Consider the following 107362-nt stretch of genomic DNA (forward strand, 5'->3'; position numbering starts at 1 on the left):
AGGCTCCCGCGCGGCGAATCCTGCCCGTCGCGAGCGACGGTGGAGCGTAAAGAAGAGGCGGCCCGCTTGCCGGGCCGCGTCCCTTACTTGTTCTCCTTGACCTCTTCGAACTCAGCGTCGACCACGTCGTCGGCAGCGTCCTTCGGCTCTTCCGCGCCCGGCTGAGCGGCGCCCTGCGGCTGCTCGGCATACATCTTCTGCGCCAGCGGCGTGGTGGCTTCGGACAGTGCGTTCATCTTGGCCTCGATGGCGGTCTTGTCGTCCCCCTTCACGGCCACTTCCAGCTCGCCGATGGCCTTCTCGATGGCCGCCTTCTCGTCGGCAGTGGCCTTGTCGCCCGCTTCGGTGAGCATCTTGCGGGTGGCATGCACCAGCTGATCGCCCTGGTTGCGCGCGGTGGCCAGCTCCTCGAACTTGCGGTCTTCCTCGGCGTTGGCCTCGGCATCACGCACCATCTGCTGGATCTCTTCCTCGGACAGACCGGAGTTGGCCTTGATCACGATGGACTGCTGCTTGCCGGTGGCCTTGTCCTTGGCGGACACGTGCAGGATGCCGTTGGCGTCGATATCGAAGGTCACCTCGATCTGCGGCACGCCACGCGGAGCCGGCGGAATCTCGGCCAGGTCGAACTTGCCGAGGGACTTGTTCTGCGCAGCCTGCTTACGCTCGCCCTGCAGCACGTGAATGGTCACGGCGCTCTGGTTGTCGTCGGCAGTGGAGAACACCTGCGACTTCTTGGTCGGGATGGTGGTGTTCTTTTCGATCAGTGCGGTCATCACGCCGCCCATGGTTTCGATACCCAGGGTCAGCGGGGAGACGTCCAGCAGCAGCACGTCCTTGACGTCACCAGCCAGTACCGCGCCCTGAATGGCAGCGCCCATGGCCACGGCTTCGTCCGGGTTGACGTCCTTGCGCGGCTCCTTGCCAAAGAACTCGGCAACGGTCTTCTGCACCAGCGGCATACGGGTCTGGCCGCCGACCAGGATCACGTCGTCGATCTTGCTGACGTCGATACCGGCGTCCTTCAGCGCGATACGGCACGGCTCGATGGTGCGCTGCACCAGGTCCTCGACCAGCGACTCGAGCTTGGAACGGGAGATCTTCACGTTCAGGTGCTTCGGACCGGTGGCGTCTGCAGTGATGTACGGCAGGTTGACGTCGGTCTGCTGGCTCGAGGATAGCTCGATCTTGGCCTTCTCGGCAGCTTCCTTCAGGCGCTGCATGGCCAGCGGGTCGCCCTTGAGGTTCATGCCGGTTTCTTTCTTGAATTCGTCGACGAGGTAATCGATCAGGCGAATGTCGAAGTCTTCACCACCGAGGAAGGTGTCACCGTTGGTGGCCAGCACTTCGAACTGGTGCTCGCCGTCGACTTCGGCGATCTCGATCACCGACACGTCGAAGGTACCGCCACCCAGGTCGTAGACGATCACGGTGTGGTCGCCCTTGGCCTTGTCCATGCCATAGGCCAGCGCCGCCGCGGTCGGCTCGTTGATGATGCGCTTGACGTCGAGACCGGCGATGCGACCGGCATCCTTGGTGGCCTGACGCTGGCTGTCGTTGAAGTAGGCCGGCACGGTGATCACCGCTTCGGTCACCGGCTCGCCCAGGTAGTCCTCGGCGGTCTTCTTCATCTTCTTCAGCACTTCGGCGCTGATCTGCGGTGGCGCCATCTTCTGGCCGTTCACTTCGACCCAGGCGTCGTTGTTGTCCGCCTTGACGATCTTGTACGGCACCATCTGGATGTCTTTCTGCACGACGTCTTCGTCGAAACGACGACCGATCAGACGCTTAACCGCGTACAGGGTGTTGTGCGGGTTGGTGACGGCCTGACGCTTGGCCGACTGACCAACCAGGATTTCGCCATCGTTGGCGTAAGCGATGATGGACGGCGTGGTGCGAGCGCCTTCGGCGTTCTCCAGCACCTTGACGTTGCCGTTTTCCAGAATGGAGACGCAGGAGTTGGTGGTCCCCAGGTCGATACCGATGATTTTGCCCATGAAAATTCTCCCGAAACTTTGATTTTTCCGGCGCCTCGTTTCTCAGGCGCCGGCAGCACTAAAACGCTTGACTGAAAAATGGGGTCGCCCCCGAAAATTTCAAGCCTGCTCGTCGATGGACGGCGGCGGCGTGGTCGGCGCCTTGCTGACCACGACCATGGCCGGGCGCAGCAGACGACCGTTGAGCAGATAACCCTTCTGGAACACCTTGAGCACCGAGTTCGGCTCGACGTGGGTGCTTTCTTCCATCGCCATGGCCTGATGGTGCTCCGGGTTGAACGGCTCGCCATGCGGCTCGACCGCCTCGAGCTGATGACGCGCCAGGGTGTCGATGAACAGCTTGAGGGTCAGTTGCATGCCCTCGCGCACGCCCTTGATCGCCTCGTCGTCCGGGCTCGACAGCTCCAGGCCGCGCTCCAGGCTATCGACGACCGGCAGCAGATCGTTGGCGAACTTCTCCAGTGCGAACTTGTGCGCCTTCTCCACATCCTGCTCGGCGCGACGACGTACGTTCTGCAGCTCGGCCGCCATGCGCAGCGACTGATCCTGCGCCGCAGCCAGCTGCTCTTCCAGGGCCTGCACGCGAGCCGCCAGGTCGTCGCTCGGCGCGGCATTCTCGGCCGCCTGCGCTTCGGGGTTCTGCGTATCCAGGTTCTGTTCGTCAGCCATGCCTTCCTCCTCTCGATTGAATCGGCGCGAGTCAAGCCCGCGCACCTGCCGCCTATATGGAGCCAATTCCACAGCTTTCAAGGGGCGATAGCGAGGATTGCCAGGAAAAGAAAAAACACTGTATAAATAACCAGACATCAATTCGGGAGCGTTCGCCATGCTGGTGCACCTGTCCATTCACAACTACGCCATCGTCGACCACCTCGACCTCGAACTGGACGGCGGCATGAGCGCCATCAGCGGCGAGACCGGCGCGGGCAAGTCGATCATGCTCGACGCCCTCGGTCTGTGCCTGGGCGATCGCGCCGACAGCGGCGTGGTACGCCCCGGTGCAGACAAGGCGGACATTCTCGCCAGCTTCGACCTGGCGGACATCCCCGAAGCGCGTGCCTGGCTCGCCGAGCGCGACCTGGACAGCGACGGCCCGTGCATCCTGCGCCGGGTGATCACCGCCGAAGGCCGCTCGCGCGGCTATATCAATGGCAGCCCCTGCCCGCAGGCCGACCTCAAGGCCCTCGGCGAGCTGATCATCGATATCCACAGCCAGCACGAACACCAATCGCTGCTCAAGACCGACACCCACCGCCGCCTGCTCGACGAGTACGCCGGCAGCCAGGAACTGGCGCGCCAGGTGCAGCTGGCCGCACAGCGCTGGAAACAGACGCGCAACGAGCTGGAGCGCATCTCGAGCCAGGGCGACGAGCAGCGCGCCCGTCATCAGTTGCTCAGCTACCAGCTCGAAGAACTGGAGAACCTTGCTCTCGGCGAAAACGAACTGGAACAGCTGGAACAGGAGCACAAGGCCCTGAGCAATGCCGAGGCACTACTCGGCGCCTGCCGCCAGGTGCTGGAGCTGTGCAGCGAGAGCGATGCCGGCAACGTGCTGTCGGCACTCACCGCCAGCCTCAACCGCCTCGGCGCTTTCGGCGGCCAGGGCGGCGCGCTGGCGGAAGCGAGCAACCTGCTGGCCAGCGCACAGATCCAGGTCGAGGAAGCCGTGGGCGAACTGAACCGCTTCGTCGATCACTTCGATGCGGACCCGCAGCGCCAGCAATTTCTCGAAGAACGCCTGGACAGCATCTACACCCTGGCGCGCAAGCACCGCATCCAGCCCGGCGAACTGGCCGCCCTGCAGCAGCAGCTGTTCGAGGAGCTGGAAAACCTCAACGCCGACGACCAGGCCGGCGAACGCCTGAGCGAAGAACTGGCCGCCTATGAACGTCATTATCAGGAAAAGGCCGCCGAGCTCAGCGCCCTGCGCAGCAGTGCCGCCGAGCGCCTGGCCGCCGCCGTGGAGCAGGAAATGCAGGCGCTGGGCATGCCGGGCGGGCGTTTCAGCATCCAGCTGCAGGCAATCAACAGCGAAGAGCCGCATGCCAATGGCCTGGAGGCCGTGGAGTTCCTGGTCAGCGCCAACCCCGGTCAGCCGCTGCGCGGCCTGGCCAAGGTCGCCTCGGGTGGCGAGCTGTCACGCATCAGCCTGGCGATTCAGGTGATCACCGCGCAGACCTCGCGCGTGCCGACCCTGGTATTCGACGAGGTGGACGTCGGCATTGGCGGCCCCACCGCCGAAGTGGTCGGCCAGCTGCTGCGCCGCCTGGGCGAACGCGGCCAAGTGCTGTGCGTCACCCACCTGCCGCAGGTCGCCGCGCAGGGCCATCAGCATCTGTTCGTGCACAAGCGCCGCGGCGTCGACGCCACTTCCACTGCCGTGAGCAAGCTGGATGAGACCGGCCGCGTCGAGGAGATCGCACGCATGCTCGGCGGCGTCGACCTGACCGAAGAATCCCTGGCGCATGCCCGCAAGATGGTCACCAACGCCCAGGCGGCCTGAAACGACGCAGCCGGCCGCAATCCGCAAGCCCCGGCTTGCAGCCGGGCGAGGCCAAAGCAAAAAAGGCGACCCTAGGGTCGCCTTTCTCATTGCCGCAGAAGCATCAGCTCTTCTTGCGCACGTACAGCACCAGGTTGTGATCGACCAGCTCGAAACCGTGCTCCTTGACGATTTCCTTCTGGCGCTTCTCGATCTCGGCGTCGAAGAACTCGATCACTTCGCCGGAATCGACACAGACCATGTGATCGTGGTGGCCACTGTCGGCCAGTTCGAACACCGCATGGCCGCCATCGAAGTTGTGACGCACCACCAGACCAGCAGCCTCGAACTGGGTCAACACGCGGTACACGGTCGCCAGACCGACGTCTTCACCGGCTTCCATCAGTGCCTTGTAGACGTCTTCCGCACTCATGTGGCGGTGCTCGGCGTTGTCCAGCATCTGCAGGATTTTGACCCGTGGCAAGGTCACCTTCAGTCCAGCTTTGCGCAGTTCGTTATTTTCAACCATGGTCTGCTTTCTCATGGATGCTGCTTCGCAGCATCCTTCAATACGGGTATGATCCGGGGTTCAAGTTGCCCAAGATAGTGGAAGTCACCCTCCGATGCAAAAAACCAAGCTCTTGCTGACCAGCCTGTCGCTGACCGGGCTCTTCGCACTCGCCGGTTGTTCATTCCCCGGGGTTTACAAGATCGACATTCAACAGGGCAATGTCGTGACACAGGACATGATAGACCAGCTGCGCCCGGGAATGACCCGACGCCAAGTGCGGTTTATCATGGGCAACCCGCTGATCACCGACACCTTCCACGCCGACCGCTGGGACTACCTATACAGCATGCAACCCGGCGGCACCCAGCGCCTGCAGGAACGCGTCAGCCTGGTGTTCGACGGCAACGATCAACTGGTCGGCCTGGCCGGCGACTTCATGCCCGGCGTCAGCCGCGATCAGGCCATCATGGGCGAAGGCAGCGACACCAGCAGCGCGCAGCCGCAAGCCAGACCGCAGAGCGAAACGCCGCCGGCGCCCGGCTCGTTGCTGGAGCAGATCCAGCGCGAAGTGGACCAGGTGGAAACCGTTCCGGTCCCCACGCCAGAGCCGCTGGACACCGATCCGCAGTAACACGCGGACACGAAAAAGCCCGGAATCTTCCGGGCTTTTTTGCATCTGGCGATCGCTCCAGTAGAGACGACAACCCCATCAGGCCGGCTCTTCGCCCTCTTCCCTGGCTTTGGCCTTGGCTGCACGCTGCTTGCGCACCTCCTTGGGATCCGCGATCAAGGGTCGGTAGATCTCGACCCGCTCGCCCTCCTCGAGCACCCGCTCCTCGGGCTTGGCGACCGCCTTGCCGAAGATGCCCAAGGGCGCGTGATGCAGGTCCAGTTCGGGAAAGAACTGCTGCATGCCCGAACGCAGCGCCGCCTCGCGCACCGTGGTGCCAACCGGTACGGAAAGGCGCAGCAGCTTCTGCCTGTCGGCCAGGGCGTAGACCACCTCTATGGCGATGTTGGGATTATCCATGCAGTTGCTTGGCTCGCTGGCAGAAGGCATCGACCATGGTGTTGGCTGCCTGATTGAACAGGGGGCCGAGCGTGGCGCGCACCAGCGGCCCGGCGTAGTCGAAGGTCAGGTCCAGGCTGATCTTGCAGGCCTTGTCGCCCAGCGCCTTGAACTCCCAGACGCCATGCAGGCGGGTGAAAGGTCCCTCCTGCAGGTTCATCTCGATGCGCTCGCCGGGCTGCAGCGCATTGCGCGTGACGAAGCGCTGGCTGAGCCCGCCCTTGGCCACCTCGAGGCTGGCCAGCATATGGCTCTCGCTCACTTCCAGAACCTGACTGCTGCTGCACCAGGGCAGGAACTCGGGGTAACGGGCCACGTCGTTGACGAGATCAAACAGCGCCTGCGCCGGATAGGGCAACAACGCCGAACGCTGGATTCGAGTGGTCATTACTTGCTCAGCTCCGCGATGAACACGATCAGCACGCCGATAGGCGCCACGACGCGAATCAGCCAGAGGGCCAGATTGAACAGCAGCGGGCTTCTGATCGCCAGCTCTTCGCGCACCGCGTCGCGGCTCAGCACCCAACCGGCGAACAGCGCGAAGGACAGGCCACCCAGTGGCAGCAGAATGCGGCTGGTGAGGTAGTCGATGCTGTCGAAGAAGGTCTTGCCGCCCTCGGCGCCCCACTGCAACAGGTGGAAACCATCATCGGCGAAGACGAAGAACTTGGCCTCGGCCCACAGATTGAACGACAGCACCGTCCCCATGCCCAGCAGCCAGCACACCAGCGCCAGCGCGGCAGTTACCTTGGCCCGGCTGCGCCCGGTCTTCTCGACGAAGTAGGCCACGGCCGGCTCCAGCATGGAGATCGACGAGCTCCAGGCGGCTACGGCCACCAGCACGAAGAAGATCAGCCCCATGACCTGACCGAAGGCGATATTGCCGAACGCGATCGGCAGGGTGACGAACATCAGCCCCGGACCACCGCCCGGCTCAAGCCCCGCGGCGAAGACGATGGGGAACAGGGCCAGCCCCGCGGTCAGCGCCACCAGGGTATCGAGCAGGCCAACAGTGAGCACGGTGGCGCCGATCGAGGCCTTCTTCGGCATGTAGGCGCCGTAGACCATGATCGAGCCGACGCCGACGCTCAGGGTGAAGAAGGCATGACCCATGGCGGCGAGAATGCCGTCCTGAACCTTGCTCGGATCGAAATGGAAGAGGAAATCGAAGCCTTCGCGGAAATGCCCGGTGGTGAAGCTGTAGCCCAGCAGTACCAGCAGCAGCACGAACAGCAGCGGCATCATGATGCGCAGGCTGCGCTCCAGACCGGCCACTACACCCTTGGCGATGACGAAGGCAGTGACCAGCATGAACAGGCTGTGCCACAGGGTCAGTCGCCAAGGATCGGAGGTCAGCCCGCCGAACGCCGCGCCGGCACCATCGCCACTGATGCCGGTGAAATCGCCGCGCCCCATACCGAGGATGTAATCGAGCGACCAGCCCGCCACCACGCTGTAGAAGGACAGGATCAACAGCGCCGCGACCATGCCGATCAGCGCCGCCAGCGACCAGTGCCTGGACGCCCCGGCCTCGGCCGCCAGGCTCTTCATCGCGTTGACCGGGCTCTGCCGGCCGCGACGACCGATCAGGGTTTCCGCCAGCATGATCGGCACGCCGACCAGCGCGATGCAGAACAGATACATGACCACGAACGCACCACCGCCGTAGACGCCGGTCATGTAGGGAAACTTCCAGATATTGCCCAGGCCGACCGCCGAGCCGGTGGCCGCCAGAATGAACACCCAGCGGCTGGCCCAGGCACCATGAATCGAAACTTTGTCGCTCGCCATTGCGGCCCACACCCCATACTGCGGGAAAAAAGATCGCGCATTGTCGGAGATTAGCGACATGGGCTCAAGTTTGGCGCGGTAAAGCCCCATGGCGCAGGCGCGGGCGACTCCCTATAATGCGCGCCCTATGGCTAAGCAAAAGAAACATCCTCAAGGCACCATCGCGCTGAACAAGAAGGCGCTGCACGATTACTTCGTCGAACAGAAGTTCGAGGCGGGCGTCGCCCTGGCCGGCTGGGAAGTCAAGAGCCTGCGCGCCGGCAAGGCGCAGCTGGTGGACAGCTACGTGCTGCTCAAGGACGACGAGGCCTGGCTGATGGGCGCGCATATCACGCCGCTGAAAACCGCCAGCACCCACGTCATCGCCGACCCCATCCGCACCCGCAAGCTGCTGCTGCACAAACGCGAGCTGGACAAGCTGTTCGGCGCCGTACAGCAGAAGGGCTACACCTGCGTGGCCCTGTCACTGTACTGGAAGCAGCACCTGGTGAAATGCGAGATCGCCCTGGCCAAGGGCAAGAAGGACTTCGACAAGCGTCACGTCGAGAAGGAACGCGACGCCAACCGCGAAGTCCAGCGCGCCATGCGCAGCAAGGGCAAGGACGACTGAGCGCAGCGGCCAGCCTCAGCTGCGAACCTTGGGAAAAGGCCGAGACGAAGGACGGAGCGGTGCGCACGGCGCACCCTACGGCCAGGCCGCTGCCTCCCGTAGGGTGCGCCATGCGCACCAATCTCCCTTCGCATCACAATCGGATTAACACAACGCAGGCCAGCAGCGGTGCGCACGGCGCACCCTACGGCCCGGCCGCCGCTTCCCGTAGGGTGCGCCATGCGCACCAATATTCCTTCGCTCACAACCGGATTAGCACAACAAAGACCAGCAGCGGTGCGCGCGGCGCACCCTACAGCCCGACCGCTGCTTCCCGTAGGGTGCGCCATGCGCACCAATCTCCCTTCGCGTCACAACCGGCTTAGCGCAACGCAGGCCAGCAGCGGTGCGCACTGCGTACCTAGGGTCTGACCGCTCCGCGCCGCTGCGCCCGCTCCACCCGCCGCGCCTCCAGCTGCACTTCCGAGAGCACTTCCTGCACGTAGTCGATGTGCTGGTTGGACAGGTCCCGCGCGTCTTCGGCGCGACCTTCGACAATCGCTTCGTAGAGCGCGCGGTGCTGGCTGATCAGCATGTCGCGCGTTTCCTCGCGCTGGGCGTACATGCCGCCGATGTTGGTCACCACGTTGCGCTTGAGCAGATCGAACAGGCCGCGGATGGTGTGCAGCAGCACGGCGTTGTGGCTGGCCTCGGCGATCGCCAGATGGAAACGCGCATCGGCGGCGCCCTCCTCGGCCCGCGTCACCTTGCCCGCCCGGGCATAGCAATCCTGCAGGGCCTCGAAGGCTTCGGTCAGGCGCTGCCGATCGATGTCCGTGGCACGCCGCGCTGCGTAGTAGGCGCACGAACCTTCCAGGGTGTGACGGAACTCGAGCAGGTCGCGCTGGGCATCTTCCTTGTTCTCCAGCAGCTGCAGCAGTGGATCACTGAAGGTCGAGCCGAGGGCTTCGGCGACGTAGTTGCCGCCGCCCTGGCGGCTCACCAGCAGCCCCTTGGCCACCAGCTTCTGGATCGCCTCGCGCAGCGAAGGGCGTGAAACCCCGAACTGTTCGGCCAGGGCACGTTCGGCGGGCAGCCTCTCGCCGGCACGCAGCGTGCCTTCGAGAATCATGGTTTCCAGTTGCGCGACGATATCGTCCGACAAGCGGCGCTGCCGCACCAACCCTACTTCCATCCCGAACTTCTCCATTGGTTTGACCAGACGTAAAGCCTTGTGCCGCCAGCCTATAGCGCTGGTCAGCGGCGGACAAGACGGCATTCTACGACGAAAGTCTTAGCGCGACGATTTGACAGGGCATTGAGCGACTTTTAACCTGAGCCCGCACCTTTGTAAATTGGTATTACCAATTAACCCACTTCAAGAACAAGAACGACGTCGAGGTCATGCCATGACACCCCATAGCGTTGTACGTCTGCCGGATACCGCATTCTCCCTCGCGCGCCGTGTGCGCCTCGCCACGGAGTAGCCCCAATGTCCAACGGAATTCTCGCCCTGCTGGCGTTCTCTCCCATCCTGCTGGCAGCCGTGTTGCTGATCGGTCTGCGCTGGCCGGCCAAGCGCGCCATGCCGCTGGTGTACCTGGTCACCGCCGCCGTCGGTCTGTTCGCCTGGGACATGACCCTCAACCGCGTGCTGGCCTCGACCCTGCAGGGCCTGCTGATCACCCTGGGTCTGCTGTGGATCATCTTCGGCGCCATCCTGCTGCTCAACACCCTCAAGCACTCCGGCGGCATCACCGCGATCCGCGCCGGCTTCACCACCATCAGCCCTGACCGCCGCATCCAGGCGATCATCATCGCCTGGCTGTTCGGCTGCTTCATCGAGGGCGCCTCGGGCTTCGGCACGCCAGCGGCCATCGCCGCACCGCTGCTGGTAGCCATCGGCTTCCCGGCCATGGCCGCCGTGCTGATGGGCATGCTGGTGCAGAGCACGCCGGTGTCCTTCGGCGCGGTCGGCACGCCGATCATCGTCGGCATCAACACCGGTCTGGACACCGCCACCATCGGCGCACACCTGGTGGAACAGGGTTCGTCCTGGGCGCAGTTCCTGCAGCTGATCACCAGCCAGGTGGCGATCATCCACGCCACTGTCGGCGTGGTCATGCCGCTGGTGATGGCGATGATGCTGACGCGTTTCTTCGGTCAGGAGAAAAGCTGGAAAGCCTGTCTGGAAGTGCTGCCGTTCGCCCTCTTCGCCGGCCTGGCCTTCGTCCTGCCCTACGCCGCCACCGGCGTGTTCCTCGGCCCGGAATTCCCCTCGCTGCTGGGCGGTCTGATCGGCCTGGCCATCGTCACCAGCGCCGCCCGCTTCGGCTTCCTGGTACCGAAGAAGACCTGGGACTTCGCCCCGGCCGACAAGTGGCCGAGCGAGTGGCTGGGCACCGTCGAGATGAAGCTGGACGAGCTGACCGCCAAGCCGATGAGTGCCCTGCGCGCCTGGCTGCCCTATGTGCTGGTCGGCGCCCTGCTGGTGATCAGCCGTGTGTTCCCGGAAGTGGGCAACGCGCTCAAGGCGGTGGTGGTGAACTTCCCCGACCTGCTTGGCGAAACCGGCATCAGCGCCAACTTCCAACCGCTCTACCTGCCGGGTGGCATTCTGGTCGCCGTGGTTCTGGCCACCTTCTTCCTGCACGGCATGAAGGTGCGTGAGCTGAGCAAGGCGGTGAAGGAATCGTCCAGCGTGCTGCTCAGCGCCGGCTTCGTGCTGCTGTTCACCGTGCCGATGGTGCGCATCCTGATCAACTCCGGTGTCAACGGCGCCGAGCTGGCCAGCATGCCGATCCTGATGGCGCGCTGGGTGGCCGACAGCGTCGGCGGCATCTATCCGCTGCTGGCACCGAGCATCGGCGCCCTGGGCGCCTTTATCGCCGGCTCCAACACGGTGAGCAACATGATGTTCAGCCAGTTCCAGTTCGGCGTGGCCAGCAGCCTGGGTATCTCCGGCGCGCTGATCGTCGCCGTGCAGGCCATCGGCGCCGCAGCCGGCAACATGGTGGCGATCCACAACGTGGTCGCCGCGTCGGCCACCGTCGGCCTGCTCGGTCGCGAAGGCAGCACATTGCGCAAGACCATCTGGCCGACGCTGTACTACGTGCTGTTCACCGGCAGCATCGCGATGCTGGCGATCTACGTGCTGGGGGTCAGCGATCCGCTGGTAGCCGGCTGATCGAATAGCCCCAAGCGCCTTGAAACGCCCCGGCCATGCCGGGGCTACTGCCGTCAGGCTACGCTTCCCCTTTTCAGCAACAGGATGAGCTCATGATCATTTCTGCCTCCACCGACTATCGCGCCGCCGCCGAGCGCAAGCTGCCGCCCTTCCTGTTCCACTACGCCGATGGCGGTGCCTATGCCGAGCACACCCTGCGCCGCAACGTCGCCGACCTGTCGAACATCGAACTGCGCCAGCGCGTGCTGAAGAACATGTCCGAGCTGGATCTGTCCACCGAGCTGTTCGGCGAGAAGATGTCCATGCCGGTGGGCCTGGCGCCCGTGGGCCTGACCGGCATGTACGCCCGCCGTGGCGAGGTGCAGGCGGCCAAGGCGGCAGCGGCCAAGGGCATTCCCTTCACCCTGTCCACGGTATCGGTGTGCCCGATCGAGGAAGTGGCGCCGGCCATCGACCGGCCAATGTGGTTCCAACTCTATGTGCTGAAGGACCGCGGCTTCATGAGGAACGCCCTGGAGCGCGCCAAGGCCGCCGGCTGCTCGACCCTGGTGTTCACCGTGGACATGCCCGTGCCGGGTGCGCGCTACCGCGATGCCCATTCGGGCATGAGCGGTCCGAACGGGCCGCTGCGCCGCGTGCTGCAGGCCATGACCCACCCGCAGTGGGCCTGGGATGTCGGGGTGATGGGCAAGCCGCACGATCTGGGCAATATCTCCGCCTACCGCGGCAATCCCACCGGCCTGGCCGACTACATCGGCTGGCTGGGCGCCAACTTCGACCCGTCGATCTCCTGGAAGGATCTGGAGTGGATCCGCGACTTCTGGGACGGCCCGATGGTGATCAAGGGCATCCTCGACCCCGAAGACGCCCGCGACGCGGTGACCTTCGGCGCCGACGGCATCATCGTTTCCAACCACGGCGGCCGTCAGCTCGACGGCGTGCTGTCCAGCGCCCGCGCCCTGCCGGCCATCGCCGATGCGGTCAAGGGCGAGCTGAAGATCCTTGCCGACTCCGGCATCCGTACCGGCCTGGACGTGGTGCGCATGCTCGCCCTCGGTGCCGACACCGTGCTGCTCGGCCGCGCCTTCATCTACGCGCTGGCGGTCGCCGGTCAGGCCGGTGTGAGCAACCTGCTGGACCTGATCGAGAAGGAAATGCGCGTGGCCATGGTGCTGACCGGCGCCAAGTCCATCGCCGAGATCACCTCGGACCTGCTGGTAAAGGAGCGTTGAGCCGATGACCGCTGCAGTCGCCACCACCGTATCCCGAGACACCCTGCTGGCGCAGATGCGCCAGATCGTCGGCGACAGCCATGTGCTGATCGACGAGCAGGCCACGCGGCGTTTTCGCAAGGGCCACCGCACCGGTGAGGGCAATGTCCTGGCGGTGGTGCGCCCCGGCTCGCTGCTGGAGCAGTGGCGCGTCCTGCAGGCGGCGGTGGCGGCCGACCGTATCGTCATCATGCAGGCGGCCAATACCGGCCTGACCGGTGGCTCCACCCCCGATGGCGATGACTACGACCGCGAGATCGTGCTGATCAGCACCCTGCGCATCACCGGCGTGCAACTGATCAACGATGGCCAGCAGGTGGTCTGCCTGCCCGGCGCCACCCTGGATCGCCTGGAGCAGGCCCTGGCGCCGCTGAACCGCGAGCCGCACTCGGTGATCGGCTCGTCCTGCATCGGCGCCTCGGTGCTCGGCGGCATCTGCAACAACTCCGGCGGCGCCCTGGTGCGCCGCGGCCCGGCCTACACCGAACTGGCGCTGTACGCGCAGGTGAAGGATGACGGCTCGCTGGAGCTGGTCAACCACCTGGGGATCGACCTGGGCGACAGCCCCGAGGAAATCCTCACCCGCCTGCAGAACGGCGACTACACGGCGCAGCAGGTGCGCAACGAAGAACACGCCAAGGCTTCCGACGCGCGCTACGGCGAGCACGTGCGCGATGTCGATGCCGACACCCCGGCGCGTTTCAACGCCGACCCGTCGCGTCTGTTCGAAGCCTCCGGCTCGGCCGGCAAGCTGTGCCTGTTCGCCGTGCGCCTGGATACCTTCCCGAAGGAGCCGAGCACGGTGTTCTACATCGGCAGCAACGACCCGCACGACCTTACCGAAGTGCGCCGCCACCTGCTGGCCAAGCTGCCGCGCCTGCCCATTGCCGGCGAGTACATCCACCGCACCGCCTTCGACATCGGCGAAAAATACGGCAAGGACACCTTCCTGGTGATCGACAAATTCGGCACCGCCAGGGTACCGGCCGCCTTCGCCATGAAGAGCCGGGTCGACGGCTTCTTCGAGCGCTTCGGCCTGCGCGGGGTGACCGACCGGGTGATCCAGGCGCTGATGAACCTGCTGCCCAGCCACCTGCCGGCGCGCATGCGCGAGTACCGTGAGCGCTTCGAGCATCACCTGCTGGTGCGGGTGTCCAACGACACCCTGGAGCAGACCCGCGCCTTCCTCATCAAGTACTTCACCGGCAGCGCCAGCGGCGCCTACTTCGAGTGCGACGCCGAGGAAGGGCGCAAGGCCTTCCTGCACCGCTTCGCCATCGCCGGCGCCGCGATCCGCTACCGTGAGGCACACCGCAGCAGCGTCGAGGACATCCTCGCCCTGGACATCGCCCTGCGCCGCAACGACCGCGATTGGGTCGAGACGCTGCCGCAGGAAATGGAAGAGCAGATCATCCACAAGCTCTACTACGGGCACTTCTTCTGCCACGTGTTCCACCAGGACTACATCGTCAGGAAGGGCATCGACCCGATCGAGATGGAGCACCGCATGTGGAAGTTGCTGGATGCACGCCGCGCCGAGTACCCGGCCGAGCACAACGTCGGCCACCTGTACGTGGCCAAGCCGGCGCTGGCCGGTTTCTACCGCGAACTGGACCCGACCAACACCTTCAACCCCGGCATCGGCCATACCTCGAAGAAGAAGCATTGGGGTGGTTGCTGCTGAGGGCTACGGTTTTGTCTCCCCTCTCCCGCTTGCGGGGCGTAAGCACCGTAGCCCGGATGCAATCCGGGAACACCTGACGCCGACTCCCCGGATTTCATCCGGGCTACAAAAGCAAAGGCCCGCCGATTTGGCGGGACTTTGTGTTGACGCGGCAAGCGATCAGGCGAAGACGATCTCCTCGCCGTCCACCTTGGCATGCACCACCGCGCCCGGGGCGAAGTCGCCGGCGAGAATCTGCTGCGCCAGCGGGTTCTCGATCCAGCGCTGGATCGCGCGCTTGAGCGGGCGCGCGCCGTACACCGGGTCGTAACCGACGGCGATCAGCTTGTCCAGCGCCTCCGGCGTCAGCTCCAGGCTCAGCTCGCGCTCGGCCAGGCGACCACGCAGACGTTTGAGCTGGATCTCGGCGATGCCGGCGATCTGCTCGCGGCCCAGCGGCTCGAACACCACCACCTCGTCGATACGGTTGATGAACTCGGGACGGAAGTGGCTGCTCACCGCGTCCATCACCGCCGCGCGCTGCGCTTCCTTGTCGCCGACCAGCTCCTGGATCTGCGCCGAGCCGAGGTTGGAAGTCATCACGATCACGGTGTTCTTGAAATCCACGGTGCGGCCATGGCTGTCGGTCAGGCGACCGTCTTCCAGCACCTGCAGCAGCACGTTGAACACATCCGGGTGGGCCTTCTCCACCTCGTCCATCAGCACCACCGAGTAGGGTTTGCGGCGCACCGCCTCGGTCAGGTAACCGCCCTCTTCGTAGCCGACATAGCCGGGCGGCGCACCGATCAGACGCGCGACGCTGTGCTTCTCCATGAACTCGGACATGTCGATGCGCACCAGCGCTTCCTCGGTGTCGAAGAGGAACTCGGCCAGCGCCTTGCACAGCTCGGTCTTGCCCACCCCGGTCGGGCCGAGGAAGAGGAACGAGCCGCTCGGCCGGTTCGGATCAGCCAATCCGGCACGGGAGCGGCGCACGGCGTTGGCCACGGCCACCACCGCTTCGTCCTGGCCGATCACCCGCTGGTGCAGCAGGCCTTCCATCTTCAAGAGTTTCTCGCGCTCGCCTTCGAGCATCTTGCTTACCGGAATGCCGGTCCACTTGGACACGACCTCGGCGATCTCCTCGTCGGTGACCTTGTTGCGCAGCAGCTGGTTCTCGCTCTTGCCGTGCTGGTCGACCATCTGCAGGCTGCGCTCCAGATCCGGGATCACCCCGTACTGCAGCTCGGCCATGCGGTTGAGGTCGCCCTTGCGCCGCGCGGCTTCCAGCTCGGTCTTGGCCTGTTCGATGCGTTGCTGAATCTGCGCCGAACCCTGAACCTCGGCCTTCTCCGACTTCCAGATTTCCTCCAGGTCGGCGTATTCCTTCTCCAGCTTGGCGATGTCTTCTTCCAGCTTGACCAGGCGCTTCTTGGTCGCCTCGTCGTCTTCCTTCTTCAGTGCCTCGCGTTCGATCTTCAGCTGGATCAGGCGGCGATCCAGGCGGTCCAGCTCCTCCGGCTTGGAGTCGATCTCCATGCGGATGCGGCTGGCGGCCTCGTCGATCAGGTCGATGGCCTTGTCCGGCAGCTGGCGGTCGGTGATGTAGCGATGGCTGAGCTTGGCCGCGGCGATGATCGCACCGTCGGTGATGGTCACGCCGTGGTGCACCTCGTAGCGCTCCTTGAGGCCGCGCAGGATGGCGATGGTGTCCTCCTCGCTCGGCTCGTCCACCAGCACTTTCTGGAAGCGGCGCTCCAGCGCGGCATCCTTCTCGATGAACTGGCGGTACTCGTCCAGCGTGGTGGCGCCGACGCAGTGCAGCTCGCCACGGGCCAGAGCCGGCTTGAGCATGTTGCCGGCATCCATGGCGCCCTCGGCCTTGCCGGCGCCGACCATGGTGTGCAGCTCGTCGATGAACAGGATGATGCGCCCTTCCTGCTTGCTGAGCTCGTTCAGCACGGCCTTCAGGCGCTCCTCGAACTCGCCGCGGAACTTGGCGCCGGCGATCAGCGAGCCCATGTCCAGCGACAGCAGGCGCTTGTCCTTGAGGCCATCGGGCACTTCACCGTTGATGATGCGCTGGGCCAGGCCTTCGGCGATGGCGGTCTTGCCCACACCGGGTTCGCCGATCAGTACCGGGTTGTTCTTGGTGCGGCGCTGCAGCACCTGGATGGTGCGGCGGATCTCGTCGTCACGACCGATCACCGGGTCGAGCTTGCCCTCCTCGGCGCGCTTGGTCAGGTCGACGGTGTACTTGTCCAGCGCCTGGCGCGACTCCTCGACGTTGGGATCATTCACCGCCTGGCCGCCGCGCAGGTTGGCGATGGCATTTTCCAGGGCCTTCTTCGACACGCCCTGGCCCAGCAGAAGCTTGCCCAGCTTGGTGTTCTCGTCCATGGCGGCGAGCAGCACCAGCTCGCTGGAAATGAACTGGTCGCCCTTCTGCTGTGACAGGCGGTCGGCCTGGTTGAGCAGGCGCGCCAGATCCTGCGACAGGTTGATGTCGCCGGTGGGGTTCTGCAGCTTGCCGAGCTGATCCAGCTCGCGGGTCAGAGCTTGACGCAGACTATTGATGTCGAAGCCCACCTGCATCAGCAGCGGCTTGATCGAGCCGCCCTGCTGCTCCAGCAGCGCCTGCATCAGGTGCAGCGGTTCGATGGCGGCGTGGTCCATGCCCACGGCCAGGGATTGGGCGTCGGAGAGTGCAAGCTGCAGCTTGCTGGTCAAACGATCGATACGCATAAATGTCCTTCCTCCAGAATGGCGGGCCGGGACAACATCCCCGAAAAACGAAACCCGCCGAGATGAAGACTAGATAAGGACGATTACGCCGTATTCAAGACGAGGCCATTTGATCCAGGTCAAACCTGCTTACAGCCAGGTGACCTGCTGCTCCAGCGGAAAACGCAGGCGCGGGTTGTACACGCCCTTCTCGCCCTGCCGCCCGACGGCCAGCAGCATGATGGGGATGGCCTGGCGCGGAATGTCCAGCACGCGGCGCAGGCGCACCTCATCGAAGCCTTCCATCGGACAGGTGGCATAGCCATGACTCTGGAAGGCCAGCATCAGATTCTGCGCCGCCAGCGCGGTGGACTTCACCGCCCACAGGCGCATGTCGGCCTTGCTGTTGGGCTTGCGCATCAGCGGCTTGCGCAGCCCCACCAGGCGCACCAGCTGCCGCTTGAACAGCCCCAGCAGCCCCAGCGGCCCCTGGTTGTACTGGAACGGCGCGGTCTTGCTGTAGAAGCGGCGGATGCGCGCCGGCACCTCGGCTTCCGGCCAGTAATCGATGACGTTGCGACAGGCCTGGCGCCAGGTGTCGGGCCGCGCCAGCACGGCGATGATCAGGGGCGCCCGTGCGGCGTTCTGGCTCATGCACACCGGGTGCAGCTGCGCCAGCAGCGCCGCATCGCGGATCACCTGAAAGCTCCAGGGCTGCAGGTTGCAGGAGTTCGGCGCCAGCACGGCCAGCTCCAGGCAATCGCGAATCACCGCGTCCGGCACCGGTTCGGGGGTGAAACGGCGCACCGCGCGGCGGCTTTCGATCAGCGCGCGCAGTTCGGCCGGTGAAGCCATGGCGGGAAGTGGCTCGTTGGAAAAACTGGTCATGGGCGCAGTCCTCGGCAAGTCGTCCGATTAAGCAAGCGGACGACCGGGCGAACAAGGCCGCGTGAGGAAATGGCCGAGAGATTGGCCGATCAGTCGCGCTTGCAGCCCTCGGCCCCTAGCGCGAAGGCGCTACAGACCCAGCGCCTTCTCGATGGCCTGGATCAGCGCCGGATCGTCCGGCGTGGTGCGCGGCGAGAAGCGCGCCAGCACGCGCCCGTCCTGGCCGACCAGGAACTTCTCGAAATTCCAGGTGATGTCGCCGGGAAACTCGGCGCCCTCACCGGCCAGCAGGCGATACAGCGGGTGGCGAGCGGGGCCGTTGACCTCCAGCTTGCTGCCCAGTGGGAAGGTCACGCCGTAATTGAGGCTGCAGAATTCGCGAATCTCGTCCTCGCTGCCTGGCTCCTGCCCGGCGAACTGGTTGCAGGGCACACCGAGCACGGTGAAACCGTTGCCCTTGTACTGCTGGTAGAGCTTCTCCAGCCCGGCGTACTGAGGCGTCAGGCCGCATTTGGAGGCGACGTTGACCACCAGCACCACCTGGCCCTTGTAGGGTGCCAGCGGCAGTTCCTGGCCATCCAGGGCACGGAGATTGAGATCGTGAAAGGCACTCATGACGAACTTCCTCAGCGAATTCAGTGCAGCGGGCGTGGGCCCTGAAAACCATCGAAGCGGCTGCCGACAGGCACGCCGGCATACAAGAAAAAGGCGCCATGAGGCGCCTTTATCGCGAGCTTTGAGCTTAGCAGCGGTTGCTCCGCAGTGAACGACCGCAAGTCGCCTGAGCGACTCAGTGGTGATGGCCGCCTTCACCGTGGATGTGACCGTGGGCCACTTCCTCTTCGCTGGCGTCACGCACGTTCACCACCTTGACCTTGAAGTTCAGGCGCTGACCGGCCAGCGGGTGGTTGCCGTCGACGGTCACATCGTCGCCGTCGATATCGCGGATGGTGACGATCTGCATGCTACCGTCCGGGCCGGAGGCATGGAACTGCATGCCGACTTCCAGGGTGTCGACGCCTTCGAACATGGCGCGGCTCAGGGTGGCAACCAGCTCGGCGCTGTACTCGCCGTAGGCTTCTTCCGGCTCGACGGCCACTTCGACCTCGTCACCGGCCTTCTTGCCGACCAGGGCCTTTTCCAGGCCGACGATGATGTTGCCCGCACCATGCAGATAGACCAGCGGTGCGCCGCCAGCCGAGCTGTCGATCACCTCACCGGCATCGTTGGTCAGGGTATAGTCGATGGAGACGGCCTTGTTGGCGGCGATCAGCATGGGGAGACCTTTTGCGAAAGATAAATGAACGAACAAGTCTAACCAAGGCCGATCGGGATTGCGACCCGAGCCCTGACAAACGGACCACGCGTATCGTTGATTTTCGTCAGGACGAACACGGCGACTGGGTGGCAGTCTTGTCCTGTGGTCATACTCAACATGTACGCCACCGACCACCCTGGCAGAATCGGGCCTGGGTACTCGACCCCGAGCGACGTCAGGCCAGACTGGGCAGCCCCTTCGCCTGCGGCTGGTGTGCCAGGGATCGGTCGCACGATGAATTCAAGGAAGCTTAAATGTCTGCTCGCAACATTCTGGTGATCAACTGCGGCAGTTCGTCGATCAAGTTCGCCTTGGTCAACGAAGCCCAGGAGCAATTCCCCCTCAGCGGCCTGGCCGAACGCCTGGGCAGCCCCGAAGCCATCCTGCACTGGCAGCAGGGCGATGAGCGCGACAGCCTGGTGATTGCCGGCGCCGACCACCGCCTGGCGCTGTCCCATCTGCTGCCGATCGTGCAGCGCGTCGCCGCAGGCGAGCTGCACGGCATCGGCCACCGCGTGGTGCATGGCGGCGAATACTTCTCCGGCGCCAGCCGTCTGGATGCCGTCAGCCTGCAGGCGATCCGCCAGGTCGCGCCGCTGGCGCCGCTGCACAACCCGGCCAACCTGCTGGGCATCGAGGCGGCGATGAAGCTGTTCCCGACGCTTACCCAGGTCGCCGTGTTCGATACCGCCTTCCACCAGAGCCTGCCCGAGCACGCCTACCGCTATGCCGTGCCCGAGGCGCTGTACCGCGAGCACGGCGTGCGCCGCTACGGCTTTCATGGCACCAGCCATCGCTACGTCAGCCAGAAGGCCGCACAGATGGCCGGCCTGTCGGCCGAGGCCAGCAGCTGGCTGGTGGCGCACCTAGGCAACGGTTGCTCGACCTGCGCCGTGGAAAACGGCCACAGCCTTGATACCAGCATGGGCCTGACGCCGCTGGAGGGTTTGGTGATGGGCACGCGCAGCGGCGATGTCGACCCCAACCTGCACAGCCACCTGGCGCGTACCCTGGGCTGGAGCCTGGAACAGATCGACAGCATGCTCAACAAGGACAGCGGCCTGCTCGGCCTGTCCGGCCTGTCCAACGACATGCGCAGCCTGGAGCAGGCCCGCGAGCAGGGTCATGCCGGCGCCACCCTGGCCATCGAGGTGTTCTGCTATCGCCTGGCCAAGTCGCTGGCGGCCATGAGCTGCGCATTGCGCCGCCTCGACGGGCTGATCTTCACCGGCGGTATCGGCGAAAACTCGGCGCTGATCCGCAGCAAGACCCTCGAACACCTCGGCCTGCTCGGCTTTGCCCTCGACCCTGCAGCCAACGCGCGCTGCGTACGCGGCGTCGGCGGGCCGATCCAGGCAGCGCATGGCCCGCTGGTACTGGTGGTGCCGACCAACGAAGAGCGGCAGATCGCTCTCGACACTCTTGCCCTGCTCGACTGAGGCTTTTTCATGCATACCTTCTTTATCGCCCCCACCGGCTTCGGTGTCGGTCTCACCTCCATCAGCCTCGGCCTGGTCGGCGCGCTGGAGCGCAGCGGCCTCAAGGTCGGCTTCTTCAAGCCCATTGCCCAGCCGCATGCAGGCGACCTCGGCCCGGAGCGTTCCAGCGAGCTGATCGCCCGCACCCACGGCCTGCACTCGCCCAAACCGCTGCCGCTCAGCCATGTCGAACGCATGCTCGGCGACGGCCAGCTGGACGAACTGCTGGAAGAGATCATCAGCCTCTATCAGCAGGCCGCCGCCGACAAGGACGTGGTCATAGTCGAAGGCATGGTGCCGACGCGCCACGCCAGTTACGCCGCGCGGGTCAACTTCCACCTGGCCAAGAGCCTGGATGCCGACGTGATCCTGGTCAGTGCGCCGGAGGACGAGAGCCTCACCGAACTGTCCGACCGCATCGAGATCCAGGCGCAGCTGTTCGGCGGCCCCAAGGACCCGAAGGTGCTCGGCGTGATCCTCAACAAGGTGCGCAGCGAGGACGGCATCGAGGCCTTCGCCGAACGTCTGCAGGAGTTCTCGCCGCTGCTCAAGACCGAGGACTTTCGCCTGCTCGGCTGCATCCCCTGGCAGGACGAACTGAATGCACCACGCACCAAGGACGTCGCCGAGCTGCTCGGCGCCCGCATCCTCAACGCCGGCGACTACGAACAGCGGCGCATGCTCAAGATCGTGCTCTGCGCCCGCGCCGTGGCCAACAGCGTACAACTGCTCAAGCCCGGCACCCTGGTGGTGACGCCGGGGGACCGCGACGACATCATTCTCTCCGCCTGCCTGGCGGCGATGAACGGCGTGCCGCTGGCCGGGCTGCTGCTGTGCAGCGATTTCGCGCCCGACCCGCGCATCATGGAACTGTGCAACGGCGCACTGGCCAGCGGCCTGCCGGTGATGACGGTGAGCACCGGCTCCTATGACACCGCCACCAACCTCAACCGGCTGAACAAGGAAATCCCGGTGGACGACCGCGAGCGCGCCGAGAAGGTCTCCGACTTCGTCGCCGGGCATATCGACCACGATTGGCTGACCACCCGCTGCGGCACCCCGCGCGAGCTGCGTCTGTCACCACCGGCGTTCCGCTACCAGCTGGTGCAACGGGCCAAGGCCGCGGCCAAGCGCATCGTCCTGCCCGAAGGCAGCGAACCGCGCACCGTGCAGGCAGCGGCCATCTGCCAGGCGCGCGGCATCGCCCGTTGCGTGCTGCTGGCCAAGCCGGAAGACGTGCGTGCAGTGGCCCGCGCGCAGGGCATCGAACTGCCGGAAGGGTTGGAGATTCTCGACCCGGACCTGATTCGCGGCCGCTACGTCGAGCCGATGGTCGAGCTGCGCAAGGGCAAGGGCCTCAACGCCCCGATGGCCGAGGCACAGCTGGAAGACACCGTGGTGCTCGGCACCATGATGCTGGCCCTGGACGAGGTCGATGGCCTGGTGTCGGGCGCCATCCACACCACCGCCAATACCATCCGCCCGGCGCTGCAGCTGATCAAGACGGCGCCCGGCTACAACCTGGTGTCCTCGGTGTTCTTCATGCTGCTGCCGGATCAGGTGCTGGTCTACGGCGACTGCGCGGTGAACCCCGACCCCAATGCCGAACAGCTGGCCGAAATCGCTCTGCAGAGCGCCAACTCGGCGCAGGCTTTCGGCATCGAACCGCGTGTGGCCATGCTCAGCTACTCCACCGGCGACTCCGGCAGCGGCGAGGAAGTGGAGAAGGTGCGCGCCGCCACCCGCCTGGCCCGCGAAAAACGCCCGGATCTGCTGCTCGACGGTCCGCTGCAGTACGACGCCGCCGCCATCGAGAGCGTCGGCCGGCAGAAGGCGCCGAACAGCCCGGTGGCCGGCCGCGCCACGGTGTTCGTGTTCCCCGACCTGAACACCGGCAACACCACCTACAAGGCGGTCCAGCGCAGCGCCGACTGCATCAGCGTCGGCCCCATGCTGCAGGGCCTGCGCAAGCCGGTGAACGACCTGTCACGCGGCGCCCTGGTCGACGACATCGTCTACACCATCGCCCTCACCGCGATCCAGGCGGCCAACCTGCCGAGCTGAAGCGCCGTAGGGTGCGCCCTAAGCGCCGTGAAACAAATGCGTTTCCTCTGGTGCGCGCGGCGCACCCTACGGTGTGACACCCGATGGTCATGACTGGCACTTGCAGGTCAGTGCACAATCGTTAACCTTGGCGCCGACCCAGCCTGCCGCACGGATCGCCGCAGCGCGCTCGATCGATTCGGGGCTCGTAGAAAGCCCCATACCCAGGCCGCCCGCATGACGCGCGGCCTGCCTAAGGAGGCGTTCGCCCGATGCTGCACTTTCTTCCCGCGCCGCTGCGCGGCCTGCTCGCCGGCCTGTTGCTGGCACTCAACACCCTGTTCTGGTGCTGGCCGCTATTTTTCGTCGCCCTGCTCAAGTTGCTGCTGCCGTTCGCCCCGGCGCAGCGTGCGCTGCGCTTCGTGATGCACGGCATCGCGGAAAGCTGGATCGGCTTCAACAAGTTCTGGATGCGCCTGGTCGGCCGCATCGACTGGAAGGTTCAAGGCCTGGAACGCTTCGATACCCGTCACTCCTACCTGGTCACCAGCAACCATCAGAGCTGGGTGGACATTCTGGTGCTGCAGTACCTGCTCAACCGGCGCATGCCGCTGCTGAAGTTCTTCCTCAAGCAGGAACTGATCTGGGTGCCGGTGATCGGTCTGTGCTGGTGGGCGCTGGAGTTTCCCTTCATGAAGCGCTTCAGCAAGGAATACCTGGCCAAGTACCCGGAAAAGCGCGGCCAGGACCTGGCCACCACCCGCCGCGCCTGCGCGCGCTACAAGAGCAACCCGGTGGCGGTGTTCAACTTCCTCGAAGGCACGCGCCTGACGCCGGCCAAGCACGCGCAGCAGAACTCGCCGTTCCGCTACCTGCTCAAGCCCAAGGCCGGCGGCATCGCCTTCGTGCTCGATGCCATGGGCGAACAGCTGCATGCCATCGTCAACGTCACCATCCACTATCCGCACGGTGTGCCCGGCTTCTGGGACCTGCTCTGCGGCCGCCTCGACGCCGTGGAGGTTCGCTTCAAGCAGGTGGAGATTCCCCGTGAATTCATCGGTCGCAACTACGACCAGGACGATGATTACCGTCTGGCCTTCCAGCAGTGGGTCAATCGCCTGTGGGAGGAGAAGGACGCGGAGCTCGCCAGCCTTCACCAGCAGACCTGACGCATCACCGACGCTTCAGTCACCACGCGGCAGGGGCAGTTTGGTCCAATCCAGCTGCGCCGGCACCTGCAGCGCAGCCTCGGCCGACAGGCCGGGCGCCACCAGAAAGCCCTGCATGATGCTGCAGCGGTGCTCGACCAGCCAATCGCGCTGGGCCTGGGTCTCCACCCCTTCGGCTATCACCTCCAGCCCCAGGTGATGGCCGAGGTCGATGATGGTGCTGACCACCGCGGCATCGCGCGGCGAATCGAGCATATTGGCAATGAACAGGCGGTCGATCTTCAGAGTATCCAGCTCGAAGTGCCGCAGATAGGCCAATGACGAGTAGCCGGTGCCGAAGTCGTCGATGGCGATCTTCACTCCCAGCTCGCGCAGATGACGCAGCTGCGCCTGGGTCAGTTCCAGGTCCTGCATCAGCGCGCTTTCGGTCACCTCCACCTCGAGCTGGCTGGCTTTCAGGCCATGGACGTCGAGTACCCGCTGCAGGTCCGCCACCAGTTGCGGCATGCCGAACTGCACCGGACTGACGTTGATGCTGAGGATCAGCTCCTCGCCGAACTGGCTCCTGAGCCCGGCCAGCTGCCTGGCGCCTTCACGAAAGATCCATTCGCCCAGGCGGTTGATCAGGCGGGTCTCCTCGAGCAGCGGAATGAACACGTTGGGCGCGACGATGCCGGCGACCCGGTGCTGCCACCGCAGCAAGGCCTCAAAGCCGCGCAGCCGTCCGCTATTCAGATGGAACTGGGGCTGATACACCAGCACGAAGTCGTCGTTCTCGATGGCATGGCGCAGGCTTTCCTCGAGCATCAGCCGCGAGCGTGCGCGGCCGTTCATCTCCGGCGAGAAGAAGCGGTATTGCTGACGCCCGGCGCGCTTGGCCTCATACATCGCCATGTCGGCCGAGCGCAGCAAACCCTCGACGCTCTGCCCGCACTCGGGGAAGCAGGCGATGCCGACACTGGCGCCGAGAGTGAAGTCCACGCCATCGAGGGTGTGACGAACCGAGACCAGCTCGATCAGCTTCTCCGCCACCTTGGCGGCGTCCTCCGGGTGGCCGAGGTTGTCCAGCAGCGCGGTGAACTCGTCGCCGCCGATGCGTGCCAGGCTGTCGTAGGGGCGCAGGCAGGCCTTGAGCTGCTCGCCGACGCGGCGCAGCAGCTGATCGCCGACGTCGTGGCCGAGCGAATCGTTGATGCGCTTGAAACCGTCCAGATCCAGATAGAGCACGGCGATGCGCTGGCCGCTGCGCTCGATACGCGCCAGGGCGGACTCCAGGGCGAGGTGAAAGCCGCGGCGATTGAGCAGGCCGGTCAACGAATCGGTCACCGCCTGCGACTCGAGCTGGGCGTGCAGGTTGCGCACCACCGACATGTCCAGTGCGATGACCACCATGGCCTGCTGCATGCGCGGCAGCGGCGAGCAGGACAAGGCCACCGGCAGGCAGCCACCGCTGAGCGTGCGCAGCATGGCCTCGTGCACCCGGTAGGTGGCCTCGCGCTTGAAATGACGGAAGAACTCCGACTCCTGCCATCCGCCTTCGACGGCGGGATTCTTGAGGAAGGACATCAGCTCGGCGCCTTCGAGGTCACCGACTTCGCCCTCCAGCATCTGCGCCATGGCGGGGTTGGCGAACTGGATCCGGCCGTCCTCCCCTACCACCATGATGCCCTCGGCGGCGTTGGCCAGCACCGAGGCGTTGAAGGCTCGTGCCCGATCGAGCTGCTGCGTGAGCTGCTGCAACTCGCTGCGATTGCGTTCGTGCTCCAGCAGGCTGTGGATCTTGTGCCGCAGCACAGAGGGGTCGAAAGGCTTGAGCACGAAGTCCACCGCCCCGGTGCTGTATCCCCGCAGCACCGCATCCTGGGTCTGGGCAATGGCGGAGACGAAGATGATCGGCGTCAGCCGCGTACGCGGGTTGCCGCGCATCAGGCGGGCCACTTCGAAACCGTCCATGCCGGGCATCTGCACGTCCAGCAGCACCAGCCCGACGTCTTCCTCGAGCATGCAGCGCAGGGCTTCTTCCCCCGAGCTGGCGCAGCGCAACTGCCACTCGCCGTCCTCGAGCAGCGCCTGCATGGCCTCGAGATTCTCTACGCGGTCATCCACCACCAGCAGAACCTGCGTGGCGGGTAAGGCGACGGTCTTGCTCTGCGCCTGGGCCATCGTAACTCCTCTGTCCTTTTGCCCGGTCCCGATCACTCCTGCCATCAGGTTAGTTCATTACTGGCAGACGTCATGAGCGGCATGCTCAACCAGCGTTCCAGAAGCGCAATCAGCTCGTCTCGCTTGATGGGTTTGGCCATGTAGTCGTCGGCACCGGCGGTGATGCATTTCTCCCGATCCCCCTTCATGGCGTGGGCGGTCAGGGCGATGATCGGAATGCTGCAACCGTGCTCCTGCTTGAGCAGCCGCGTGGCGGTGTAGCCGTCCATGTTGGGCATGGCCATATCCATCAGGATCAGATCGAAGGTGTCACGCTGGTAGGCGGCGATCGCCTCGATGCCATCCTTCGCCGAGCTGACGTGCAGTCCCACTTCATCGAGCAGGGCCGTGAGGGCGTAGACGTTGCGCACGTCGTCGTCCACCAGCAGGACGCGCCGTCCCTGCAGCGGATTGAGACGCGGGTGGGCCTGCTGCGGCGTGCGCACGTCGCCGAGAAAACCCTGCACGGCCTGGCACAGCGCCTCGGTGTCATCGCCATGCTTGCGCACCACCACTGCACTGTAGCGGCGCAGGCGCTGCAGGGTCTGCTGGGTGACGTCCACGCCGGTGTTGATCACCACGCGCATACCCTGCAACGGCCGCAGCTGGTTGAGGCTGTCGAGCAGGGCGAAACCGTCCTGGTCGGGCAGGTCGAGATCGATCACCAGGGCAGCGAACTCGCCATTGGCGTAGGCCGCACGGGCCTCCTCGGCATTGGCACAGGCGGTCACGACGAACCCCAGCTGGGCGAGATGTTCGCGGTAGTGCTCACGCTCGACCGCCACGTCCTCCACCAGCAGTAACGCCTGCTCGTGCGCGGCGCCATGCTGCAGTTCCAGAAACACCTGTTCCAGTTCGTCGCGGCCGATGGGCTTGACCAGATAGCGCGTGCCGTCGTCGTTCCAGCCCACCGGCTGCGGCACGCAGGAAATGATGTGCACCGGGGTGTAGCGATGGCTCGGCTGGGCGCGCAAGCGCCGGAACAGCTGCCAGCCGCTGAGATCAGGCAGCAGGATGTCGAGGATGACCGCATTGAAGCTCTCCTGCTGCAACAGCCCCAGTGCCTGCAGGCCGGTGCGGCAATGCACGCTGGAAAAGCCATGGGCATGCGCCTCCTCGGCGATGACCGCGGCGAAGTTGGCGTCGTCCTCGACGATCAGCAGCGGCGGACCATCGCCGGCCCGCTGAGGGCCTTCGGTGGCAGGCTCCGCTGTGGCGGGTGCGCTCTGCACCGGCAACCTGACGGTAAAGGTCGAGCCCTGACCCGGCGTGCTCTGCAGGCCGATATCGCCATCGAGCGCCAGCACCAGCTGGCGGGTGATGGCGAGCCCCAGGCCCGTGCCGCCGAAGCGCCGGCTGGTGGAGCCGTCGATCTGCTGGAAGGCCTGGAACACCTGCTCGTGCTGGGCCGGATCGATGCCGATGCCGGTATCGCGCACACTGAAGCAGAGCAGCTCGCGCTCGTCTTCCTGCCGGCCTTCGCTGCTGACGGTCAGGGTCACCTCGCCCTGGTCGGTGAATTTCAGCGCGTTGGACAGCAGGTTGCGCAAAATCTGGTGCAGACGCACCCGGTCGCTGTGGATGACGCGCGGCACACCGGCGTCGATCTGGGTATGCAGGCTGAGCCCCTTGAGCTCCGCCATCGGCCGCAGGCTGGCGTCCAGCTCCACCAGCACGTCCTGCATGTTGATCGGTTCGAGCTTGAGCTGCATGCGCCCCGACTCGACCTTGGCCAGATCGAGGACATCGTTGATCAGCTGCAGCAGGTCGCTGCCGGCGCGATGCACGATGTCGGCATGCTTGGTCTGCTTCTCGGTGAGATTGCCGGCCAGATTCTGCCGCAGCTGGTCGCTGAGAATCAGGATGCTGTTAAGCGGCGTGCGCAGCTCATGGGACATGTTGGCGAGGAATTCGGACTTGTAGCGGTTGGCCAGCAGCAACTGCTCGGCCTGCTCGCGCAACTTCTGCTCTGCGGCCCTGCGCTCGCTGATGTCGATGATCACCGCCTGCACCAGGCTTTCGTTGCCGCTGCGGATTGGCGACAGGCCGACCTCCAGCGGTATCAGCCGCCCCTCGCGATGCTGGCCGAACAGCTCGCGGTTGCCGCCCATACGGCGCTGTTCGGGCATGGCCTGATAACCCCTGCGCAGCGCCACATGACCGCCCCGCAGAGCCGCGGGCAGCAGCATCTCGATCGGTTCGCCAAGCAGCATCTGCCGTTCGTAACCGAACATCTGTTCGGTCTGCCGGTTGACCATGGCAATTCGGCCGAGGCCGTCCACCAGCACGATGGCATTGGGCGACGCCTCCACCACCAGGCGGAAGCGCTCTTCCGCCACCTTGCGCGCACGCAGATCGACCAGATTGATCAGGTAGCTGCTGCCCTCGTGCAGCGGGTTGAGGCTGATGCTCACCGGGATCGACTCGCCACGCAGGGTTCGCACCATGCGCTCGTCACTCTCGCCCAGTTGCTCCTGCAGATCCTGCGGCGATTCGATATTGGGCAGCACGCGCAGCACCGTCTCGCCGAGCAAACCATTGAGCGGGCAGTCGAAGAGTTCGGCGGCGCTGCGGTTGGCCATCTCGATCCGCCCCTTGGCGTCACAGAGTACGGTGGCCACCGGCAGACGCTCCACCAGCAGGCGAAAACGCTCCTCGCGCTCCTGCAGGTCTCGCGCGGCCTGCTCGCTCATGTGCAGCTTGCGCTCGCGCTGATAGAGATAGCCGCCGACCAGCAGAGCCAGCAGCAGCGCCACGGCAAGGCCGGACCAGAGGCTGAACGTACCGGAGCGGTCGATCAGACTACGCTCGTATTCGGGCGTGCCCGTCAACGCCAGCTCCCAGTTGCGCCCGTAGAGCGGCAGCTGCAACTGACTGCTGAAACGCGGCACCCAGCCATTGGCCGGGGCCTCGCCACGCAGCAGTTCACCGCCTTGCGCACTCACATCCCGAAGCACGATGTCGAAATGGCGTGTCTGGCTGCCCAGGATGCCTTCCATCAGGTCGTGGCTGCGAAACGCGCCATGGACCATCCCCAGCAGCGCAGCACGGCGCTGCTCCGGCGTATTGAGCGGCATTCTGGGACGAAATACCGGCAGGAACAGCAGAACGCCCTGCTGCACGTTGATATCGATTTCCTGACGCAGGACCAAGGGGCCGCTCAGGCTGGCCTGCCCCGTTTCGATCGCGCGCTCGATGGCCAGGCGGCGGACCCCTTCGCTGAGCATGTCGAAGCCCAGCACCCGCCTGTTGCGCCAATCCAGCGGGCTGACGTACTTGATCGGCAGGTAATGCTCGCGCTGCCCGGGCGGGAACACCTGATAGTCGAGTTCGTCCGCCTGCAGCTCGACGCGGAATTCGGCGAGCTGCTCCGGCGCCAGGTAGCGGGCCCAGGCCACGGCCTGGATGCCGGGGTAGCGGTCCTGCAGCTGGAGCTGGTCCAGGGCTCGCTCCCATTCGATTGGAGAGACCTGGTCGCTGCCGATCATCAGCCCGGACACACCGCGCAGGACCATTTCGTAGGTCCGCATACGAGCCGTTATGCGCTGACCGATATCCTCGGCCTGCAGCAAGAACCGTCGCTGAGCGTCCTCGCGCTCGCGCTCCTGAAGGGTGCTCCATTGCCAGAACACCAGCCCGCCCAGGCCGAGCAGCAGCCCCAGCGCAGCCAGCAATGGCACCCAGGGCCTGTGCGGCCGCTCGACAGCTCTGTCGTCCATTCGCTCTCCCTTCGGTCATCCAGAACCAATACGCAGAGACACGCCCTGCACGGCCTTCACAGAACCACAGCAAGCATTCTAGTCAGCTTTTGCATCACTGGCCTTTGGCCAGAGGGGTTGCGACGGGCGGTCGCCGGCGCGCCATGGAACATGCCTGGGCCTGGCTCGCGGCGCCGCGCAACGGGTCTGAACGGGCAGAAAAAAGCCCTCGCAAGCGAGGGCTTCGTTTCAGCGAATCGGCGCCTCAGAGCGGACGCAGATTGATCTCGACGCGGCGGTTCTGCGCACGGCCGGCATCGGTGGCGTTGCTGGCGATCGGCTGGCTCGGGCCTGCGCCGTAGGCGGAAATGCGTTGGCCCGGTACGCCGTTGGCGGTCAGGTAGTTGGCCACGCTCTGCGCACGGCGGCTGGACAGACTCTGGTTCAGCTCCTGCGAACCGGTGCTGTCGGTGTGACCGACGATGTTCACGCCATTCTTGTTGAATTCCTTGAACACCAGCACCAGCGAATTCAGGGTCGGATAGAAGCTGCTGGAAATGTCGGCCGAGTTGCTGGCGAAGGTGATGTTGCCCGGCATGATCAGCTTCAGGTCATCGCCATTGCGTTGCACCTGCACGCCGGTGCCCTGCAGGGTCTGGCGCAGCTTGGCTTCCTGGGTATCGACGTAGTAGCCGTAGCCGCCACCCGCCGCACCGCCCACTGCAGCACCGATCAGCGCGCCCTTGGCACGGTCTTTCTTGCTCGAGGTAGCTGCACCGATCGCGGCACCGGTCACCGCACCGATACCGCCGTAGATGCCGGCTTTGCCGGCCTGCTGCTCGCCGGTATAGGGGTTGGTGGTACAGCCGGCCAGCAAGGCCATGACCGCGGTGGCCGCGATCAGATTACGCCTGGTGTTCATAGGGACTTCCTTAGGGAGTTGTTCTGGTGTCGGCAGCTTGCCGGAGCCTTCGAACCGACTGTGCGGACGAAGTTCCGCGCAAGCTTACCAGCCGCGCAGCGGCTGGACTGCGACCCAGAACAAATCCCGGAAGTGCGGGCTTACTGCACGCCCGGCAGGGGGCGCAGGGTGACCTCAACCCGGCGGTTTTGCGCGCGCCCTTCGGCCGTGGCGTTGCTCGCCACCGGCTGATCGGGCCCCATGCCGCGGGTGCTGACCCGGCTGCCATCCACTCCCTGGGCGATCAGATAGCTGGCCACGCTCTGCGCACGGCGCTGCGACAGGCTCATGTTGTAGCTGTGCGAGCCGGTGCTGTCGGTGTGGCCGACCACCTCGATGCTGTTCTGGTTGTACTGGCGGAAGGAGTTGGCCAGGTTGTTCAGCGGCGCGTAGAAGCTGCTGGCGATCTCCGCCGAGTCGGTGGCGAAGGTGATGTTGCCCGGCATGATCAGCTGAATCACATCGCCCTGGCGCTGCACCTCGACACCGGTGCCCTGCATCTGCCGACGCAGCTCGGCCTCCTGCCTGTCGGCGTAGTAGCCATAACCGGCACCGGCCGCACCGCCCACCGCGGCGCCGATCAGCGCGCCCTTGCCGCGGTTGTCGTGATTGATCAAAGCCCCCGCAGCGGCACCGGCCAGCGCCCCCAGGCCGCCGTAGGTGGCGGTCTTGTTCGAGCTCGGGGCGCTCTGGTCGTACGGGTTCTGCGAGGCGCAGCCGGCCAGCAGCAATGCAGCGGAGCAGGCGGCGATCAGGGATAGACGGGACATGACGAGTTCTCCTCGAAGGACGGCAGAATGCCAGTGTAGACAGCACCCGCGACAGCGGGTTCAGGCACGGATAAACGGGTTCTCGCGCATCTCGTCGCCGAGGCGAGTATCCGGCCCGTGCCCGGTGACCACGGTGGCGTCCTCGTCCAGGCGATACAGGCGCTGCCTGATGGAGCTCTCGATGGTGGCGTAGTCGCCGCCCCACAGGTCGGTACGGCCAATACCACGGCGAAACAGGGTGTCGCCGGCGATCAGCAGCTTGGCGTCTTCGAACCAGAAGCTCATCGAACCCGGCGTATGCCCCGGCGTGTGCAGCGCCACACCACAACCGCAGGCCAGCTCCTCGTCATCGGCCAACCACCTGTCCGGCGCCGGGACCGGGGTGTAGGGCACGCCGAACATGCGGCACTGCATCTCCAGATTGTCCCAGAGGAACTGATCCTCCTTGTGCAGATGCAGCGTGGCGCCGGTCTTCTCCTTCATCTGCCCGGAGGCGAGGAAGTGATCCAGGTGGGCATGGGTGTGGATGATGCTGACCACCTTGAGACCATGGGCCTCCAGACGCGCCATGATCAGATCGGGATTGCCGCCCGGATCGACCACGATGGCCTTCTTCGTAATCGGATCGCCGATGATGGTGCAGTTGCACTGCAAGGGGCCGACGGGAAAGGTCTCGCGGATCAGGGAGGGGCGTTCGGCGGTGTTCATCAGAGGGCCTCGTTTCGATAATCGCCGGGCAGTTTACCGGTCCATTTCCTGAATGCACGGCGGAAGTTGGACGGGTCGCTGAAACCCAGCAACTGGGCGATCTCGTACAGCGGCAAATGCGTGGTGGTCAGGTACTGCAGGGCCAGGCGCTTGCGTACCTCGTCGAGCACCTGCTGGTAGCTGGTGCCCATCTGCGCCAGGTGCCGGCGCAGGCTGCGGCCACTGGTGTGCAGGGCGCTGGCGGCGCTTTCGAGGTCGGGGAAATCGCCAGGGCGCGCCAGCAGCAGGCGACGCACGCGGGTGAGCAGGCCGTCCTGCACGTCGAGGCTGGCCAGCAGCGCCTCGCACTGCTGCTCGCACATCTGCACCGTGGCCGGGTTGGCCAGGGCCATGGGCCGCTGCAGATAGTGCCGCGGCAGGCGCAACCAGTGCCAGGGCTGCTCGAACTGCGCCGCCACGCCGAACACCTCGGCGTAGCGTGTGGCGTAGTCCGGCGCGGCATGGGCGAAGCCGACGGCGAGCCCCTGCAATTCCTCGCCGAGCAGGAAGCGGGCGATGGTGTGAATGCTGGTCAACAGGCCTTCGGCGGCAAAGCGCGATTGCGGCCCCATGGGGAAGGACTCGACGGCGCGCAATTCCATGTCCTCGCCCTGCTCCACCAGCTCCAGCTCGAAAGCCAGGCCAAGCACCCGGTAGTACTTCAGAGCGAACTGCAGCGCCTTGCCCAGGTTGGCGCTGGACAGCACCGCATAACCGAGGATGCCATGGGTGGAGACGTTGAGCCGCTGGCCCAGCACCAGGCCCAGCGCCGGTTCGCCGCAGCGCTCCAGCGCGGCCTGGGTGAGCAGGTGAAAATCCTGAAAGGACAGACGTCCGTTCGGGCTGCCCAGCACTTCGGGGCGCACCCGTGCGGCGGCGAACAGGGCATCGCGCGGCACACCCCGCTCCTCGGCCAGCGCCAGCAAGGCCTCGGCATAGGCCACGGGAACCAGTTCGGCAGTGAAGTTCAGCGCGTTTTTCATCGGGCGTCTTGTCGTGGCGGCTGGCCGTAAATGACCCGTGTTTTGGCTGACCTTAACCTTGCCCGCGGCCGCGCCACAAGCCCATAGTTGCACCATGGTCCCGCAACCGGAGGCAACAGGCATGGCCAGTACCACCCCGGAAGGCTTGCAGATCCGCCCGCGCCAGCTCGACTTCGAGCTGCCCGATCCACTGCCGCGACACTGGCACGGCGGCAATGCATTCAAGACCCATCTGTTCAACGCCATGTCGGTGTTGTTCCCCGACGGCGAGCGCTTCTTCATCGATTCGGTGCGGCTGTTTCGCGAGCAGGTCGAAGATCCGCGACTCAAGGAGCAGATACGCGGCTTTATCGGTCAGGAAGGCCATCACAGCCGCGAGCACCTCGAGTACAGCGAGCGCCTGCGCGAGCTGGGCTATGACATCGATTATCTGGAGCGAGGCCTCAAGCGCCGTTTGGCCTTTTTGCAGAAGCACCTGCCGAGCAAGCTGCAACTGGCCGCCACCGCCTCGGTGGAGCACCTGACCGCGATCATGGCCGACGCCCTGCTGAAGGATCCGCTCTGGCTGGAAGGCGCGGACCCGCGCATGGCGCGCCTGTGGCGCTGGCACGCCCTGGAAGAGACCGAGCACAAGGCGGTGGCCTTCGACGTGTTCCAGCTGGTCAGCGGCAACCCCTGGCTGCGCCGCCGCGCCATGCTGCAGAGCACCTTCTTCTTCACGCTCGACACCACCAAGGGCCTGTTGCACATGCTCAAGCGCGACGGCCTGCTGTGGAACTGGCGGGTATGGCGCGACGGCCTGGCCTGGCTATGGGGCTCGCGCGGCATCTATCGGCCGCTGGTGCGGGTCTACCTGGACTTCTACAAGGCCGACTTCCACCCCTGGCAGCACGACAACCTGCACCTGGTGCAGCAGTACCGCGGCGAATTCGATACGCCGGCCAGCTAAAGGCGATTTCCGCAGGATTATGCGCCGCATTCGGGCGGCGCTGTCCGCCCTGGGATGCGCGGTGTCCCCCCCCACACAACCAGCGGCGAACAGCTGGTGCGCATCGCGCACCCCATCTCCTCGACGCGCCCGTCACCTATCCCCCAACTTTCCACTGGCCAAGCCCCGATGGCCGGATATGACTGCAACATTGGCTGTTGCGAACCTGTGCCGGCGAGCCCACGGGCGCCATAGTCGGTGGCACTTCATCAGCGCAAGGGAGCCCTTATGGCCAGTACCACCCCGGAAGGTTTGCAGATCCGCCCGCGACACATGGATTTCGATCTGCCCAACCCGCTGCCGCGTCACTGGAACGACGGCGACGCGTTCAAGAGCCATCTGTTCGATGCCATGTCGGTGCTGTTCCCCGACGGCGAACGCTTCTTCATCGACTCGGTGCGCCAGTTCCGTGATCGCATCGACGACCCGCTGCTCAAGGAGCAGATTCGCGGCTTCATCGGCCAGGAAGGTCATCACAGTCGCGAGCACCTGGAATACAGCCAGCGCCTGCGTGATCTGGGTTACGACATCGAGCGCATCGAGAAGCGCGCCCGCGCGCGCATCCGCTACACCCAGAAGAAGTTCTCGCCACAGCGGCAGCTGGCCGCCACCGCGGCGCTGGAACACATCACCGCGATCATGGCCGACGGACTGCTGAAGAACCCGGCCCACATGGCCGGCGCCCATCCCACGCTGGCGCGCCTGTGGCGCTGGCATGCGCTGGAGGAAACCGAACACAAGGCCGTGGCCTTCGACGTCTACAACCAGGTGTGCGGCAGCCGCAAACTGCTGCGCCGGGCCATGGTCATGGGCACCTTCTTCTTCGTGCTCGACACCACCCGCGGCCTGGCGCACATGCTCAAGGTCGACGGCCTGCTGTGGAACTGGCGCGTCTGGCGCGACGGGCTGCGCTGGATGTGGGGCAAGGAAGGCGTGTTCCGCCCGCTCCTGCGTCCCTATCTGGACTTCTTCAAGAAGGACTTCCACCCCTGGGAACACGACAACCTCGCACTGCTGCACGCCACCCGCGAGGAATTCGACGGCGTGCCGCAACCTCAGGCCAGCGCAGCCTGAATGCAGGCCGCGTAGCTCGGTGCAATCCGGGGCTTCGCTAGCGAAAACCCGGGTTTGCATCCTGCTGCAGACAAGGCGGGAGCAACCCGCCGAATCCGCGCCCGACGGGCATCGCTCAACCCAGCAGAAACCTCATCGCATCGGCCGCGCTCTGCTCGGGAATCTCCTCCATGGGAATGTGTCCCACCCCCGGGTAGACCTTGACCTGAATGCCCGGCAGGTCGCGCTGCCACAGCGGCACGTGCCGGGGCGAGATCCAGCGGTCGCGCTCGCCCCACATCAGCAGGGTCGGTGCCTGGATGCCGGCCACCCGTTGCGGTGTGGTGTGCAGCTCCTGCCTGTTGACCTTCAGCAGCACGCGAAAGATGTCCATCATGCCGCGGCGGTTGCCGGGGCGGCGCGACAGGTCGTAGTAGCGGTCGACCACACCGGGCTTGATCCGCCCCGGCTCGCCGTAAACCTCCTTGATGCCCTGGGCGATCAGCGCGCGCGGCATCCACAGCGGCATGGCCACGGTCGCTCCAGGCAGCGCGGCGGCGGCGATCATCCAGGGCACCTTGGCCATGGGGTAGCCGGCCGGATCGATCAGCACCAGCTTGCCGACCCGCTGGGGCTGGGCCAGGGCGAAATTCCAGGCGATGTAACCACCGAGGGAATTGCCGGCGATATCCGCCCTGCCCACCTGCAGATAGTCGAGCAGCAAGCCAAGCACGCGAATCATGCGCTCGGCCGAGTACTCGCCGTCGCGCGCCGGGCCGGTGAGGCCAAAGCCGGGCACGTCGAAACGGATGATGCGGTAGTGCGGGGAGAAGGCCTCTGCCCAGCCGTCCCAGGTATGCAGCGAGGCCACCACGCCGTGGATCAGCACCAGTGCCGGCTTGTCGCGGCTGCCCTCGTCACGGTAATGGACATTGAAACCGTCGATCTCGACATAGCGGGAGCCTTGGGCAGCGTTGCCATAACGCGCTTTCAGGCGCTCCAGCGGCAGAGCACCGAACCCCAGGCGGGCGAAGCCAGCGGCCAATGGCGGCTGCAGCGACAGGCTATTGGACATGCGCGATACCTCGATTCTTGTTGTAGGTATCGGTGATCAGAACATGACCTGGCGGCAAACACTGCCCAACCTAGGTTGAGCCTGGGCACAGCGAGGCGATTAGCAGGTCGCCGAGTACCGCCTTGGCCTGCTCGATCTGTTCGCGGCTGGCGCTGCGCCCGAGCAGGTCGAGCGAGGCGGCTTCCAGCGCCCAGATCAGCGCCTGATACACCAGCGGATCGCGCGGCGTCAGCTCCGGCTCCAGCCGCTCCACCACCAGACGCAGCATCTCCTGATGGGCGCGCTGACGGTGCGCGGCCAGCGGCGAATCGGCTCGCAGCGCCTCCTCCTGCATTAATCGGATGATCGGTCCGACCGCCAAGTGGTAGTCGAAGAACAGGCCGACCATGGCGCGCAGCCAGGCCTGCGGGCTGCCGGCTACCTGCTGCATCTGGCGAAACCGCGCCAGCAGCAGTTGCACCGAGGTCTGATAGATGCCCTCGAGCACGTCCATCTTGTTGGCGAAGTACTTGTAGAAGGTACGCCGCGATACCTGCGCCGCCTCCAGCAGATCGTTCACCGTGACCTGCTCCAGGCCCTTGCGGGCGAACACGCCGATGGCCGCCAGCTGGATGTTGGTGCGCTGCAGGTGCCCGACCAGCGGGCCCTCGCTGCCGCTACCCTGCTGTGGGGCCAGCGCGCCGTAACCGCCGAGGTCCTCGAACACCGCGCGTATCGCCCCGCGCTCGGTCAGCTCGTCCATGCTCTTCCCCCAACCAAGGCGCGGGTGACTGCGGCTGTCGAGCTGAGTACTCTGGAGCCGCCTCTAGCCGCGGATATTCATCGTGTCGCTCACCCTAGCACGCCCCCTTCTCTGGCCGCTGGCCATCCTTTTGCTGGTTTGGCTGCCGCACGCCGGCGCAGCCGAGCTGTTCTACCTGGGCCAGCGCATTCCCGATATCCACAAGCCCTGGCGTGCCGGAGACTACCAGCAACTGCGCGAAGCGCTGGAACAGCTCGACAGCACACAGGCCAACGCGCTGCCACGGCGCAGCGGCGAGTTCACCGGGCCGATCTACCAGCGCATGATCTCGACCGAGAACTTTCGCCCGCAGCTCAACATCTATGCGCCGCTGGAGCTGCGACAGAACGAGGCGCGCGAGGTGCTGTTCGAACTCAAGGAGCTGATGCGCCTGTACTTCGACTTCCGCGCCAAGCAGCAGCCCTATGCCGCCGAAGCGCTTGGCCTAATGAGCTACTCGTTGCGTCAGCAGGCGATTCTGTTCACCCTCACCACCGAATTCTGGATGACCCTGTCGCAGAGCGAGCAGAGCAACCCGGTGCGCCTGCAGGGCCTGCAGGAAACCAAGGCAGCGGCGGCCATGCTCAGCAACAGCGCGCTGGACTATCTGGAGCTGACCCAGGCCTTCGGCCGCGACGAACTGCTGCTGTACAGCGCCGAGCTGAGCCAGCAGTTGCCGGAGCTATACGTGCACCTGCCGGCAGACGTCCAGGCGGGGCTGCTGAAACGGATCGAAGGGCTCGCCAGCAACCATCGTTATCCCCAGGTGGGCAACGACATGGCTGCACTGCTGCCAGTGCTGCAGATGATTCATCGTGACGTGCAGACCAAGCTGGCGCAGCCGGTGACGCCGCCCATCAAGGCCCCGACGCTGGACCTCTCGCTGCCTGGCTCAGCGCAGTAGGCCGAGGCCCTTGGCCCGCGCCACCGCCTGCGTGCGCCGCTCGACGCCGAGCTTGCTGTTGATGTGGCGGGCGTGGGTCTTGACCGTGTGCAGGGAGATGAACAGACGCTCGCTGATCTCCTGATTGGAACAGCCGCGCGCGATCAGCTGCAGCACGGCCATCTCACGGCCGCTGAGCTTTTCCGTCGGGCCGCTCTCCTCCGGCGCCACCTCCTCGTCCGCCTCACGAGCGGCCGGCAACTGGGCGAGCAGCGCATCGCGCTGCGGGCAAGCAGGACGCAACTGCAAACGCTCGCGCAGCCACTGCGGCTGATGCTCGAGCAGTTCGACGAACGGCAGCAAAGCACCGCCCTGGGCGACCTCCAGGCAGCCGTCGAGCTGCTGCTGCGCCTCACGCTCACGGCCCGTCTGACGCAGCAGCTGAGCCAGCTGCGCCTGCGCCATCAGCCCCACCAGTTGCCCACCGAGCCCCTGGGCCTGCTGCTGCAAGGCGCGCAGACGCCGCTCCGCGGCTTCCACATCGCCCTGTAGACGCTCCAGCGCCGCCTGCTGCAAGTCGATATGCAGGGCCAGCTGTGGATGGAACTCCGGCGCCAGGGCGCGCCCCTGATCGCCATAGGTTTCGGCTAGTTGCGGCAGCCAGGCGGCGGCCAGCTCGACCTGCCCCTGACGCAACCACAGCTCGCACTTGATCAGGGTGATCATCGCCAGGTAGTAGATCGCCGGTACGTCCCATACATGCATCAGCCGCTCCGCCTCACCAAGCAGGGCAAAGGCCTCAGCGGGGCGACCGCGGCGCCCTTCCAGGCAGGCCAGCACGCAGTAACCGATCAGCACACCGACGTCGCGACAGCTTCTCGCCTCGGCGATACCGGCGTGCAGCTGCTCGGCCGCCCGCGGCTGCAGGCGCAGGCTGAGCAGATAGCCCTCGTACAGGGTCAGACGTGCTCGCACCGAATAGCTGCGCTGCACAGGCAAGCCCTGCAGATGCGCCAGCCCCTGGCGCACCTCGCTCAACGCCCGCAGCACTTCGCCACGCGCCTGCAGCACGCGAGCACGCTCGTAATGCGCCAGCGCTTCGAACAGCGGGTTGTCGATGCGCTGCGCCAGCTCCAGGGCCTCGCGATTGAGACCGCGCGCTCGCCACAGATCGCCACGCACCATGGCCAGATTGGCCAACGTCGACAGACACATGAAATGGGGGCCATAGCGCTCCGCGGGCAGGCCGGCAAGCGCCTCGCTGCATTGCTGCTCGGCCCGCGCGCCGTCGCCTCGGCCTCGCGCGATGACGCCGTCGAGCGCCTGCCACTGCGCCAGCAGGCTGCGCTGGCCGAGCGGATCGGCCGCGGGCAGGAAACGTCCGAGCTGCTCCAGCAGTTCCTGCGCGGCATCCAGCTGGCAGGCCAGTGCCAGCGCCCAGCCATAGAGCATGATCAGGCGTGGTGTACTGGCCAGCAGGTCGTCCGGCAGGTTGGTCTTCCAGCGCAGCAACATGGCGATGTTCTGCTCTGCCAGCATCTGCTCTTCGGAAAGGTTCTGCACCAAACTGGCGGCGACATCGGCCTGACCGGCCAGCAATGCCTGCTCGATGGCCGAGTCCAGCATGCCCTGCGCGGCGAACCAGCGGCATGCGCGCAGATGAGCGCCGCCCTGCGAGCGAACCTGGCCCTCGAGCGATCGCGCGTTGAGCAGGTCGGAAAACAGATGGTGGTAACGAAACCACTGGCCCTGCTCGTCAAGCGGCACCAGGAATACCTGATTGGCCTGCAACTGCCGGATGATCGCGGCGCTGTCATGGCTGTCGCGCACCGCATCGCAGAGCCCGGCGCAGAAGCGCTCCAGGCAGGCCGTCTCATAGAGAAACTGCTGCACCTCGGGCGGCTGCCGCTCTATCACTTCCTCGAGCAGGTACTCGCGGATCAGCCCCTCGCCGCCATGCAGCGCCAGGTCCTCCTGGGCACCGCCATCGAGCTCCTCGACCGCCAGCAGCCACAGGCGCAGGCCTGCTACCCAACCCTCGCTGCGCTGCAGGATATCGGCGACCTGCGGCCTCTGCAGGCGAGCCCCCTGGCTGCTCAGCAGGGCATCCACCTCGCCGGTGGTGAGCCTCAGGTCCTGTTCGTTGAGCTCCAGCAACTGCCGCGACAGACGCAGGCGAGCCAGATGCCAGTCGGGCCGCTGGCGGCTGGTCACCAGCAGCAGGACGCCGGGTGGCAGGTGATTGAGGAAGAACTGCAGGCAACGGTCGAGCACCGGCCCCTGCGCCAGGTGATAGTCGTCCAGCACCAGCAACAGCGGCTGACCGTCATCCAGCTCGTCGGCAAGCTCATCGAGCAGACCATCGAGCCACTGTTCGAAGGCAAACGGCTGGTGGCGCTGACGCATCTTCAGCAGGCCGAGCGCTTCTTCACCAAGAGCGGGATAGAACTGCTGCAGCCCTTGCAGCAGGCGCTCGAGAAAGCGCCCGGGGTCCTGATCGCGCTCGCTCAACCCCAGCCACAGGCTGTGCCAGTGCTCGGGCAACCCCTCGCAAAACTCGATGGCCAGGGAGCTCTTGCCGAACCCCGCAGGCGCACAGACCAGCAGCAAGCGCCCCTGCAGCCCCTCTTCGAGGCGCTGGCACAACCTGGGCCGGGGCACATGCCCTGCCGGCAGCGGTGGCCGGTAGAAACGCGCCTCGACCGGCGAGGCCGGTGCGTAAGGGAAACCAGGCGAACGGGAAAGGTCTGTCATCGGCCACTTCTTGGGAAGTCTTGTGTAGGCGCACCCTGAGCTCAGCCTAGCGACTTGTATTGGCCATTTGAAGCGTCGGCTACAGTCCGTAACGAAAAAGCCGGCACAAGGCCGGCTTCGTCGTGTAGATCGACAACAGCAGTTAGCGAACGCCCGCCTGGCGCAGGGCCGCCGGAGTGTAGTCGCTGCTGGAGGCCTTGTAGTTGAAGTCGTAGGCCTGCTTCTCCTCGTTCTTCATACCCAGAGCCAGGTAGCGACCGGACAGCAGGTCGTACAGAGTCTCCACGGTGTACCACGGCACCTGCTTGTCGTAGTAGTACTGGGCATGCGCCTCGGCTACGCGCCACAGGGTACCGCGACCGTCGTAGTGATCGATCAGCGAAGCCTGCCAGGTATCCTCGTCGATGTAGAAGTCACGCTTGGCGTAGATGTGGCGCTCGCCCGACTTCAGGGTCGCGGTCACATGCCAGACGCGGTGCAGCTCGTAACGAGTCAGGTCCTGGTTGATATGGCCGGCCTTGATGATGTCGGAGTACTTCAGGTTCGGCGAATCCAGCTTGTAGGCGTTGTAGGGGATGTAGATCTCCTTCTTGCCGTTGAGCTTCCAGTCGTAGCGATCCGGCGCACCGTTGTACATGTCGAAGTTGTCGGAGGTACGCAGACCGTCGGCCGCGGTACCCGGACCGTCGTAGGACACCTGCGGCGCACGACGCACGCGACGTTGACCGGCGTTGTACAGCCAGGCCAGACGCGGCTCCTTGACCTGGTTGAGGGTCTCGTGCACCAGCAGCACGTTACCGGCCAGACGCGACGGAGCGGTGACGCGCTGCTTGAAGTAGAACAGTACGTTGCTTTCCTTGCTCGGATCGAAGTCGGTCAGCGCATCGCGGAAGGTGAACTCGTCCTGGAAGTAAACCAGCGAGTAGGAACCATTCGGCTGCGGAGTCGCCTGAGTCACCAGACGACGCACGCTGCCACCGCGGTAGCGGGTGATGTGGTTCCAGATCGCTTCCAGGCCGTTCTGCGGGATCGGGAAGGGGTTGGCAGTCTTGAAGTTCTCCAGACCGTTGCCGCCCTCAACCATACGGGTGTTCACCGCGTTCTGCTTGGTCGCCTCGAGTACCGAAGCCGGCAGGCTAGCCGAACGGTGGGTCGGGTAGACCGGCATCTTGTAGCTTTCCGGATAGCGCTTGAACATCGCCAACTGGCCGGGGGTCAGCTTGTCCTTGTACTGCTCGACGTTCTGCGCGGTGATGGTGAACAGCGGCTGCTCGCTGGCGAACGGGTCCGACAGGAAGCCCTTGCCGTCGACGCTGCCTGCATTGGCCGGCAGACCGCCGGTCCAGGCAGGGATCGAACCATCAGCGTTACCCGCCATTTCAGCACCGACCGGCGTCAGTCTGGCACCCAGCTTGGCCGCTTCATCCGGCGACACTGCGGCCATCACGCTGGTCGCCAGCAGAGACAGGGTCAGGACACCGCTTTGCCACAGTTTTTTTGTTGTTTTCATTTGCATCATGATTCCTCGAAATTCCTGACCGCTTAGAAGTTCACGCCAAAGCTGAGTGCGACGAAGTCGCGGTCAATATTGGTGTTGTACTTACCACCGAAGAAATCGGTGTAGGACAGGCTGGCGGTGTAAGTATTCTGATACTCGGCATCCAGGCCCAGGCTGATTGCCTTGTTGCCCTCATTGAAGGTCGGGCCATAGCCGTCGACGTCATGCGACCAAGACAGGCTGGGCTTGAGGTTTACCCCGGCGAATGCGTTGTTGTAATCGAGCACTGCACGCAGGCGGTAACCCCAGGAGGTATTGGTGAAGAAGCCCTTGTCGTCGCAGTTCTGCGGGTTCGCTGAGTTCGCAGTACCGGTGCAGAGGCTGTTGTCGGGGTAGGCGCCCGCACCGAATTCGGGGGCACGACCGAAACGCAGCTCATTCTTGCCCAGGTTGCTGACGTGCGTGTAGCCCACCTCGCCAACTACAGTGAGGCGCTCGGCGCCGGCAACCTGATCAAAGAACTGGGTAACGCTGACCTGTGCCTGAGTCATGGGCTTGCGCACATAGCCGGTTAGGGTCTCGCCTGCACCGTACTGAGCATGGCCGCTGGTATAGATCGGCAGGTTGGCAGGTACACCGAGCCCAATACCTATCGGCCCTTGGGCAATGGAGGCTAGCGTCAGGTCAGTGGTATTGATCTGCATCGGCATATTCGGCCGATAACTCAGTTCGCCATTCACTGCAGTGGAGCCAATATTGGTAGCGAAGCTCACGCCGTGCAGTCGAATGTCCTCCGGGTACTCTAGGCCATACTTGGCGAACAGCTCGCCAGTGGCCGGATCTTCCACGGGGTTTGGATTCCCCAGGACGCCGCCAGGAAGCAAGTAGACGCCTTGACCTGCCCTGTAGGACAGGATCGGTGTGCGGCTGTGGTAGTTCATGGTGTAGAAGCCGAACTCGGTATTATTCAACTCCTCGACGAACCAGCGCAGCGCGATACCGTACTGCCCGCTGTCGCGTGCATCCTTGTCGCCCATGCGCCCTACATAGCGATAACCCGGACTGCCTGGGCCACCGAAATCGCTACCGTTGACGGCCAGACGATCGACGCAACCATCCTGCACCACGTCGACGGCGAAGAAGGTGCCGCAGTTGTCGAGAACGGTCTGGTCCCACTCGAGCTGATAGAACACCTCGGCCGAGAGGTTGTCGGTCAGGCTTTGCGACACATAGAACATGTTGACCGGGATCAGGCCTTCCTTGATCTCGGCACCGGGACGACGGAACGCTGATACGTCTACCGGGTTGATCGTGTTGATCGAGTTCTGGATAAAGGTGCTCTCGCCCCAGCTCACTACCTGCTTGCCGACGCGTACGCTGCCCGGCAGGTCTGCGATGGTGTAGTTGTGATAGAGGAATGCGTCGAGCAATTGCACGCCGGACGATTGCGCGGCGGTCTTGCGGTTGCTGTCGTCGATGTCATACAGCAGGCGGCTCTCGTCTTTCAGCTCGAAGTCATACCAGTACTTGCCGCGCACGAACACACCGGTATCGCCGTACTTCAGCTCGAGGTCGTGGATGCCCTTGAAGATCTTCGAGAAGGTCTCGCCCTTCTTGAAGTTCAGACGGCCGTCGTCGCCGGTCTGGGACGAGGCCTCGCCACCGTTGCGAGTGCCCACTAGGCTAGGGTCGGCACCGCGCACCGCCCAACTGGCACCGACGGACATTTGCGAATCGAACTGACCCTCGATCTCGCCGATATTGAAAGACACACCGAATGCCGGAGCGGCGAGGGTGGAAGCGAGGCTGACTGCCAGCGGCAGTTTCGCCAGGCGCCAGTAGGGTGTTGTTTTTGTCATCGACGCTACTCCATGTGTTTTTTGTTATGGATGCTTGGACTATAGCCAGCGGGTACTACTGCTTGATCCCTCGAAAGTGTGATTTGCAGCCCCCAGGCACTCTGGCTCGCAGGTTTCAGACCCTGCCCCTAGCCAAGCATGGACGTGAAACAGCAATTAGCAAGCCAAACGCTTGTTTGACTGGGCAGTCACTTCGGCCACCCAGCCAGTTCGCACCTTACAGCGTGGACAGGAATGCGCTTCCGGCCTCCTGCCATTGGGCGATATCGACGCGAATGCGCTTCTTGTCCAGCTTGCCGACACTGGTTTTGGGAACTTCGGTAACAAGCGCGATCTGCGTGGGTATCGCCCACTTGTTGATATGGCCCTGCTCGACGAACGGCTTGAGGTGCTCCTTCAAGCTCTTGGCGTCCAGTGCCTGTCCCTCGTGTACCACCAGCAGGGCGAAGGGACGCTCGCCCCACTGCGGATCTGGCACACCGACCACGGCGACTTCCCGCACTGCCGGATGCCGGCTGATCAGGTCTTCCAGCTCCAGGGAGGAAATCCACTCGCCGCCGGTCTTGATCACGTCCTTGATGCGATCGCGAATCTCGATGAAGCCCATGCCGTCGATGGTGGCCACATCACCGGTGTGCAGCCAGCCATGCGCCCAGAGCTCCTCGCCCTTCTCCGGCTCCCGGAAGTAACCCTGGGTCAGCCAGGGCGCGCGCAGGACCAACTCGCCCTGGGTTTCGCCATCGCTGGGCAACAGCTTGCCTTCGCTGTCCATGATGGCCGCCTCCACCAACGGCACCGGGATGCCGGCCTTGATGCGGTAGGTGGTGCGCTCGTCCTCGCTGCCGGCGCGCAGCTCCTCGTTGAGGTAGGCGCAGGAAATCAGCGGACAGGTCTCGGACATGCCGTAAGCCGCGGTGAGCTGGATGCCACGCGCCTTGGCCGCCTCGTACAGCGAGCGGTTCAGCGCGCTGCCACCGATGATCATCTTCATGCCGCCGAAGTCATGCCCCTGCGCGCCAGGGGCATTGAGCACCATCTGCAGAATGGTCGGCACGCAGTGGGAGAAGTTGACCTTCTCTTCCTTGATCAGCCGGCAAAGCATGTCCGGCTCGTAGCGCCCCGGGTACACCTGCTTGACCCCGAGCATGGTGGCCACGTAGGGCACGCCCCAGGCGTGCACGTGGAACATCGGCGTGATCGGCATGTAGACATCGTCGTTGCCCAGCAGGCGAATGCTGTCCAGGCCGCCCATGGTGGTCGCCATCGACAGGGTGTGCAGCACCAGTTGCCGGTGAGTGAAGTACACGCCCTTGGGGTTACCGGTGGTGCCGGTGGTATAGAAGGTAGTGGCTACCGAGTTCTCGTCGAAGTCGGCGAAGTCGTAGCTGGGGCTGGCCGCCGCCAGCAGGCTCTCGTATTCACCGACAAGGTTCGGCAGTTCGGCGCTCTTGTCATCGCCATCGGTCAGCAGCAGGGTCTTCTCGACGGTGGTCAGCTGCCCGGCAATGCCGTTGTACAGCGGCACGAATTCGCTGTTGACCAGCACGAAGCGGTCCTCGGCGTGGTTCATGGTGTAGAGGATCTGGTCCGGCGACAGGCGAATGTTGATGGTGTGCAGCACCGCGCCGAGCATGGGAATGGCGAACATGCACTCGAGATAGCGGTGGCTGTCCCAGTCCATCACCGCCACGGTATCGCCGGCCTTGACCCCGGCCTCGCTGAGCACATTGGCCAGCCGGGCGACGCGCTCGTTGAAGGTGGCGTAGCTGTAACGCAGCTTGTCGCGATAGACGATTTCCCGGGTCTTCTCATAGCGGCTGCCGGACAGCAGCAGGCGCTTGATCAGCAGCGGATAAGCGTGGGCATTGGTAGCGGAAGGGATCAGTCGGGTCTGCAGCATGAAGTCACCTTGAGGCACGCCAGGAATTTATGATGCAGCGACTCTAGAGCGGTGCCCGCACAGCGAAATCAGCCCAAAGAATGATTTGCAACGTGACTCTATGGCCACTTTTAGTCACAGGTTAGAATCGAGACAACCCGCCAGTCCTGAAAAACTTTCGGGAGCAGTTCTTGACGTCGCTGCGCGGCGGCCCGAAGGCTGACAGCCGTAGAGGGCACGCCACAAACAAGGCGGCACCGAGCCACACGTTCGTTCGAGGTAACACCATGTCCGATATCGTCATCGTCAGCGGCGCCCGTACTCCCATGGGCGGTTTCCAGGGCAGCCTGGCCAGCGTGGCCGCCGTCGATCTGGGCGCTGCCGCCATCCGCGAGGCAGTCAAGCGCGCCGGTATCGAGCCGGCCGAGGTGCAGGAAGTGATCATGGGCTGCGTACTGCCGGCCGGCCTCAAGCAGGGCCCGGCACGCCAGGCCTCGCTCAATGCCGGCCTGCCAAGCGCCACCGGCTGCACCACCATCAACAAGCTGTGCGGCTCGGGCATGAAGGCGGTGATGATGGCCTTCGACTCGCTCAAGGCCGGCAGCAACCAGGTGATGATCGCTGGCGGCATGGAAAGCATGTCCAACGCCCCCTACGTACTGGAGAAGGCCCGCACCGGCCTGCGCATGGGCCATGGCGAGATCAAGGACCACATGTTCCTCGACGGCCTGGAAGACGCTCGCACTGGCCGCCTGATGGGCTCCTTCGCCCAGGAGACCGCCGACCGATACGGCATCACCCGCGAGGAAATGGACGCCTACGCCATCGAGTCGCTCAAGCGTGCCCAGACTGCAATCAAGGACGGTTCGCTGGATGCCGAGATCGTGCCGATCACCGTCAGCTCGCGCAAAGGCGAAGTGGTGGTCAAGGATGACGAGCAGCCGCTGACTGCCAACCTCGACAAGATTCCTGCGCTGAAACCCGCCTTCAAGAAGGACGGTACCATCACCGCCGCGAACGCCAGTTCGATCTCCGATGGCGCCAGCGCCCTGCTGCTGATGACTGCCGAGGAAGCTGCCAGGCGCGGCCTCAAACCGCTGGCCAGGGTCGTTGCCCACGCCACCCAGAGTCAGGACCCGAGCGAGTTCACCCTGGCGCCCATCGGCGCCATGAGCAACCTGCTGAAGAAGACCGGCTGGAACAAGGATGAGGTGGACCTGTTCGAGATCAACGAAGCGTTCGCCATGGTGACCATGCTGGCAATGCGCGAACACGGTCTGGATCATGCCAAGGTCAACGTCTTCGGTGGCGCCTGCGCTCAGGGGCACCCGGTCGGCTCCACCGGCTCGCGGATCATCCTCACCCTGATCAACGCCCTGCAGAAGAAAGGCGGCAAGCGCGGTATCGCCTCGCTGTGCATCGGCGGCGGCGAAGCCACTGCAGTGGCCATCGAACTGCTGTAAGCCCGCCCGTAACGAAAGAGCCCCGCAGTTGCGGGGCTCTTTCGTTTAACGCATCTCGGTCAGCGCCAGCTTCACGCCGATGCCCACCAGCACCGCGCCCATCAGCCGGTCGAACCAATGCCCCATGCGGGCGAAGCCGGCGCGTACACGCTGCTGACTGAACAACCAGGCCACCAGGCAGAACCAGAAGGCGGTGGCCAGCGCCAGATACAGGCCATAACCGGCCTGCACCGCCACCGGCGTGTGCGGGTTGATCACCACGGTGAACAGCGACAGGAAGAACAAGGTCGCCTTGGGGTTCAGGCCGTTGGTCACGAAGCCGGTGACGAAGGCGCCACGGCCACTGCGCTCACCTGCCGCCAGGTTCAGCTCGGCACTGGCCGGGTCTGCCGGACGCGCGCGCAGTGCCTTGATACCGATGTACAGCAGATAAGCGGCGGCCAGCCATTTCAGCGCGTTGAACAGCACGATGGACTGCGAAACGATCAGGCCGATACCGAGCAGCGAATAGGTCACGTGTACCAGGATGCCGGTGCCGACACCGAAGGCGGTGAACAACCCCGCACGCCGCCCATAGGCCACGCTCTCGCGCACCACAATGGCGAAATCGGGGCCCGGGCTGGCCACGGCCAGCAGGTGAATCAGGGCAACGGTGAGGAACTCGGTCCAGTACATGAGGGCTCCGCAGCGGCAGTCGAGGTCTGATAGGCTCGCCAATCTACTCCTGCGCCCCCTCTGCGAAAAGGTACAGCTGATGAGCAACAGCGCCCGCGCCGTATTCCTCGACCATGCTTCCCTCGACCTCGGCGACCTCGATATGCATCCCCTGCAGCAGGCCTTTGCCGAGCTGACGCTGCATGCACAGACCGCCCCCGAGCAGGTTGCCGAGCGCCTGCAGGGCGCCCAGGTGGCCATCAGCAACAAGGTACCGCTGAATGCCGCCACCTTCGCTGCCTGCCCCGAACTGAAACTGGTACTGGTCACCGCCACCGGCACCAACAACATCGACCTGAACGCCGCCCGTGCCCATGGGGTGACGGTGAGCAACTGCCAGGGTTACGGCACGCCATCCGTGGCGCAACACACGCTGATGTTGCTGTTGGCACTGGCCACCCGCCTGCCCGACTACCAGCGCGACGTGGCTGCCGGTCGCTGGCAGCAGGCCAGCCAGTTCTGCCTGCTCGACCACCCCATCGTCGAACTCGAGGGCAAGACCCTCGGCCTGCTAGGCCACGGTGAACTGGGCAGCGCGGTGGCCCGCCTGGCCGAGGCCTTCGGCATGCGCGTGGTGCTTGGCCAGCTGCCGGGCAGACCAGCGCGCGCCGACCGCCTGGCTTTGCACGAGCTGCTGCCACAGGTCGATGCGCTGACCCTGCACTGCCCGCTCAACGAGCAGACCCGCAACCTGATCGGCGCTGCCGAGCTGGCCCTGATGAAGCCGCAGGCCCTGCTGGTTAACACCGCCCGTGGTGGCCTGGTCGACGAACAAGCACTGGCCGACGCCTTGCGCCGCGGTCATCTGGGCGGCGCGGCCACCGACGTACTGACGCAGGAACCACCGAAAGACGGCAACCCGCTGCTGACTGGCGACATCCCGCGGCTGATCGTCACCCCGCACAACGCCTGGGGTAGCCGCGAGGCACGTCAGCGCATCGTCGCCCAGGTGGTGGAAAACGCAGAAGCCTTCTTCGCCGGTGCGCCGCGCCGGGTGGTCGGGTAAGCTGCGCAGCTTTTTAAGGGAGCGACGAGGTGGCGTGCGCCTAACAGCAGTGCCCGGTTTCGCAAGCCGAGCTCGCCCCGCCCCCTCAATTTTTTCGCATCACAGATTTCAGGAAGCACCATGGACCCGCGAAGCGAAGTTCTCCTGCGCCAGGCCGAGCTGTTCGAAGGCGAGCTGTTGCTGGCTGGCCTGCCGGCCGACGACCTGCTCGGCGTCCTGCCGCAGGCGCATGGCTGGAGCTGGCATGCCGGCGACCAGACGCAACTGGCGGCGCGCTTTGCCGGTCGTAGCCACTTCGACACGCAGATGCCGAAAGGCGACTATCGCGCGGCCGTGCTGTTCCTGCCGAAATCACGCGAGCTGACCGACTACCTGCTGCAGGCGCTCGCCTCGCGACTGACTGGCCGGCCGCTTTATCTGGTGGGCGAGAAGCGCGGCGGCATCGAGCGCGCGGCCAAGCAACTGGCGGTCTACGGCAAGCCGCGCAAGCTCGACAGCGCGCGCCACTGCCAGCTCTGGAGCGTGCAGATCGAGCAGGCGCCGGCAACGCCCGATCTCGACGCCCTGGCCCAGGTCTATAGCCTGCAACTGGCCGACGGACCGCTGCAGGTGGTGAGCCTGCCGGGCGTATTCGCCCACGGCCGCCTGGATCGTGGCAGCGCCCTGCTGCTGGAGCATCTGGACAATCTGCCGCAGGGACATCTGCTGGATTTCGGCTGCGGCGCAGGCGTGATCGGCGCCACCCTCAAGCGTCGTTACCCATCCAGCCACGTCAGCCTGCTGGACGTCGATGCCTTCGCCCTGGCCAGCAGTCGCCTGACCCTGGCCCGCAACGGGCTGGAGGCCGAGCTGATCGCCGGCACGGGCATCGAGTCGGCGCCCGGGGAGCTGGCCGCCATCGTCAGCAACCCGCCGTTTCACCAGGGCGTACATACCCACTATCAGGCCAGCGAAAACCTGCTGACCCAGGCCGCGCGCCACCTGCGCGAAGGCGGCGAGCTGCGGCTGGTGGCTAACAGTTTCCTCAAGTATCCACCGTTGATCGAGCACCATCTCGGCCCTTGCCGCACCCTGGCCGAGGCCGACGGTTTTCGCATCTACAGCGCACGTCGCTGAGTGGGGTTGCCCGGAACGCAACGCTTGGGCACAATGGCGCCCGTCCTAGGGGAGTAGTCTCCCGCGAGCGCCCTGCTCGCCCGGCACGCGTCAACACACTTGCTCCGCAGAGCATGGCGCGTGCGACCCAAGGCCTTCATAGAGAGGCCTGCGGTTTGACAAGACCTATGACACGCACACCTTACCCGGGGCGGGAAGGTCGTACGTGTCATAGCCGTGTCGACCCGCCCCTTTAGGAAGCCTGATGCTGGAATCCCTGTTCGTCCCCACCCTCATCGTTGCCCTTGCCGAAATCGGCGACAAGACGCAATTGCTTGCCCTGTTGCTGGCCGCGCGCTTTCGCAAGCCCTGGCCGATCATCTGGGGCATCGTGGTCGCCACCCTGGCCAACCATTTCGCCGCAGGTGCCGTTGGCAACTGGGTCGCCGGATTCTTCTCCCCCGCCACCCTGAGCTGGATACTCGCCGCCAGCTTCATTGCCGTGGCCGCCTGGACGCTGATCCCCGACAAGCTGGACGAGGACGAAGCATCCGGCCTGAAGAAGTACGGCCCCTTCCTCACCACCCTGATCGCCTTCTTCCTCGCCGAGATGGGCGACAAGACCCAGGTCGCCACGGTGATGCTGGCGGCGCAGTACCCGCATTTCGTGCTGGTGGTGATCGGCACCACCCTGGGCATGCTGATCGCCAACGTGCCGGTGGTGCTGGCGGGCAACTTCGCCGCCGAGCGCCTGCCGCTAACGCTGATCCGCCGCCTGGCTGCATGCGCCTTTGCCGCCCTGGCCGTCTATGCCGGCTATCAGGCGCTGACGCTGAGCGGGTTGCTATGACACATCGCTGACGCCAGCGAAGCGGCATTTCGGCCAATCCCAGCCCCCTCCCGCCTGCTGCTAAATTGCCGACAGATCACGCAATTGAGCCAGCAGTCTGGAGGGCGTCATGTCATTGGATGATCGCAAGAAGGTGGTGTGCCAGCACATCGACCTGACGTGGAACAAGGGCCGCCTGGCGCTGGCCGAACAGCTGCACAGCCGCGACTTTCTCTACAAGAGCTCGTTCATCGGCACCCCGCTCGACAGCGCCGGCTTCGCCCAGATGGTCCAGGACATCCGCCACGCGATGCCGGACCTGCAGGTACTGGTCGAAGAATGCATTGCCGAGGACTACAAGGTGGTCACCTGGAGCACCCTGATCGGCACTATCCAGAGGCCAGCCCTGGGCTACCCGCCCAGCGACAAGGTCCTCAGCATCTCGGCCATGGCGTTCTGGAGCCTGACACCAGGCCATGAGATCCGCGAAATCTGCACCATGTTTGACATGGAAAGCTTCCGCGCGCAACTGGGCCTGCAAACCCGCCCCTTCGCGGAAAAAGCCCTGCCCTGAAACGCCGACGGCGCGTCGTGAGTGCTCACGCCGCGCCGTCGTTCTGCTGCCGAGACCTGGGCTCAGCGCCCGGCCCTGGCCTGTTCGTACAGTGGCATCACCTTGGGAATGGCGGCCTGCAGCGACGCGATACGGCTGCTGGACGAAGGGTGAGTGCTCATGAACTCGGGCGGCGCACCGCCGCCAGCGGCCTCCATCTTTTGCCACAGGCTGATCGCCGCGTTGGGGTTGTACCCCGCACGGGCCGCCAGCTCCAGGCCGATGAGGTCCGCTTCGTTCTCGTTGGCGCGGCTGTTGGGCAGCGTCAGGCTGTACTGCACCACCGTATCGGCCAATGCCATTCCGCCTTCACCGAGGCCGAGCAAGGCGCCGGCGCCCTGCCTGGCCATCTGGATGCCATAGGCCTTGGACATGGCCTCGCGGCTGTGCTCGCGCAGGGCATGCGCCATTTCGTGACCCATGATCGCGGCGATCTCGTCGTCGGTCAGCTTGAGCTTCTCGATGATGCCGCTGTAGAAGATGATCTTGCCGCCGGGGCCGCAGTTGGCATTGAGCTCGGGGCTCTTGATCAGATTGACCTCCCACTGCCAGTTGGCCGCATCCGGACGAAAACGCGGGGCCTGGGGAATCAGGCGCGCCGCGACGGCCTGCAGGCGCTTGGCATTATTGCTGGTCTTGTCCAGAACGCCCTTGCTCGACGCCTCGCTCAGCGTCTGCTGATAGGACTGCGCATACATCTGGTTGACCTGCTCGGCCGACAGCATGCTGAACATGTACTGCTTGCGCTCCACGCCCACCGCACCACCGCTGGTGGTATTCACCGCCTGGCAGCCCGCCAGCAGCAACGCCACGGCCAGGCCACTCAGGTTAACAACCTTGCTCATCGAGCGATCTCCTTGAAACGACGGCCCTATGCTAGGCCGCTCCAACACCCCGGGCAACCACGGCACTTGCGCGATCGCCGTGCGCCATCTTTGCTAGAACCAATACCGCTACCCGGATGGGCCGCGCCAGCCCATTAAGGTTTCGTCCTGTTGCAGCCGATACCTGAGACAGGTCTCTCGCGCTCCGGAGCTCCCATGAAGTTCAAGTCGGTCCAGTTTTCCGTCGCCTTTCTTGCCGGTGCCAGCGTGCTGCTGGTGGTCGTGGCCCTGGTGCTCTATGCCCTGTTCGCCAGCAGCCGTACCCAGGCACTGGTCCAGCAGCGCACCCAGACGCTGCTCGAACAGATCATCGAACAACGCCTGGCGGCCCTGGCCCAGGCGCAGGTCAGCGAAATCCAGCGCGAACTGGAACAGCCGCTGCAGATCACCGCCGGCCTGGCCCGGGTCAACGCCATGCTCGGCATGACCGACGCCAGCGGCAGCCCGCTGCTCAGCATCAGCCGCGAGGAGCTGGCCAACCTGGTGCGTGAGACCACGGCGCAGAATCCCAAACTGCTCGGCAGCTACATCGGCTGGGAGCCGAATGCCTTCGACGCCAGCGACGACCTCTATGCCGGCAGCAGCGAGAACGGCTACGACGGCAGCGGCCGTTTCCTGCCCTGGTGGTACCGCAATGCCGACGGCAGCCTGGGGATCGACGCCATCGGCTCGATGGAAAGCGAGACCCTGCTCCCCACCGGCGTTCGTGAGGGCGAGTACTACCTGTGCGCCAAGGAGCGCAAACGCCCCTGCGTGATCGACCCGGCCCCCTACGACGTCGGCGGCAAGATGACCATGCTCGCCTCCTTCACCTCGCCGATTCTTGTGGACGGCGAGTTTCGCGGCATCGCCGGTGCCGACCTGGCCGTCAACTTCATCCAGGATCTGCTGACCAAGGCTGACGCCCAGCTCTATGGCGGCGCCGGCGAGATGGCGCTGATCGCCGGCAACGGCCGCCTGGTGGCCTCGACCCAGGCGCCGGACAAGCTTGGCGAACCGGCGACGCTGCTGCTCGATGCCAACGAGCTGGCCAACCTGAGCGGCCTGCAACCCGGCACGCCGAAGTACGACATCCATGTCGAGGACGATCCCGCCAAAAGTCATATCGAGCTGTTTCTCAGCTTCGCCATCGGCCAGAGCGACGCCCGCTGGGTGCTGATGCTGGTGCTGCCGCTGGACACCGTGATGGCCGATCTGCGCCAACTGCAGGCCGAGCTGAGCGCCCAGCGCGACGGCGACACCCTGGGCATGACCCTGGTCGGCCTGCTGATCGCCGGCCTCGGTCTGCTGGTGATCTGGTTCGTCGGCTACGGCATCGCCCGCCCGCTGCGGCAGATGGTCGGCATGCTTGATGACATCGCCAAGGGCGACGGCGATCTGACCGTGCGCCTGCAGGTGGAACGCAACGACGAGCTGGGCCGTATCGCCCAGGGCTTCAACGCCTTCCTCGCCAAGTTGCAGACCATGATCGGCGACGTGGTGACCTCGGTACAAAAGGTCAGCGACTCCTCCGAGCACACCGCCGATATCGCCATCCGCACCAACCAGGGCGTGCAGAAGCAGCTGGCGGAAATCGAACTGGTGGCCACTGCCGTGCACCAGATGACCGCCACCGCGCAGGACGTGGCGCGCAACGCCACTCAGGCCGCCGAAGCCGCGCACCACGCCGACCAGGCGGCCAATCAGGGCAAGCAGGTGGTCCAGGAAACCTCGGCCGCCATCGCCGCCCTGGCCAGCGAGATCGGCCGCGCCGTCGGCGTGGTGCAGAACCTGGCCAAGGACAGCGAGAACATCAACGCCATCCTCGTCGCCATTCGTGGCATCGCCGAACAGACCAATCTGCTGGCACTCAACGCCGCCATCGAAGCCGCACGCGCCGGCGAACAGGGCCGAGGCTTCGCCGTGGTCGCCGACGAGGTACGCAACCTGGCGCAGAAGACCCAGCAGGCCACCGAAGAAATCCAGAGCATGATCCAGCAGCTGCAGCAAGGCACCCGCGAAGTGGTCAAGGTCATGGAACAGAGCCAGAGCAAGACCGACGACAGCGTGGAGCATGCCAACCAGGCCGCCCACTCGCTGGAATCCATTACCCAGGCGGTCTCGGTGATCAACGACATGAACACGCAGATTGCCAGTGCAGCGGAAGAACAGAGCGCGGTGGCCGAAGACATCAACCGCAACGTCACCAACATCGGCCAGGTGGCCAACGAGGTCGCTGCCGGTGCCGACGAGGCCAGCCAGGCCAGCGCCGAACTGACCAAGCTGGCCGAACAGCAGCGCAGGCTGATCAATCAATTCAAGGTGTAAGCGGCTTGTAGGGTGCGCCATGCGCACCACTCTTCCAGCGGTTGTTGCGGGGGCACGGCCTAGCCGTCCCACGACAGCCTAAGGCTTCACGCCGGAGTCAGGCACTCCGGCGCATCCAGCTTCGGATCGTTGACCAGCGTGGCCAGTGCGCGCTCACGCAGCGCAACCTGCGGCTTGGCCAGCAGCGCTGCCAGTTGCTCGGGCGGCGTGTCGTTGCTCAACCACAATGCCTGTTCGTGCTCGCCGAGAATCAGCGGGCGGCGCAGCGAGGCAGCCTCCTGAGTGATCATGGCCACGCTCAGATACTCGTGCCCCCCCACCGGATAGACCTCCCACAGCGCTGCGAAGTACATCAGCGAGTCGCCACTGGTCATCCAGTACGGCCGCTTGCGCGCGGAACCGCGCCACTCGTAGAAGCCATTGGCCGGCAACAAGCCGCGGCGCAGGCGAAAGGGCTCGCGAAACATCGGCTGCTCGGCGAGGGTTTCGGCGCGGGCATGGGCGGGGGTTTTGGACAGGTCCTGCAGCCAGGCCGGGGTCAGCCCCCAGCGAGCACGCGCCGCTTCCCGCCCGTCGCGCCCCGCGCGCAACAACAGCACCTGGCCGTTAGGCGCGATGTTCCAGTGCGGCTGCTGATCGGCCGGAAAACCGGGCAGCGCCGCGAAAGCGGGAGACCAACGAAACAGGGCGTAGCGTCCGGACATGGAAGTACTCGAGAAACGGCAAAGAGCGCATCAGCACAGCAATACGCCCTGAAAGGACTCCGGCTCGTCGCCGGGCAAGGGTTGCGCGGCATTGTACGCACCGATCAGCGCCCGCGCCCGCTCGGCATCCTCGTCCGCCACCAGCAGGCCGAGCAGACCACATGCCGGCAGCTCGCCCACGGCACCGACCAGATGCTGGCCGAGCAGGTGCGCCTCGATACCCTCGCTGGCGAGCATGCCCAACAGCATCTGCCCTTCCAGCAGATTCTCCGGTTCGTAGATTCGCTGCATCAGTCGTTCTCTCCCCGTACTTCCAACTGCCAGTCGACACCATCGGTATGCAGCTCGAACAGGATCGGCCGGCAGCACACCGGACAATCCTCGATATAGGACTGATCGCCTCCCGACAGGTCGAGCACGGCCTCGGCCGGCTCACCGCAGTAGGGGCAGAGATAAGACTCGCTCTCCAGCATCGCGGCCTCCGTGTGACTTGGCGGTATAATCGCCGGTCTATTGCTCACCCTGCCGGGCAGATCCTCATTCAACCTTAGCCGTTTTAGAACAAGAGAGCATGATGGGCGCATTCGATGCCATCCGACCCTATGCCGATGCAGAAGTGCGCCCCGTTCTGGCGCGCCTGCTCGCCGACCAGGCGTTTCTCGGCACCCTTACCCGCTTCCGTTTTCCGCGCCTGGCCGGGCCACTGGGCTGGCTGCTCAAGCCGCTGATCGCCGCGCGCCTGCGCAGCGAGTTCGCCAGCATCGATTCGGTCTCCAAGCTGCAGGAAAAGATCGAGCCCTACATAGACCGCACCATCGAGCACGCCAGCGACGGCATCAGCTACTCCGGCCTGGAGCACCTGCAGCCGGGCAAGCCCTATCTGTATCTGGCCAACCATCGCGACATCGTCATGGACCCGGCCTTCGTCAACTACGCCGTCTACCATGCCGGCCTGCAGACGCCGCGCATCGCCATTGGCGACAACCTGCTGCAACGCCCCTTCGTCAGCGATCTGATGCGCCTGAACAAGAGCTTCATCGTGCACCGCTCGATCAGCGGCCGCCGCGAGAAGCTGGCGGCGTACCAGTTGCTTTCCGCCTACATCAACCACTCGATCCGCGAAGACGGCGAATCGATCTGGATCGCCCAGGCCGAAGGCCGTGCCAAGGACGGTGACGACCGCACCGACTCGGCGATCCTCAAGATGTTCCACATGAGCCGCAAGGACGAGCCGTTCGCTGCGGTGATCGACTCGCTCAACCTGATCCCGGTTTCGATCAGCTACGAATACGACCCCTGCGACCTGGCCAAGGCACGCGAGCTGAGCGTGCGCGCCGCCACCGGCAGCTACACCAAGGCGCCGGGTGAAGACGACGCCAGCATCGCCCTGGGCATCACCGGCTACAAGGGCCGCGTGCACCTGCACTTCGGCCCGCCGGTCGCCGGCCTGGAGGACACCAAGCAGCTCGCACAGGCGCTGGACCGACACATCCTCGGCCAGTACCGCCTGTTCCCGGTGCATTACCTGGCCTATGCCATGTGGGACGGTCGCGAGGCCGAGCTGAACGTACCCGCGGCGCATGAACTGTTCGCAGCCGAGGAGCTGGCCAAGGCCGAAGCCCAATGGAACAAGCGCCTGGCCGCCTGCAGCGCCGAAGAGAAACCGTTCCTGATCCTGCAATACGCCAACCCGGTGCGAAACCAGTACCGGATCAAGGCCGGCCTGCCCCTGTAAGCCCTGCGGCAGAAACGAAAACGGCAGCCCATGGCTGCCGTTTTCATTGATTCATCCGTGACTACAAGCGCGTGCTGAACCAGGACAGCAGCAGAGCCGCGCCCAGGCAGGTGGCCCCGAAACGATAGAAGAAGCGGTTGATCCGCAGGGTGCGCTCGTCGCCGTCATCCAGCGTCTCCAGTTCGCCTTGCGCCAGTACACGTGCCAGACCGCGCTGCTCGCGCAAGCGGGTCATCAGGCACAACCAGGCGCCAGCCAGAGCGAAGAACAGCGCCAACGAATTCACCGCCCCTGACGGATGGGCGAGAAACAGCGACCACAACATCTGCAGCGACATGCGACACCTCGAGAACAGCGTGGTGCAGCAAGCTCGCCACCGCACCAGAATGGGGATTTCGGCTGAAAACAGGCGCGTCTCAGCCCCCGAAAAGTCGTCGCGCAGTGTACTGAAAACCCGCTTTTATGAAGTTCGTTTCCGACGAACGCCGCTCGCTATCCCGAAATCGTCTGAAAACTGTCATATGCCTGGCCTAGGGTTTGTATCTCTGACAGTGACCAAACAGTCACGACTGTTGCTGGAGCCAATCCCCTATGTCCTCGGAGGACCTGCCATGCTCAATCCCCAACCGCTGGATCGCGATTACCTGATCGATTCGCTGGATGAAGTGGACGCCGTGATCGATGAACTCTCCTTCAACGTGCAGGACCAGCACTGGCTGGTCTACTGCGCCCTTGGCGGCCACGAGCATTACGACCTGCCGGATATCGACAATCGCACCGGCATGAGCCTGCCGGAGCTCTACGATCAGGCCGCCTGAAGCTCCCGCACAAACGAAAACGCCCCGCATTGCGGGGCGTTTTGCTATCTGCAGCGTTACTGCAGCAGTACCTGGCCGATGGTCGGGTCCTTGAAGGCCCGGGTCAGTGCATCGCTGAGCACATCGGTCACCAGCTTGGTGTTGGTCTGCTGGTTCGGCGCAGTGCCGAAACGCTGGTTCAGCGAAGCGCCGTAACGGCCGGTGTAACGGCGGCTACCGCCCTGCACATCGGCACGAATGGAGGCAGAGATGTCCGCTTCGGTGACATACATGCCTTCCTTCGGCGACTGGTACTTCAACTCAGCCAGGGTGATGGTCAGTTGTGGCGCATTGTAGGCATTGGCAGACGGGGTGAAGCCGAGCAGACGCACCGCCGCCTCCGCCTCTGCCTGCAAACGCGGCAGGATGGCGTCGCTGCTGACGCTGATGGCGCTGGTTTCCGGATACAGGCCACCGCGGGTACCCAGTACCGGCGAAGGACGGCCGTCGGCCACCCGTACCACCACCGGCTGCCCCTGCCCCACCGGGGTCAGCGAGCTGGTGAGTTTGGGTTGCGGGGTGAGTTGCTGAGGGCTGAGGGCGCAGCCGGCCAGGGTCAGGCTGGCGGCAGCAAGCAAGGCGATCAACGCACGGTGCAGCATGCTCTCTCTCCGAGTGAGGTATAAAGTGGCCGGCAGTATACCCAGCACCGCCTGACGCCGACAGTAGCGCTGCATGAGACCTCCGGCGGGTTGCCGCGGTTCCTGTCATCACCCTGTCACCGCGCCCTGGCATAAAGGCTACCAGCCCTTACGCTGGAGCCTTCGCCATGCTGTTGCGTCGCCTGTTCAGCCCTCGCCCCATGCGCCACTTCGCCCTCCTCGATGCACAGGGCCATTGCCGCGCCCTGCGCCAGATGCGCGAACACCCGAACCAGGCCGGTTGGGTCGAAGTGAGCGAAGCGCACATCTCCTGGCTCGGCGCGCCACTGCCTGCCGGCGTCAGGGTTGTGCCAGTCGTCACTCGCGCATCGAACCCCTCTCCGTTGGCGGCCTGACCGGCGGAAGAAGAAAAGTCACGCAGGGCGATCAATTTCCCCTCATTCACCGTTATAATCGCGCCCCGATTATAAGGACGTCTCCTGATCGGGCCTGCAACATCATCGCTCCCGCCCCAGAGAGTCGCCCACTTCGTGCTGCCATTTCCGGCCAGCCGCCTTTTAGCCCAGATGCAGAACCGATTGCAGCCATGCAATGCATGACGTGCACGGGCAAAAAGCGCGCCGAGGCAGACGAGCTTTTGAGGTTCACCGCTCCAAAAGAGCGTGAAAAAAACGGTTTTTAAAACTTCACAAGAGTGTGGCGAACAGATGAACAGTTTTGCGTCCGCAAATCCCAGCCTTGACCTTCCCCTCCTCACGACAGGGCCTTGCGCCTGAGTCCGACGGTATCGCCCTGACGGCCATGCGGCCGCCAATCTGGTGCAGATTTTCTTGGAGAGAGGTTAATGGCGCATAACGATTACCAAAGCGTAGATGTGGTGCTGGTAGGCGCCGGCATCATGAGTGCGACCCTGGGCGTGCTGCTCAAGGAGCTCAACCCCGGCATCACGCTGGAAGTGGTGGAGCTGCGCGAGTCCGGCGCGGTGGAAAGCTCCAACCCCTGGAACAACGCAGGCACCGGCCATGCCGCCCTGTGCGAACTGAACTACACCCCGGAAGGTGCCGATGGCAGCATCGACATCAAGAAGTCGGTGACCATCAACGCGCAGTTCGAAGAGTCCAAGCAGTTCTGGGCCTACCTGATCGAGAAGGGCGCGATCAAATCGCCGAAGACCTTCATCAATCCGGTTCCGCACATGAGCTTCGTGCGCGGCAACAGCGGCATCGCCTTCCTCAAGAAGCGTTTCGAGGCCCTGCGTCAGCATCATGCCTTCACCGAGATAGAGTACACCGAGGATCGCGCCACCATCGCCGAATGGGCGCCGCTGCTGATCCCGGGCCGCGATGCCAGCGAACCGTTGGCGATGACTCGCGTGCAGGCCGGTACCGACGTCAACTTCGGCGCGGTCACCGAGCAGATGCTCGATTACCTGACCAGCCAGCCCAACGCCAAGGTCATCTGCAACCAGAAGGTCACCGACCTCAAGCGCGACGGTGAAGGCTGGCTGGTGGACATCAAGGACACTCGCTCCGGCGCCACGCGCAAGCTCAAGAGCAAGTTCGTCTTCCTCGGTGCCGGTGGCGGCGCACTGCCGCTGCTGCAACTGTCCGGCATCCCCGAGGGCAAGGGCTTCGGCGGCTTCCCGGTAAGCGGCCAGTGGCTGCGTTGCGACAACCCGGAAATCGTCAAGCAGCACCAGGCCAAGGTCTACAGCCAGGCCGCCGTGGGCTCGCCGCCCATGTCGGTGCCGCACCTCGATACCCGCGTGGTGGATGGCAAGAAGTCCCTGCTGTTCGGGCCTTACGCCGGCTTCACCACCAAGTTCCTCAAGCACGGCTCGTTCCTCGACCTGCCGCTGTCGGTACGCCCCAACAACCTCGGCCCGATGCTGGCGGTGGCGCGCGACAACATGGACCTGACCCGCTACCTGATCAAGGAAGTGATGCAGTCCGAGGAACAGCGCCTGAACACCCTGCGCGGCTTCTACCCGGAGGCCAAGGCCGAGGACTGGCGCCTGGAAGTGGCCGGCCAGCGCGTGCAGATCATCAAGAAGGACAGCAAGAACGGCGGCATCCTGCAGTTCGGTACCGAACTGGTGGCAGCTGCGGACGGCACCATCGCCGCCCTGCTCGGCGCCTCGCCGGGTGCCTCGGTGACCGTGTCGATCATGCTTGACCTGATTCGCCGCTGCTTCCCCGAGCAGGCCAAGAGCGAAGGCTGGCGCACCAAGCTGGACGAAATCTTCCCGGCCATGGCCGATGTCCTGTCCAAGGATGCCGAGCGCTACCGTGAAGTGCAGACGCAGTCGAACAAGCGCCTGCAGCTGGATGTACCGAGCTGATCGCCACGCATGAAAAAACCGCCCCTCGGGGCGGTTTTCTTTTAGGCGTAGGGTGCGCCATGCGCACCGAGCATTCCATCGCCTGAGCTGGTGCGCACGGCGCACCCTACTGGCCCCAGGGCAGGATCGGAATGGCGGTCACCGCATTCTGCGGGCTGCCTTCGATCACCCGGTCGCTGTAGACCAGATACACCAGCGTGTTGCGCCTGGCGTCGAAGAAGCGCACCACCTGCATGGTCTTGAACACCAGCGAGGTGCGCTCCTTGAAGACTTCCTCGCCGTCCTTGAGCGTGTCCTTGAATGCAATGGGACCGACCTGACGACAGGCGATGGACGCCTCGGCGCGATCCTCGGCCAGCCCCAGGCCACCCTTCACGCCGCCGGTCTTGGCGCGCGACAGGTAGCAGGTCACGCCCGCCACCTTGGGGTCATCGAAAGCCTCGACGACGATCTTGTCGTTGGGCCCCACCCACTTGAACACCGTAGACACTTCACCGATGGTCTCGGCCAGTGCCAGGCCGGGCAACATCAGCAGCCCCAGCAACACTCCCTTCAACGGACGCATGCGTGCTCCTTAAACGAGGATCAGATTGTCGCGATGCACCAGCTCCGGCTCATCGACATAGCCCAGCAGCTTCTCGATGGCATCGGACGGCTGGCCGATGATCTTCTGCGCTTCCAGCGCGCTGTAGTTGACCAGGCCGCGGGCGACCTCGCGACCATCCGGAGCAACGCAGACCACCATCTCGCCACGGCGGAAGCTGCCCTGCACGGCCTTCACGCCCACCGGCAGCAGGCTCTTGCGATCCTGACTCAGCGCCTTCACCGCGCCGGCGTCCAGCACCAGGGTGCCGCGGGTCTGCAGGTGGCCGGCCAGCCATTGCTTGCGCGCCGCCAGCAGGCCGCGCTCGGGCGCCAGCAGAGTACCCAGGCGTTCGCCGGCCTTGAGCCGCGCCAGCACCTGCTCGATGGCACCGCCGACGATGACGGTGTGCGCACCGGAACGCGCCGCCAGGCGCGAAGCGCGCAGCTTGGTCTGCATGCCGCCGCGCCCCAGTGCGCCGCCGACGCCGCCGGCCACAGCATCCAGCGCCGGGTCATCGGCACGCGCCTCATGGATCAGCTCGGCATCGGGGTTGTGCCGCGGATCGGCGGTATACATGCCGTCGCGGTCGGTGAGGATCACCAGCAGATCGGCCTCTACCAGGTTGGCCACCAGCGCAGCCAGGGTGTCGTTGTCGCCGAAGCGGATCTCGTCGGTGACCACGGTGTCGTTCTCGTTGATCACCGGGATCACGTCCAGGCCCACCAGGGTGCGCAGGGTGCTGCGCGCGTTGAGGTAGCGCTTGCGGTCGGAGAGGTCATCGTGGGTCAGCAGAACCTGCGCGGTACGGCGGCCATGCTCGGCGAAGCTCGACTCCCAGGCCTGCACCAGCGCCATCTGGCCGATGGCGGCGGCGGCCTGCAGTTCGTGCATCGCGCTAGGTCGACTGGTCCAGCCCAGGCGGCTCATGCCGGCCGCCACGGCGCCGGAGGACACCAGCACCAATTCGACGCCCTGCTCGCGCAGCGCCACCATCTGCTTGACCCACACCGCCATGGCCGCACGATCCAGGCCACGCCCGTCGGCGGTCAGCAGCGCACTGCCGATCTTCACCACCCAGCGCCGTGCGCCGGTCACCTTGTCACGCATGATCTTCCAACCTTAGCCAGAAAACGATGGGTTCCACCCCACCTACAAAAACGCCGCAATTAAGCGGCGTTGGAAATTTGCTTAATCCCGGACGTAAATGATTTCCGGGCCGTCGTCGTCTTCATCGTCGAAGAAATCATCGTCTTCGTCGATATCGTCGACGCTGCGCACGCCGGATTTACGCAGCGCACGCTGATCGTCCAGCGCCTGCAGGCGGGCGCGGGCCTCGTCCTCGATGCGCTGATCCAGCTCGGCCAGTTCCTCGGCGAATACCGGGTCTTCGGCGATGCGTTCGGCACGCACCTCCAGGTAATGCATGATGTCGCGGCAGATGCGCTCGGTGCCGTCGCGGCTGATGGCCGACACCACGTAGACCGGGCCCTGCCAGCCCAGACGGGCGACGATATCGGCCTTGCGCGCCTCGCGCTCGTCTTCCGGGATCTGGTCCATCTTGTTCAGCACCAGCCAGCGATCACGCTCGGCCAGCGCCGGGCTGAAGCGGCCCAGCTCGTCGATGATCACCTGCGCAGCCTCGGCCGGATCGCTCTCGTCCAGCGGCGCCATGTCCACCAGGTGCAGCAGCAGGCGGGTACGCGCCAGGTGCTTGAGGAAGCGGATACCCAGACCGGCGCCTTCCGAAGCGCCCTCGATCAGACCGGGAATGTCGGCGACGACGAAGCTCTTGAAGCGGTCGACGCTGACCACGCCCAGGTTCGGCACCAGGGTGGTGAAGGGGTAATCGGCGACTTTCGGCTTGGCCGCGGATACGGCGCGGATGAAGGTGCTCTTGCCGGCATTGGGCAGACCGAGCAGGCCGACGTCGGCCAGCACTTTCAGCTCCAGCTTGAGATCGCGCGACTCGCCCGGCTTGCCCGGTGTGGTCTGGCGCGGCGCGCGGTTGGTGCTGGACTTGAAGCGGGTGTTGCCCAGGCCGTGCCAGCCGCCCTGAGCGACCATCAGGCGCTGACCGGCCTTGACCAGATCGCCGATCACTTCCTGAGTCGCCACGTCGATCACCGTGGTGCCGACCGGTACCGGCAGGATCAGATCCTCGCCCTTGGCGCCGGTGCAGTCGGTGCTGCCGCCCTTCTCGCCGTTCTGCGCGTGGAACTTGCGGGTGTAGCGGTAATCGATCAGGGTGTTGAGGTTCTCGTCGGCCTCAAGGAATACCGAGCCACCATCGCCACCGTCCCCGCCGTTGGGGCCGCCCTTTTCGATGAACTTCTCGCGGCGGAAGCTCATCATGCCGTTACCGCCGTCACCGGCTTTTACAAAAATCGAAACTTCGTCGACAAATTTCATGGATACGCCTCCCGCAAGAGCTGCGGGTCAACAGAACAACGTAAAGGCCCTTGCCGGATGACCCCACGCAGACAGCGTGGCGTTACGGGTCATCGGGCAAGAACCCAAGGATACAGAAACAAAAAAGCCCCGTCCTACGGACAGGGCTTTTCCAGCGCGCAGGCGATTAGGCCTGAACAACGCTCACGTAGCGACGGCCGAAAGCGCCCTTCACTTCGAACTTGACCACGCCTTCGATCTTGGCGAAGAGGGTGTGGTCCTTGCCCATGCCCACGCCGAAACCCGGGTGGAACTCGGTGCCGCGCTGACGAACGATGATGTTGCCGGCCTTGATGACCTGGCCACCGTACATCTTCACGCCAAGGCGTTTACTTTCGGAATCGCGGCCGTTACGGGTAGAACCGCCAGCTTTTTTGTGTGCCATGAGTCAATACTCCTATAAAGGGATCGGGGCCGACGGATCAGGCCTGGATACCGGTGATTTTGATCTCAGTGAACCACTGACGGTGGCCCTGACGCTTCATGTGGTGCTTACGACGGCGGAACTTGATGATGCGCACTTTGTCGTGACGACCTTGCGAAACGACTTCTGCAACCACTTTGGCGCCGTCTACGACCGGAGCGCCGATCTTAACGTCGTCGCCATTGCCGATCAGCAGAACGCGATCGAAAGTCACGGCTTCGCCAGTGGCGAGCTCGAGCTTCTCGATCTTGAGGAATTCGCCTTCGGTGACCTTGTATTGCTTGCCACCAGTAACAATCACTGCGTACATGGTAAATCTCCGTTGATCCTGCTCACCCAGCGCTTTAGAAAAATCGTTATTGGCTGGCATGGCTGCTCGGGGCCGGAAGTGACACCCTTGCAATTGCGTAAGGCAGGGAAATGCCCAGGGGGAAGTTCAGGGTGCGCGATTGTACGCAAGGCCGTGACGCCACGCAAGGGCTGCAGGTGCTTGCCTTGACAGCCCATACCCCGCCACCTAGCATGCCGCGCAACCTCAAAGGAGCACCAGTCGCCGATGCAACCCCAGGCTTTCTACCGCGTGGTAGCTGACGATTTCACCGCCGTCGATGGCATCATTCGCCAACAGGTGGTTTCCCGCGTGCCACTGGTGGAAAAGATCGGCGACTATATCATCTCCGCTGGCGGCAAGCGCCTGCGGCCACTGCTGGTACTGCTCAGCGGTCGCGCACTGGGCTACCAGGCCGACGACCTGCGTCTGCTGGCCGCCACCATCGAATTCCTGCACACCGCCACCCTGCTGCACGACGACGTGGTCGACATGTCCGACATGCGCCGTGGCCGCAGCACCGCCAATGCCCAGTGGGGCAATGCGCCCAGCGTGCTGGTGGGCGACTTCCTTTATTCGCGCTCGTTCGAAATGATGGTCGAGCTCGGCTCCATGCCGGTGATGAAGATTCTCTCCCACGCCACCCGCGTGATCGCCGAGGGTGAAGTGCTGCAGCTGTCTAAGGTGCGCGACGCCAGCACCACGGAAGAGACCTATATGGAAGTCATCCGCGGCAAGACCGCGATGCTGTTCGAGGCCTCGACCCACAGCGCCGCGGCGCTGGCCGGCGCCAACGAGGCGCAGCGCGAAGCCCTGCGCACCTTCGGCGACCACTTGGGCATCGCCTTCCAGTTGGTCGACGACCTGCTCGACTACAAGGGCGATGCGGCCGAACTGGGCAAGAACGTCGGCGACGACCTGGCCGAAGGCAAACCGACCCTGCCGCTGATCTACACCATGCGCGAAGGCAGCGAGGAGCAGGCCGCTCTGGTGCGCCGCGCCATTCAGAAAGGCGGTATCGAAGACCTGGAAAGCATCCGCGCCGCCGTGGATGCCGCCGGCGCCCTGGACTACACCGCCCGTCTCGCCCGTGACTACGCCGAACGCGCCATCGCCTGTCTGGACGTGCTGCCGGCCGGCGAGTATCGCGATGCGCTGATCGAGCTGAGCCGTTTCGCCGTCGCCCGTACGCATTGAAAGCAGCGGTGCGCACGGCGCACCCTATGGAAAGCCGCGCGCATCATGCCCATAGGGCGCGCCGTGCGTACCAGCAGCCGGAAACGAAAACGCCCCGAACCAGTCGGGGCGTTTTGCGTTCAGGCGCAGCCGATTACAGGCGCAGGCCGCCGTCCAGCTCCAGGATACGACCGGTGTAGTAGTCGTTTTCCAGGATGTAGGCCACCGAATGCGCGATCTCGGCCGGCTTGCCCATGCGCTTGAGCGGAATGCCGGAGGTCATCTTCTCCAGGGCTTCCGGCTTCATGCTGCCGGTCATCTCGGTTTCGATGAAGCCCGGCGCCACGCCCGCCACGCGGATGCCGTAGCGCGCCAGTTCCTTGGCCCAGACCACAGTGTCAGCGGCGACGCCGGCCTTGGCCGCGGAGTAGTTGGCCTGGCCCATGTTGCCGGCACGGGAGATCGAGGAAATGTTGACGATGGCGCCCTGGTTGCCCAGCTCGATCATCTTCGCCGCCACTTCGCGGGTGCAGAGGAACACGCCGGTCAGGTTGACGTCGATCACCGCCTGCCACTGCGCCAGGCTCATCTTGGTCATCTCACCGTCCTTGACGCGGATGGTCAGGCCATCGCGCAGGATGCCGGCATTGTTGACCAGGCCGTTGATGGCGCCGAAGTCCTCGGCCACCTGGGCGACCATGTGGGTCACCTGCTCTTCATTGGCCACGTTGCACAGGTAGGCACGGGCGTCGCCACCGGCGGCCTTGCAGGCGGCCACGGCTTCGTCGAGTTTTTCCTGGTTCAGATCGACCAGCGCCAGCTTGGCGCCCTTGGCCGCGAGGTACTCACCCATGGCGCGGCCCAGTCCCTGGCAGCCGCCAGTGATGATGATGACTTTGTCTTTCAGTTGCATCGCGTTATCCCCTCAAGGTGCAGCATTTACCGACCCCGCTGATGCCCGCGAACCGCTATGCTAGGGCGTCTGTCCGTTTCTGACGGATTCTTTGCGAGGAGTCATAAGGTGAGCGTGAAAGCCGGCAAGCATGCACGAGAATTGCTGCTCAAGGAATACCGTGGCGTGCTCAGCACCCACTCCAAGGCCATGCCGGGTTTCCCTTTCGGATCGGTGGTGCCCTACTGCCTGGACGCCGAGGGCCGGCCGCTGATCCTGATCAGCCGCATCGCCCAGCACACCCATAATCTCGGGCAGGACGCCAAATGCTCGCTACTGGTCGGCGAGCGCGGCGCAGAGGATGTGCAGGCGGTCGGCCGCCTTACTTTGCTCGCCGAAGCAAGACAGTTGCATGACGAAAGCGAAATCGAAGCGGCCGCCCAACGTTATTACCGCTTTTTCCCTCAGTCGCGCGACTACCATCGGGCGCATGACTTCAATTTCTGGCGGCTGGAGCCGGTGCGCTGGCGCTTTATCGGCGGCTTCGGCGCCATTCATTGGCTCGATCAGGTCGCCCAGGCCAATCCCTTCGCGACGGACGGCAGCGAAGCGAGCATGGTCGAGCACATGAACGACGACCACGCCAATGCCATCGCCCATTACGTCGAACTGGCCGGCCTGCCGCAGCACGAGCCGGCGCAGATGGCCGGCATCGACAGCGAAGGCTTTCACCTGCGCATCGGCCAGAGCCTGCACTGGCTGCCGTTTCCCGCGCCCTGCAGCAACCCCGGCGCAGTACGCCAGGCCCTGGTGCAACTGGCCCGGGCCGAGAGCTGGCCGACCAGCGGCGAGCCTTCAGCTTGAATTAAGCGCAGAGCGCCATATTTAACTTCTACGGGAAGCCTGTCTTCCGCCAAGGACACTTCGACTCATGCGCGCGTTTCTGTTCCTCTTTCTGCTGTTTCCGATCATCGAACTGGCCCTGCTGATCAAGGTCGGCAGCGCCATCGGCGTGCTGCCGACGCTGATGCTGGTGATCGGCACCGCCATCCTCGGCAGCGTGCTGCTGCGCGTGGCCGGCGTCGCTACCGCCTGGCGCGCCCGGGAAAGACTGTCGCGCGGCGAGCTGCCCGAGCAGGAAATGCTCGAAGGCCTGCTGATCGCCGTTGGTGGCGGCCTGCTGTTGCTGCCGGGTTTCATCAGTGACGTCTTCGGCGCGCTCTGCCTGATTCCCTTCACCCGCCGCCTGCTGGTCGGCAAGATTCGCCGCCGCGCCGAGGAACAGGCCCTGCGCCAGCGCGCCTTCTTCGACGACCAGGCCGCCCGCTCCGGGCAAACCCGCCCCAATGTTCTCGAGGGCGAGTACGAGCGTCGCGACTGATCTCCAAGCACCCGTAGGAGCCGGCTTGCCGGCGATCTCCCTGGCTGATCGCCGGCAAGTCGGCTTCTACTCAAGCGCAACGCTGGCATCGAACTGCCCTGCGCGATATCCCCCTTCGCTGCGCAAAAAATTTCACCCCCGCCCCTTGAAATGCCCTTGCCCGCCCACATGTAGCAGTCACCGCAAGGTGCCTGCCCCTGAGGCAGTCCGACTTTCGCGGTGCGCCCAGCGTGCCGCGCCCGGCCTCGCCGGATTTTACAAACCCGCCGACCAAGCAAGAGTCGGCAAGTTGGCCATTCAATTGTTAGGAGAGATCGACAATGAAGCTTCGTCCTCTGCATGACCGCGTCGTGATCCGTCGCAGCGAAGAAGAGACCAAAACCGCAGGCGGCATCGTGCTGCCGGGTTCGGCCGCCGAGAAGCCGAACCAGGGTGAAGTCGTTGCCGTCGGTACCGGTAAGGTTCTGGAAAACGGCGAAGTCCGTCCGCTGGCCGTCAAGGTCGGTGACAAGGTGGTATTCGGCCCCTACTCCGGCAGCAACACCGTCAAGGTCGACGGCGAAGACCTGCTGGTCATGGGCGAGAACGAGATCCTCGCTGTCATCGAAGCCTGATTCCCACGAATCTCCGTTTAAACCTTCAAGAATTTGAGGACTGATCAAAATGGCTGCTAAAGAAGTCAAGTTTGGCGATTCCGCCCGCAAGAAAATGCTCGTAGGCGTCAACGTACTGGCCGACGCCGTCAAAGCCACCCTCGGCCCGAAAGGCCGTAACGTGGTGCTGGCCAAATCCTTCGGCGCCCCGACCATCACCAAAGACGGTGTGTCGGTTGCCAAGGAAATCGAACTGAAAGACGCCTTCGAAAACATGGGCGCCCAGCTGGTCAAGGACGTCGCGTCCAAGGCCAACGACGCTGCCGGTGACGGCACCACCACCGCTACCGTTCTGGCTCAAGCCATCGTCAACGAAGGCCTGAAGTCCGTTGCAGCCGGCATGAACCCGATGGATCTGAAGCGCGGCATCGACAAGGCCACCAGCGCCATCGTTGCTCAGCTGAAAGACCTGGCCAAGCCGTGCGCCGACTCCAAGGCCATCGCTCAGGTCGGCACCATCTCCGCCAACTCCGACAACTCCATCGGTGACATCATCGCCGAAGCCATGGACAAGGTCGGCAAGGAAGGCGTGATCACCGTTGAAGAAGGCTCGGGCCTGGAAAACGAACTGTCCGTCGTAGAAGGCATGCAGTTCGACCGCGGCTACCTGTCGCCGTACTTCATCAACAAGCCGGACACCATGGTTGCCGAGCTGGAAGGCCCGCTGCTGCTGCTGGTCGACAAGAAGATCAGCAACATCCGCGAACTGCTGCCGGTTCTGGAAGCCGTTGCCAAGGCTGGCCGTCCGCTGCTGATCGTGGCTGAAGACGTCGAAGGCGAAGCCCTGGCTACCCTGGTCGTCAACAACATGCGCGGCATCGTCAAGGTCGCTGCCGTCAAGGCGCCGGGCTTCGGCGACCGTCGCAAGGCCATGCTGCAGGACATCGCCATCCTGACCGGCGGTACCGTGATCTCCGAAGAAGTTGGCCTGTCCCTGGAAAGCGCCACTCTGGAGCACCTGGGTAACGCCAAGCGCGTCGTGCTGAACAAGGACAACACCACCATCATCGATGGTGCTGGTGCCCAGGCCGACATCGAAGCCCGCGTTGCGCAGATCCGCAAGCAGGTCGAAGAAACCTCTTCCGACTACGACAAAGAGAAGCTGCAAGAGCGTCTGGCCAAGCTGGCCGGCGGTGTTGCCGTGATCAAGGTTGGCGCTGCCACCGAAGTCGAGATGAAAGAGAAGAAGGCCCGCGTTGAAGACGCCCTGCACGCTACCCGCGCTGCAGTGGAAGAAGGCGTGGTACCTGGCGGTGGCGTGGCTCTGGTGCGCGCTCTGCAGGCCATCGAAGGCCTGAAGGGCGACAACGAAGACCAAAACGTCGGTATCGCTCTGCTGCGTCGCGCTGTCGAAGCGCCGCTGCGTCAGATCGTTGCCAACGCCGGCGGCGAGCCGAGCGTAGTGGTCGACAAGGTCAAGCAGGGTTCGGGCAACTTCGGCTTCAACGCCGCGACCGACACCTACGGCGACATGATCGAGATGGGTATTCTCGACCCGGCCAAGGTCACCCGTTCCGCGCTGCAGGCGGCTGCCTCCATCGGCGGCCTGATGATCACCACCGAGGCCATGGTTGCCGAAGCGGCTGACGACAAGGCTCCGGCCATGCCTGACATGGGCGGCATGGGCGGTATGGGTGGCATGGGCGGCATGATGTAAGCCGACCGGCTCCCACGCAGTACGAAGAACCCCGCGCTAGTCGCGGGGTTTTTTTATGCGCGGCCGTTCCTGACGGCCATAGCGGGCTACCGTTCGGCGCCGGTCAGATGCCCCAAGGACATTGAGGGTGGACTCAGGCACCTTGTTTGCTTATGTTTTGTTACAACCCTGAACGGCTTAGCGCCATTTCAGCAGGTGAGCGCCAAGCGCATCCCTAAAAACAAACATAAGAAGAACAACATGCCCCTGAGCACCGCGAACGATCTTTCACAGCAGGCATTCCAGCATTGGTGGCAACAGCAAGGCGACTGGGTCGAAGCACCCAACGCCCGGCGCGGCGGCGAAAGCGGCGTGCAACGCCTGCTCGACCAGAGCGGCGTGCTCTACGCCAAACGCCAGATCGGCCATATCTACCGCAGCCTGCTGCATCCCCAGGGCCGTCCTACCGTACTGCGCGAACGCAACGCCCTGTTGGCTCTGGAAGCGCTCGGCGTACCCGTGCCACAACTCGTCTACTGCGGCGTCGAGCACGACCCGCAACAGGGCTGGCGCGGCCTGCTGGTCACCGCGGAACTGCAGGGCTTCACCGATATCGACAGCTGGTACGCCCAAGGCGGCCGCGAGCAGTGCGACGAAACCCAACACAGCCAACTGCTGCACCAGATCGGCGCGACCCTGGCACGCATGCACCTCGGCCATTGGCAGCATGGCTGCCTGTACGCCAAGCACGTGTTCGTACGCTTTGAAGAGGGACAGCCGCAGGTCGCCCTGCTCGATCTGGAAAAAAGCCGTCGACGCCTGAGCCGGGTGCGCGCGGCGCGCCATGACCTGCGCCAGCTCAGACGCCACAGCCCCTGGTCCGAGCAGGACTGGCAACAACTGCTGCAAGGCTACCGCGCCGTTTTCGCCGAGGGCGCCCGCGGCCTGGGCACAGCTCTTGCCTAATAATGCGCACGCCGGTCCAGCGCCGGCATTCGTTCCTCCGCCCCAGCGGCGGGCATCGCAATCCCCCCACCAGGAAGTGGCCCTATCTCGCGCCTTGCGCGAGATAGCGAAGCGAGTTGCACGCAACTTCGTCCGCCAAGGCCGGCTGTTACAGCCTGTGCGTAACAGGCACCGAAGGTGACGTTGAAACGTTACCCGAACCACCATGGAACCAACCGATCCGGCCCGTGTCACAGCACAGCCCCGGCGGGTGCCAGCCATGCTCGATGACCGTTCGTCGCACGAGGCAACGACTAGGCGATGAGTGATCTAGGTTTAGCGAACAGCGTTTGGCAGCGCTTTCAAGGGGTTAACAAGATGAAACTAGAAACAGCACGAGGTTTGTTCCTTGGCCTCGCCCTCAGCGTAACGGCAATCGCCGCCGCCGCCTGGCAGGAACCGGGCCCCCGCGTCGTGGACGGACACGACTGCAAGACCGAACAGCACTGCCCCAACGCCCCCCTGCGCAAGCAGATCCAGCCTGCCGTGAAGCCGGACGCCAATCTGCTGTTGCTGATGTTCGGCCTCAGCGGCGCGATGAAAGGCGAGCAGTAAGCGGCGCTTGCCAAAAGGGCCAACCCTAATCACCGGCAACGCAAAAGCAGCATCGAAATGCAAAAAGCAAAGGCGCCCTCTCCCCTAGCCCCCGCCCTGCGCCCCAGCCCTTCGCAGAGCTAAGGGCGCTTCAGCGGGCGAAGCAGTGCTTCGCTGTTTCCGCTTACGCCCCGCAAGCGGGAGAGGGGAACTGATCGTGGTCCTTCAGCAATCTCAGCGGGCCTTCGAGGCTTCCTGAGACTTTTGCGGCTGCCCCCCCTCCTACGAGAGCGTGGTGATATCTGCGGCCTTGCCTTCACGCCCCCGCGATCAACCGCTCAACGATCTGCCGTAGCTCAGGATGCTCCGGCACCCGAATGCCGAACTCCTCGCGCAACACCCTCAGCACCTCATCGACACTCTGCAACTGCACCCGCTCACTCGCCTGTCCCAGGCGGTGGATGGCGAAGCTGCCGTTGTTCAGCGTCTTGCGCAGCTCTGGCCCGGTGCGCGCGGCAATCATCTGGCCAAGGAAAGGTGAGTCCGGATGGGTGCACACGTACCAGTTGCCCACCACGTAATCGATATCCGCCACCTTCTGCAGATCGAACACGTACATCGCCCGCCAACTGCCGGTCACCAGGGCGCGCAGGGTATAGGTGCCGTCCACCAGCGACAGGCGATAGGGTTCGTGCGGTGTGGCCTGCTCCGCCTCGCTATCCAGCAAAAGCGGGCCGGTCGGCACCATGCCGCCGAAGCCGACGTCGCTGATGTAGCGCACGCCATCGATGGTCACCAGCACCAGCATATGGGTGCGCGCCGGCAGGGCATCTTCCGGGCCGCCCATGACCACGCGGCCGGTCAGCCCGCGCGCGTCGAAGCCCAGCGCCTGCAACAGCAGCAGATACAGGCGGTTGAGTTCGAAGCAGTAACCGCCACGGCCCTGACGCAGCAGCTTGTCCTGGATCGCGGCAGGTTCGACCTGCACCGGCACACGCAGCATGCTGGCCAGGGTTTCGAAGGGGAATTCGGCGGTGTGCCGCGCCTGCAGCTCGCGCAGGGTGTCGAGGGTCGCTGGCGGCGCCGACGAGTAGTCCAGGCGCCCAAGATACGTGTGCAGATCCAGCTTGAATGCTTCGGTCATGGTGTTTCTCCCTTTCTACCTGCCGGCTGTTGTACCAGAGGCGGCAGATGGGAGATATGCATAGGGCCGATAGCAAAAAGGCCGATCTTGCGACCGGCCTTCTCATTCAACGCTGCAGCTCACTCAGCCATTGCTGGGGAAGGCGAACTGCGCCGCCTCGTGGCTCTTGCGCGCCGGCCAGCGCTGGGTGATGGCCTTCTTGCGGGTGTAGAAGCGCACCCCGTCCGGGCCGTAGGCATGCAGGTCGCCGAACAGCGAGCGCTTCCAGCCGCCGAAGCTGTGGTAGGCCACCGGCACCGGCAGCGGCACGTTGACGCCGACCATGCCCACTTCGATCTCGTCACAGAACAGGCGCGCGGCTTCACCGTCACGGGTGAAGATGCAGGTGCCGTTGCCGTACTCGTGGTCGTTGATCAGTTGCATGGCTTCTTCCAGGCTGCCAACGCGGACGATGCACAGCACCGGGCCGAAGATTTCGTCGGTGTAGATGGTCATGTCCGGAGTTACCCGGTCGAACAGGGTGCCGCCGACGAAGAAGCCGTTCTCGTTACCCGGCACCACCAGGCCGCGACCGTCGACCACCAGCTTGGCACCCTGGGCCACGCCGGCGTCGATGTAGCCCTTGACCTTGTCGCGCGCAGCGGCGGTGACCAGCGGGCCCATGTCCAGGCCGCAGGAGGTGCCAGCACCGATCTTCAGCGCCTGGATCTGTGGGACGATCTTCTCCACCAGCGCGTCGGCGATCTGGTCGCCCACGCACACGGCCACGGAGATGGCCATGCAGCGCTCGCCGCAGGAACCGTAGGCCGCGCCCATCAGCGCGCTGACGGCGTTGTCCAGGTCGGCATCGGGCATCAGCACTGCGTGGTTCTTGGCGCCGCCCAGGGCCTGCACGCGCTTGCCGCGCTTGGTGCCCTCGCTGTAGATGTATTCGGCGATCGGCGTCGAGCCGACGAAGCTCAGGGCCTTGACCTCGGGCGCCTCGATCAGCGCATCGACCGCGTCCTTGTCGCCGTTGACCACGTTCAGCACGCCCTTGGGCAGGCCGGCCTGGTGCGCCAGCTCGGCGATGAACAGGGTGGAGCTGGGGTCGCGCTCGGAGGGCTTCAAGATGAAGCAGTTGCCGCAGACGATGGCCAGCGGGTACATCCACAGCGGCACCATGGCCGGGAAGTTGAACGGGGTGATGCCAGCCACCACGCCGATGGGCTGCAGGTCGGTCCAGGCGTCGATGTTCGGGCCGACGTTGCGGCTGTACTCGCCCTTGAGGATTTCCGGGGCGGCGCAGGCGAACTCGACGTTCTCGATGCCGCGCTTGAGTTCGCCGATGGCGTCCTCGATGGTCTTGCCGTGCTCGGCGCTGATCAGAGCGGCGATTTCGTTCTCGTTCTGCTCCAGCAGCTGCTTGAAGCGGAACATGATCTGCGCGCGCTTGGCCGGTGGCGTGTTGCGCCAGGCCGGGAAGGCGGCCTTGGCGGCGTCGATGGCCAGCTGCATGGTGGCGCGGTCGGCCAGGCCGACGGCAGAGGTGGAGTCGCCGGTGGACGGGTTGTACACCGGGGCACTGCGCTCGTTGCCGGCAACACGTTCGCCGTTGATCAGGTGGGGGATATGGCTCATGGGGTTCTCCATCAAGAAATCGGGTGCTGGGGAGAGACGCCTTCTCCCCCGGCCCCTCTCCCGCAAGCGGTAGAGGGGAGACAAAAAGGTCAGTCCAACTTGTTCAGCACATCACCGACGGCGTTGAACACGCGGTCGAGGTCTTCCATCCTGGCGTTGAAGGTCGGCCCGAACTGGATGGTGTCGCCGCCGAAGCGCACGTAGAAACCGGCCTTCCACAAGGCCATGCCGGCCTCGAACGGACGGATCACGGCGTCACCGTCACGCGGGGCGATCTGCAGAGCGCCGGCCAGGCCGCAGTTGCGGATGTCGACCACGTGTTTGGTGCCTTTCAGGCCGTGCAGCGCGGCCTCGAACTTCGGCGCCAGCTCGGCGGACTGCTGGATCAGGTTCTCGCGCTTTAGCAGCTCCAGCGTCGCCAGGCCGGCGGCGCAGGCCACCGGGTGCGCCGAGTAGGTGTAGCCGTGGGTGAACTCGATCATGTGCTCCGGCGACGGCTGCTGCATGAAGGTGTTGTAGATCTCGCTGCTGGCGATCACCGCGCCCAGCGGGATGGCGCCGTTGGTGATCTGCTTGGCGACGTTCATCAGGTCCGGGGTCACGCCGAAGAACTCCGCGCCGCTCCACTTGCCCATGCGGCCGAAGCCGGTGATCACTTCGTCGAAGATCAGCAGGATGTTGTGCTGCGTGCAGATTTCGCGCAGGCGCTGCAGGTAGCCCACCGGCGGCACGATGGCGCCGGCCGAGCCGGACATCGGCTCGACGATCACCGCGGCGATATTGGAAGCGTCGTGCAGCTCGATCAGCTTGAGCAGTTCGTTGGCCAGCTCCACGCCGCCGGTTTCGGCCATGCCTTTGGTAAAGGCCATGCCCGGTTGCAGGGTGTGCGGCAGGTGGTCGGCATCCATCAGCTGGCCGTACATCTTGCGGTTACCGCCGATGCCACCGAGCGAGGTGCCGGCAATGTTGACGCCATGATAGCCACGGGCACGGCCGATGAAGCGGGTCTTGGAGGCCTGGCCTTTCAGGCGCCAGTAGGCCTTGGCCATCTTCACCGCGGTGTCGGCGCACTCGGAGCCGGAACCGGTGAAGAACACGTGATTGAGCTCGCCCGGCATCAGGTCGGCGACCTGCTCGGCCAGCTTGAACGACAGCGGATGGCCGTACTGGAAGCCCGGCGAATAGTCGAGGGTGCCGAGCTGCTTGGCCACGGCCTCCTGGATTTCCTTGCGCGAGTGGCCGGCGCCGCAGGTCCACAGGCCGGACAGGCTGTCGTAGATCTTGCGGCCCTGGTCGTCGGTGAGCCAGCTGCCTTCCGCGCCGACGATGATGCGCGGGTCGCGCTGGAACTGGCGGTTGGCGGAGAACGGCATCCAGTGCGCATCCAGCTTGAGCTGGCTGGCCAGGGACGGGGTTGCGGTCTGCGGCATGTTCATCGGAGTAGCCTCACTCGGGCAGGCAATTGGGTGCAGGAGCCCGCTTGCGGGGCGATCAGCGCCGGCAAGCCGGCTCCTACAGGGTAGTTGCAGACAAGGTGCCACGAGCATAGAGTCAGTAAAACAGCACTCTTCTTACCTTCAGTTCAAGGCTTACTAAACAAATGAGCAGCCGCCGTCCCGACCCGCTGGCCCAGGTCAGCGACTTTGAAATCCGCCTGCTCAAGCTGTTTCGCAGCGTGGTGGAGTGCGGCGGTTTCTCCGCCGCGGAAAGTGCCCTGGGGATTGGCCGCTCGGCCATCAGCCAGCAGATGAGCGATCTGGAACAACGCCTCGGCCTGCGCCTGTGCCAGCGCGGCCGCGCCGGCTTCGCCCTGACCGAGGAAGGCCGCGAGGTGTACCAGAGCACCCTGCAGCTGCTGGCGGCGCTGGAGAGCTTTCGCACCGAGGTCAACGGCCTGCACCAGCACCTGCGCGGCGAGCTGAACATCGGCCTGACCGACAACCTGGTGACCATCCCGCACATGCGTATCACCAATGCCCTGGCGCGGCTCAAGGCGCAGGGGCCGGACGTGCGCATTCACATCCGCATGACGCCACCCTCGGAGGTGGAACAGGGCGTGCTCGACGGCCGCCTGCACGTCGGCGTGGTGCCGCAGGTCGGCGCGCTGTCCGGCCTCGAGTACCAGACCCTGTACGGCGAACGCTCGCTGCTCTACTGCGCGGTGGGCCATCCGCTGTTCTACGTCGATGACCAGCAGCTGGAAGACGAGCGCCTCAACGCCCAGGAGGCCATCGCCCCGACCTTCCGCGTGCCGCCCGAGGTGCAGCACCACTATCAATTGCTCAACTGCACCGCCAGCGCCTCGGATCGCGAGGGCATGGCCTTTCTCATCCTCACCGGACGCTATATCGGCTACCTGCCCGATCACTATGCCCAGGCCTGGGTGCAGCAGGGCCGGCTGCGCGCGCTCAAGCCCGCCAGCCGCTTCTATGACCTCAGCCTGGCGGCAGTAACGCGCAAGGGGCGCCGTGCGCATCTGGTGCTGGAGAGCTTTCTCGAGGCGCTGGCCGAATCCTGATCGGGCCAACTCGCCTGCGCCTACAGCTCTGCCGGCGTGCGCGCTCAACGCATCGCCGGCAGGCCGGCTCCTGCCCGATGAACGAAGCTCCACTTGAGTGCAGGCCGCCCTATCGCGGGGCGACGCCTTGCCCGGGCGCCAGCAACAGAAAATGAACACCATGTCACGAAAGATCGTATGCAGTTGATGCGACAAGGCTTTCGCCAGGGCTGAACACAATCTTCCGCACAAGCTGATCAGTTGGACAGCTTTTTGCACTTGAGCAGCGACCTGACCACACGGCCAGGAAAACTAGAAAAACACGCTGATCTCAGGAGCCCAGATGAACCCTACTCGCGCGACCCTGCTCGCCGCCGGCAGCCTGCTGCTGGCGACCCAGGCCCAGGCCGATGGCCCGCTGCTTTGGCAGAACAACAGCCTTTCCTACCTCTACGGCAAGAACTTCAAGGTGGAGCCGGCGATTCAGCAGACCCTCACCTTCGAGCACGCCAGCGGCTGGAGCTGGGGCGATGTGTTCTTCTTCGTCGACCAGAAGTTCTTCAACGGCGCGCAGAACGGCGCCGGGGATTCGCGCAGTTTCTACGGTGAGCTGAGCCCGCGCCTGTCGTTCGGCAAGCTGCTGGGCAAGGACCTGTCGTTCGGGCCGATCAAGGACGTGCTGCTGGCCGCAACCTACGAGTTCGGCGAGGACGAGACCGAGGCCTACCTGCTCGGCCCCGGCTTCGACCTAGCCATACCCGGTTTCAACTTCTTCAAGCTGAACTTCTATTACCGCCAGCCCGACGGCAACCGCGCCGACCGCGACGGTGACGGCAAACCCGATGGCAGCGGCGTCTGGCAGGTCACCCCGAGCTGGTCCTACACCCTGCCGGCGGGCAAGTCGGACATCCTCATCGACGGCTACATCGACTGGGTGGTGGACAACGACGCCAGCTATCACAGCAACTACCACATCAACCCGCAGATCAAGTACGACCTGGGCAAGGCCATGGACTGGGGCGACAAGCAGTTCTACGTCGGGGTCGAGTACAGCTACTGGAAGGACAAGTACGGCATCCAGGACTCGGCGGCCTTCAGCACCAACCAGAACACCGCCAGCCTGCTGCTGAAAGTGCATTTCTGACCCACGGCGCCCGACCGGCACAGGCTGGTCGGCGTTTTGCAGCCACTTCCAGACTCACCACGGGAATGCCCCCATGACCAGTCAATCGCAACCCAGCTCCGAACTGCTCTACGGCCTGGACGACCGTCCGGCGCCGCTACCGGCCTTCTTCGCCGCCTTGCAGCATGTACTCGCCTGCTTCGTCGGCATCGTCACGCCGACTTTGATTATCGGCGGCGTGCTCGGCCTGCATGAACAGCTGCCCTACCTGATCAGCATGGGCCTGATGGTGTCCGGCGTCGGCACCCTGATCCAGGCGCGCCGGCCTTTGGGCATCGGCGCCGGGATGATCTGCGTGCAGGGCACCAGCTTCGCCTTCCTCAGCGCCGTACTGGCCGCGGGGTTGATGGTCAAGGCACGCGGCGGCAGCCCGGACGACATCTTGGCGATGATCTTCGGCGTGTGTTTCTTCGGCGCCTTCATCGAGATGGTGCTGAGCCGCTTCATCGGCCACCTGCAGCGCGTCATCACGCCGCTGGTGACCGGCATCGTCATCACCATCATCGGCGTCAGCCTGATCAAGGTCGGCATCACCGATGTCGGCGGCGGCGCCAAGGCCGAGAACTTCGGCGCGCCGATCAACCTGGCCCTGGGCGCCCTGGTGCTGGTCACCATCATCGCGCTCAACCGCCTGCGCAACGCCTGGCTGCGCCTGTCGGCGATCATCATCGGCCTGCTGGTCGGCTCGCTGGCCGCCTGGTTCAGCGGCGTGCTGGTGCCCAAGCCGCTGCCCGATCTGCCGCTGGTGAGCCTGCCGATGCCCTTTCGCTACGGCTTCGACTTCGACTGGATGGCCTTCGTCCCGGTGGCGCTGATCTACCTGATCACCGCCATCGAAACCACCGGCGACCTGACCGCCAACTGCATGATCTCCAGACAGCCGATCAAGGGGCCGCAGTACCTGCAGCGGATCAGGGGCGGAGTGCTCGGCGACGGCATCAGCTCGCTGATCGCCGCGGTGTTCAACACCTTTCCCAACACCACCTTCAGCCAGAACAATGGCGTGATCCAGCTCTCCGGCGTGGCCAGCCGGCACGTCGGCTATTACATCGGCGCGATCCTGGTGATCCTCGGCCTGTTCCCGGTGCTCGGCGCGATTCTCCAGCAGATCCCCAAGCCGGTGCTGGGCGGCGCTACCCTGGTGATGTTCGGCACCGTCGCCGCCGCCGGCATTCGCATCCTCGCCCAGGCGCCGCTGGACCGGCGCAGCCTGCTGATCATGGCCACCAGCTTCGGCATCGGCCTGGGCGTTTCCAGCCAGCCCGAGCTGCTCAGCCAGATGCCGACCCTGGTGCAGAACCTGTTCGGCTCGGCGATCACCAGCGGCGGCCTGACTGCCATCCTCATGACCCTGTTGCTGCCGCTGGAGCAGCCTGAGGTCACCACCTCCGAGCAGGCCCAGAGGGTCTGAGTTTTCCGTGCACGGGCCCCTTCCCGTGCACGGCCTTGGTGCAACAAAGGCACCAACGGCATTTCCCGGGCCATTTTGCGCGTTCGGCGCTTGTCACCCGAGCGGCGCTGGGGTATCTGTGCAGGCGCCGAGCCCCACGATCAGTCCGGAACCGCCTCATGACCTTCGAAGTCCCCGCCCATAGCGCCAGCGGCAAGCCCGCCGGACGCATCCGCCAGAAGAACGAAGAAGCCATCATCCAAGCCGCCGAAGAAGAATTCGCCCGCCACGGCTTCAAGGGCACCAGCATGAACACCATCGCGCAGAACGTCGGTCTGCCCAAGGCCAACCTGCACTACTACTTCAACAACAAGCTGGGCCTGTACCTGGCGGTGCTCGGCAACATCCTCGAACTGTGGGACAGCACCTTCAACACCCTGAGCGTCGACGACGACCCGGCCGAGGCGCTGGCGCGCTACATCCGCGCCAAGATGGAGTTCTCCCGCCGTCAGCCGAAGGCTTCGCGCATCTTCGCCATGGAAGTGATCAGCGGCGGCGACTGCCTGTCGCAGTACTTCAACCAGAACTACCTGGACTGGTTCCGCGGCCGCGCCGCGGTGTTCGACGCCTGGATCGCCGCCGGCAAGATGGACCCGGTCGACCCGGTGCACCTGATCTTCCTGCTGTGGGGCAGCACCCAGCACTACGCCGACTTCGCCTCGCAGATCTGCCGCGTCACCGGTCGCTCGCGTCTGACCAAACAGGACTTCGAAGCCGCCGGCGACAACCTGATCCACATCATTCTCAAGGGCTGCGGCCTGACGCCGCCCGCCAAGCCCTGATGGCCTTTACCCTGGCCGCGCCCTGCGAGTACCGCGAGGAAATCCGCAAGAGCCGCTTCCTCGCCCTCGCCGCGCCCATCGCCAGCGCCGCCGAGGCGCAGGCCTTCATCGAACGCCACGGCGACCCGAGCGCCTCGCACAACTGCTGGGCGTGGAAGGTGGGCAACCAGTACCGCTTCAACGATGACGGCGAACCCGGCGGCACGGCCGGCCGGCCGATCCTCGCCGCCATCGAGGGGCAAGATTGCGACCAGGTGGTGGTGCTGGTGATCCGCTGGTACGGCGGCATCCAGCTCGGCACCGGCGGCCTGGCTCGCGCCTATGGCGGCAGCGCGGCCAAATGTCTGCAGGCGGGCGAGCGGCGCGAGCTGGTGCTGCGTCAGGCGTTCGGCTGCCACCTGCAGTTCGCCGAGCTGGCGCTGTTCAAGGCACGCCTGAACGAGTTCGACAGCCTGATCGAACGCGAGGACTACGACGCCACCGGCGCGCGTCTGCAACTGGCCGTCGCGCCTGCCGAGCGCGAGGCGCTGGAGCGACTGCTGGGCGACGTCAGCCGTGGCCGCGAGCGGTTGCACAGCCCATGAAACAGGCCCTGCTGCTTCTGCTGGTGCTGGCGAGCGCGGCGCAGGCCGAGGTGCTGGACCGTCTGCACTATCGCTACTACGACGCCCACCTTCACAGCGGCGAATCGCTGAGCCAGGCGCTCGCGCAGGCCTCCCCCATCCGCGAGCAGGGCCAGGTGTTCCATGGCTACACCCGCTGGCGCGTGGACTGGCGCTTCTGGTGGCAGGAGGAGCGCGACGGCCGCTGCCGCATCACCCTGACCCGCACCCGTCTCGACACCGAGATCACCCTGCCGCGCCTCGCCGGCGGCGATGCCCAGCAGCGCCAGCGTTTCGAGCAGTATCTGGCCGCGCTGCGCGAGCATGAGCTGGGCCATTACCACATCGGTCAGGCGGCGGCCGCCGAGATCGACGCCGTGCTGCTGGATACGCCCGAGTATCCCAGCTGCAACGAGCTGCAGCGCCAGGCCAACCAGCGCGCCAATGCCGTGCTGCAGCGCCATGTGCAGGACGAGCGACGCTACGACCGGGACACCGGCCATGGCCGCAGCCAGGGCGCCTGGCTGACGGACTAAGTGCGCTATGCTGATGCGCCTCTCTCATACGTCATGGAGCCTGAAATGACTGCACCCCGTTCCATTCTGATCATCGGTGCATCACGCGGCCTCGGCCTTGGCCTGGCCGGTGAGTTCGCCGCCCAGGGCTGGGCCGTTACCGCCACCGTGCGCAGCGCCGCGCAACCAGCGCTGCAGGCACTGCCCGGTGTACGCGTAGAGCAACTGGAGATGACCGACCCGAGCAGCCTCGAGCAGCTTGCCGTCCGCCTGAGCGGTCAGCGCTTCGACGTCATCTTCGTCAACGCCGGGGTGGCCGGCCCCGCACACCACAGCACCGCCCAGGCCAACGCCGAAGAAATGGGCCAGCTGTTCCTGACCAACGCCGTCGCTCCGCTGCGCGTGGCTGAGCGCCTGCTGCCGAACCTGGCCGCCGAGCATGGGCTGATCGTGTTCATGAGTTCGATCCTCGGCAGCATCGAGGCCGGCGCCGGCCTGGGCATGCCGCTGTACGGTGCCAGCAAGGCCGCGCTCAACCACCTGGTGCAGTGCTTCGTGCGCGATCAGGACAATCCGCAACTCGGCGTCCTGCTGATGCACCCGGGCTGGGTACGCACCGACATGGGCGGCGCCGACGCACCACTGGACATCGCCAGCAGTTGCAAGGGCATGGTCGAACAGATCGGCGCCGCCGTCGGCCAACCAGGCCTGCGCTACCTGGACTATCAAGGCAATGCGCTGCCCTGGTAGGCATCACAGCTAGTATCGGCCCGCGTGCAACCATGGCTCCGCGCTCCGGCGACGGAGCAATACAGCGAAATCCTACGTCGCTACCGGCACCGATATGCCGCTACCTGCTGCCGGACGCCGTAGCGTCGATGGCTGCACTCCTTTCGGTATGCACCGGCATCGCTGGGCCAGGCATGGCGGCCGAGGCACTGGGACCGGAGGACGAGGTTCTCACCGGCCACAACTGCGCCACGCCCCAGGCCAGTTCGAAGAACAGAAAGATCGCGATCAGTGGCGTCGCGCCCTGCATCAGGGCGTATATCTGCCAGGTGGCGAACAACAGTCGACCGGCCGCGTCATAGCGGCCGAACGCCTGTTGCGGATCGCGGATGCGCAGCACCGACCAGACGCAGATGATCGAGCCCATCAGGTTGCCCAACAGCATGTGCATCGGCTCGAATGGCGGCAGCGCGCCGGGCAGGCCGAGGCCGTGATGCAGGCTTTGCAGCAGGCCGTGCAGCGCCATGAAGCTCCAGGGCGTGACGAAGGCGGCGGTCACCAGCAGGTCGTACCAGCCGCTGGCCCGTACCAGGCGACGATAGTGTTCGGGAGTCCACATGGGTGTTGCTCCAGTCATTGAAGGAGCACCCAGGCTAAGGCCTGGAGTATGCTCCAAGGTCAACACCCAACCGAGTGAAACGATGCGAATCGGAGAACTGGCCGAAGCCTGCGACGTGAGCCGCGACACCTTGCGCTTCTACGAGCAACGCGGGCTGATCGCGGCACGGCGCAGCGCCAACGGCTACCGCGACTACCCCGCCGAGATGGTGCAACTGGTCACCTACATCAAGACCGCGCAGCGCCTGGGTTTCAGCCTGGGCGAGATCAGCCAGCATGTCGGCGGCCTGTGGCAGACCGACGACCCGGATCACGCCGTGACTCAACTGCTGCAGGACAAACTGGCACTGATCGAGCGCCGCATCGACGAGCTGCAGCAACTGCGAAACGAGCTGCTGCAGCGCCTGGCCACCACCTGCCCGCTGCGCGCCTGACGCGGATTGCGTGCTGACCCCAAGGTCAGTTATCTTCGCCGCACGTCACCCGCGACGAACCTGGATCAGCAGACAGGGTCAACACTGAGCTGGCTACCTGAACTCAACCTCAGAGGAGCCTGCTCAATGGCAGCTACCCGTATCTGGATCAAGAACCCCCTCGCCGTTTTCACCGCCAACGCTCAGGACGCTTCCGGCGGCCTGGTGGTCGAGGACGGCCGCATCGTCGAGCTGCTCGGCGCCGGCCAGCAACCGACCGCCCCCTGCCAGCAGACCTTCGATGCCCGCGAGCACGTGCTGCTGCCGGGGCTGATCAACACCCATCACCACTTCTACCAGACCCTCACCCGCGCCTGGGCGCCGGTGGTCAACCAGCCGCTGTTCCCCTGGCTGAAGACCCTCTACCCGGTGTGGGCGCGGCTGACGCCCGAGAAGCTGGCGCTGGCCAGCGAGGTGGCGCTGGCCGAGCTGCTGCTGTCGGGCTGCAGCACCGCCGCCGATCATCACTACCTGTTCCCCGGCGGCCTGGAACAGGCCATCGACGTGCAGGTGGAGGTCGTGCGCGAACTGGGCATGCGCGCCATGCTCACCCGCGGCTCGATGAGCCTGGGCGAGGCCGACGGCGGCCTGCCGCCGCAGCACACGGTGCAGAGCGGCGAGGCGATCCTGGCCGACAGCCAGCGCCTGGTCGAGCGCTACCACCAGCGCGGCGACGGCGCGCAGATCCAGATCGCCCTGGCGCCCTGCTCGCCCTTCTCGGTGACCCAGGACATCATGCGCGCCAGCGCCGAACTGGCCGAGCAGCTGGGCGTGCGCCTGCACACGCACCTGGCCGAGACCCTCGACGAGGAAGACTTCTGCCTGCGCCAGTTCGGCCTGCGCACCGTGGACTATCTCGACAGCGTCGGCTGGCTCGGCCCGCGCACCTGGCTGGCCCACGGCATCCACTTCAACGCCGAGGAGATCGCCCGGCTCGGCGCCGCCGGCACCGGCATCTGTCATTGCCCCAGCTCGAACATGCGCCTGGCCTCGGGCATCTGCCCCAGCGTCGAGCTGGAGGCGGCCGGCGCGCCGCTGGGCCTGGGCGTGGACGGCTCGGCCTCCAACGACGCCTCGAACCTGCTGCTCGAGGCGCGCCAGGCCCTGTACATCCAGCGCCTGCGCTACGGCGCCGAGCAGATCACCCCCGAGCGCGTCCTGGGCTGGGCCACCCGCGGTTCGGCGCGCCTGCTCGGGCGCGACGATATCGGCGAACTGGCGGTGGGCAAGCAGGCGGATCTGGCCCTGTTCAAACTGGACGAGCTGCGCTTCTCCGGCAGCCACGATCCGCTTTCGGCGCTGCTGCTGTGCGGCGCCGACCGCGCCGACCGCATGATGATCGCCGGCCAATGGCGGGTGATCGACGGCCAGATCGAAGGGCTGGACGTCGCCCAGCTGATCGCCGATCACCGCCAGGCGGCGCGGGAACTGGTAAACGGCTGAGCATCGAGACAGGCAACGCCACCCGCCGACCGCCTGGTTGGCGGGTTTCGCCCGCCCTACGGGTTAAACTCCTCAGCAACCAAGCCCGATAGCGAGACCCGACCATGTACGACTGGCTCAATGCCCTGCCCAAGGCCGAACTGCACCTGCACCTCGAAGGCTCGCTGGAGCCCGAGCTGCTGTTCGCCCTGGCCGAGCGCAACAAGATCGAACTGCCCTGGGCCGACGTGGAAACCCTGCGCGCGGCCTATGCCTTCAACAACCTGCAGGAGTTTCTCGACCTGTACTACCAGGGCGCCAACGTGCTGCGCAGCGAGCAGGACTTCTACGACCTGACCTGGGCCTACCTGCAGCGCTGCAAGGCGCAGAACGTCGTCCACGTCGAGCCCTTCTTCGACCCGCAGACCCACACCGACCGCGGCATCCCCTTCGAGGTGGTGCTGCGCGGCATCCGCCAGGCCCTGCTCGACGGCGAGAAGCAGCTGGGCATCAGCCATGGCCTGATCCTCAGTTTCCTGCGTCATTTGCCCGAGGAAGAGGCGTTCAAAACCCTGGAGCAGGCCATGCCGTTTCGCGACGCCTTTATCGGCGTCGGCCTGGACAGCTCGGAGAAGGGTTTCCCGCCGCGCCTGTTCGAGCGGGTGTTCGCCAAGGCGCGTAGCGAAGGCCTGTACGCGGTGGCGCATGCCGGCGAGGAAGGCCCGCCCGAGTACATCTGGGAAGCGCTGGACCTGCTCAAGGTCGAGCGCATCGACCACGGCGTGCGCGCCATCGAAGACGAGCGGCTGATGCAGCGCATCATCGACGAGCAGATCCCGCTGACCGTCTGCCCGCTGTCGAACATCAAGCTGTGCGTGTTCGAGCACATGGGCCAGCACAACATCCTCGACATGCTCGAGCGTGGCGTGAAGGTGACAGTGAACTCGGACGACCCGGCCTACTTCGGCGGCTACGTCGGCGAGAACTTCGCCGCCCTGCACGAGCACCTGGGCATGAGCGAGGACCAGGCCAGACGCCTGGCGCAGAACAGTCTGGACGCCAGGCTGGCCTGAGACCGTATGCGCTGAGCGTACCGGCAGACCAGCCGCTGGTACGCACGGCGCACCCTACGCCCACGCACCCTGCGGCCTGGCAGGGTGCGCTGCGCGCAGCGGGCGGGCCCCGATGTGTCGGCGTCAGTGCTGGTGCTTGCCGTGGCCGCCATGATCATGCCCCTGCGGCGCATCCTTCTGCACGGCCACCTCGACCTCGACCGCGCCGGCCTTCTCGAAGGTCAGGGTCAGCGGAAAGCGCTCGCCATCCGTGGCCTGCTGCTTCAGGTCGAACAGCATGACGTGATAGCCCATGGGCTCGAACTTCACCTCGCCACCGGCGGGGATGGTCACATCCTGTACCTGCTGCATCTTCATCACCCCGTCGGCATGCACATGCTCGTGCAGCTCGGCCTTGCCGGCCACCGGCGTGCTGACGCCGAGCAGGCGATCGGCCTCGCCGCCCTTGTTGTGCACCACGAAATAGGCGGCGGCGGTCGGCGCCACCGGCGGCATCTCGCGCGACCAGGGGTGTTCGATGTGCAGTTGCCCGGCATCGTACTCGTGCGCCTGGGCCAACAGGCTCATGCCCAGCAGCGCGCCCAACAGCAGATTTCGTTTCAGCATGGTGTTCCTCCACTTGCGGTAGTCGGCCGTAGCCTGAATGAAACCGGCGCCAGCAGCCAGGGCCGTGGCGCCGTGTTGAATCTTGCAGCTCAAGCGCTGCTCGGCCCGTGCCGGGCGGCGCAGCACGGCATGTGCCGCATTGCCGTCGCCAGGCCGGCCGGTCATCAGCGCGCGCTCCGGCGCAGCAGGCTCAGGCCGACCAGCGCCAGCAGCACGTGCGCCAGCGCAAACAGGCCCAGCATCAGATGCTTGTAGCCATTGCCCAGGCCGGCGAGAAACTCCCACTTGTGCAGGTAGGCGAACACCCAGCCCTCGCGGCGGTCGGCGTCCTGCACGCGGCTGGCCAGCGCGCCGTCCAGCGGATCGATATACAGAGCGGTGCGTTTCGCATCGGCGTATGTGGCCTTGAACACCGGCAGGCGCTTGAAGACGAAGCCGTACTCGTGATCGAACTGCGATTGCAGCGTCAGGCTCTGCATCTCGCCCAGGCCGAGCGCAGCGGCGTAATGTTCGAAACGCTGACGGGCATGGCGGCGCGCGCTGTCGATATCCAGCTCCCGGCCGGCGGCATCCAGGTAGTGCAGGGTCGGCATCATGCCGAACTGCTGCCCCTGGGCGCGCCAGATCGGCTTGCCGTCCAGTTCCAGCAGGCTCAGGCCGAACAGCTGCTCGCCACGCAGCAGCCAATCGGCGCTGGGCGCCTGATCCAGCAGAGCCACCTCGAAACTCGCCGCGTAGGCGGCAGGCCAGGGTTCCGCCGTCTGCTTGTGCAGCAGGTGCCAGGCGCCGCTGCTGGCGAAGCTCAGGGTGGCCGCAGCCAGGCCCAGCCCCCACCAGCCATGCAGGCGGCGACTGAAACTGCGGGCGCGGCGCCGCGCCACGAACAACGCGATACCGAACAGCGTCGCGCTCAGGATCGAGGCCAGCAGCACGGCCATCAGCAACGGGCGCAGCGGCCCAGCCGCATCCAGCCAGCGAAAGCTGTGCAGGGTCTGGAAGAAGGCGCTGAACCAGGCCTTGCGCTGATCCACCAGGGTGCCGAGGCGGTCATGGAACAGATCGACGTACAGCCTCAGGCCGTCCTCGCGCCGGGTGTCGACCCGCGCCACCGGCAGCAGACGGTTGATGAAGGCATATTCGCTGCCGAAGTGCCCGAGGCTGCCGTCGTAGGTCAGGCTTTCCTCACTGCCGAGGTAATGCCGGGCCAGGCTTTCGGCATGCGCCGCGGTCAGGTCGACGGCCTCGCCACTGCGCGCATGCCAGTAGCGCGGCTGCAGTTCGCCGGGCAGACGCGCCTGATAATAAGGCTCGCCGGCCAGCACCAGCAGGCGCAACGCCTGCACCCGCTCGATGGCCGCAGCGGCGAGCACCTGCGCGGGACTGCGCAGGTCGTCCAGCGGCACCACCTGCTGCGGCGCGGCCATGGTCTGCGCCCGTGGCTGCAGGTAGCCCATCAGCGGATGCAGCATGCCGCTGCCGGCCCAGCAGAACACCCCGAGGCAAGCCAGCATCGCCAGGCGCCGGTGCCAGGGCATCAGCCGCAACAGGCGCTGACGCCAGGTCGCGCGCGGCAGCGCCTGCAGGGCCGCCGTCACAGCTTCCACTCCAGGCCGACGTACAGGCTGCGGCCATCGCCAGGCATGAACAGCGCGGCATCCCGGCCATTGGCGTTGGCCACCACGCCGGTGGTGGCGATGTAGGTCTTGTCGGAAAGGTTGCGCCCTTCGACGAAGAACCCCAGGCCCTCGCGCGGACGGTAGCCGCCTTTCATGCCCCAGATGGCGTAGGCCTCGGCATACAGCGACTCGGCATGGTCGGCCGCGTAATGCACCGGCACCCATTCCAGGGTCGGGCCGACATACCAGCCATCCTGCTGCCAGAGCAGCTCGCCCTTGAGGAACTGGCTCGGCACGCCGGCGATGCGGTTGTTGCCGTAGGCGGGATCGTCGTCGAAGCGGAAGTCGTTGAGCAGGTAATGCCCGCGCAGGAGCAGATTGCCCAGCTGCCAGGCAGCGCCCAGCTCGATACCCTGGTGCACGGTGCGATCGGCGTTGGTGGTGACCACCTGGGTGGGATTGAGCGGGTTGGCATAACCGAGCAGCTCATCGCGAACCTCGCTGCGGTACACAGCCAGGTCAAGATCCAGGTGGCCCCGGCTGATGCGCATGCCGGCTTCCAGCGTGGTGGCCTTCTGCGCGTCGTTCTCGGTAACGATGGCGCCACCGGTCAGCTCGCTGAAGGTGGGCGGCTCGAAGCTCTGGCTGAGGTTGCCGAACAGTTGCACGCCCTCGGCCAGTTCGTGGCGCAGACCGATCCGGCCAATCCGCGCACTGTAACTTCTGGTGAAGGAGTCGTCGCGAAAACCGCTGGGCAAGCCGGCGAAGTTGAAGCTGCTCTTGAGCTTGTCGTCGACGTCCCGCTCGCTGTGCAGCCAGGTCAGGCCACCGATCAGCGCCCAGTCCTCGGCCAGCGGCACTTCCAGCTCGCTGAAGGCGTTGAGGCTGCGTGCAGTCTGCAGCTGACGGTCGACCAGATTGCCGCGCCGGCCGGCAACATTGACGTAATTCTTCGTCTGATTGCGCCCCTGCAGCGCCTCGAGGCCGGCGCTCCAGTGCCATCCCTCGGCGTTGTGCCATTTGTGCGTCAGGCGTACGCCGAGGTCCTCGCTGTCCACCTCCAGTACCTGGAAGATCGGGTGCCACAGCGACTTCTCGCTGTAGAAGCTCGACAGCTCCAGGCTGTGGCCGCCATCGAGTTGCAGGGTGGTGATGTTGCCGAACCGGTTGAGCGTGAAATCGCGCTTGTTGTCGCCCGTCACCGCGCTCGACGCGGCCTGCTCGGGGTTACGCCGCAATTGCGCCTTGGTCAGGCTGCCGGGAAGTTCCGAGTCGGTTTCCACGTGGCTGACGTGGAAGCGCGTGGACAGCCTTTCGTTGATGCGCCCGCCGATATTGGCGAAGTAGCGCTGATTGTCCTGACGGGCGTGATCGCGGAAACCGTCCTGGGAATAGTCGGAAACGCTCAGGTAGGCGTCCCAGTCGCCGAAGTCCTGGGCGACGGCGCCGAAGACGCGGCGGTAGTCGAAACTCCCCGCCTCGGTGCGCAGCTGCGCCTTGGGCGCGCTCTTGCCGGTGGGCGTGACGAAGTTGATCGCCCCGCCCAGGTTGGCCGCGCCGTAGCGCCAGGCATTGGCGCCACGCATCACCTCGATGTGGTCCAGGGCGATCGGCTCGATGCTCTGGAAATCGCCACTGCCATCGGCCAGGTTCAGCGGCGCACCATCCTGCATCAGCAGGATGCCGCGCTGGTGGAAGGTGCGCTGCAGACCCGAGCCGCGAATCGACAGGCGCGACTCCTCGGCGCCGGAGCGCGACTGGATGTAGACCCCGGTGGCGTGCCCGAGGGCGTCCTGCGGCGAGCTCGCACGCCCGGTCTTGTAGGTGTCGGCATCGACGATGCCGGCACCGCCGGGAATGCGCGCGAACTCGGCGCGCTTCTCGGCGATGCTCGGTGCGGTGGCATCGCGCTGCTCGCGCGCCACCACGGTGCTGTCTTCCAGCTCGATATGCGCGGCATGAGCGCAGGTGGCCAGGCTGGCACTGGCGGCCAGCAGGCTGAATACGGACATCTGACGCATGGATTTCCCCCAACGTCGGCTGGTCGGGTGCCGCCCGGATGCAGGTTTGCAGGCACCGACAAGCGCAGTTCTTATCTGATCGCAGGTAACCAACGCGGCCCTAGGAGCGGCCGCCAGGAACGACTCAGATCAGTGCGGGAGAAGCACGGGGATTGGCCGAGGGCCAGAGATAGCGAAGCGGATGCGGGACGAACAGCCAGGTCGCAGCAGGCCTGCGAGCGGCTGCCAGCAAGCCCAGCAAGCCGAAGAAGGCGGCCAGGATGATGGCGCTGAACAGGCTGCCCAGGGCGCAGCCGCTGCCGGTGGCCGGATTGGGCGCCACCACGCCGGAGCCGTCGAGATCGGCACCGGCACCGAAGTTGCCCTCGAACGAGCAGTACTGGCTGCTCAGCCCGCTGAGCTGCAGGCCGGCCATCTGACCATGGCTGATGGCGCAGGCGAACGCACCGAACAGGATGCTGAAGTACAGCAACCAGGCGGTCAGCGAGCGGTCTTTGCGGGCCAGTTTCATGGGGCGCGACTCTAAACAGAGGATGGCGACGCGACACTGCGGTGCGTTGCCGCAGTCGTTTGGTACGGGAGTCTAGCAGGCGTTTGCAGCTTTATCGCGCGCGGCTAACGCCACGGCGCGGCCTCCAGCAGACGCTGGCAACGCCGCTGCAGGAACTCGCGCAGCAGATGCACCGCCTTGCTCAGCTGGGCGCGATGGGCGCAGACCAGATACAGCGGTGTTGGCTCGCCCTGCCAGTCCGGCAGCAGCACCTGCAGGCGGCCTTCGCGCACATCGTCGGCCACGTCCAGAAAGGACTTGTACACCACGCCCTGCCCGGCCACGGCCCAGCGCCGGGTGACATCGGCATCGTCGCTGACGCGATTGCCGGCCACCGTCAGCAGAGTCTCGCGCTTGCCGCTCTGGAAGCGCCAGCGGTCATGCACGCGCCCGTGCAGCATGTACAGCAGGCAGTTGTGTCCGCCCAGCTCCTCCACCGTTCGCGGTGCGCCATGACGCGCCAGGTAGGCTGGTGCAGCGCAGAGCACGCGGCGATTGTCCGGCGCCACCGGCAGTGCCACCAGGCTGGAGTCTTCCGGTGCGCCGTAGCGCAGGGCGATATCCACCGGCTCGCGGAACAGATCGGCCACCCGGTCGGCCAGCAGCAGGCGCAGCTGCAGTTGCGGATGCTCGGCCTGGAATGCGTCGAGCCAGGGCAGCAGCGTGTTGCGCCCCAGATCCGAAGGCGCCGACAGCTGCAGCACACCGCAAATGCCCTGCTGGCTGCCGATCAGTTGCTGGCGCCCTTCCTCCAGGCTCTGCAACGCCAGCCGCGCATGCACCAGATACAGCTCGCCCTCGGGCGTCAGGCGCAGGCTGCGCGTCGAGCGCGCCAGCAGGCGCACCTGCAACTGCTGCTCGAGACGCTTGAGTGCGGCGCTGGCCACGGCCGGCGAGACATCCAGCAGCCGCGCCGCGGCGGACAGGCTGCCGGATTCGGCGGTACGCACGAAGAGTTGCAGGTCGTCGAAACGCAGCATGGCGGCTCACTTTCAAAATAATGATGAAAGAGACTCTATCCCCAGCTGCTTTTTTCAACCAGCAGAACAGATGACCATGGGCCCTATCGCCTGAACCCGTAAACCGGAGCCCCAGCATGAAAGCCGTTGCCTACTATCAATCCCTGCCTGCCGATCACCCCGAAGCCCTGCAGGACGTACAATTGGATGCACCGTCCCCCGGCCCGCACGACCTGCTGGTGGAGGTGCGCGCCATTTCGGTCAACCCGGTCGATACCAAGATCCGTCGCAACGTCGCGCCGGAACACGGCGCAGCCAAGGTACTCGGTTGGGACGCCGCCGGCGTGGTCAAGGCGGTGGGCAGCGAGGTCAGCCTGTTCCAGCCCGGCGACCGGGTGTTCTATGCCGGCGCCATCGACCGCGCCGGTGCCAACAGTGAGTTGCATCTGGTGGATGAGCGCATCGTCGGGCGCATGCCCGCCAGCCTGTCCTTCGCCGAGGCGGCAGCCCTGCCGCTGACCGCCATCACCGCCTGGGAGCTGTTGTTCGAGCGCCTGCAGATCGCCGAAGGCTCGACCGATCAGGGCCAGAGCCTGCTGATCGTCGGCGCGGCCGGCGGCGTTGGTTCGATCCTCACCCAGCTGGCGCGCCGCCTGACCGGCCTGACCGTGATCGGCACCGCCTCGCGCCCGGAAACCCAGGCCTGGGTCCGCGAGCTGGGCGCGCATCACGTGATCGACCACGGCAAGCCGCTGAGCGAGGAACTGGCCCGTATCGGCATCGGCCAGGTCAGCCATGTCGCCAGCCTGACCCAGACCGACCAGCACTATGCCCAGCTGATCGAGTGCCTGCAGCCGCAAGGGCGCCTGGCGCTGATCGACGACCCGCTGCAACCGCTGGACGTCATGCAGCTCAAGCGCAAGAGCCTGTCGCTGCACTGGGAGCTGATGTTCACCCGCTCGCTGTACCAGACCGAGGACATGATCGAGCAGCACCGCCTGCTGCAGCGCGTGGCGGAACTGGTGGACAGCGGCGTGCTCAAGACCACCCTCGGCGAGCATTTCGGCCGCATCGACGCGGCCAACCTGCGCCGCGCCCACGCGCTGCTGGAAAGTGGCAAGGCCAAGGGCAAGATCGTGCTCGAAGGGTTTTGAGGTGCGATGGTGGCGTGGCGTGGTGGGCTAAAGCCCACCCTACAGGCTGAAGCGGAGCGCCGCCCGCCCCCCCTAAACCATGGCATCGGCGCCGTTCGTCGCCCCGGCAGCGAAACGGCGCCTCGCACCCTGATCCAGGTCAGCAAAGGATCACCGGCACGGACTAGGATGACCACTCTCCAAACGGCTTCGATTTCAAGGTCAGCTCAGGAGGTGGTCAGCATGAAGATTCTCGTCCAACCACTCGATCAGGGTGGTGAACGCCGATGGCAGGTGCAGCTGGATCAGCATTGCGTGAGTTTTCGCAGCGAGGAGCAGGCCCGCGTCTTCGTCGCCACGCTGCAAGCGCGCCTGCGTGCGCCACACAGCCTGCCCGCGCAGCGTCGGGCGGGCTGACCGCGATGTCCGTAGGGTGCGCTGTGCGCACCGATAGCACCGGGCTCGCCCTTGGTGCGCATGGCGCACCCTACGCTTAACCAATCGGCACCCGACGCAGCGCGGGGCTGCGCAGCATGTCCAGCACGGTATCGACCAGCGCCGGGGCCTGGGCAGCCAGGTCGAAGCTGGGTACCAGCAGCCAGTTGGCCTCGATGCCTTCCATGTAGGCATGCAGGCAGACGGCCGCGCGCTGGCAGTCCAGTTCAGCCGGTAGCTGGCCCTTGCCGACGGCGTTGCTCAACGCCTTGGCGATGCGCTGATCGCACTCGGCACTGAGCGCCTGCATGCGCTCGCGCAGGCCGAGCAGCTCGCCGGTGTACTCGCATTTGTAACGCAGGATGTCATGGGTACGCCGGGTCTGCGGCTCGCTCGCCAGGCGTGTCAGCGCCTTGATCAGCAGTTCGCGCATGCAGCCCAGCGGGTCAGGTTCGTCCTCGCTCTCGCTGGCCCGCGCCAGTTCCTCCAGCGGCAGACGCAGACGCTCGAGCATGGCCTGGAACAGATCGATCTTGTTCTCGAAGTGCCAGTAGATGGCGCCGCGGGTGACGCCCGCCGCCTTGGCCACCTCCGCCAGTGACGCCCGGGATACGCCCTGGGAGTGGAACACCTGCTCCGCGGCATCGAGTATCTGCGCCCGCGTCGCCTGTGCCTCTTCTTTGGTTCGTCTGACCATTCACCTACCTGCCGTCGCATCGCCTGAACCGCCCCTGTAACAGGTGCGGTCTGGGAGTATGCAGGCAGTTTTAGGCATTTACAAACATTCACGTACGTAAGTATATTCCGCGGCATTGGTTCTCAATTACCCCCTCCTCCGCCCCTTCGGGCAGCGATTCGACAAACGAGGTTCTCTCAGATGCATACGAAGCCAGCCGTAGCCGCCTTGGTTTCCGCCATCGCCGTGGCTCTGCTCAGCCTTGGCGGCTGCAAGGAAGCCAGCGCCCCACAGGCCCAGCAAGCCCCCGAAGTCGGAGTGGTGACGCTACAGGCGCAGCCCTTTGCCCTCACCACCGAGGTGCCCGGCCGTACCAGCGCCTACCGCATCGCCGAGGTGCGCCCGCAGGTCAATGGCATCATCCAGAAGCGCCTGTTCACCGAAGGCAGCGAAGTCAAGGCCGGTCAGCAGCTGTACCAGATCGACCCGGCCACCTACGAAGCCGCGTTCAAGAGCGCCCAGGCCACGCAGCTGTCGGCCAAATCCCTGGCCGACCGCTACAAGCTGCTGGTGGCCGACAAGGCGGTCAGCCAACAGGCTTACGACGAGGCGCGGGCCGCCGGCCTGCAGGCCGACGCCGCGCTGGAGCAGGCGCGCATCGACCTGCGCTACACCAAGGTGATGGCGCCCATCAGCGGTCGCATCGGCCGCTCCGCGGTGACCGAAGGCGCGCTGGTCAGCAACGGTCAAGCCAACGCCATGGCCACCATCCAGCAGCTCGACCCGATCTACGTCGACGTCACCCAGTCGAGCAAGGATCTGCTGCGCCTGCGCCGCGATCTGGCCGATGGGCGCCTGCAGAAGGCCAGCGATAGCGCCGCCAAGGTCGCGCTGAAGCTGGAGGACGGCAGCCGTTACGCCCATGAAGGCACCCTGGAATTCTCCGAGGTGGCGGTGGACGAAAGCACCGGTTCGGTGACCCTGCGCGCCGTGTTCCCCAACCCCGACCACCTGCTGCTGCCGGGCATGTTCGTACATGCCGAGCTGCTCTCCGGGGTCAAGGAGAACGCCATCCTCGCCCCGCAGCAGGGCGTGACCCGCAACCAGCGCGGCGAACCGACGGCGATGGTGGTGGGCGCCGACAACAAGGTCGAACTGCGCGTACTCAAGGCCGACCGCACCGCCGGCAACACCTGGCTGGTGGAGGATGGCCTGCAGGAAGGTGATCGCCTGATCACCGAAGGCCTGCAGTTCGTCCAGCCCGGCACCGAGGTCAAGGCCGTGCCGGCGCGCAACGTGAAAGCCGGCGAGGTGGCGCAGGACGCCGCCAAGAACAACGGCAAGGGATAAGAGGGTGTTTACAAAAGTAGCGAGCGATGGTCAGGCAAGGCGAAACCAGCCGAAAAAGCGGAGTGTACGAGTAGTACATGAGCATTTTGAGGCTGATTTCAACGCAGCATGGCCGAGCGCAGTAATTTGTAAACGCCCTCTGAAGGAGAGCTACTGAATGTCCAGATTCTTTATCGACAGGCCTATCTTCGCCTGGGTGATCGCCCTGGTGATCATGCTGGCCGGCGGCCTGTCCATCCTCAAGCTGCCGATCAACCAGTACCCGAGCATCGCGCCACCCGCCGTTGCCATCCAGGTCAGCTACCCGGGCGCCTCGGCGCAGACGGTGCAGGACACCGTGGTGCAGGTGATCGAACAGCAGCTCAACGGCCTCGATGGCCTGCGCTATGTCAGCTCGTCGAGCAACTCCGACGGCAGCATGGAAATCATCGTGACCTTCGAGCAGGGGGTTAACCCGGATATCGCCCAGGTCCAGGTGCAAAACAAGCTGCAGCTGGCCACTCCGCTGCTGCCGCAGGAAGTGCAGCAACAGGGCATCCGCGTGACCAAGTCGGTGCGCAACTTCCTCATGGTCATCGGCGTGGTGTCGAAAGACGGCAGCATGACCCGTGAGGACCTGTCGGACTACATCGTCTCCAACCTGCAGGACCCGATCTCGCGGACCAAGGGTGTCGGCGACTTCCAGGTGTTCGGCGCGCAGTACGCCATGCGCATCTGGCTCGACCCGGCCAAGCTCAATGCCTTCCAGCTGACGCCGGTGGACGTGCGCAGCGCCATCCAGGCGCAGAACGTGCAGATCTCCTCCGGCCAGTTCGGGGGCCTGCCGGCCGCGCCGGGCAACCAGCTCAACGCCACCATCATCGGCAAGACCCGCCTGCAGAGCCCGGAAGAGTTCCGCAAGATCCTGCTCAAGGTCCAGGCCGACGGTTCCCAGGTGCGCCTGGACGACGTCGCCAAGGTGGAGCTGGGTGGCGAGAACTACGCCATCAACGCGCAGTTCAACGGCCTGCCCGCCTCCGGCCTGGCGATTCGCCTGGCCACCGGCGCCAACGCCCTGGACACCGCCAAGGCGGTGCGCGAAACCATCGCCACCCTGGAGCCGTTCTTCCCGGCGGGTATGGAAGTGGTCTTCCCCTACGACACCACGCCGGTGATCTCGGCCTCCATCGAAGGGGTGGTGCACACCCTGTTCGAAGCCATCGTGCTGGTGTTCCTGGTGATGTTCCTGTTCCTGCAGAACCTGCGCGCCACCATCATCCCGACCATGGCGGTGCCGGTGGTGCTGCTCGGCACCTTCGGCGTGCTCGCCGCGTTCGGCTTCTCCATCAATACCCTGACCATGTTCGCCATGGTCCTGGCCATCGGCCTGCTGGTGGACGACGCCATCGTGGTGGTGGAGAACGTCGAGCGGGTGATGCGCGAGGACGGCCTGTCGCCCAAGGAAGCGACGCGCAAGTCCATGGGCCAGATCCAGGGCGCGCTGATCGGCATCGCCCTGGTGCTGTCGGCGGTGTTCCTGCCGATGGCCTTCTTCGGCGGCTCCACCGGGGTGATCTACCGGCAGTTCTCCATCACCATCGTCTCGGCCATGGCCCTGTCGGTGCTGGTGGCGCTGATCTTCACCCCGGCGCTGTGCGCCACCCTGCTCAAGCCCATCGACGGCGAGCACCATGAAGCCAAGCGCGGCTTCTTCGGCTGGTTCAACCGCTCCTTCGACCGCACCAGCAATGCCTACCAGCGCGGTGTGGCCGGCATGCTCAAGCGCAAGGCGCCGTACCTGCTGCTGTACCTGGTGATCGTGGCGATCATGGCATTCATGTTCAGCCGCATCCCCACCGCCTTCCTCCCCGAGGAAGACCAGGGCGTGCTGTTCGCCCAGGTGCAGACGCCGTCCGGCTCCAGTGCCGAGCGTACCCAGGTGGTGGTCGACGAGATGCGCCAGTACCTGCTGGAAGAAGAAGCGAGCACGGTCAAGTCGGTGTTCACCGTCACCGGCTTCAACTTCGCCGGCCGCGGCCAGAGCTCCGGCATGGCCTTCATCATGCTCAAGCCCTGGGGCGAACGTCCGGGTGAGGAGAATGGCGTGGCGGCGCTGGCGCAACGTGCGCAGCGACATTTCTTCAGCTTCCGCGATGCCATGGTGTTCGCCTTCGCTCCGCCGGCGGTGATGGAGATGGGTAACGCCACCGGCTTCAACTTCTTCCTGCAGGACCAGGCCGGCGTCGGCCATCAGGTGATGAACGAGGCACGCGACAAGTTCCTGCAGCTGGCCGACCAGCATCCGGTGCTCGACAGCGTGCGCGCCAACGGCCTGCGCGACGAGGCGCAGTACCAGCTGCTGATCGACGACGAGCGCGCCCGCGCCCTCGGCCTGTCGCTGGCGGACATCAACAGCACCCTGTCGATCGCCTGGGGCGCCAGCTACGTCAACGACTTCATCGATCGCGGCCGGGTGAAGAAGGTGTATCTGCAGGGCACGGCGCAATCGCGCATGAGCCCGGAGGACCTGAACAAGTGGTACGTGCGCAACGACCAGGGCCGCATGGTGCCGTTCAGCGCCTTCGCCAGCGGCGAGTGGACCTACGGCGCGCCCAAGCTGGCGCGTTACAACGGCGTCTCGGCGGTGGAGATCCTCGGTGCGCCAGCCCCCGGCTACAGCACCGGTGACGCCATGGCCGCGGTGGAGGAAATCGCCTCGCAGCTGCCGCAGGGCGTCGGCTACTCCTGGACCGGTCTGTCCTACGAGGAGCGCCTGGCAGGCTCGCAGACCACTGCACTGTTCGTGATCTCCGCCATCGTGGTGTTCCTCTGCCTGGCAGCGCTGTACGAGAGCTGGTCGATCCCGTTCTCGGTGATGCTGGTGGTGCCGCTGGGGATCATCGGTGCGCTGCTGTTCACCGAACTGCGCGGGCTGTCCAACGACGTGTTCTTCAAGGTCGGCCTGCTCACCACCATCGGTCTGTCGGCGCGTAACGCGATCCTCATCGTCGAGTTCGCCAAGGCGCAGTACGAGCAGGGCATGGGCCTGGCCGAAGCCGCCATCGAGGCCTGCCGCATGCGTCTGCGCCCCATCGTGATGACCTCGCTGGCGTTCATCCTCGGCTGTCTGCCGCTGGCCATCGCCAGTGGTGCCGGAGCCGGCAGCAAGCACGCCATCGGCACCGGGGTGATCGGCGGCATGCTCAGCGCCCTGGTGCTGGCGATCTTCTGGATTCCGCTGTTCTACGTGGTGGTCTGCTCGCTGTTCGAGAAGAAGAGAACCGAGCCGGCCGTTGAAAACGAGAAGGAGGTACTGCAATGAGGCAGTCCCTGTTGTCCCTGGCCGTGGCCGCCGCTCTGCTCAGCGGCTGCAGCCTGATTCCCGACTATCAGCGCCCGGACGCCCCGGTGGCCGCCGACTGGCCGCAGGGCGAGGCCTACGGCAGCGCCGCCAGCGAAGGCAGCCGCGCCGCCGCCGACCTGCAATGGCGCGAGTTCTTCCGTGACCCGGCGCTGCAGCAACTGGTGCAGGTGGCACTGGAGAACAACCGTGACCTGCGCGTCGCCGCACTGAACGTCGAGGCCTACCGCGCGCTGTACCGCATCCAGCGCGCCGACCTGCTGCCCTCGGTTTCCGCCGATGGCGCCGGCACCCGCCAGCGCCTGCCGGCCGACCTGAGCCAGACCGGCGAAGCCCGCACCGGCGGCCAGTACAGCGCCACGTTGGGCGTCAACGCCTGGGAGCTGGACTTCTTCGGTCGCCTGCGCAGCCTTAGCGAGCAGGCCCTGCAGCAGTACCTGGCCACCGAACAGGCCGCGCGCAGCACGCAGATCAGCCTGGTGGCCAGCGTCGCCAACGCCTACCTGCAGTGGCAGGCCGACCTGGCGCTGCTCGAGCTGACCCAGGACACCCTGAAGACCTTCGAGGAAAGCTACCAGCTGACCCAGCGCAGCTTCGACGTCGGCGTCGCCGATGCCCTGGCCCTGAGCCAGGCGCGCAGCGCGGTGGATAGCGCGCGAGTGAGCCTGGCGCAGTACCAGCGTCTGGTCGCCCAGGACCGCAACGCCCTGACCCAGCTGCTCGGCAGCGGCCTGCCGGCCGACCTGCCGCAGGGCCTGGCGCTGGATGCCGAACTGCTGGAGCAGGTACCGGCCGGCCTGCCCGCCGACCTGCTGCAGCGTCGCCCCGACCTGCTGCAGGCCGAGTACCAGCTCAAGGCGGCCAACGCCAATATCGGCGCGGCGCGTGCGGCGTTCTTTCCCAACATCAGCCTGACCGCCAATGCCGGCACCGCCAGCAGCCAGCTGTCCGGCCTGTTCGACAGCGGCTCGGGCACCTGGCTGTTCCAGCCGCAGATCAGCCTGCCGATCTTCAACGCCGGCCGCCTGCGCGCCAACCTCGACTATGCCGAGCTGCAGAGCGATATCCAGGTCGCGCAGTACGAGAAAGCCATTCAGGTGGCCTTCCAGGAGGTCGCCGACCGCCTCGCCGCGCGCACCACCTACCGCCGCCAGCTGGATGCCCAGCGCGCATTGCTGGACACCACCGAGACCTACTACGACCTGGCCGAGCGCCGCTACCGCACCGGCGTGGACAGCTACCTGACCCTGCTCGACGCCCAGCGCCAGCTGTTCAGCGTACGCCAGCAACTGATCGCCGACCGCCTGGCCCAGCTCAGCAGCGAAGTGGAGCTGTACAAGGCCCTGGGTGGGGGCTGGAGCGATACGGGGAGCAACGCCCCATAAGGTTGACCGCGCGTAACCCGCTTCAAGGACGACCTTACCCCACGCGCCGCCCCCGCAGTCTTTGCGGGGGCGTTTTTTTGTACGCGTTCTGACGGAGGCCGCACCGTAGCCCCAACGAAATCTGGGACCCTGAGGCTTGGCGATAGTTGGATGGCGGCGATTCGGACGCAGCCTGAAGTTCGCTTTCGCGAATGAATTCGCTCCTACAGAAACCTGAAGCCGCCTGTTGTCAGTGGCAGGCACCCGAAGCCTCCAGAGAACGTTGAAGGCGAGCTGGCGCGCAGTGCCCTCTTTGTAGGAGCGAATTCATTCGCGATCCGCCCGCCCCCGATTTCGCCCTATGCTCCGTGCCGCCACTCAGCCCAACGCAGCCAGCAGCTGCGCGCAATCCTGCGCATGCAGCTCGGTCAGCTCCGGCCAGGGGTTGTCCGGCAGGTTGACCAGCACGCTGCGCGCGCCCGCAGCCTGGGCGCATTCCAGGTCGAAGCGGTAGTCGCCGACCATCACCAGCTCCTGCGGCTTGACCGCCCAGCGCTCGGCCAGATGCAGCAGCCCGCCCGGATGCGGCTTGGGCGGCGCCTCGTCGCGGCCAAGGATGTCCGCCCTGGCGAAGCAGTCATCCAGGCCGATGGCCTGCAGGGTCAGCAGGGCCAGGGCATGGGCATTGCGGGTGAGGATGCCGAGCTGACAACCGCGCTCGCACAGGGCGCGCACCAGGTCGATGGCGCCCGGCGCCGGGCGTGAGGCCACCGCCAGTTCGCGCTCGTGCTCCAGCAGCCAGGCATGCTTGGCCGCGGCCTCCTCCGCCGGCAGCGCCGCCAGGTGATGGAGGATGTCGTCTTCTTCAGGAATGCCCAGCGCCCGCTTGATTGCGGGGAAATCATGCACCGCCAGAGTCAGGGTGCCGTCCATGTCGAACACCCAGTGGCGCGCCTCGCGCAGTGTTCTCACTTCCAGTCCTCACGCACGCGGGTCAGGCCCTCCTGGGCGGCGGAGGCCACCAGTTCGCCCTGGCGGTTGTAGATGCTGGCACGGGAGAAACCGCGGGCATTGCCGGCCCAGGGGCTGTCCATGGCGTACAGCAGCCAGTCGTCCATGCGCAGGTTGCGGTGGAACCACAGCGAGTGGTCGAGGCTGGCCACCTGCATGAACTTCTGGAACACCGACACGCCGTGCGGCTGCATCGAGGTGGTCAGCAGGTTGAAGTCGCTGGCGTAGGCCAGCAGGTACTTGTGCAACTGCGGGTCGTCCGGCAGCTCGCCGGCGGCGCGGAACCACACGTACTTGACCGGCTCGCAAGGCTGCGGCGCGAAAGGGTTGATCAGGGTGACCGGGCGGATCTCGATGGGCTTGTCGCTGATCGCACGCTCGCGCATGCGCTCGGGAATCATCGGCGCCACCATGCGCGCCAGCTCGGTTTCCGATTTCAGGTTCTCGGGGCCGGGCACATCCGGCATCTCGCTCTGGTGGTGGAAGCCTTCCTCGTCGTACTGGAACGAGGCACTGCAGAAGAAGATCGGCTTGCCCTTCTGCACCGCCACCACGCGGCGGGTGCTGAAGCTGCCGCCATCGCGGGTGCGCTCGACCTGATAGACCACCGGCAGGCTGGCATCGCCCGGGCGCAGGAAGTAGCCGTGCATGGAGTGCACATGGCGCGCCTCCTCGACCGTCTGGCTGACGGCGGAGATGCACTGGCCAAGCACCTGGCCGCCGAACAGCTGGCGAAAACCGAGATCCTGGCTGCGGCCACGGAACAGGTTTTCCTCGATCTGCTCCAGGCTGAGCAGCGCCACCAGATCATCGAGAACCTGAGTCATGGGGTGTCATCTCCTTGCACGGGGGGTATACGCAGTTGCGGGTAGGCCGGCAGCGATGTCAGGCGTTCATCCCAAACGGCGCGGCCAAGGGTGAAATGGTAAAGACTTTGCAGCCCGCTGTCGGCATCGCCGAGCAACTCGCGCAAGGCGTCGTCGAAGTAGCAACCGATGCCCGTACCGGAAAGCCCTGCCGCTTCGGCTTCCAGATAGAGCAACTGACCGATCTGGCCACACTCCCAGTAGAGCCTGGGATAGCGCCAGGCGCCATTGGCCAGGGCGCGCTCCACCCGCGCCAGCATGGCCAAGGCCACGCAGCCATCGGCGGCGATGTCCTGGCCGCAACTGAGAAAGCCCGCCAGACCACGGGCGTCGCCTTCGAGCAGACGGTACAGCGGCAGCTCGTCATCGACCCGCAGCCATTGGTAATCCTCGCGCAGTGGCTGCACCCCGCTGCCTGTGCGATCCAGCCAGTACAGCCCCGGCTCCAGGCCCTGCACGCGATGGACGAACAGCAGCAGGTCGATCTCGCTCGGCTCGCCGCTGACGGCGAAGGGCACCGGCGAGTGCTGCGGCAGCAGGCGACGCAGCCAGGCCAGCAGCAGTGACGCCTGAATGCCGCTGCGGCCATCCATGGCCTGCGCACTGCGTCGGCGATGCAGGATCGGCCGCAGTGGCAGGCCGGGGTTGTCAGCCCCTGCGTTGGCCGCATCCAGGCTCCAGACGGCGCGAGGACGTGCCGGCGCGCGGCACAGCCCATGCACCCGCTGCAGCTCCGGCCAGTGGCGATACTCGCGCGACAGACGATTGGGCGCCCCGACCCGCTCTAGCTGCGCCAACCCGTTAAGCAGGGTTTCGGGCAGCGCGATTTCCATCGCTTGCGCCGGGCCGATCCACAGCAGGCAGTCGCCGTGTTCGGCCTCGTGAAAGTTGTCTCCATCCAGTCCCAGCAGGCCGTCCAGACGCGCTTCGGCCACGCCATGCAGCATGCGCACCTGCCAGCCCTGCACGCTGGCGGCGATGGCCAACGCCGCCAGGGCATGCCCCAGGTCGTGCTGGCAGTAACGGTAGGCGCGCTCGCCGTACTTCCAGGCCTCGCGCCAGGCGATGCTGCTCAGCCCCAGGAGAAAACCACCGGGCGGCAGACTGCTCGCCAGCTGCCGGCCAAGCGGCGCGGGCAACTCACTGCGTATCTCCAGCGCATGGGCATCCGGGGAATAGTGGGCCAACACAGCGACCTCATCCACGGCACCTGGCGGCAACAGCAGATAGGCCTCGGTCGGGTGCAGGTTGCCGGATGACGGATTGACCCGCAGCGCCCAGCGATTGCCGCCGGCTTCCTTCCAGGCGGAAATGGCCAGGCTGTCGTACAGCAGTTGCGAGACGCTGGCGCGATCCAGCGGCGCGGGCGGTGTGTGAGGCCCGGCAAATGCCGTGTCGTAGCCCGGCCCTTCTTCCAGCGGGCGGTGGTGCAGCTCGATCAGCCGAGCGCCTTCGTAGCGGCGAAACGGCGCCGGCTGGGTCGCCCAATCCAGCTGCCCCGGCCCCGGCGCGAAGCGTTCCGGCGCATGCTTGCTGAGCTGGTGATAGGCGAGCACATCCTTCATCGTCCGGCCTCCCACTGTTCGCAGCGGATGCGATGAAGCACATGCAGTTGCAGCGGATGACCGTCCGGTAAACGCGGGTGGAGAAAATCGCCGGCCGGGTCACGCTGCATGCCGATGCTGCGCATCACCGCCTGCGACGGCAGATTGGCCGGCACGGTAAAGCTCACCACTTCGTCCAGCCCAAGCTGCTCGAAGGCCACCGCCAGCGCGGCGCGCGCTGCCTCGCCGGCATAGCCCTGGCGCCAGTGCGCCCGCGCCAGACGCCAGCCGATTTCCACGGCCGGCACGAAAGGCGCCTCGAAGCCGACCTGCGCCAGGCCGGTGAAACCGATCAGCTCGCCGCTGTCGCGCCGCTGCAGTGCCCAGAAGGTGAAACCATGTTGCTCATGATGCGCACGCAAGCGCGCCAGCAGGCGCGCACTCTGTTCGGCGTCCAGCGGCGCGGGGAAATGGCGCATCACCTCGGCATCGGCATTCAGCGCGGCCAGCGCCGGCAGATCACTGTCGCGCCAGGCGCGCAGCAGCAGCCGCTCGGTGGAGGTTTCGATCAGGGGCATGGCAGTTGTCTCGATTGGCTGCGACCATAAGCCGTCAATTCGCTTGAGTCGTCATTGTATGCCGCTACCGCTGGTCTACCACGAGGATTACAGCCCGCCCTTCCCGGCCGGGCATCGCTTCCCCATGGAGAAATTCCGTCTGCTGCGCGATCACCTGGTCGATAGCGGCCTGACCAGCGATGCCGAACTGCAACGGCCGGAGCTGTGCCCGGCGGAGATTCTCGCCCTGGTTCACTGCCCGGACTACATCGCCCGCTACATGGCCGGCGAGCTGTCATACGAGGACCAGCGCCGCCTCGGCCTGCCCTGGAGCGAAGCGCTGGCGCGGCGCACGGTGCGTGCCGTGGGCGGCTCGCTGCTGACTGCCGAACTGGCCCTGCAACATGGCCTGGCCTGCCACCTGGCCGGCGGCACGCACCATGCGCACTACGACTTTCCCTCCGGCTTCTGCATCTTCAACGACCTGGCGGTGATCGCCCGCTACCTGCTGGAGGCCGGCCGCGTGCATCGCGTGCTGATCTTCGACTGCGACGTGCACCAGGGCGACGGCACCGCGCGGCTGCTGGAAGACGAGCCGGATGCGATCACCGTGTCACTGCATTGCGAACAGAACTTCCCGGCGCGCAAGGCGCAGAGCGATTGGGACATTCCCCTGCCGCGCGGCATGGGCGACGCCGATTATTTGAAGGTGGTGGATGACACGCTGAACTACCTGCTGCCGATCTACCAGCCGGACCTGGTGCTCTACGACGCCGGCGTCGACGTGCACAAGGACGACGCCCTGGGCTACCTGCAACTCACCGACGCCGGCCTGGCCGCCCGCGACGAAGCCGTGCTGCATCACTGCCTGGGCCGCGACATTCCCGTACTCGGAGTGATCGGCGGCGGTTACTCGAAGGATCACGCCGCCCTCGCCCGCCGCCACGGCATCCTGCATCACAGCGCCGCAAGGGTGTGGGCGGCGCGAGGGTTGCGCTGAGGATCAGCCGACCTGCACCTTGTCCAACGCCTGCTCCAGCGTCTTCACCGTGCGCTCGACGTTGCCCAGCTTGTCCAGCCCGAACAGGCCGAGGCGGAAGGTCTGGAAGTCCGCCGGCTCGTCGCACTGCAGCGGCACGCCAGCGGCGATCTGCAGGCCGACGGCGGCGAACTTGGCGCCGGTCTTGATCTGCGCATCGTCGGTGTAGCAGACGACCACGCCAGGCGCCTCGAAGCCCTTGGCGGCGACGCTTCTGAAGCCGCGCGCCGCCAGCAGCGCACGCACCCGGTCGCCGAGTTCCTGCTGCTGCTCACGCACCTTGGCAAAGCCGATGGCCTTGGCCTCGAACATGGCGTCGCGGAAACGCGCCAGGGCATCGCTGGGCATGGTGGCGTGGTAGGCGTGGCCGCCCTGCTCGTAGGCCTGCATGATCTGCAGCCACTTCTTCAGGTCGCAGGCGAAGCTGGTGCTCTGCGTCGCCTCGACGCGCGCCTGCGCCGCTTCGCTGAGCATCACCAGGGCGCAGCAGGGCGAGGCGCTCCAGCCCTTCTGCGGCGCGCTGATCAGCACGTCGACGCCACAGGCCTGCATATCCACCCAGAGGGTGCCGGAGGCGATGCAGTCGAGCACGAGCAGGCCCCCGACCGCGTGCACTGCATCGCTCACCGCGCGCAGGTAGTCGTCCGGCAGGATCATGCCCGACGAGGTTTCCACGTGCGGAGCGAATATCACCTGTGGTTTCTGCTCGGCGATGGTGGCCAGCACCTCGTCCAGCGGCGTCGGAGCGAAGGCGGCCTGATGGCCTTCGGCGACCGGGCGCGCCTTGAGCACCTGGGCCTCGGCGGGAATGCGGCCCATGTCGAAGATCTGCGTCCAGCGGTAGCTGAACCAGCCGTTGCGCAGCACCATGCACTTCTGCCCGGTCGCCAGCTGACGCGCCACCGCCTCCATGCCGTAGGTGCCGCTGCCCGGCACCACCGCCACGGCATGGGCGTTGTAGACCTGTTTCAGGGTGGCGGAGATATCGCGCATCACGCCCTGGAACGACTGCGACATATGGTTCAGCGAGCGGTCGGTGTAAACCACCGAATATTCGAGCAGGCCATCGGGATCGATGTCGGGGCAGATCTGGGACATAACGGGCTCCAGCCGAAAAGGTTCGAGCTGAACCTGCCCCAACCCGGGGCAAATGACAAGGCCGGGGAGCACTCGGGTAGAATGCGCAGCCTTTCTCCTGTCTGCTCATCGCCATGACTACTGCCGCTCAGCCCAATGCTCATCACGTCGCCATTATCGGCGGTGGCCCTGCCGGGCTGATGGCTGCCGAGGTGCTGGCGCAGGGTGGCGTGCGCGTGGAGCTGATCGACGCCATGCCCTCGGTGGGGCGCAAGTTCCTGCTGGCCGGCGTTGGCGGCATGAACATCACCCACTCCGAGCCCAAGGACGCCTTTATCGGCCGTTACGGCGAGCGCCAGGCCGAGGTCGCAAGGCTCCTGCACGAGTTCGATGCCGACGCCCTGCGCGCCTGGATTCATGGCCTGGGTATCGACACCTTCGTCGGCACCTCCGGCCGCGTGTTCCCCAGCGACATGAAGGCCGCACCGCTGCTGCGCGCCTGGCTGCGCCGCCTGCGCGAGCTGGGCGTGACCATCCATACCCGCAGCCGCTGGCTGGGCTGGAACCAGGACGGCAGCCTGCGTAT

98 protein-coding genes and 1 riboswitch are annotated in these 107362 nt (G+C 65.3%); of the genes, 47 read left to right on the plus strand and 51 right to left on the minus strand.

The genetic code is table 11. The features are described 5' to 3' along the window. Nucleotides 1-83: 83 nt before the first annotated feature. Together dnaK and grpE are read right to left on the minus strand one after the other, a co-directional pair. Nucleotides 84-1997 carry a molecular chaperone DnaK gene (dnaK, locus tag N7333_RS00595; RefSeq protein ID WP_129482929.1) on the minus strand — a complete coding sequence of 638 codons (1914 nt, stop codon included), beginning with the start codon at nucleotides 1995-1997 and terminating at the stop codon, nucleotides 84-86. Nucleotides 1998-2096: 99 nt separating this feature from the next. Continuing rightward, nucleotides 2097-2666: a nucleotide exchange factor GrpE gene (gene grpE / locus N7333_RS00600; RefSeq protein WP_003240535.1), complete on the minus strand. Its 570-nt coding sequence runs from the start codon at nucleotides 2664-2666 to the stop codon at nucleotides 2097-2099. 157 nt (nucleotides 2667-2823) lie between these two features. On the opposite strand from grpE, the gene recN reads away from it, so the two are divergent. Next, nucleotides 2824-4500, plus strand: coding sequence for a DNA repair protein RecN (gene recN / locus N7333_RS00605; RefSeq protein WP_129482930.1), 1677 nt, complete (start codon nucleotides 2824-2826; stop codon nucleotides 4498-4500). 103 nt (nucleotides 4501-4603) lie between these two features. Here the strand turns inward: recN and fur are convergent, their stop codons facing one another. Then, nucleotides 4604-5008: a ferric iron uptake transcriptional regulator gene (gene fur, locus N7333_RS00610; RefSeq protein ID WP_003240531.1), complete on the minus strand. Its 405-nt coding sequence runs from the start codon at nucleotides 5006-5008 to the stop codon at nucleotides 4604-4606. A 94-nt stretch (nucleotides 5009-5102) separates the two neighbouring features. On the opposite strand from fur, the gene N7333_RS00615 reads away from it, so the two are divergent. Beyond that, on the plus strand, nucleotides 5103-5621 hold the full coding sequence (locus N7333_RS00615; protein ID WP_003240528.1) for an outer membrane protein assembly factor BamE: 519 nt from the start codon (nucleotides 5103-5105) through the stop codon (nucleotides 5619-5621). 78 nt (nucleotides 5622-5699) lie between these two features. Here the strand turns inward: N7333_RS00615 and N7333_RS00620 are convergent, their stop codons facing one another. Genes N7333_RS00620 through N7333_RS00630 form a run of 3 tightly spaced genes read right to left on the minus strand, consistent with a single transcriptional unit; the run spans nucleotide 5700 to nucleotide 7850 of the window. Further along, complete coding sequence (locus N7333_RS00620; protein WP_096825650.1) at nucleotides 5700-6020, minus strand: RnfH family protein; 321 nt, start codon at nucleotides 6018-6020, stop codon at nucleotides 5700-5702. Further along, nucleotides 6013-6447, minus strand: a complete 435-nt coding sequence (locus tag N7333_RS00625) for a type II toxin-antitoxin system RatA family toxin (protein ID WP_003240525.1) — start codon at nucleotides 6445-6447, stop codon at nucleotides 6013-6015. Before N7333_RS00625 ends, N7333_RS00620 begins: the two co-directional genes overlap by 8 nt. Then, a complete protein-coding gene (locus tag N7333_RS00630) occupies nucleotides 6447-7850 on the minus strand; it encodes a sodium-dependent transporter (RefSeq protein WP_096825649.1) in 1404 nt (467 codons plus the stop codon). The genes N7333_RS00625 and N7333_RS00630 overlap by 1 nt, the downstream gene beginning before the upstream one ends. 127 nt (nucleotides 7851-7977) lie before the next feature. On the opposite strand from N7333_RS00630, the gene smpB reads away from it, so the two are divergent. Continuing rightward, nucleotides 7978-8460 (plus strand): SsrA-binding protein SmpB, encoded by a 483-nt coding sequence (gene smpB / locus N7333_RS00635; RefSeq protein WP_003240522.1) that lies wholly within the window; start codon nucleotides 7978-7980, stop codon nucleotides 8458-8460. A gap of 400 nt (nucleotides 8461-8860) precedes the next feature. On the opposite strand, the gene N7333_RS00640 is transcribed toward smpB, so the two are convergent. Then, entirely contained in the window at nucleotides 8861-9634 is a 774-nt protein-coding gene (locus N7333_RS00640) for an FCD domain-containing protein (protein WP_003240520.1), read from the minus strand. 297 nt (nucleotides 9635-9931) lie between these two features. On the opposite strand from N7333_RS00640, the gene N7333_RS00645 reads away from it, so the two are divergent. From N7333_RS00645 to dld, 3 genes are all read left to right on the plus strand, one after another. After that, nucleotides 9932-11626, plus strand: coding sequence for an L-lactate permease (locus N7333_RS00645; RefSeq protein ID WP_129482931.1), 1695 nt, complete (start codon nucleotides 9932-9934; stop codon nucleotides 11624-11626). 92 nt (nucleotides 11627-11718) lie between these two features. Next, the gene (lldD, locus tag N7333_RS00650) at nucleotides 11719-12858 is read left to right on the plus strand and encodes an FMN-dependent L-lactate dehydrogenase LldD (protein ID WP_003240516.1); all 1140 of its coding nucleotides are present in this window, start codon (nucleotides 11719-11721) and stop codon (nucleotides 12856-12858) included. 4 nt (nucleotides 12859-12862) lie between these two features. Next, entirely contained in the window at nucleotides 12863-14581 is a 1719-nt protein-coding gene (dld, locus tag N7333_RS00655; RefSeq protein ID WP_129482932.1) for a D-lactate dehydrogenase, read from the plus strand. 159 nt (nucleotides 14582-14740) lie between these two features. On the opposite strand, the gene clpB is transcribed toward dld, so the two are convergent. From clpB to N7333_RS00675, 4 genes are all read right to left on the minus strand, one after another. Further along, the gene (gene clpB / locus N7333_RS00660) at nucleotides 14741-17305 is read right to left on the minus strand and encodes an ATP-dependent chaperone ClpB (RefSeq protein ID WP_129482933.1); all 2565 of its coding nucleotides are present in this window, start codon (nucleotides 17303-17305) and stop codon (nucleotides 14741-14743) included. Between the two features lie 129 nt (nucleotides 17306-17434). Continuing rightward, nucleotides 17435-18172 carry a nitroreductase family protein gene (locus N7333_RS00665; RefSeq protein WP_129482934.1) on the minus strand — a complete coding sequence of 246 codons (738 nt, stop codon included), beginning with the start codon at nucleotides 18170-18172 and terminating at the stop codon, nucleotides 17435-17437. A gap of 129 nt (nucleotides 18173-18301) precedes the next feature. Further along, nucleotides 18302-18787, minus strand: a complete 486-nt coding sequence (locus tag N7333_RS00670; protein ID WP_003240508.1) for a glutathione peroxidase — start codon at nucleotides 18785-18787, stop codon at nucleotides 18302-18304. 175 nt (nucleotides 18788-18962) lie between these two features. Continuing rightward, the gene (locus N7333_RS00675; RefSeq protein ID WP_003240505.1) at nucleotides 18963-19448 is read right to left on the minus strand and encodes a peptidylprolyl isomerase; all 486 of its coding nucleotides are present in this window, start codon (nucleotides 19446-19448) and stop codon (nucleotides 18963-18965) included. 11 nt (nucleotides 19449-19459) lie between these two features. Here N7333_RS00675 and N7333_RS00680 point away from each other — a divergent pair, with 11 nt between their 5' ends. The 4 genes from N7333_RS00680 to N7333_RS00695 all read left to right on the plus strand — a co-directional run bounded on the left by N7333_RS00680 (nucleotide 19460) and on the right by N7333_RS00695 (nucleotide 24180). Further along, a complete protein-coding gene (locus N7333_RS00680) occupies nucleotides 19460-19744 on the plus strand; it encodes a DUF3565 domain-containing protein (RefSeq protein WP_129482935.1) in 285 nt (94 codons plus the stop codon). Continuing rightward, nucleotides 19745-20929: an acetate kinase gene (locus N7333_RS00685; RefSeq protein ID WP_129482936.1), complete on the plus strand. Its 1185-nt coding sequence runs from the start codon at nucleotides 19745-19747 to the stop codon at nucleotides 20927-20929. A gap of 9 nt (nucleotides 20930-20938) precedes the next feature. Continuing rightward, entirely contained in the window at nucleotides 20939-23032 is a 2094-nt protein-coding gene (pta, locus tag N7333_RS00690) for a phosphate acetyltransferase (RefSeq protein ID WP_129482937.1), read from the plus strand. A 251-nt stretch (nucleotides 23033-23283) separates the two neighbouring features. Then, complete coding sequence (locus tag N7333_RS00695) at nucleotides 23284-24180, plus strand: acyltransferase (protein ID WP_003240497.1); 897 nt, start codon at nucleotides 23284-23286, stop codon at nucleotides 24178-24180. 15 nt (nucleotides 24181-24195) lie between these two features. Here the strand turns inward: N7333_RS00695 and N7333_RS00700 are convergent, their stop codons facing one another. The 6 genes from N7333_RS00700 to N7333_RS00725 all read right to left on the minus strand — a co-directional run bounded on the left by N7333_RS00700 (nucleotide 24196) and on the right by N7333_RS00725 (nucleotide 33541). Further along, nucleotides 24196-26343: an EAL domain-containing protein gene (locus tag N7333_RS00700; RefSeq protein WP_129482938.1), complete on the minus strand. Its 2148-nt coding sequence runs from the start codon at nucleotides 26341-26343 to the stop codon at nucleotides 24196-24198. A gap of 44 nt (nucleotides 26344-26387) precedes the next feature. Further along, on the minus strand, nucleotides 26388-30101 hold the full coding sequence (locus N7333_RS00705; protein WP_036986833.1) for a response regulator: 3714 nt from the start codon (nucleotides 30099-30101) through the stop codon (nucleotides 26388-26390). Nucleotides 30102-30345: 244 nt separating this feature from the next. Further along, entirely contained in the window at nucleotides 30346-31002 is a 657-nt protein-coding gene (locus N7333_RS00710) for an OmpA family protein (protein WP_003240491.1), read from the minus strand. A gap of 140 nt (nucleotides 31003-31142) precedes the next feature. Then, nucleotides 31143-31811, minus strand: a complete 669-nt coding sequence (locus tag N7333_RS00715; protein WP_012019600.1) for an OmpA family protein — start codon at nucleotides 31809-31811, stop codon at nucleotides 31143-31145. A gap of 60 nt (nucleotides 31812-31871) precedes the next feature. Beyond that, nucleotides 31872-32519, minus strand: a complete 648-nt coding sequence (locus tag N7333_RS00720) for an MBL fold metallo-hydrolase (protein ID WP_129482939.1) — start codon at nucleotides 32517-32519, stop codon at nucleotides 31872-31874. After that, on the minus strand, nucleotides 32519-33541 hold the full coding sequence (locus tag N7333_RS00725) for an AraC family transcriptional regulator (protein WP_129482940.1): 1023 nt from the start codon (nucleotides 33539-33541) through the stop codon (nucleotides 32519-32521). The genes N7333_RS00720 and N7333_RS00725 overlap by 1 nt, the downstream gene beginning before the upstream one ends. Nucleotides 33542-33662: 121 nt before the next feature. On the opposite strand from N7333_RS00725, the gene N7333_RS00730 reads away from it, so the two are divergent. Together N7333_RS00730 and N7333_RS00735 are read left to right on the plus strand one after the other, a co-directional pair. Then, nucleotides 33663-34490, plus strand: coding sequence for a metal-dependent hydrolase (locus tag N7333_RS00730; RefSeq protein WP_041772961.1), 828 nt, complete (start codon nucleotides 33663-33665; stop codon nucleotides 34488-34490). 267 nt (nucleotides 34491-34757) lie between these two features. Then, nucleotides 34758-35603 carry a metal-dependent hydrolase gene (locus N7333_RS00735; RefSeq protein WP_129482941.1) on the plus strand — a complete coding sequence of 282 codons (846 nt, stop codon included), beginning with the start codon at nucleotides 34758-34760 and terminating at the stop codon, nucleotides 35601-35603. 115 nt (nucleotides 35604-35718) lie between these two features. On the opposite strand, the gene N7333_RS00740 is transcribed toward N7333_RS00735, so the two are convergent. Both N7333_RS00740 and N7333_RS00745 read right to left on the minus strand, forming a co-directional pair. After that, nucleotides 35719-36657, minus strand: a complete 939-nt coding sequence (locus N7333_RS00740) for an alpha/beta hydrolase (RefSeq protein ID WP_279858081.1) — start codon at nucleotides 36655-36657, stop codon at nucleotides 35719-35721. Nucleotides 36658-36727: 70 nt separating this feature from the next. Further along, complete coding sequence (locus tag N7333_RS00745) at nucleotides 36728-37399, minus strand: TetR/AcrR family transcriptional regulator (protein WP_003240478.1); 672 nt, start codon at nucleotides 37397-37399, stop codon at nucleotides 36728-36730. Nucleotides 37400-37481: 82 nt separating this feature from the next. Here N7333_RS00745 and N7333_RS00750 point away from each other — a divergent pair, with 82 nt between their 5' ends. After that, nucleotides 37482-38342: a hypothetical protein gene (locus N7333_RS00750; RefSeq protein WP_003240476.1), complete on the plus strand. Its 861-nt coding sequence runs from the start codon at nucleotides 37482-37484 to the stop codon at nucleotides 38340-38342. Here the strand turns inward: N7333_RS00750 and N7333_RS00755 are convergent. The 4 genes from N7333_RS00755 to N7333_RS00770 form a co-directional block, all read right to left on the minus strand. Continuing rightward, nucleotides 38331-41075 (minus strand): LuxR C-terminal-related transcriptional regulator, encoded by a 2745-nt coding sequence (locus N7333_RS00755; RefSeq protein ID WP_279858083.1) that lies wholly within the window; start codon nucleotides 41073-41075, stop codon nucleotides 38331-38333. The two genes, N7333_RS00750 and N7333_RS00755, sit on opposite strands and share 12 nt — an antisense overlap. 142 nt (nucleotides 41076-41217) lie before the next feature. Beyond that, entirely contained in the window at nucleotides 41218-42585 is a 1368-nt protein-coding gene (locus N7333_RS00760) for a DUF1329 domain-containing protein (RefSeq protein WP_279858085.1), read from the minus strand. A gap of 32 nt (nucleotides 42586-42617) precedes the next feature. Beyond that, entirely contained in the window at nucleotides 42618-44432 is a 1815-nt protein-coding gene (locus N7333_RS00765) for a DUF1302 domain-containing protein (RefSeq protein WP_254298452.1), read from the minus strand. A 217-nt stretch (nucleotides 44433-44649) separates the two neighbouring features. After that, the gene (locus N7333_RS00770) at nucleotides 44650-46332 is read right to left on the minus strand and encodes a fatty acid--CoA ligase (RefSeq protein WP_279858088.1); all 1683 of its coding nucleotides are present in this window, start codon (nucleotides 46330-46332) and stop codon (nucleotides 44650-44652) included. A gap of 266 nt (nucleotides 46333-46598) precedes the next feature. Here N7333_RS00770 and N7333_RS00775 point away from each other — a divergent pair, with 266 nt between their 5' ends. Beyond that, nucleotides 46599-47774 carry an acetyl-CoA C-acyltransferase gene (locus tag N7333_RS00775; RefSeq protein ID WP_279858090.1) on the plus strand — a complete coding sequence of 392 codons (1176 nt, stop codon included), beginning with the start codon at nucleotides 46599-46601 and terminating at the stop codon, nucleotides 47772-47774. A gap of 45 nt (nucleotides 47775-47819) precedes the next feature. Here N7333_RS00775 and N7333_RS00780 read toward each other — a convergent pair whose 3' ends face one another. Beyond that, the gene (locus N7333_RS00780) at nucleotides 47820-48449 is read right to left on the minus strand and encodes a LysE family transporter (protein ID WP_129482944.1); all 630 of its coding nucleotides are present in this window, start codon (nucleotides 48447-48449) and stop codon (nucleotides 47820-47822) included. Between the two features lie 79 nt (nucleotides 48450-48528). Between N7333_RS00780 and N7333_RS00785 the strand changes: the two genes are divergently transcribed. The 4 genes from N7333_RS00785 (at nucleotide 48529) to N7333_RS00800 (ending at nucleotide 51992) form a co-directional block, all read left to right on the plus strand. Continuing rightward, complete coding sequence (locus N7333_RS00785; RefSeq protein ID WP_279858092.1) at nucleotides 48529-49494, plus strand: 2-hydroxyacid dehydrogenase; 966 nt, start codon at nucleotides 48529-48531, stop codon at nucleotides 49492-49494. Nucleotides 49495-49614: 120 nt separating this feature from the next. Continuing rightward, the gene (locus N7333_RS00790) at nucleotides 49615-50610 is read left to right on the plus strand and encodes a class I SAM-dependent methyltransferase (protein ID WP_129482946.1); all 996 of its coding nucleotides are present in this window, start codon (nucleotides 49615-49617) and stop codon (nucleotides 50608-50610) included. 36 nt (nucleotides 50611-50646) lie between these two features. Beyond that, a riboswitch (yybP-ykoY riboswitch) is annotated at nucleotides 50647-50779 on the plus strand. A gap of 78 nt (nucleotides 50780-50857) precedes the next feature. Continuing rightward, complete coding sequence (locus N7333_RS00795) at nucleotides 50858-51439, plus strand: TMEM165/GDT1 family protein (protein WP_129483040.1); 582 nt, start codon at nucleotides 50858-50860, stop codon at nucleotides 51437-51439. A gap of 109 nt (nucleotides 51440-51548) precedes the next feature. Further along, entirely contained in the window at nucleotides 51549-51992 is a 444-nt protein-coding gene (locus N7333_RS00800) for a ketosteroid isomerase-related protein (RefSeq protein ID WP_003240456.1), read from the plus strand. Nucleotides 51993-52054: 62 nt separating this feature from the next. On the opposite strand, the gene N7333_RS00805 is transcribed toward N7333_RS00800, so the two are convergent. Continuing rightward, a complete protein-coding gene (locus N7333_RS00805) occupies nucleotides 52055-52876 on the minus strand; it encodes a M48 family metallopeptidase (RefSeq protein ID WP_003240453.1) in 822 nt (273 codons plus the stop codon). A gap of 195 nt (nucleotides 52877-53071) precedes the next feature. On the opposite strand from N7333_RS00805, the gene N7333_RS00810 reads away from it, so the two are divergent. Beyond that, entirely contained in the window at nucleotides 53072-55222 is a 2151-nt protein-coding gene (locus N7333_RS00810) for a methyl-accepting chemotaxis protein (RefSeq protein WP_279858097.1), read from the plus strand. Between the two features lie 86 nt (nucleotides 55223-55308). On the opposite strand, the gene N7333_RS00815 is transcribed toward N7333_RS00810, so the two are convergent. Genes N7333_RS00815 through N7333_RS00825 form a run of 3 tightly spaced genes read right to left on the minus strand, consistent with a single transcriptional unit; the run spans nucleotide 55309 to nucleotide 56399 of the window. Next, a complete protein-coding gene (locus N7333_RS00815; RefSeq protein WP_003240450.1) occupies nucleotides 55309-55926 on the minus strand; it encodes an SOS response-associated peptidase in 618 nt (205 codons plus the stop codon). 30 nt (nucleotides 55927-55956) lie between these two features. After that, nucleotides 55957-56217, minus strand: coding sequence for a DUF2007 domain-containing protein (locus N7333_RS00820; RefSeq protein WP_129482948.1), 261 nt, complete (start codon nucleotides 56215-56217; stop codon nucleotides 55957-55959). Next, complete coding sequence (locus N7333_RS00825) at nucleotides 56217-56399, minus strand: CPXCG motif-containing cysteine-rich protein (protein WP_003240446.1); 183 nt, start codon at nucleotides 56397-56399, stop codon at nucleotides 56217-56219. Before N7333_RS00825 ends, N7333_RS00820 begins: the two co-directional genes overlap by 1 nt. A gap of 101 nt (nucleotides 56400-56500) precedes the next feature. On the opposite strand from N7333_RS00825, the gene N7333_RS00830 reads away from it, so the two are divergent. Next, complete coding sequence (locus N7333_RS00830; RefSeq protein ID WP_177491166.1) at nucleotides 56501-57661, plus strand: 1-acyl-sn-glycerol-3-phosphate acyltransferase; 1161 nt, start codon at nucleotides 56501-56503, stop codon at nucleotides 57659-57661. A gap of 61 nt (nucleotides 57662-57722) precedes the next feature. On the opposite strand, the gene N7333_RS00835 is transcribed toward N7333_RS00830, so the two are convergent. Next, entirely contained in the window at nucleotides 57723-57998 is a 276-nt protein-coding gene (locus tag N7333_RS00835; protein ID WP_012019619.1) for a hypothetical protein, read from the minus strand. 274 nt (nucleotides 57999-58272) lie between these two features. Here N7333_RS00835 and N7333_RS00840 point away from each other — a divergent pair, with 274 nt between their 5' ends. Beyond that, the gene (locus N7333_RS00840) at nucleotides 58273-58479 is read left to right on the plus strand and encodes a hypothetical protein (protein ID WP_003240441.1); all 207 of its coding nucleotides are present in this window, start codon (nucleotides 58273-58275) and stop codon (nucleotides 58477-58479) included. A 56-nt stretch (nucleotides 58480-58535) separates the two neighbouring features. On the opposite strand, the gene N7333_RS00845 is transcribed toward N7333_RS00840, so the two are convergent. Further along, nucleotides 58536-59120 carry a YajG family lipoprotein gene (locus N7333_RS00845; protein ID WP_003240438.1) on the minus strand — a complete coding sequence of 195 codons (585 nt, stop codon included), beginning with the start codon at nucleotides 59118-59120 and terminating at the stop codon, nucleotides 58536-58538. A gap of 167 nt (nucleotides 59121-59287) precedes the next feature. On the opposite strand from N7333_RS00845, the gene N7333_RS00850 reads away from it, so the two are divergent. Continuing rightward, nucleotides 59288-59515, plus strand: a complete 228-nt coding sequence (locus N7333_RS00850; protein WP_129482949.1) for a hypothetical protein — start codon at nucleotides 59288-59290, stop codon at nucleotides 59513-59515. A 449-nt stretch (nucleotides 59516-59964) separates the two neighbouring features. Next, the gene (mqo, locus tag N7333_RS00855; protein WP_129482950.1) at nucleotides 59965-61461 is read left to right on the plus strand and encodes a malate dehydrogenase (quinone); all 1497 of its coding nucleotides are present in this window, start codon (nucleotides 59965-59967) and stop codon (nucleotides 61459-61461) included. A 106-nt stretch (nucleotides 61462-61567) separates the two neighbouring features. Here the strand turns inward: mqo and N7333_RS00860 are convergent, their stop codons facing one another. From N7333_RS00860 to rplU, 5 genes are all read right to left on the minus strand, one after another. Next, nucleotides 61568-62026: a CreA family protein gene (locus N7333_RS00860; RefSeq protein ID WP_129482951.1), complete on the minus strand. Its 459-nt coding sequence runs from the start codon at nucleotides 62024-62026 to the stop codon at nucleotides 61568-61570. A gap of 9 nt (nucleotides 62027-62035) precedes the next feature. After that, nucleotides 62036-63154 carry a glutamate 5-kinase gene (proB, locus tag N7333_RS00865; RefSeq protein WP_003240430.1) on the minus strand — a complete coding sequence of 373 codons (1119 nt, stop codon included), beginning with the start codon at nucleotides 63152-63154 and terminating at the stop codon, nucleotides 62036-62038. A gap of 81 nt (nucleotides 63155-63235) precedes the next feature. After that, entirely contained in the window at nucleotides 63236-64456 is a 1221-nt protein-coding gene (gene cgtA, locus N7333_RS00870; protein ID WP_129482952.1) for an Obg family GTPase CgtA, read from the minus strand. A gap of 166 nt (nucleotides 64457-64622) precedes the next feature. After that, complete coding sequence (gene rpmA, locus N7333_RS00875) at nucleotides 64623-64880, minus strand: 50S ribosomal protein L27 (RefSeq protein WP_003240427.1); 258 nt, start codon at nucleotides 64878-64880, stop codon at nucleotides 64623-64625. A gap of 37 nt (nucleotides 64881-64917) precedes the next feature. Further along, nucleotides 64918-65229, minus strand: coding sequence for a 50S ribosomal protein L21 (gene rplU / locus N7333_RS00880; protein ID WP_003240425.1), 312 nt, complete (start codon nucleotides 65227-65229; stop codon nucleotides 64918-64920). Nucleotides 65230-65475: 246 nt separating this feature from the next. Between rplU and N7333_RS00885 the strand changes: the two genes are divergently transcribed. Continuing rightward, entirely contained in the window at nucleotides 65476-66444 is a 969-nt protein-coding gene (locus N7333_RS00885; RefSeq protein ID WP_003240422.1) for a polyprenyl synthetase family protein, read from the plus strand. Between the two features lie 133 nt (nucleotides 66445-66577). On the opposite strand, the gene N7333_RS00890 is transcribed toward N7333_RS00885, so the two are convergent. Then, nucleotides 66578-67336 carry an SDR family oxidoreductase gene (locus tag N7333_RS00890; protein ID WP_003240420.1) on the minus strand — a complete coding sequence of 253 codons (759 nt, stop codon included), beginning with the start codon at nucleotides 67334-67336 and terminating at the stop codon, nucleotides 66578-66580. Nucleotides 67337-67444: 108 nt separating this feature from the next. Between N7333_RS00890 and N7333_RS00895 the strand changes: the two genes are divergently transcribed. From N7333_RS00895 to N7333_RS00920, 6 genes are all read left to right on the plus strand, one after another. After that, complete coding sequence (locus N7333_RS00895; RefSeq protein WP_129482953.1) at nucleotides 67445-68179, plus strand: HugZ family protein; 735 nt, start codon at nucleotides 67445-67447, stop codon at nucleotides 68177-68179. Nucleotides 68180-68246: 67 nt separating this feature from the next. Then, nucleotides 68247-68696, plus strand: coding sequence for an FxsA family protein (locus N7333_RS00900; protein WP_012019625.1), 450 nt, complete (start codon nucleotides 68247-68249; stop codon nucleotides 68694-68696). Between the two features lie 320 nt (nucleotides 68697-69016). Then, a complete protein-coding gene (locus N7333_RS00905; protein WP_003240414.1) occupies nucleotides 69017-69310 on the plus strand; it encodes a co-chaperone GroES in 294 nt (97 codons plus the stop codon). A 49-nt stretch (nucleotides 69311-69359) separates the two neighbouring features. After that, on the plus strand, nucleotides 69360-71006 hold the full coding sequence (gene groL, locus N7333_RS00910; RefSeq protein WP_003240411.1) for a chaperonin GroEL: 1647 nt from the start codon (nucleotides 69360-69362) through the stop codon (nucleotides 71004-71006). A 240-nt stretch (nucleotides 71007-71246) separates the two neighbouring features. Further along, nucleotides 71247-71951, plus strand: a complete 705-nt coding sequence (locus N7333_RS00915; protein ID WP_129482954.1) for a lipopolysaccharide kinase InaA family protein — start codon at nucleotides 71247-71249, stop codon at nucleotides 71949-71951. 300 nt (nucleotides 71952-72251) lie between these two features. Continuing rightward, nucleotides 72252-72545: a hypothetical protein gene (locus N7333_RS00920; protein WP_237717993.1), complete on the plus strand. Its 294-nt coding sequence runs from the start codon at nucleotides 72252-72254 to the stop codon at nucleotides 72543-72545. A 295-nt stretch (nucleotides 72546-72840) separates the two neighbouring features. Here N7333_RS00920 and N7333_RS00925 read toward each other — a convergent pair whose 3' ends face one another. The 3 genes from N7333_RS00925 to N7333_RS00935 all read right to left on the minus strand — a co-directional run bounded on the left by N7333_RS00925 (nucleotide 72841) and on the right by N7333_RS00935 (nucleotide 76724). Then, on the minus strand, nucleotides 72841-73668 hold the full coding sequence (locus N7333_RS00925) for an arylamine N-acetyltransferase (protein WP_129482955.1): 828 nt from the start codon (nucleotides 73666-73668) through the stop codon (nucleotides 72841-72843). A gap of 123 nt (nucleotides 73669-73791) precedes the next feature. Beyond that, nucleotides 73792-75288, minus strand: coding sequence for a CoA-acylating methylmalonate-semialdehyde dehydrogenase (locus N7333_RS00930; RefSeq protein WP_129482956.1), 1497 nt, complete (start codon nucleotides 75286-75288; stop codon nucleotides 73792-73794). An 89-nt stretch (nucleotides 75289-75377) separates the two neighbouring features. Then, nucleotides 75378-76724 (minus strand): aspartate aminotransferase family protein, encoded by a 1347-nt coding sequence (locus N7333_RS00935; protein WP_012019632.1) that lies wholly within the window; start codon nucleotides 76722-76724, stop codon nucleotides 75378-75380. Nucleotides 76725-76888: 164 nt separating this feature from the next. Here N7333_RS00935 and N7333_RS00940 point away from each other — a divergent pair, with 164 nt between their 5' ends. From N7333_RS00940 to N7333_RS00970, 7 genes are all read left to right on the plus strand, one after another. Then, a complete protein-coding gene (locus N7333_RS00940) occupies nucleotides 76889-77806 on the plus strand; it encodes a LysR family transcriptional regulator (protein WP_012019633.1) in 918 nt (305 codons plus the stop codon). Nucleotides 77807-78128: 322 nt separating this feature from the next. After that, a complete protein-coding gene (locus tag N7333_RS00945) occupies nucleotides 78129-78929 on the plus strand; it encodes an outer membrane protein OmpK (protein WP_012019634.1) in 801 nt (266 codons plus the stop codon). Nucleotides 78930-79002: 73 nt separating this feature from the next. After that, complete coding sequence (locus N7333_RS00950; protein ID WP_129482957.1) at nucleotides 79003-80379, plus strand: nucleobase:cation symporter-2 family protein; 1377 nt, start codon at nucleotides 79003-79005, stop codon at nucleotides 80377-80379. A gap of 158 nt (nucleotides 80380-80537) precedes the next feature. Then, nucleotides 80538-81200: a TetR/AcrR family transcriptional regulator gene (locus N7333_RS00955; protein ID WP_003240396.1), complete on the plus strand. Its 663-nt coding sequence runs from the start codon at nucleotides 80538-80540 to the stop codon at nucleotides 81198-81200. Beyond that, nucleotides 81200-81784: a YigZ family protein gene (locus tag N7333_RS00960; protein WP_096825604.1), complete on the plus strand. Its 585-nt coding sequence runs from the start codon at nucleotides 81200-81202 to the stop codon at nucleotides 81782-81784. The genes N7333_RS00955 and N7333_RS00960 overlap by 1 nt, the downstream gene beginning before the upstream one ends. Next, nucleotides 81781-82338 carry a DUF922 domain-containing Zn-dependent protease gene (locus tag N7333_RS00965; RefSeq protein WP_129482958.1) on the plus strand — a complete coding sequence of 186 codons (558 nt, stop codon included), beginning with the start codon at nucleotides 81781-81783 and terminating at the stop codon, nucleotides 82336-82338. Before N7333_RS00960 ends, N7333_RS00965 begins: the two co-directional genes overlap by 4 nt. Before the next feature lie 45 nt (nucleotides 82339-82383). Further along, nucleotides 82384-83067, plus strand: a complete 684-nt coding sequence (locus tag N7333_RS00970; RefSeq protein ID WP_003240390.1) for an SDR family oxidoreductase — start codon at nucleotides 82384-82386, stop codon at nucleotides 83065-83067. Between the two features lie 100 nt (nucleotides 83068-83167). On the opposite strand, the gene N7333_RS00975 is transcribed toward N7333_RS00970, so the two are convergent. After that, entirely contained in the window at nucleotides 83168-83665 is a 498-nt protein-coding gene (locus N7333_RS00975) for a hypothetical protein (protein WP_129482959.1), read from the minus strand. Nucleotides 83666-83747: 82 nt separating this feature from the next. On the opposite strand from N7333_RS00975, the gene N7333_RS00980 reads away from it, so the two are divergent. The 3 genes from N7333_RS00980 (at nucleotide 83748) to N7333_RS00990 (ending at nucleotide 86632) form a co-directional block, all read left to right on the plus strand. Further along, nucleotides 83748-84098, plus strand: coding sequence for a MerR family transcriptional regulator (locus tag N7333_RS00980; protein WP_012019640.1), 351 nt, complete (start codon nucleotides 83748-83750; stop codon nucleotides 84096-84098). A gap of 126 nt (nucleotides 84099-84224) precedes the next feature. Beyond that, nucleotides 84225-85580 carry an 8-oxoguanine deaminase gene (locus tag N7333_RS00985; RefSeq protein WP_279858119.1) on the plus strand — a complete coding sequence of 452 codons (1356 nt, stop codon included), beginning with the start codon at nucleotides 84225-84227 and terminating at the stop codon, nucleotides 85578-85580. Between the two features lie 104 nt (nucleotides 85581-85684). Then, complete coding sequence (locus N7333_RS00990) at nucleotides 85685-86632, plus strand: adenosine deaminase (RefSeq protein WP_129482961.1); 948 nt, start codon at nucleotides 85685-85687, stop codon at nucleotides 86630-86632. 123 nt (nucleotides 86633-86755) lie between these two features. On the opposite strand, the gene N7333_RS00995 is transcribed toward N7333_RS00990, so the two are convergent. The 5 genes from N7333_RS00995 to N7333_RS01015 all read right to left on the minus strand — a co-directional run bounded on the left by N7333_RS00995 (nucleotide 86756) and on the right by N7333_RS01015 (nucleotide 92405). Next, nucleotides 86756-87238: a copper chaperone PCu(A)C gene (locus N7333_RS00995; protein ID WP_012019643.1), complete on the minus strand. Its 483-nt coding sequence runs from the start codon at nucleotides 87236-87238 to the stop codon at nucleotides 86756-86758. A 164-nt stretch (nucleotides 87239-87402) separates the two neighbouring features. Further along, a complete protein-coding gene (locus tag N7333_RS01000; RefSeq protein ID WP_129482962.1) occupies nucleotides 87403-88833 on the minus strand; it encodes a hypothetical protein in 1431 nt (476 codons plus the stop codon). Further along, entirely contained in the window at nucleotides 88830-90875 is a 2046-nt protein-coding gene (locus tag N7333_RS01005) for a TonB-dependent receptor (RefSeq protein ID WP_129482963.1), read from the minus strand. Before N7333_RS01005 ends, N7333_RS01000 begins: the two co-directional genes overlap by 4 nt. Nucleotides 90876-90999: 124 nt before the next feature. Continuing rightward, nucleotides 91000-91386, minus strand: a complete 387-nt coding sequence (locus N7333_RS01010) for a DUF2946 domain-containing protein (RefSeq protein ID WP_003240374.1) — start codon at nucleotides 91384-91386, stop codon at nucleotides 91000-91002. A gap of 104 nt (nucleotides 91387-91490) precedes the next feature. Next, entirely contained in the window at nucleotides 91491-92405 is a 915-nt protein-coding gene (locus N7333_RS01015) for a LysR family transcriptional regulator (protein WP_129482964.1), read from the minus strand. 116 nt (nucleotides 92406-92521) lie between these two features. Between N7333_RS01015 and N7333_RS01020 the strand changes: the two genes are divergently transcribed. Together N7333_RS01020 and N7333_RS01025 are read left to right on the plus strand one after the other, a co-directional pair. Beyond that, the gene (locus tag N7333_RS01020; RefSeq protein WP_129482965.1) at nucleotides 92522-93538 is read left to right on the plus strand and encodes a zinc-binding alcohol dehydrogenase family protein; all 1017 of its coding nucleotides are present in this window, start codon (nucleotides 92522-92524) and stop codon (nucleotides 93536-93538) included. A 222-nt stretch (nucleotides 93539-93760) separates the two neighbouring features. After that, entirely contained in the window at nucleotides 93761-93934 is a 174-nt protein-coding gene (locus N7333_RS01025) for a hypothetical protein (protein WP_003240369.1), read from the plus strand. Nucleotides 93935-94010: 76 nt separating this feature from the next. Here the strand turns inward: N7333_RS01025 and N7333_RS01030 are convergent, their stop codons facing one another. After that, the gene (locus tag N7333_RS01030) at nucleotides 94011-94649 is read right to left on the minus strand and encodes a TetR family transcriptional regulator (protein WP_096825595.1); all 639 of its coding nucleotides are present in this window, start codon (nucleotides 94647-94649) and stop codon (nucleotides 94011-94013) included. 180 nt (nucleotides 94650-94829) lie between these two features. On the opposite strand from N7333_RS01030, the gene N7333_RS01035 reads away from it, so the two are divergent. The 3 genes from N7333_RS01035 to adeC all read left to right on the plus strand — a co-directional run bounded on the left by N7333_RS01035 (nucleotide 94830) and on the right by adeC (nucleotide 100703). Beyond that, nucleotides 94830-95978, plus strand: a complete 1149-nt coding sequence (locus tag N7333_RS01035; protein WP_096825594.1) for an efflux RND transporter periplasmic adaptor subunit — start codon at nucleotides 94830-94832, stop codon at nucleotides 95976-95978. 157 nt (nucleotides 95979-96135) lie between these two features. Continuing rightward, a complete protein-coding gene (locus N7333_RS01040; RefSeq protein WP_096825593.1) occupies nucleotides 96136-99279 on the plus strand; it encodes an efflux RND transporter permease subunit in 3144 nt (1047 codons plus the stop codon). Next, complete coding sequence (gene adeC / locus N7333_RS01045) at nucleotides 99276-100703, plus strand: AdeC/AdeK/OprM family multidrug efflux complex outer membrane factor (protein WP_096825592.1); 1428 nt, start codon at nucleotides 99276-99278, stop codon at nucleotides 100701-100703. Before N7333_RS01040 ends, adeC begins: the two co-directional genes overlap by 4 nt. Nucleotides 100704-101060: 357 nt before the next feature. Here adeC and N7333_RS01050 read toward each other — a convergent pair whose 3' ends face one another. Genes N7333_RS01050 through N7333_RS01065 form a run of 4 tightly spaced genes read right to left on the minus strand, consistent with a single transcriptional unit; the run spans nucleotide 101061 to nucleotide 104681 of the window. Beyond that, the gene (locus N7333_RS01050) at nucleotides 101061-101654 is read right to left on the minus strand and encodes an HAD family hydrolase (protein ID WP_096825591.1); all 594 of its coding nucleotides are present in this window, start codon (nucleotides 101652-101654) and stop codon (nucleotides 101061-101063) included. After that, a complete protein-coding gene (gene tesB, locus N7333_RS01055; protein ID WP_129482966.1) occupies nucleotides 101651-102520 on the minus strand; it encodes an acyl-CoA thioesterase II in 870 nt (289 codons plus the stop codon). The genes N7333_RS01050 and tesB overlap by 4 nt, the downstream gene beginning before the upstream one ends. Further along, complete coding sequence (locus N7333_RS01060; RefSeq protein ID WP_129482967.1) at nucleotides 102517-104124, minus strand: nitroreductase family protein; 1608 nt, start codon at nucleotides 104122-104124, stop codon at nucleotides 102517-102519. The genes tesB and N7333_RS01060 overlap by 4 nt, the downstream gene beginning before the upstream one ends. Further along, entirely contained in the window at nucleotides 104121-104681 is a 561-nt protein-coding gene (locus tag N7333_RS01065; RefSeq protein WP_096825589.1) for a GNAT family N-acetyltransferase, read from the minus strand. Before N7333_RS01065 ends, N7333_RS01060 begins: the two co-directional genes overlap by 4 nt. A gap of 58 nt (nucleotides 104682-104739) precedes the next feature. Between N7333_RS01065 and N7333_RS01070 the strand changes: the two genes are divergently transcribed. Next, a complete protein-coding gene (locus N7333_RS01070; protein WP_096825588.1) occupies nucleotides 104740-105660 on the plus strand; it encodes a histone deacetylase in 921 nt (306 codons plus the stop codon). 3 nt (nucleotides 105661-105663) lie between these two features. On the opposite strand, the gene N7333_RS01075 is transcribed toward N7333_RS01070, so the two are convergent. Further along, nucleotides 105664-106797: an aminotransferase class V-fold PLP-dependent enzyme gene (locus N7333_RS01075; RefSeq protein ID WP_096825587.1), complete on the minus strand. Its 1134-nt coding sequence runs from the start codon at nucleotides 106795-106797 to the stop codon at nucleotides 105664-105666. Between the two features lie 179 nt (nucleotides 106798-106976). Between N7333_RS01075 and N7333_RS01080 the strand changes: the two genes are divergently transcribed. Beyond that, nucleotides 106977-107362: NAD(P)/FAD-dependent oxidoreductase (locus N7333_RS01080; RefSeq protein ID WP_279858135.1), on the plus strand; the 386-nt coding region annotated here is incomplete at its 3' end.

Origin of the sequence: Pseudomonas sp. GD04158, assembly GCF_029834875.1 — a bacterium.
Taxonomy (GTDB): domain Bacteria; phylum Pseudomonadota; class Gammaproteobacteria; order Pseudomonadales; family Pseudomonadaceae; genus Aquipseudomonas; species Aquipseudomonas hydrolytica.

Bases quoted from the DNA above. Each gene is read 5' to 3' on its own strand.
- N7333_RS00905 (WP_003240414.1), top strand. From the start codon at position 69,017: ATGAAGCTTCGTCCTCTGCATGACCGCGTCGTGATCCGTCGCAGCGAA.
- N7333_RS00675 (WP_003240505.1), bottom strand. From the start codon at position 19,448: ATGCTGATCGCCGCCAACAAGGCCGTCTCCATCGACTATACCCTGACC.
- N7333_RS00770 (WP_279858088.1), bottom strand. From the start codon at position 46,332: ATGCTGCAGACCCGACTGATCCCTTCCGCTACCAATGCCCACGCTTAT.
- N7333_RS00930 (WP_129482956.1), bottom strand. From the start codon at position 75,288: ATGAGCCATATCCCCCACCTGATCAACGGCGAACGTGTTGCCGGCAAC.
- N7333_RS00925 (WP_129482955.1), bottom strand. From the start codon at position 73,668: ATGACCGAAGCATTCAAGCTGGATCTGCACACGTATCTTGGGCGCCTG.
- N7333_RS00860 (WP_129482951.1), bottom strand. From the start codon at position 62,026: ATGCGTCCGTTGAAGGGAGTGTTGCTGGGGCTGCTGATGTTGCCCGGC.
- N7333_RS00760 (WP_279858085.1), bottom strand. From the start codon at position 42,585: ATGAAAACAACAAAAAAACTGTGGCAAAGCGGTGTCCTGACCCTGTCT.
- N7333_RS00800 (WP_003240456.1), top strand. From the start codon at position 51,549: ATGTCATTGGATGATCGCAAGAAGGTGGTGTGCCAGCACATCGACCTG.
- N7333_RS00850 (WP_129482949.1), top strand. From the start codon at position 59,288: ATGCTGTTGCGTCGCCTGTTCAGCCCTCGCCCCATGCGCCACTTCGCC.
- N7333_RS00890 (WP_003240420.1), bottom strand. From the start codon at position 67,336: ATGCAACTGAAAGACAAAGTCATCATCATCACTGGCGGCTGCCAGGGA.
- smpB (WP_003240522.1), top strand. From the start codon at position 7,978: ATGGCTAAGCAAAAGAAACATCCTCAAGGCACCATCGCGCTGAACAAG.
- dnaK (WP_129482929.1), bottom strand. From the start codon at position 1,997: ATGGGCAAAATCATCGGTATCGACCTGGGGACCACCAACTCCTGCGTC.
- N7333_RS00645 (WP_129482931.1), top strand. From the start codon at position 9,932: ATGTCCAACGGAATTCTCGCCCTGCTGGCGTTCTCTCCCATCCTGCTG.
- N7333_RS00980 (WP_012019640.1), top strand. From the start codon at position 83,748: ATGCGAATCGGAGAACTGGCCGAAGCCTGCGACGTGAGCCGCGACACC.
- N7333_RS01010 (WP_003240374.1), bottom strand. From the start codon at position 91,386: ATGAAACTGGCCCGCAAAGACCGCTCGCTGACCGCCTGGTTGCTGTAC.
- N7333_RS00790 (WP_129482946.1), top strand. From the start codon at position 49,615: ATGGACCCGCGAAGCGAAGTTCTCCTGCGCCAGGCCGAGCTGTTCGAA.
- N7333_RS00785 (WP_279858092.1), top strand. From the start codon at position 48,529: ATGAGCAACAGCGCCCGCGCCGTATTCCTCGACCATGCTTCCCTCGAC.
- N7333_RS01070 (WP_096825588.1), top strand. From the start codon at position 104,740: ATGCCGCTACCGCTGGTCTACCACGAGGATTACAGCCCGCCCTTCCCG.
- N7333_RS00920 (WP_237717993.1), top strand. From the start codon at position 72,252: ATGAGTGATCTAGGTTTAGCGAACAGCGTTTGGCAGCGCTTTCAAGGG.
- N7333_RS00695 (WP_003240497.1), top strand. From the start codon at position 23,284: ATGCTGCACTTTCTTCCCGCGCCGCTGCGCGGCCTGCTCGCCGGCCTG.
- N7333_RS00715 (WP_012019600.1), bottom strand. From the start codon at position 31,811: ATGTCCCGTCTATCCCTGATCGCCGCCTGCTCCGCTGCATTGCTGCTG.
- N7333_RS00720 (WP_129482939.1), bottom strand. From the start codon at position 32,519: ATGAACACCGCCGAACGCCCCTCCCTGATCCGCGAGACCTTTCCCGTC.
- N7333_RS01020 (WP_129482965.1), top strand. From the start codon at position 92,522: ATGAAAGCCGTTGCCTACTATCAATCCCTGCCTGCCGATCACCCCGAA.
- N7333_RS01040 (WP_096825593.1), top strand. From the start codon at position 96,136: ATGTCCAGATTCTTTATCGACAGGCCTATCTTCGCCTGGGTGATCGCC.
- lldD (WP_003240516.1), top strand. From the start codon at position 11,719: ATGATCATTTCTGCCTCCACCGACTATCGCGCCGCCGCCGAGCGCAAG.
- N7333_RS00810 (WP_279858097.1), top strand. From the start codon at position 53,072: ATGAAGTTCAAGTCGGTCCAGTTTTCCGTCGCCTTTCTTGCCGGTGCC.
- N7333_RS00640 (WP_003240520.1), bottom strand. From the start codon at position 9,634: ATGGAAGTAGGGTTGGTGCGGCAGCGCCGCTTGTCGGACGATATCGTC.
- N7333_RS00845 (WP_003240438.1), bottom strand. From the start codon at position 59,120: ATGCTGCACCGTGCGTTGATCGCCTTGCTTGCTGCCGCCAGCCTGACC.
- cgtA (WP_129482952.1), bottom strand. From the start codon at position 64,456: ATGAAATTTGTCGACGAAGTTTCGATTTTTGTAAAAGCCGGTGACGGC.
- N7333_RS00700 (WP_129482938.1), bottom strand. From the start codon at position 26,343: ATGGCCCAGGCGCAGAGCAAGACCGTCGCCTTACCCGCCACGCAGGTT.
- N7333_RS00965 (WP_129482958.1), top strand. From the start codon at position 81,781: ATGAAACAGGCCCTGCTGCTTCTGCTGGTGCTGGCGAGCGCGGCGCAG.
- N7333_RS00885 (WP_003240422.1), top strand. From the start codon at position 65,476: ATGCAACCCCAGGCTTTCTACCGCGTGGTAGCTGACGATTTCACCGCC.
- rplU (WP_003240425.1), bottom strand. From the start codon at position 65,229: ATGTACGCAGTGATTGTTACTGGTGGCAAGCAATACAAGGTCACCGAA.
- N7333_RS00955 (WP_003240396.1), top strand. From the start codon at position 80,538: ATGACCTTCGAAGTCCCCGCCCATAGCGCCAGCGGCAAGCCCGCCGGA.
- dld (WP_129482932.1), top strand. From the start codon at position 12,863: ATGACCGCTGCAGTCGCCACCACCGTATCCCGAGACACCCTGCTGGCG.
- groL (WP_003240411.1), top strand. From the start codon at position 69,360: ATGGCTGCTAAAGAAGTCAAGTTTGGCGATTCCGCCCGCAAGAAAATG.
- N7333_RS00970 (WP_003240390.1), top strand. From the start codon at position 82,384: ATGACTGCACCCCGTTCCATTCTGATCATCGGTGCATCACGCGGCCTC.
- N7333_RS00935 (WP_012019632.1), bottom strand. From the start codon at position 76,724: ATGAACATGCCGCAGACCGCAACCCCGTCCCTGGCCAGCCAGCTCAAG.
- N7333_RS00705 (WP_036986833.1), bottom strand. From the start codon at position 30,101: ATGGACGACAGAGCTGTCGAGCGGCCGCACAGGCCCTGGGTGCCATTG.
- fur (WP_003240531.1), bottom strand. From the start codon at position 5,008: ATGGTTGAAAATAACGAACTGCGCAAAGCTGGACTGAAGGTGACCTTG.
- proB (WP_003240430.1), bottom strand. From the start codon at position 63,154: ATGCGTGACAAGGTGACCGGCGCACGGCGCTGGGTGGTGAAGATCGGC.
- N7333_RS01060 (WP_129482967.1), bottom strand. From the start codon at position 104,124: ATGAAGGATGTGCTCGCCTATCACCAGCTCAGCAAGCATGCGCCGGAA.
- N7333_RS01005 (WP_129482963.1), bottom strand. From the start codon at position 90,875: ATGCGTCAGATGTCCGTATTCAGCCTGCTGGCCGCCAGTGCCAGCCTG.
- tesB (WP_129482966.1), bottom strand. From the start codon at position 102,520: ATGACTCAGGTTCTCGATGATCTGGTGGCGCTGCTCAGCCTGGAGCAG.
- N7333_RS00940 (WP_012019633.1), top strand. From the start codon at position 76,889: ATGAGCAGCCGCCGTCCCGACCCGCTGGCCCAGGTCAGCGACTTTGAA.
- adeC (WP_096825592.1), top strand. From the start codon at position 99,276: ATGAGGCAGTCCCTGTTGTCCCTGGCCGTGGCCGCCGCTCTGCTCAGC.
- N7333_RS01030 (WP_096825595.1), bottom strand. From the start codon at position 94,649: ATGGTCAGACGAACCAAAGAAGAGGCACAGGCGACGCGGGCGCAGATA.
- N7333_RS00685 (WP_129482936.1), top strand. From the start codon at position 19,745: ATGTCTGCTCGCAACATTCTGGTGATCAACTGCGGCAGTTCGTCGATC.
- N7333_RS00730 (WP_041772961.1), top strand. From the start codon at position 33,663: ATGGCCAGTACCACCCCGGAAGGCTTGCAGATCCGCCCGCGCCAGCTC.
- N7333_RS00995 (WP_012019643.1), bottom strand. From the start codon at position 87,238: ATGCTGAAACGAAATCTGCTGTTGGGCGCGCTGCTGGGCATGAGCCTG.
- N7333_RS00825 (WP_003240446.1), bottom strand. From the start codon at position 56,399: ATGCTGGAGAGCGAGTCTTATCTCTGCCCCTACTGCGGTGAGCCGGCC.
- recN (WP_129482930.1), top strand. From the start codon at position 2,824: ATGCTGGTGCACCTGTCCATTCACAACTACGCCATCGTCGACCACCTC.
- N7333_RS00735 (WP_129482941.1), top strand. From the start codon at position 34,758: ATGGCCAGTACCACCCCGGAAGGTTTGCAGATCCGCCCGCGACACATG.
- N7333_RS00775 (WP_279858090.1), top strand. From the start codon at position 46,599: ATGTCCGATATCGTCATCGTCAGCGGCGCCCGTACTCCCATGGGCGGT.
- N7333_RS01075 (WP_096825587.1), bottom strand. From the start codon at position 106,797: ATGTCCCAGATCTGCCCCGACATCGATCCCGATGGCCTGCTCGAATAT.
- pta (WP_129482937.1), top strand. From the start codon at position 20,939: ATGCATACCTTCTTTATCGCCCCCACCGGCTTCGGTGTCGGTCTCACC.
- mqo (WP_129482950.1), top strand. From the start codon at position 59,965: ATGGCGCATAACGATTACCAAAGCGTAGATGTGGTGCTGGTAGGCGCC.
- N7333_RS00670 (WP_003240508.1), bottom strand. From the start codon at position 18,787: ATGAGTGCCTTTCACGATCTCAATCTCCGTGCCCTGGATGGCCAGGAA.
- N7333_RS00765 (WP_254298452.1), bottom strand. From the start codon at position 44,432: ATGACAAAAACAACACCCTACTGGCGCCTGGCGAAACTGCCGCTGGCA.
- N7333_RS00725 (WP_129482940.1), bottom strand. From the start codon at position 33,541: ATGAAAAACGCGCTGAACTTCACTGCCGAACTGGTTCCCGTGGCCTAT.
- N7333_RS00820 (WP_129482948.1), bottom strand. From the start codon at position 56,217: ATGCAGCGAATCTACGAACCGGAGAATCTGCTGGAAGGGCAGATGCTG.
- N7333_RS00900 (WP_012019625.1), top strand. From the start codon at position 68,247: ATGCGCGCGTTTCTGTTCCTCTTTCTGCTGTTTCCGATCATCGAACTG.
- N7333_RS00975 (WP_129482959.1), bottom strand. From the start codon at position 83,665: ATGTGGACTCCCGAACACTATCGTCGCCTGGTACGGGCCAGCGGCTGG.
- N7333_RS01015 (WP_129482964.1), bottom strand. From the start codon at position 92,405: ATGCTGCGTTTCGACGACCTGCAACTCTTCGTGCGTACCGCCGAATCC.
- N7333_RS01025 (WP_003240369.1), top strand. From the start codon at position 93,761: ATGAAGATTCTCGTCCAACCACTCGATCAGGGTGGTGAACGCCGATGG.
- N7333_RS00815 (WP_003240450.1), bottom strand. From the start codon at position 55,926: ATGTCCGGACGCTACGCCCTGTTTCGTTGGTCTCCCGCTTTCGCGGCG.
- N7333_RS00990 (WP_129482961.1), top strand. From the start codon at position 85,685: ATGTACGACTGGCTCAATGCCCTGCCCAAGGCCGAACTGCACCTGCAC.
- rpmA (WP_003240427.1), bottom strand. From the start codon at position 64,880: ATGGCACACAAAAAAGCTGGCGGTTCTACCCGTAACGGCCGCGATTCC.
- N7333_RS00960 (WP_096825604.1), top strand. From the start codon at position 81,200: ATGGCCTTTACCCTGGCCGCGCCCTGCGAGTACCGCGAGGAAATCCGC.
- N7333_RS00630 (WP_096825649.1), bottom strand. From the start codon at position 7,850: ATGGCGAGCGACAAAGTTTCGATTCATGGTGCCTGGGCCAGCCGCTGG.
- N7333_RS00780 (WP_129482944.1), bottom strand. From the start codon at position 48,449: ATGTACTGGACCGAGTTCCTCACCGTTGCCCTGATTCACCTGCTGGCC.
- N7333_RS00805 (WP_003240453.1), bottom strand. From the start codon at position 52,876: ATGAGCAAGGTTGTTAACCTGAGTGGCCTGGCCGTGGCGTTGCTGCTG.
- N7333_RS00830 (WP_177491166.1), top strand. From the start codon at position 56,501: ATGGGCGCATTCGATGCCATCCGACCCTATGCCGATGCAGAAGTGCGC.
- N7333_RS00665 (WP_129482934.1), bottom strand. From the start codon at position 18,172: ATGACCAGTTTTTCCAACGAGCCACTTCCCGCCATGGCTTCACCGGCC.
- N7333_RS01065 (WP_096825589.1), bottom strand. From the start codon at position 104,681: ATGCCCCTGATCGAAACCTCCACCGAGCGGCTGCTGCTGCGCGCCTGG.
- N7333_RS00945 (WP_012019634.1), top strand. From the start codon at position 78,129: ATGAACCCTACTCGCGCGACCCTGCTCGCCGCCGGCAGCCTGCTGCTG.
- N7333_RS00615 (WP_003240528.1), top strand. From the start codon at position 5,103: ATGCAAAAAACCAAGCTCTTGCTGACCAGCCTGTCGCTGACCGGGCTC.
- grpE (WP_003240535.1), bottom strand. From the start codon at position 2,666: ATGGCTGACGAACAGAACCTGGATACGCAGAACCCCGAAGCGCAGGCG.
- N7333_RS00840 (WP_003240441.1), top strand. From the start codon at position 58,273: ATGCTCAATCCCCAACCGCTGGATCGCGATTACCTGATCGATTCGCTG.
- N7333_RS00985 (WP_279858119.1), top strand. From the start codon at position 84,225: ATGGCAGCTACCCGTATCTGGATCAAGAACCCCCTCGCCGTTTTCACC.
- N7333_RS00755 (WP_279858083.1), bottom strand. From the start codon at position 41,075: ATGACAGACCTTTCCCGTTCGCCTGGTTTCCCTTACGCACCGGCCTCG.
- clpB (WP_129482933.1), bottom strand. From the start codon at position 17,305: ATGCGTATCGATCGTTTGACCAGCAAGCTGCAGCTTGCACTCTCCGAC.
- N7333_RS00740 (WP_279858081.1), bottom strand. From the start codon at position 36,657: ATGTCCAATAGCCTGTCGCTGCAGCCGCCATTGGCCGCTGGCTTCGCC.
- N7333_RS00620 (WP_096825650.1), bottom strand. From the start codon at position 6,020: ATGGATAATCCCAACATCGCCATAGAGGTGGTCTACGCCCTGGCCGAC.
- N7333_RS00625 (WP_003240525.1), bottom strand. From the start codon at position 6,447: ATGACCACTCGAATCCAGCGTTCGGCGTTGTTGCCCTATCCGGCGCAG.
- N7333_RS00950 (WP_129482957.1), top strand. From the start codon at position 79,003: ATGACCAGTCAATCGCAACCCAGCTCCGAACTGCTCTACGGCCTGGAC.
- N7333_RS00745 (WP_003240478.1), bottom strand. From the start codon at position 37,399: ATGGACGAGCTGACCGAGCGCGGGGCGATACGCGCGGTGTTCGAGGAC.
- N7333_RS00710 (WP_003240491.1), bottom strand. From the start codon at position 31,002: ATGAACACCAGGCGTAATCTGATCGCGGCCACCGCGGTCATGGCCTTG.
- N7333_RS01035 (WP_096825594.1), top strand. From the start codon at position 94,830: ATGCATACGAAGCCAGCCGTAGCCGCCTTGGTTTCCGCCATCGCCGTG.
- N7333_RS00835 (WP_012019619.1), bottom strand. From the start codon at position 57,998: ATGTCGCTGCAGATGTTGTGGTCGCTGTTTCTCGCCCATCCGTCAGGG.
- N7333_RS00915 (WP_129482954.1), top strand. From the start codon at position 71,247: ATGCCCCTGAGCACCGCGAACGATCTTTCACAGCAGGCATTCCAGCAT.